At 60.8% G+C, this 115,343-nt stretch carries 95 protein-coding genes and 2 riboswitches (2 of these 97 cut by a window edge); of the genes, 27 read left to right on the top strand and 68 right to left on the bottom strand.

What is annotated here, in order from left to right; all coding sequences use genetic code 11:
• Positions 1–1,663, bottom strand: the 5' portion of a protein-coding gene (locus tag J8I82_RS14975) for a TonB-dependent receptor (protein WP_209758706.1). The gene continues 623 nt to the left of window position 1, outside the view; the window shows 1,663 of its 2,286 coding nt (coding positions 1–1,663); its start codon is at positions 1,661–1,663; its stop codon lies off the left edge, out of view.
• Between the two features lie 248 nt (positions 1,664–1,911).
• Positions 1,912–2,013, top strand: a riboswitch (glycine riboswitch).
• A riboswitch (glycine riboswitch) is annotated at positions 2,014–2,135 on the top strand.
• Between the two features lie 53 nt (positions 2,136–2,188).
• On the opposite strand from J8I82_RS14975, the gene J8I82_RS14970 reads away from it, so the two are divergent.
• The gene (locus J8I82_RS14970; protein WP_209758704.1) at positions 2,189–3,454 is read left to right on the top strand and encodes a D-amino acid dehydrogenase; all 1,266 of its coding nucleotides are present in this window, start codon (positions 2,189–2,191) and stop codon (positions 3,452–3,454) included.
• Between the two features lie 236 nt (positions 3,455–3,690).
• On the opposite strand, the gene J8I82_RS14965 is transcribed toward J8I82_RS14970, so the two are convergent.
• The 3 genes from J8I82_RS14965 to J8I82_RS14955 are packed head-to-tail and all read right to left on the bottom strand — an operon-like array spanning position 3,691 to position 5,777.
• Entirely contained in the window at positions 3,691–4,089 is a 399-nt protein-coding gene (locus tag J8I82_RS14965; protein WP_209758702.1) for a Zn-ribbon domain-containing OB-fold protein, read from the bottom strand.
• A gap of 24 nt (positions 4,090–4,113) precedes the next feature.
• Positions 4,114–5,280: a thiolase family protein gene (locus tag J8I82_RS14960; RefSeq protein ID WP_209758700.1), complete on the bottom strand. Its 1,167-nt coding sequence runs from the start codon at positions 5,278–5,280 to the stop codon at positions 4,114–4,116.
• A 38-nt stretch (positions 5,281–5,318) separates the two neighbouring features.
• The gene (locus J8I82_RS14955; protein ID WP_209758698.1) at positions 5,319–5,777 is read right to left on the bottom strand and encodes a MaoC family dehydratase; all 459 of its coding nucleotides are present in this window, start codon (positions 5,775–5,777) and stop codon (positions 5,319–5,321) included.
• A 277-nt stretch (positions 5,778–6,054) separates the two neighbouring features.
• Here J8I82_RS14955 and J8I82_RS14950 point away from each other — a divergent pair, with 277 nt between their 5' ends.
• The gene (locus J8I82_RS14950) at positions 6,055–6,978 is read left to right on the top strand and encodes a LysR family transcriptional regulator (protein WP_209758695.1); all 924 of its coding nucleotides are present in this window, start codon (positions 6,055–6,057) and stop codon (positions 6,976–6,978) included.
• Positions 6,979–6,989: 11 nt separating this feature from the next.
• On the opposite strand, the gene J8I82_RS14945 is transcribed toward J8I82_RS14950, so the two are convergent.
• Entirely contained in the window at positions 6,990–7,508 is a 519-nt protein-coding gene (locus J8I82_RS14945) for an Lrp/AsnC family transcriptional regulator (protein ID WP_029047034.1), read from the bottom strand.
• A 172-nt stretch (positions 7,509–7,680) separates the two neighbouring features.
• Between J8I82_RS14945 and mdeB the strand changes: the two genes are divergently transcribed.
• A complete protein-coding gene (gene mdeB, locus J8I82_RS14940) occupies positions 7,681–10,383 on the top strand; it encodes an alpha-ketoglutarate dehydrogenase (protein WP_209758693.1) in 2,703 nt (900 codons plus the stop codon).
• Positions 10,384–10,427: 44 nt separating this feature from the next.
• Here mdeB and J8I82_RS14935 read toward each other — a convergent pair whose 3' ends face one another.
• A complete protein-coding gene (locus J8I82_RS14935; protein ID WP_209758691.1) occupies positions 10,428–10,865 on the bottom strand; it encodes a MerR family transcriptional regulator in 438 nt (145 codons plus the stop codon).
• Positions 10,866–10,991: 126 nt separating this feature from the next.
• Here J8I82_RS14935 and J8I82_RS14930 point away from each other — a divergent pair, with 126 nt between their 5' ends.
• Positions 10,992–11,210, top strand: a complete 219-nt coding sequence (locus J8I82_RS14930) for a DUF2188 domain-containing protein (RefSeq protein ID WP_209758689.1) — start codon at positions 10,992–10,994, stop codon at positions 11,208–11,210.
• A gap of 84 nt (positions 11,211–11,294) precedes the next feature.
• On the opposite strand, the gene J8I82_RS14925 is transcribed toward J8I82_RS14930, so the two are convergent.
• Positions 11,295–12,551 carry an oligosaccharide flippase family protein gene (locus J8I82_RS14925; RefSeq protein WP_209758687.1) on the bottom strand — a complete coding sequence of 419 codons (1,257 nt, stop codon included), beginning with the start codon at positions 12,549–12,551 and terminating at the stop codon, positions 11,295–11,297.
• 239 nt (positions 12,552–12,790) lie between these two features.
• Positions 12,791–13,144, bottom strand: coding sequence for a hypothetical protein (locus J8I82_RS14920; protein WP_209758685.1), 354 nt, complete (start codon positions 13,142–13,144; stop codon positions 12,791–12,793).
• Between the two features lie 414 nt (positions 13,145–13,558).
• Here J8I82_RS14920 and J8I82_RS14915 point away from each other — a divergent pair, with 414 nt between their 5' ends.
• Complete coding sequence (locus J8I82_RS14915; RefSeq protein WP_209758684.1) at positions 13,559–14,134, top strand: BON domain-containing protein; 576 nt, start codon at positions 13,559–13,561, stop codon at positions 14,132–14,134.
• Positions 14,135–14,215: 81 nt separating this feature from the next.
• Here the strand turns inward: J8I82_RS14915 and J8I82_RS14910 are convergent, their stop codons facing one another.
• From J8I82_RS14910 to J8I82_RS14840, 15 genes are all read right to left on the bottom strand, one after another.
• Positions 14,216–14,872, bottom strand: coding sequence for a DUF799 domain-containing protein (locus J8I82_RS14910; RefSeq protein WP_209758682.1), 657 nt, complete (start codon positions 14,870–14,872; stop codon positions 14,216–14,218).
• Positions 14,869–15,285 (bottom strand): DUF4810 domain-containing protein, encoded by a 417-nt coding sequence (locus J8I82_RS14905; protein WP_245179785.1) that lies wholly within the window; start codon positions 15,283–15,285, stop codon positions 14,869–14,871. Before J8I82_RS14905 ends, J8I82_RS14910 begins: the two co-directional genes overlap by 4 nt.
• A 32-nt stretch (positions 15,286–15,317) precedes the next feature.
• Positions 15,318–15,995, bottom strand: a complete 678-nt coding sequence (locus tag J8I82_RS14900) for a CsgG/HfaB family protein (RefSeq protein WP_209758680.1) — start codon at positions 15,993–15,995, stop codon at positions 15,318–15,320.
• A gap of 743 nt (positions 15,996–16,738) precedes the next feature.
• On the bottom strand, positions 16,739–17,629 hold the full coding sequence (locus J8I82_RS14895) for an HpcH/HpaI aldolase/citrate lyase family protein (protein ID WP_209758679.1): 891 nt from the start codon (positions 17,627–17,629) through the stop codon (positions 16,739–16,741).
• Positions 17,630–18,870: 1,241 nt separating this feature from the next.
• Complete coding sequence (locus tag J8I82_RS38350) at positions 18,871–19,935, bottom strand: H-NS family nucleoid-associated regulatory protein (RefSeq protein ID WP_245179765.1); 1,065 nt, start codon at positions 19,933–19,935, stop codon at positions 18,871–18,873.
• Positions 19,936–19,955: 20 nt separating this feature from the next.
• Positions 19,956–23,291, bottom strand: coding sequence for a hypothetical protein (locus J8I82_RS14885; protein WP_209758677.1), 3,336 nt, complete (start codon positions 23,289–23,291; stop codon positions 19,956–19,958).
• Between the two features lie 550 nt (positions 23,292–23,841).
• Positions 23,842–26,142, bottom strand: coding sequence for a TnsB C-terminal domain-containing protein (locus tag J8I82_RS14880; protein ID WP_209758675.1), 2,301 nt, complete (start codon positions 26,140–26,142; stop codon positions 23,842–23,844).
• Positions 26,143–26,203: 61 nt separating this feature from the next.
• Positions 26,204–27,025 (bottom strand): hypothetical protein, encoded by an 822-nt coding sequence (locus tag J8I82_RS14875; protein WP_209758673.1) that lies wholly within the window; start codon positions 27,023–27,025, stop codon positions 26,204–26,206.
• Positions 27,012–28,565 (bottom strand): hypothetical protein, encoded by a 1,554-nt coding sequence (locus J8I82_RS14870; RefSeq protein ID WP_209758671.1) that lies wholly within the window; start codon positions 28,563–28,565, stop codon positions 27,012–27,014. The genes J8I82_RS14875 and J8I82_RS14870 overlap by 14 nt, the downstream gene beginning before the upstream one ends.
• Positions 28,562–30,121 carry a TnsD family Tn7-like transposition protein gene (locus J8I82_RS14865; RefSeq protein ID WP_209758669.1) on the bottom strand — a complete coding sequence of 520 codons (1,560 nt, stop codon included), beginning with the start codon at positions 30,119–30,121 and terminating at the stop codon, positions 28,562–28,564. Before J8I82_RS14865 ends, J8I82_RS14870 begins: the two co-directional genes overlap by 4 nt.
• A complete protein-coding gene (locus J8I82_RS14860; protein WP_209758667.1) occupies positions 30,118–31,431 on the bottom strand; it encodes a hypothetical protein in 1,314 nt (437 codons plus the stop codon). Before J8I82_RS14860 ends, J8I82_RS14865 begins: the two co-directional genes overlap by 4 nt.
• Positions 31,432–32,222: 791 nt before the next feature.
• Entirely contained in the window at positions 32,223–33,902 is a 1,680-nt protein-coding gene (locus tag J8I82_RS14855) for a site-specific integrase (RefSeq protein ID WP_209758665.1), read from the bottom strand.
• Positions 33,899–34,189 carry a hypothetical protein gene (locus J8I82_RS14850; protein ID WP_209758663.1) on the bottom strand — a complete coding sequence of 97 codons (291 nt, stop codon included), beginning with the start codon at positions 34,187–34,189 and terminating at the stop codon, positions 33,899–33,901. The genes J8I82_RS14855 and J8I82_RS14850 overlap by 4 nt, the downstream gene beginning before the upstream one ends.
• 195 nt (positions 34,190–34,384) lie before the next feature.
• Complete coding sequence (locus J8I82_RS14845; protein ID WP_209758661.1) at positions 34,385–34,753, bottom strand: hypothetical protein; 369 nt, start codon at positions 34,751–34,753, stop codon at positions 34,385–34,387.
• A gap of 745 nt (positions 34,754–35,498) precedes the next feature.
• Entirely contained in the window at positions 35,499–37,049 is a 1,551-nt protein-coding gene (locus J8I82_RS14840) for a methyl-accepting chemotaxis protein (protein ID WP_209758659.1), read from the bottom strand.
• Positions 37,050–37,796: 747 nt separating this feature from the next.
• Between J8I82_RS14840 and J8I82_RS14835 the strand changes: the two genes are divergently transcribed.
• Together J8I82_RS14835 and J8I82_RS14830 are read left to right on the top strand one after the other, a co-directional pair.
• Positions 37,797–39,323: a hypothetical protein gene (locus J8I82_RS14835; RefSeq protein ID WP_209758657.1), complete on the top strand. Its 1,527-nt coding sequence runs from the start codon at positions 37,797–37,799 to the stop codon at positions 39,321–39,323.
• Positions 39,324–39,392: 69 nt separating this feature from the next.
• Positions 39,393–40,061: a hypothetical protein gene (locus J8I82_RS14830; RefSeq protein WP_209758655.1), complete on the top strand. Its 669-nt coding sequence runs from the start codon at positions 39,393–39,395 to the stop codon at positions 40,059–40,061.
• A gap of 175 nt (positions 40,062–40,236) precedes the next feature.
• On the opposite strand, the gene J8I82_RS14825 is transcribed toward J8I82_RS14830, so the two are convergent.
• The 5 genes from J8I82_RS14825 to J8I82_RS14805 form a co-directional block, all read right to left on the bottom strand.
• A complete protein-coding gene (locus J8I82_RS14825) occupies positions 40,237–40,671 on the bottom strand; it encodes an HU family DNA-binding protein (RefSeq protein WP_209758653.1) in 435 nt (144 codons plus the stop codon).
• Positions 40,672–42,014: 1,343 nt separating this feature from the next.
• Entirely contained in the window at positions 42,015–43,727 is a 1,713-nt protein-coding gene (locus tag J8I82_RS14820) for a TRAP transporter large permease (protein ID WP_209758651.1), read from the bottom strand.
• Positions 43,724–44,266: a TRAP transporter small permease subunit gene (locus J8I82_RS14815; RefSeq protein WP_209758649.1), complete on the bottom strand. Its 543-nt coding sequence runs from the start codon at positions 44,264–44,266 to the stop codon at positions 43,724–43,726. Before J8I82_RS14815 ends, J8I82_RS14820 begins: the two co-directional genes overlap by 4 nt.
• 623 nt (positions 44,267–44,889) lie before the next feature.
• Positions 44,890–45,513, bottom strand: a complete 624-nt coding sequence (locus J8I82_RS14810; RefSeq protein ID WP_209758647.1) for a TetR/AcrR family transcriptional regulator — start codon at positions 45,511–45,513, stop codon at positions 44,890–44,892.
• 296 nt (positions 45,514–45,809) lie between these two features.
• Positions 45,810–47,513: an AMP-binding protein gene (locus tag J8I82_RS14805; RefSeq protein WP_431831552.1), complete on the bottom strand. Its 1,704-nt coding sequence runs from the start codon at positions 47,511–47,513 to the stop codon at positions 45,810–45,812.
• Between the two features lie 221 nt (positions 47,514–47,734).
• Between J8I82_RS14805 and J8I82_RS14800 the strand changes: the two genes are divergently transcribed.
• Complete coding sequence (locus tag J8I82_RS14800; RefSeq protein WP_209758645.1) at positions 47,735–51,169, top strand: adenylate/guanylate cyclase domain-containing protein; 3,435 nt, start codon at positions 47,735–47,737, stop codon at positions 51,167–51,169.
• Positions 51,170–51,210: 41 nt separating this feature from the next.
• Here the strand turns inward: J8I82_RS14800 and J8I82_RS14795 are convergent, their stop codons facing one another.
• The 9 genes from J8I82_RS14795 to J8I82_RS39085 form a co-directional block, all read right to left on the bottom strand.
• The gene (locus J8I82_RS14795) at positions 51,211–54,720 is read right to left on the bottom strand and encodes a pyruvate carboxylase (RefSeq protein ID WP_209758643.1); all 3,510 of its coding nucleotides are present in this window, start codon (positions 54,718–54,720) and stop codon (positions 51,211–51,213) included.
• A 158-nt stretch (positions 54,721–54,878) separates the two neighbouring features.
• Positions 54,879–56,270: a branched-chain amino acid transporter BcaP gene (gene bcaP, locus J8I82_RS14790; RefSeq protein WP_284183075.1), complete on the bottom strand. Its 1,392-nt coding sequence runs from the start codon at positions 56,268–56,270 to the stop codon at positions 54,879–54,881.
• Between the two features lie 593 nt (positions 56,271–56,863).
• Complete coding sequence (gene gloB, locus J8I82_RS14785; protein ID WP_209758641.1) at positions 56,864–57,634, bottom strand: hydroxyacylglutathione hydrolase; 771 nt, start codon at positions 57,632–57,634, stop codon at positions 56,864–56,866.
• A gap of 14 nt (positions 57,635–57,648) precedes the next feature.
• Positions 57,649–58,932 carry a glutamate--cysteine ligase gene (gene gshA, locus J8I82_RS14780; protein WP_209758639.1) on the bottom strand — a complete coding sequence of 428 codons (1,284 nt, stop codon included), beginning with the start codon at positions 58,930–58,932 and terminating at the stop codon, positions 57,649–57,651.
• A gap of 104 nt (positions 58,933–59,036) precedes the next feature.
• The gene (locus tag J8I82_RS14775) at positions 59,037–59,432 is read right to left on the bottom strand and encodes a VOC family protein (RefSeq protein ID WP_209758637.1); all 396 of its coding nucleotides are present in this window, start codon (positions 59,430–59,432) and stop codon (positions 59,037–59,039) included.
• A gap of 16 nt (positions 59,433–59,448) precedes the next feature.
• Positions 59,449–59,781, bottom strand: coding sequence for a ribbon-helix-helix domain-containing protein (locus J8I82_RS14770; RefSeq protein ID WP_245179763.1), 333 nt, complete (start codon positions 59,779–59,781; stop codon positions 59,449–59,451).
• A 48-nt stretch (positions 59,782–59,829) separates the two neighbouring features.
• Positions 59,830–61,398, bottom strand: a complete 1,569-nt coding sequence (locus J8I82_RS14765) for a GMC family oxidoreductase (protein ID WP_209758635.1) — start codon at positions 61,396–61,398, stop codon at positions 59,830–59,832.
• A gap of 104 nt (positions 61,399–61,502) precedes the next feature.
• On the bottom strand, positions 61,503–62,108 hold the full coding sequence (locus J8I82_RS14760; RefSeq protein ID WP_209758633.1) for a twin-arginine translocation signal domain-containing protein: 606 nt from the start codon (positions 62,106–62,108) through the stop codon (positions 61,503–61,505).
• An 81-nt stretch (positions 62,109–62,189) separates the two neighbouring features.
• A complete protein-coding gene (locus J8I82_RS39085; RefSeq protein ID WP_280907040.1) occupies positions 62,190–62,504 on the bottom strand; it encodes a c-type cytochrome in 315 nt (104 codons plus the stop codon).
• Positions 62,505–63,061: 557 nt separating this feature from the next.
• Between J8I82_RS39085 and J8I82_RS14750 the strand changes: the two genes are divergently transcribed.
• The 3 genes from J8I82_RS14750 to panB all read left to right on the top strand — a co-directional run bounded on the left by J8I82_RS14750 (position 63,062) and on the right by panB (position 65,711).
• Entirely contained in the window at positions 63,062–64,246 is a 1,185-nt protein-coding gene (locus J8I82_RS14750) for a pyridoxal phosphate-dependent aminotransferase (protein ID WP_209758629.1), read from the top strand.
• Between the two features lie 61 nt (positions 64,247–64,307).
• The gene (locus J8I82_RS14745) at positions 64,308–64,736 is read left to right on the top strand and encodes a PaaI family thioesterase (protein ID WP_209758627.1); all 429 of its coding nucleotides are present in this window, start codon (positions 64,308–64,310) and stop codon (positions 64,734–64,736) included.
• Between the two features lie 84 nt (positions 64,737–64,820).
• Positions 64,821–65,711: a 3-methyl-2-oxobutanoate hydroxymethyltransferase gene (gene panB, locus J8I82_RS14740; protein WP_209758625.1), complete on the top strand. Its 891-nt coding sequence runs from the start codon at positions 64,821–64,823 to the stop codon at positions 65,709–65,711.
• A gap of 84 nt (positions 65,712–65,795) precedes the next feature.
• On the opposite strand, the gene J8I82_RS14735 is transcribed toward panB, so the two are convergent.
• Positions 65,796–66,746, bottom strand: coding sequence for a LysR family transcriptional regulator (locus J8I82_RS14735; RefSeq protein WP_209758623.1), 951 nt, complete (start codon positions 66,744–66,746; stop codon positions 65,796–65,798).
• An 89-nt stretch (positions 66,747–66,835) separates the two neighbouring features.
• On the opposite strand from J8I82_RS14735, the gene J8I82_RS14730 reads away from it, so the two are divergent.
• Entirely contained in the window at positions 66,836–67,792 is a 957-nt protein-coding gene (locus J8I82_RS14730) for a DMT family transporter (protein WP_209758622.1), read from the top strand.
• A 66-nt stretch (positions 67,793–67,858) separates the two neighbouring features.
• Here J8I82_RS14730 and J8I82_RS14725 read toward each other — a convergent pair whose 3' ends face one another.
• The 7 genes from J8I82_RS14725 to J8I82_RS14695 all read right to left on the bottom strand — a co-directional run bounded on the left by J8I82_RS14725 (position 67,859) and on the right by J8I82_RS14695 (position 75,274).
• Positions 67,859–68,320, bottom strand: a complete 462-nt coding sequence (locus J8I82_RS14725; RefSeq protein WP_209758620.1) for an Lrp/AsnC family transcriptional regulator — start codon at positions 68,318–68,320, stop codon at positions 67,859–67,861.
• A gap of 389 nt (positions 68,321–68,709) precedes the next feature.
• The gene (locus J8I82_RS14720; RefSeq protein ID WP_209758618.1) at positions 68,710–69,534 is read right to left on the bottom strand and encodes an HpcH/HpaI aldolase/citrate lyase family protein; all 825 of its coding nucleotides are present in this window, start codon (positions 69,532–69,534) and stop codon (positions 68,710–68,712) included.
• Positions 69,524–70,390: an HTD2 family dehydratase gene (locus J8I82_RS14715; RefSeq protein WP_245179762.1), complete on the bottom strand. Its 867-nt coding sequence runs from the start codon at positions 70,388–70,390 to the stop codon at positions 69,524–69,526. The genes J8I82_RS14720 and J8I82_RS14715 overlap by 11 nt, the downstream gene beginning before the upstream one ends.
• Before the next feature lie 30 nt (positions 70,391–70,420).
• Positions 70,421–72,001 (bottom strand): MFS transporter, encoded by a 1,581-nt coding sequence (locus J8I82_RS14710; protein WP_431831550.1) that lies wholly within the window; start codon positions 71,999–72,001, stop codon positions 70,421–70,423.
• Between the two features lie 125 nt (positions 72,002–72,126).
• Complete coding sequence (locus J8I82_RS14705) at positions 72,127–72,903, bottom strand: SDR family NAD(P)-dependent oxidoreductase (protein WP_245179761.1); 777 nt, start codon at positions 72,901–72,903, stop codon at positions 72,127–72,129.
• A 20-nt stretch (positions 72,904–72,923) separates the two neighbouring features.
• On the bottom strand, positions 72,924–73,748 hold the full coding sequence (locus J8I82_RS14700) for an enoyl-CoA hydratase/isomerase family protein (RefSeq protein ID WP_209758614.1): 825 nt from the start codon (positions 73,746–73,748) through the stop codon (positions 72,924–72,926).
• Positions 73,749–73,783: 35 nt separating this feature from the next.
• A complete protein-coding gene (locus J8I82_RS14695; RefSeq protein WP_209758612.1) occupies positions 73,784–75,274 on the bottom strand; it encodes an aldehyde dehydrogenase in 1,491 nt (496 codons plus the stop codon).
• A 388-nt stretch (positions 75,275–75,662) separates the two neighbouring features.
• On the opposite strand from J8I82_RS14695, the gene J8I82_RS14690 reads away from it, so the two are divergent.
• From J8I82_RS14690 to J8I82_RS14650, 9 genes are all read left to right on the top strand, one after another.
• On the top strand, positions 75,663–76,757 hold the full coding sequence (locus J8I82_RS14690) for a branched-chain amino acid aminotransferase (protein WP_209758610.1): 1,095 nt from the start codon (positions 75,663–75,665) through the stop codon (positions 76,755–76,757).
• Between the two features lie 92 nt (positions 76,758–76,849).
• Positions 76,850–77,701 carry an acetoacetate decarboxylase family protein gene (locus tag J8I82_RS14685; RefSeq protein ID WP_209758609.1) on the top strand — a complete coding sequence of 284 codons (852 nt, stop codon included), beginning with the start codon at positions 76,850–76,852 and terminating at the stop codon, positions 77,699–77,701.
• A gap of 3 nt (positions 77,702–77,704) precedes the next feature.
• Positions 77,705–78,412 (top strand): RraA family protein, encoded by a 708-nt coding sequence (locus tag J8I82_RS14680; RefSeq protein ID WP_209758606.1) that lies wholly within the window; start codon positions 77,705–77,707, stop codon positions 78,410–78,412.
• Between the two features lie 307 nt (positions 78,413–78,719).
• The gene (locus J8I82_RS14675) at positions 78,720–79,343 is read left to right on the top strand and encodes a 2-hydroxychromene-2-carboxylate isomerase (protein WP_209758605.1); all 624 of its coding nucleotides are present in this window, start codon (positions 78,720–78,722) and stop codon (positions 79,341–79,343) included.
• A 128-nt stretch (positions 79,344–79,471) separates the two neighbouring features.
• Positions 79,472–80,245 (top strand): enoyl-CoA hydratase/isomerase family protein, encoded by a 774-nt coding sequence (locus tag J8I82_RS14670; protein ID WP_209758603.1) that lies wholly within the window; start codon positions 79,472–79,474, stop codon positions 80,243–80,245.
• 8 nt (positions 80,246–80,253) lie between these two features.
• A complete protein-coding gene (locus tag J8I82_RS14665) occupies positions 80,254–80,940 on the top strand; it encodes a glutathione S-transferase N-terminal domain-containing protein (protein WP_209758601.1) in 687 nt (228 codons plus the stop codon).
• Between the two features lie 108 nt (positions 80,941–81,048).
• Positions 81,049–81,780, top strand: a complete 732-nt coding sequence (locus J8I82_RS14660; protein WP_209758599.1) for an SDR family NAD(P)-dependent oxidoreductase — start codon at positions 81,049–81,051, stop codon at positions 81,778–81,780.
• 138 nt (positions 81,781–81,918) lie between these two features.
• The gene (locus J8I82_RS14655) at positions 81,919–83,991 is read left to right on the top strand and encodes a carbon starvation CstA family protein (RefSeq protein ID WP_209758597.1); all 2,073 of its coding nucleotides are present in this window, start codon (positions 81,919–81,921) and stop codon (positions 83,989–83,991) included.
• A gap of 23 nt (positions 83,992–84,014) precedes the next feature.
• Positions 84,015–84,212 (top strand): YbdD/YjiX family protein, encoded by a 198-nt coding sequence (locus J8I82_RS14650; RefSeq protein ID WP_209758594.1) that lies wholly within the window; start codon positions 84,015–84,017, stop codon positions 84,210–84,212.
• Positions 84,213–84,583: 371 nt separating this feature from the next.
• On the opposite strand, the gene J8I82_RS14645 is transcribed toward J8I82_RS14650, so the two are convergent.
• The 6 genes from J8I82_RS14645 to J8I82_RS14620 form a co-directional block, all read right to left on the bottom strand.
• Positions 84,584–85,312, bottom strand: a complete 729-nt coding sequence (locus J8I82_RS14645) for a Crp/Fnr family transcriptional regulator (RefSeq protein ID WP_209758592.1) — start codon at positions 85,310–85,312, stop codon at positions 84,584–84,586.
• Between the two features lie 109 nt (positions 85,313–85,421).
• Entirely contained in the window at positions 85,422–86,258 is an 837-nt protein-coding gene (locus tag J8I82_RS14640) for an amidohydrolase family protein (RefSeq protein WP_209758590.1), read from the bottom strand.
• A gap of 169 nt (positions 86,259–86,427) precedes the next feature.
• On the bottom strand, positions 86,428–87,612 hold the full coding sequence (locus J8I82_RS14635; RefSeq protein WP_209758589.1) for an acetyl-CoA C-acyltransferase family protein: 1,185 nt from the start codon (positions 87,610–87,612) through the stop codon (positions 86,428–86,430).
• 130 nt (positions 87,613–87,742) lie between these two features.
• Complete coding sequence (locus tag J8I82_RS14630; protein WP_209758587.1) at positions 87,743–91,297, bottom strand: indolepyruvate ferredoxin oxidoreductase family protein; 3,555 nt, start codon at positions 91,295–91,297, stop codon at positions 87,743–87,745.
• A 77-nt stretch (positions 91,298–91,374) separates the two neighbouring features.
• The gene (locus tag J8I82_RS14625) at positions 91,375–92,085 is read right to left on the bottom strand and encodes an NAD(P)H-dependent oxidoreductase (RefSeq protein WP_209758585.1); all 711 of its coding nucleotides are present in this window, start codon (positions 92,083–92,085) and stop codon (positions 91,375–91,377) included.
• Between the two features lie 501 nt (positions 92,086–92,586).
• Positions 92,587–93,384, bottom strand: coding sequence for an enoyl-CoA hydratase/isomerase family protein (locus tag J8I82_RS14620; RefSeq protein WP_209758583.1), 798 nt, complete (start codon positions 93,382–93,384; stop codon positions 92,587–92,589).
• A 158-nt stretch (positions 93,385–93,542) separates the two neighbouring features.
• Here J8I82_RS14620 and J8I82_RS14615 point away from each other — a divergent pair, with 158 nt between their 5' ends.
• Positions 93,543–94,538 carry a GlxA family transcriptional regulator gene (locus J8I82_RS14615; RefSeq protein ID WP_209758581.1) on the top strand — a complete coding sequence of 332 codons (996 nt, stop codon included), beginning with the start codon at positions 93,543–93,545 and terminating at the stop codon, positions 94,536–94,538.
• Positions 94,539–94,583: 45 nt separating this feature from the next.
• Here the strand turns inward: J8I82_RS14615 and J8I82_RS14610 are convergent, their stop codons facing one another.
• The 6 genes from J8I82_RS14610 to J8I82_RS14585 all read right to left on the bottom strand — a co-directional run bounded on the left by J8I82_RS14610 (position 94,584) and on the right by J8I82_RS14585 (position 98,524).
• Complete coding sequence (locus tag J8I82_RS14610) at positions 94,584–94,898, bottom strand: H-NS histone family protein (RefSeq protein ID WP_209758579.1); 315 nt, start codon at positions 94,896–94,898, stop codon at positions 94,584–94,586.
• A 623-nt stretch (positions 94,899–95,521) separates the two neighbouring features.
• Complete coding sequence (locus J8I82_RS14605) at positions 95,522–96,061, bottom strand: 3'-5' exonuclease family protein (protein ID WP_245179760.1); 540 nt, start codon at positions 96,059–96,061, stop codon at positions 95,522–95,524.
• Between the two features lie 55 nt (positions 96,062–96,116).
• Complete coding sequence (locus J8I82_RS14600; protein ID WP_209758577.1) at positions 96,117–96,620, bottom strand: 3'-5' exoribonuclease; 504 nt, start codon at positions 96,618–96,620, stop codon at positions 96,117–96,119.
• Positions 96,621–96,672: 52 nt separating this feature from the next.
• A complete protein-coding gene (locus J8I82_RS14595; RefSeq protein WP_209758575.1) occupies positions 96,673–97,404 on the bottom strand; it encodes a hypothetical protein in 732 nt (243 codons plus the stop codon).
• Between the two features lie 234 nt (positions 97,405–97,638).
• Positions 97,639–97,902 (bottom strand): hypothetical protein, encoded by a 264-nt coding sequence (locus J8I82_RS14590; protein ID WP_209758573.1) that lies wholly within the window; start codon positions 97,900–97,902, stop codon positions 97,639–97,641.
• A gap of 88 nt (positions 97,903–97,990) precedes the next feature.
• Positions 97,991–98,524: an HAD domain-containing protein gene (locus J8I82_RS14585; RefSeq protein ID WP_245179759.1), complete on the bottom strand. Its 534-nt coding sequence runs from the start codon at positions 98,522–98,524 to the stop codon at positions 97,991–97,993.
• A 141-nt stretch (positions 98,525–98,665) separates the two neighbouring features.
• Between J8I82_RS14585 and J8I82_RS14580 the strand changes: the two genes are divergently transcribed.
• From J8I82_RS14580 to J8I82_RS14565, 4 genes are all read left to right on the top strand, one after another.
• Positions 98,666–98,905 carry a helix-turn-helix domain-containing protein gene (locus J8I82_RS14580; RefSeq protein WP_209758571.1) on the top strand — a complete coding sequence of 80 codons (240 nt, stop codon included), beginning with the start codon at positions 98,666–98,668 and terminating at the stop codon, positions 98,903–98,905.
• Positions 98,906–99,440: 535 nt separating this feature from the next.
• Positions 99,441–99,875: a nucleoside triphosphate pyrophosphohydrolase family protein gene (locus J8I82_RS14575; RefSeq protein ID WP_209758569.1), complete on the top strand. Its 435-nt coding sequence runs from the start codon at positions 99,441–99,443 to the stop codon at positions 99,873–99,875.
• A 31-nt stretch (positions 99,876–99,906) separates the two neighbouring features.
• Positions 99,907–101,049 carry a hypothetical protein gene (locus J8I82_RS14570; protein ID WP_209758567.1) on the top strand — a complete coding sequence of 381 codons (1,143 nt, stop codon included), beginning with the start codon at positions 99,907–99,909 and terminating at the stop codon, positions 101,047–101,049.
• Positions 101,046–103,265 carry a hypothetical protein gene (locus tag J8I82_RS14565; RefSeq protein ID WP_209758566.1) on the top strand — a complete coding sequence of 740 codons (2,220 nt, stop codon included), beginning with the start codon at positions 101,046–101,048 and terminating at the stop codon, positions 103,263–103,265. The genes J8I82_RS14570 and J8I82_RS14565 overlap by 4 nt, the downstream gene beginning before the upstream one ends.
• Before the next feature lie 684 nt (positions 103,266–103,949).
• Here the strand turns inward: J8I82_RS14565 and flgL are convergent.
• The 11 genes from flgL to flgB all read right to left on the bottom strand — a co-directional run bounded on the left by flgL (position 103,950) and on the right by flgB (position 114,989).
• Positions 103,950–105,173, bottom strand: coding sequence for a flagellar hook-associated protein FlgL (flgL, locus tag J8I82_RS14560; RefSeq protein ID WP_209758564.1), 1,224 nt, complete (start codon positions 105,171–105,173; stop codon positions 103,950–103,952).
• Positions 105,174–105,214: 41 nt separating this feature from the next.
• Entirely contained in the window at positions 105,215–107,137 is a 1,923-nt protein-coding gene (flgK, locus tag J8I82_RS14555; protein WP_209758562.1) for a flagellar hook-associated protein FlgK, read from the bottom strand.
• 350 nt (positions 107,138–107,487) lie between these two features.
• Positions 107,488–108,525 carry a flagellar assembly peptidoglycan hydrolase FlgJ gene (gene flgJ / locus J8I82_RS14550; RefSeq protein WP_209758560.1) on the bottom strand — a complete coding sequence of 346 codons (1,038 nt, stop codon included), beginning with the start codon at positions 108,523–108,525 and terminating at the stop codon, positions 107,488–107,490.
• Position 108,526: 1 nt separating this feature from the next.
• Positions 108,527–109,696, bottom strand: coding sequence for a flagellar basal body P-ring protein FlgI (locus J8I82_RS14545; RefSeq protein ID WP_245179757.1), 1,170 nt, complete (start codon positions 109,694–109,696; stop codon positions 108,527–108,529).
• Entirely contained in the window at positions 109,680–110,378 is a 699-nt protein-coding gene (flgH, locus tag J8I82_RS14540; protein ID WP_209758558.1) for a flagellar basal body L-ring protein FlgH, read from the bottom strand. Before flgH ends, J8I82_RS14545 begins: the two co-directional genes overlap by 17 nt.
• A gap of 11 nt (positions 110,379–110,389) precedes the next feature.
• Positions 110,390–111,175 carry a flagellar basal-body rod protein FlgG gene (gene flgG / locus J8I82_RS14535; protein WP_209758555.1) on the bottom strand — a complete coding sequence of 262 codons (786 nt, stop codon included), beginning with the start codon at positions 111,173–111,175 and terminating at the stop codon, positions 110,390–110,392.
• Between the two features lie 93 nt (positions 111,176–111,268).
• Positions 111,269–112,012, bottom strand: a complete 744-nt coding sequence (flgF, locus tag J8I82_RS14530; RefSeq protein WP_209758554.1) for a flagellar basal-body rod protein FlgF — start codon at positions 112,010–112,012, stop codon at positions 111,269–111,271.
• 45 nt (positions 112,013–112,057) lie between these two features.
• Entirely contained in the window at positions 112,058–113,338 is a 1,281-nt protein-coding gene (gene flgE, locus J8I82_RS14525; protein ID WP_209758552.1) for a flagellar hook protein FlgE, read from the bottom strand.
• 63 nt (positions 113,339–113,401) lie between these two features.
• Positions 113,402–114,073: a flagellar hook assembly protein FlgD gene (locus J8I82_RS14520; protein ID WP_209758550.1), complete on the bottom strand. Its 672-nt coding sequence runs from the start codon at positions 114,071–114,073 to the stop codon at positions 113,402–113,404.
• Positions 114,074–114,139: 66 nt separating this feature from the next.
• Positions 114,140–114,547 (bottom strand): flagellar basal body rod protein FlgC, encoded by a 408-nt coding sequence (gene flgC, locus J8I82_RS14515; RefSeq protein ID WP_029048751.1) that lies wholly within the window; start codon positions 114,545–114,547, stop codon positions 114,140–114,142.
• A 34-nt stretch (positions 114,548–114,581) separates the two neighbouring features.
• Positions 114,582–114,989 (bottom strand): flagellar basal body rod protein FlgB, encoded by a 408-nt coding sequence (gene flgB / locus J8I82_RS14510; RefSeq protein WP_209758548.1) that lies wholly within the window; start codon positions 114,987–114,989, stop codon positions 114,582–114,584.
• A gap of 290 nt (positions 114,990–115,279) precedes the next feature.
• Here flgB and flgA point away from each other — a divergent pair, with 290 nt between their 5' ends.
• A protein-coding gene (gene flgA / locus J8I82_RS14505; protein ID WP_209758546.1) for a flagellar basal body P-ring formation chaperone FlgA crosses the window boundary here: on the top strand, positions 115,280–115,343 show its 5' end (the start). It continues 713 nt past the right edge of the window; 64 of the gene's 777 nt are visible here — the first part of the coding sequence; the start codon lies at positions 115,280–115,282; the stop codon falls past the right edge of the window.

The raw sequence follows: 115,343 nt of genomic DNA, 5'->3' as shown, positions 1-115,343 counted from the left end.
TGATCAGCGAGGTGCCGGTGATGCGGCCCTGGAACAGCTCGGCGACGGTCGGATAGCGATAGGCCTGGCCGAGCGACAGCCGGCCCAGCCAGTCCTGCCCGATGGCCTTTTCCAGCGCCAGCTTGGGAGACCAGTTGGACTCGCTGCGCACCGGGTAGGCGATGTCAACGCCCGGCTGGCTGCGGCTGCCGTCATAGGCGCGCCAGTGCTCCCAGCGCACGCCCGGAATCAGCTTCCAGTCGTCGGCGAAATACCACGCGTCCTGCGCGTACAGCGCCTGTGTCTCGGTCTTGCCGGCAAAGGCGTTGTTGAACGCGGAGATGGTAGCGGCCTGCCAGTCCGAGGTGTTGTAGGTGGTGTTGCTGAGCCGGTAGTTGTCGTAGTGGTAGCCGAAGGTGACCCAGTGGCCGCCCTTGAGCAGCTGCGGGCGGTAATCGGCTTTCAGGTCGAGCGTGCGCCAGCCGGTGCCGTCGCCATAGGTCACCGTGCCCGGGCCATTGCCCGCGGTGCTGGCGGTGCGGCTGATGTCCTTGCTGACATCGAACAGCGATGCCACGCCGGAGAAGTTCCACCCCGTCTCGTTGCGCGTGCGCAGCGACAGGCCGTAGAGCCAGCGCGCGTCTTCGCCGTTGCTCGGCGCGAACGCGTTGGCGGGGATCACGTAGCGGAAGCCGCCGATATTGACCGGTCCACTCGACACCACATTGACGTCGGCATCGCGCAGGTAACTGCCGGTGGCGCTGGAGCGGTCCTGCTGCCAGTAGGCGGCGGTGAACTGCGCCTGCAGCGTATTGGTGATGTCGTAGCCGAGCTTGAGCTTGAGCTGGTCCTGCACGGTGTGCGTGACGCCCTCGCTGTTGACGCCCATCACGGTGCGGTCGGCGCCGGTCTGATCCTGGTCGAAGTAGGCGCCGGTCACGGGCTTGTCGGCCGAGGTCGCCCGCACGCTGGAGCGCGCCGCGGTGTAGAAGCTCAGCGGCTGGCTTTTGCTGTCCTGCCGGTCGACGCTGACCAGCCAAGAGAACGGCCCGACGCGGTCGCCCACGTAGGCGTTGGCGTGCACGCCGTTGAAATTGTCGTGCGTGCCGTACAGGTTGAAGCGCTGCGTGAACAGTTGCACGCTGGCATCGCCCTCGAACTTCTCCGGCGTGCGCGTGCTGATCAGCACGGTCGCCCCCAGCGAATTGCCGGGATACAGCGCCGAATACGGGCCATACAGCACGTCGACACGCTCGATCTCGGCGGCGTTGACCAGCGACCAGCGCGGCGGGAAGGTGAAATCGGAGCCCAGCAGGTTGGACAGCAGCAGGCCGTCGGCATAGACCAGCCCGCGCGCCGACTGGCGCGAGCTGGTGCTGCGCACCGAGATGATCGAGTTCATATCGCCGATGAAGCGCTTGCGCACGGCGAGGTTGGGCGCGTACTTGAGCGCGTCCTCGGTGTTGACCACGTTGAAATCCGCCATGCGCGCGGCGCTGATGCCGTAGGCGGGCGATGGCGTATTGGGCGGCATGGCGGGCGTTTCGCCGCGCTCAGTCTTGGCAGAGACCACGACTTCCTGCAGGGGTTGCGGCGCGCTGACGGGCTCGTCCGCCTGCGCGCCGGCGATGCCGGGGCCTATCAGCGCGGCCGAAGCGGCCAGCGCGATCCGATTTCTTCTCACTGGGAAATACCTTTTCTGTTCTTCTGGCTCGCCCGACCGGTGCGCCGTATCCGGCACGGCGCACTTCCTCCGCGTAGCGAGTGCTGACATTCTAGGTGGCGGGGCGGTTTGACGCAGTGCGACATAGCGCCGCGTGCCGGCGCGGAAGCAACGCAGCTCCATGCGAGTGCCTCAAGCTCCATCCACGTTTACCCGCATATCCACATGCGGGCTTTCTCTCTAGATTTCCCCGGATTGGCTTACACGCCAACGTGATGCTGGGAGAGACTGATCCGGCGGCAGCCGCCGCGGACAGCGCCGAAGGAGCAACCGCCCCGGAAACTCTCAGGCAAAAGGACCGGCATCACGCGTCACAGCACTCTGAAGAATGCCGCCATCGTCAGCCGGCATACCGAAGGAGCAAGCGGCCCTCGCCACCCGTACCACGAGGCGACTGTCGTGAATCTCTCAGGTCAGGAACAGAGGGGGCGTCCGCCACGCATGTCGCGTGCGGGCTCCCACCCGACGTTTCTGGACTGCCAGATCATGAAGACAATCGCCGTCATCGGCGGTGGCATCACCGGTGTCACCACGGCCTACGCGCTCGCCCGGCGCGGATTCTCCGTCACCCTGTTCGAGCGTCACCGCTACGCCGCGATGGAAACCTCGTTCGCCAATGGCGGGCAGCTTTCCGCCTCGAACGCCGAGGTCTGGACGCACTGGTCCACCATCCTCAAGGGCCTGAAGTGGATGCTGCGCAGCGATGCGCCGCTGCTGCTCAACCCGCGCCCGAGCTGGCACAAGCTGAGCTGGTTCGCCGAATTCATCGCCTCGATCCCGCACTACCGCCGCAACACCATCGAGACCGCGCGCCTGGCCATCGCGGCGCGCGAGCACCTGTTCGCGTGGGCCGCGCAGGAAGGCATCGACTTCGACCACAAGCGCGAAGGCATCCTGCACATCTACCGCGACAAGGCGTGCTTCGAGCATGCGGGCCGGGTCTCGGCGCTGCTGGCGCAGGGCGGGCTGGAGCGCCGCGCGGTAACGCCGGCGGAAATGCGCGCGATCGAGCCGACGCTGGCCGGTACGTACTACGGCGGCTATTTCACCGAAAGCGATTCGACCGGCGACATCCACAAGTTCACCAGCGGCCTGGCTGCCGCCATCGAGCGCATGGGCGTGCGCTGCCGCTACGGCGAAGACGTGCGCAACGTCACCACCGACGGCCGCAGCGCCAGCGTCACGGTGCAGGAAGGCGCGCAACGCACCACCTCGACCTTCGACGGCGCGGTGATCTGCGCCGGCACCGCCAGCCGCGCGCTGGCCGCCGGGCTGGGCGACCGTGTCAACATCTATCCGGTCAAGGGCTATTCCATCACCGTCAACCTGAACGACGCCGCCAGCCGCGCCGCGGCGCCGATCGTCAGCCTGCTCGACGACGAAACCAAGCTGGTCACCAGCCGCCTCGGCGACGACCGTTTCCGCGTTGCCGGCACCGCGGAGTTCAACGGCTTCAACCGCGACATCCGCGCCGACCGCATCCGGCCGCTGGTGGAATGGGTGCAGCAGTGCTTTCCGGGCGTGAGCACGCGCAGCGTGGTGCCGTGGGCGGGGCTGCGGCCGATGCTGCCCGACATGCTGCCGCGCGTTGGCCGCGGGCGGGCGCGCTGCATCTTCTACAACACCGGGCATGGACACCTGGGATGGACGCTGTCGGCGGTGACGGCGGATATGGTGGCCGGGGTGGTGGAACAGGCGCTGGAAGCGCAGAAGTTGGTGGTGCCAGGTGGGATGGTGCTAGGGAAGGCCTGAGCGGCTGGCTGCGAATGCAGGGAGACGACAGCGGGATTTCAAACCAGAACTACCGCCCATTGTGAACGCACCCCTCTCCCGCGAAGTGGGAGAGGGGTGGGGGTGAGGGCCGGAGCATCAACGAAGTGAAGGGCGTCGCCATGCCAGCGCCTGCCCTCACCCCCGGCCCTTCTCCCGCACGCGGGAGAGGGGAGCAAACCAGCGGCGCACGTTGCATGCGTCGTCTGGCATCACCTTCAAGCCGGCGCAAACACCGGCACCGGCGCCCCGTCCACGCTGGGCGCGAACTTGACCTTCACCTTCTGCCCGATGCGCACCTCATCGAGATCGCAATCGACGATATGGGTCATCATGGTCACGCCCTCGTCCAGCTTCACATAGGCAATGCAGAACGGCTGCGGGCCAGCCTTGCGCGTGACGCTGTACGAGTAGATGGTGCCGCGGCCGCTGGCGGTCTTCCAGACCGTATCGCCCATGCAAAACGGGCACAGCGTGCGCGGATACCAGTGCGTCTTGCCGCATGACTGGCAGTGCTTGACCAGCAGCCGGCCTTCGCGCGCGGCCTGCCAGAATTCGATATTGTCGGGCTGTTCGTCCGGGGCCTTGTAGGCCATGGAAGTGTGTGGGGTCGTCATGTCAGTTGCTCCGGCGATCGTTCATTATTCGCGCTCGAGGATCACGGTGGCGCTGCCGTGGCGCGAGCCCAGGTAGCCGCCGGTGCCTTGCGCCAGCGCCAGGTCGCAGTTCTTCACCTGCACCGCCGGATGCGCCTCGCCGCGCAGCTGGCGCACGGCCTCGATCACCTTGGTGATGCCGCCGCGGTTGGCCGGGTGGTTGTTGCACAGGCCGCCGCCATCGGTATTGAACGGCAGCTTGCCGACGCCGGAGATCAGGTTGCCGTCGGCCACGAACTTGCCGCCTTCGCCCTTCTTGCAGAAGCCCAGGTCTTCCAGCTGCATCAGCACGGTGATGGTGAAGCTGTCGTAGATCGAGGCGTACTTGATGTCGGCCGGGGTCACGCCCGCTTCCGCGAACGCGGCTGCGCCGGAGAACTTCGCGCCCGACCAGCTCAGGTCGACTTCGCCGCCCAGCTGGCCCTTGACGTACTCGCCGGCACCCACGATCTTCACCTTCGGACGCTTGAGCGTGGCCGCGATCTCGGGCCGCGCCACGATCAGCGCGCCGCCGCCGTCGGACACCACGCAGCAGTCGAGCTTGTGCAGCGGGTCGGCGATCAACGGCGAGTTCAGCACCTCTTCCACCGTGACCACGTTGCGCAGCATCGCATGCGGGTTGTGCTGCGCGTGGTGCGACGCGGCCACCTTGACCCATGCCAGCTGCTCGGGCGTGGTGCCGTACTCGTACATATGGCGCATCGCCACCATCGCGTACAGGTTGACGGTGACGGGATTGAACGGCGCCTCGAACGGGGCGTCCGGCAAGTTGGCGCCCCAGTTGCGTGCCTGCGTGCCGGTCGAGCCTTCCGAGCGCGGCCGGCCCGCCAGCGTGATCAGCGCCACGTTGCACTTGCCGGCGGCAATGGCCTGCGCGGCGTGCGAGACATGCACCAGGTAGGCGGAGCCGCCGGTATCGGTGGAGTCCACATGGCGCACCTTCAGGCCCAGGTAGTCGATCATGTTGTTGGCGCCCAGCCCCGGCGCATCGCCGGCGCAGAAATAGCCATCCACGTCCGACAGCGACAGTCCGGCATCGGCCAGCGCGCCGCGCGCGGATTCCGCGTGCAGCTGCGCTACCGACTTGTCCGGCGCCTTGCGGGTCGGGTGCTCGTAGGCCCCGACGATATATGCCTTGCCTTTGATGCTCATGGGAGTCTCGTCTTGCTTGGGATTGATATTGGGTAAGTTCAGAAGCGCATCTGCACCAGCCAGATCGCCACCATCGCCGGCCGCTCGCTGCCTTCGACCTGCATTTCCACCTTCCAGTGGCAGCGCACTTCGCCGGGGCGGACATCGTCGAGCTGCTGCAGCGTGAACGCGCCGCGCACGCGCGCGCCGGCCGGCACCGGGCCGGTGAAGCGCAGCCGGTCGAAGCCATAGTTCAGCGCCAGCTTGCGGCCCGGGAAGGTAAAGCACTGCGCGAACGCCGCCGACACCATCGACAGGATCAGGAAGGCGTGTGCGACCGTGCAGCCGTACGGCGAATCGGCGGCGGCGCGCTCGGGCTCCACGTAGATCCACTGCCGGTCATGCGTCAGCTCGGCAAAGGTATCGATGGCGTCCTGCCCGATGGGGAAATACTCGCTCACGGCGGCGGGCGCGGCGCAAAGCGCGCGCAGGTCGTCGAGCGATGCAATGCTGTGCATGAAGCTCCTGTGGATACAGGCCTCGCCGGGCACGACCGGTCCGGACGGGCGGCTGTCTCCGTATCGTTCCTGATGCTGAATCCTGGTGCCGGAAATGGGCGCAAATCCTGGGCAACCAGCCCGGCTTTCGGTCGAGTGTAGCGACGCCACCGAAGCAGCGTCCAATATCGTTTCCCGCGCGATTGATAAGCAGCGTTTATCGACCCACCCGGTGTGCGAGGTTGCCCGGGGGACGCGCCGCGCACTAAGATGTGGCTCCCGCATCCCCGCTGACCCCATGGAACTGCGCCGCATCCGGCACTTCGTCGTGCTGGCCGAGACCCTCAATTTCCGCCGCGCGGCAGAACGCCTGCATATCGCCCAGCCCGCGCTGACGGTCTCGATCCAGAAGCTCGAGTCTGAGCTGGACGCCACGCTGTTCGTGCGCGAGCCGCGCGGCGTCACGCTGACCGAGACCGGCCGCGCCGCGCTGGCCGAGGCCCGGCGCATCCTGTTCCATGCCGGCCAGTTCAGCGAGCTGGTGCAATCGGCCAGCAGCGGCATGGCCGGCACCTTGCGGGTGGGTTTTGTCGGCACCACGACCTCGCACCTGCTGCCACGGCTGGTGACGCGCTTCCGCAATGAATACCCCGGAGTCGAACTGGTGCTGCGCGAAGCGACCTCGAGCCGCATCATGCAATGGCTGGAAGACGAGGCGCTGGACGTGGGCCTGGTGCGCACGCCGCTGCTGACGCCGGGCAATACCGCGCTGGCGCTGCTGGAGCGCGACCGCTTTGTCGCCGCCCTGCCGCGCAGCCATCCGCTGGCGGGCAAGCCGTCGCTGACGCTTGCCGACCTAGCGCAGGAGCGCTTTGTCATGTACGAGCAGAGCGAAGCCTCTGGCCTGCGCAGCGCCGCGCTGTCGGCCTGCCAGATGGCCGGCTTCCAGCCGCGCGTCACGCAAGAGGCCACCCAGGTGCAGACCGTGCTGGCGCTGGTGGAGAGCGGGCTGGGCGTGGCGCTGGTGCCGTCGATCATGCAGCGCTTCGCCAACGACCGCATGGTGATCCGCGACCTGGCGGGCTATCCGGACAGTGCCGGCATCGGCCTGGCGCTCACCTGGCTGCCTGCGCACGACAGCCCGGTGGTGCGGCATTTCCGCGAAGTGGCGTTGTCGGAATTCGCGGTGGATGGCGGCAACGAGGAGCGTGGCGCGCCCTAGCCTGCGGAAGGCTATTCGCCCTCTTCTTCCGCCACGCTCAGGGTCAGGCCTGCCGCGGGCAGCGGCAGCGCCGTGCGGTATCGCACCTGCTTCAGCGCGAAGCTCGACCGGATATTGGACACCCCCGGGATCTTGGTCAGCTGCTCCAGGATAAAGCGCTCCAGGCTCTGCATGCTGGGCACGACCACGCGCAGCAGGTAGTCCGCATCGCCGGTCATCAGGTAGCACTCCATCACTTCCGGACGCTTGTCGATCGCCGCCTCGAAGCGGCGCAGCGCGTCTTCCACCTGCTTTTCCAGGCTGACCTGGATAAACACATTGATGCGCAGCCCCAGCGCCTCGGCATTGAGCAATGTGACCTGCTGCTTGATCAGTCCCATTTTCTCCAGCGCCTTGACGCGGTTGAAGCAAGGCGTCGGCGACAGGTTCACGGCGCGCGCCAGCTCGGCATTGGTGATGCGGGCATTCTGCTGCAGCTGGTTGAGGATGGCGATATCGATGCGATCGAGCCTGAGCGACGTTTCGTTCATGATGTAACAATTCCGGATTCTGGCAGTTCTGCAGAATTTTTATACCGTGACACCCCATTCAGGCAAGGCAATTCAGACACATTCTCTGCCGTTCCAGGCGTAACCTTGTTGGCATCGGCGGCCATACCCCGGCCAGCCACGACAGACAAGCAACACAGACAGGAGCGGTGCCATGACTGACCTGGCAAACGGTGCGCAATCGATGCTGGCCCTGCCCTCGGCCAACGAGGACAGCGATCCCCAGGAAACGCGCGAATGGCTGGATGCGCTCGAAGGCGTGCTGGCGCATGCCGGCGGCACTCGCGCCAGCTTCCTGCTGCAGCGCCTGGCCGCGCACGCCGCGGCGCAGGGCTTGCCGCCGCCCGCCGCCGGCCCGAGCGCCTATGTGAATACGATCCCGGTGCAGGCGCAACCGCCCTACCCCGGCGACCTGGAGATCGAAGCCCGGCTGGGCGCGGCGCTGCGCTGGAACGCGCTGGCCATGGTGGTGCGCGCCAACCGCGCCTATGGCGAACTGGGCGGACATATCGCCAGCTATGCCTCGGCGGCCGACCTGTTCGAAGTCGGTTTCAACCATTTCTTCCGCGCCGACGGCGACGCGCAAGGTGGCGATCTGGTCTATTTCCAGCCGCACTCGGCGCCCGGCGTGTATGCCCGCGCCTACCTCGAAGGCTTCCTCGACGAAACGCACCTGCAGCACTACCGGCGCGAGATCGACGGCCCTGGCCTGTGCTCCTACCCGCATCCCTGGCTGATGCCTGATTTCTGGCAGTTCCCCACCGGCTCGATGGGCATCGGCCCGATCAATTCGATCTACCAGGCGCGCTTCATGCGCTACCTGCAAAACCGCGGCCTGCGGCCGGTGTCTTCGCGCAAGGTCTGGGGCTTCTTCGGCGATGGCGAGATGGACGAGCCCGAGTCGATCGGTGCCCTGTCGCTGGCCGCGCGCGAGCAGCTCGACAACCTGGTGTTCGTCATCAACTGCAACCTGCAGCGGCTCGACGGCCCGGTGCGCGGCAACGGCCGCATCGTCGATGAACTCGAAGCGCTGTTCGCCGGCGCCGGTTGGAACGTGATCAAGGTGCTGTGGGGCTCGGACTGGGACGAACTGTTCGCGCGCGACCGCTCCGGGGCGCTGGTGCGTGCCTTCGCGCAGACCGTCGACGGCCAGTTCCAGACCTTCTCCGCCAACGACGGCGCCTATAACCGCGAGCACTTCTTCCAGCAGAACCCCGAGCTCGCCGCGCTCGCCGCGCACCTGAGCAATGACGACATCGACCGCCTGCGCCGCGGCGGCCACGACCTGCGCAAGCTGCACGCCGCCTACGCGCGCGCCATGGATCACCGCGGCCAGCCGACCGTGATCCTGGCCAAGACCATGAAGGGCTTCGGCATGGGCACGGTGGGCCAGGGCCGCATGACCACGCACCAGCAGAAGAAGCTGGAACTGGAAGACCTGAAGGCGTTCCGCGACCGCTTCCAGCTGCCGCTGTCGGACGACGACGTCGCCAACCTGCGCTTCTACAAACCCGCCGACGACAGCCCGGAGATGCGCTACCTGCACGCACGCCGGGCCGCGCTCGGCGGCTACCTGCCGCGGCGCCGGCAGGCCGCGACCACCGCGCTGGCAGTGCCGCCGTCCGGCCAGTGGGCCAGCTTCGCGCTGGCCGCGGACGGCAGGGAGATGTCGACCACCATGGCCGTGGTGCGCATGCTCGGCAGCCTGCTCAAGGATGCCGCGCTGGGGCCGCGCATCGTGCCGGTGGTCGCCGACGAGGCGCGCACCTTCGGCATGGCCAGCCTGTTCCGGCAGGTCGGCATCTATTCGCCGCTGGGCCAGCGCTACGAGCCGGAAGACCTGGGTTCGATGCTGTACTACCGCGAATCCACCGGCGGGCAGATCCTGGAAGAAGGCATCTCGGAAGCCGGCGCAATCTCGTCATGGATCGCCGCGGCCACCGCCTACAGCGTGCACGACCTGCCGATGCTGCCGTTCTACATCTACTACTCGATGTTCGGCTTCCAGCGCATCGGCGACCTGATCTGGGCCGCGGCCGACCAGCGCGCCCGCGGCTTCCTGATCGGCGCCACCTCGGGCAAGACCACGCTCGGCGGCGAGGGGCTGCAGCACCAGGACGGCACCAGCCACCTGGCCGCGTCGACCATCCCCAACTGCCGCGCGTGGGATCCCGCCTTTGCCTACGAGGTGGCCGTGATCGTGGAGCACGGCATGCGCGAGATGGGCGAACAGCAGCGCGATGTCTTCTACTACGTCACCGTTGGCAACGAGAACTATGCGCAGCCGTCGATGCCGCAGCCAGCCGACGCGGTGCGCGACGGCATCCTGAAGGGCATGTATTCGCTCATGCCGGACCGGCGCGATGCCAGCCAGGTCAACCTGCTCGGCGCGGGCGCCATCCTGCCCGAGGTGATCGCCGCGGCGCGCCTGCTCGAAGACGACTGGGGCGTGGTGGCGCAGGCGTGGAGCGTGACCAGCTTTACCGAGCTGCAGCGCGACGCGATTGCCGTGGAACGCAGCAACCGGCTGAATGACCAGCATGTCATGTCGTATGTCGAGACAGCGTTGGCCGGGTCGAACGGACCGGTGATCGCCGCCACCGATTATGTGCGCGCGGTGCCGGAGCTGATCCGCGCGTGCGTGCCGGGGCGCTATGTCACGCTGGGCACCGATGGCTTCGGGCGCAGCGATACGCGGCAGGCGTTGCGCGCATTCTTCGAGGTGGACCGCTATTCCGTCGTGGTTGCGGCGCTGCGGGCGCTGGCCGATGACGGCAAGCTGCCTTCCGAGGTCGTGCGCGCAGCCCGGGAGCGCTATGGCAAGTCGGCGGACAAGGCCGCGGCGTGGCAGACCTGACGCGCCGCATGCCCGCTAGGGCCGTCCCGGGCAGCTGACTTCCGTCACCGCCCCCGCAATGCCCCGGCGCGTCCGTTATCTGGCTTGCCGTGCGCAGACAACGTGTCCATCAAGGGGCAACCATCCCCGGTGCCATGGGCGTGGCATTGTCCGATCAGGTTCTTCAGTTCCGCGCGCATTCCCCGCAAGTCCCTCAGCCTTTCCTCGACCAGGCTGAGCTTGCGCTCGGCCAGTGCGCGGGCCGTGCTGCACTGGCCATGGTTCTGCTGCAGCAGTACGCGGATTTCATCCAGCGTGAAGCCAAGCGACTGCGCCTGGCGGATGAAATGCATCCGCTGCAGGCTCTGCTGCGAATACTGGCGAATGGCGCCATGGGCGCGCTCCGGCACCGGCAGCAGCCCGCAGCGGTGGTAATAGCGAACCGTCTCCACGCCAACGCCAGCCGCCTTGGCCAGCTTCCCGATCGTCAGGATTTGCTCCATCGCTTGACTCCGTACCTTGGTACGGACCTAGCCTATGCCAAAGCCGCCCTTAAGTGAAGGGGATTGCATTTCGACTGCAGAATGACGGCGGCCGCCATACGTAGCGGTATCTCAAGAAAGGTCATCATGCAATCGCGCATCATTCGTGTTCTGCCCGCGGAACATGGCTGGACATTGGAGTTCAGCGGCCTTGATATCCGGCCCCAGAGGTTCCTGACCATGGAAGCGGCAATCGCTGCCGGCTGGGACGTAGCCAGGCGGCATAAGGCCGAATTGCACATCCATCGTCATGACGGCGATGTGCATCTGCGCAGCGCGTTCGGCGACAAGCAACAGGAGCCGTAGCGGCGGCCTTTCAGAGGGTGCAACGGGGAGAACCGCTGCGCGACTGCAAGTTCCGGGAACGCTGGCTTGAGGTTGCGCCGGTTGTCACGCAGCCTGCTGCGCCGCCACCATCGGCTCTCGCGATCGGATCAGAAAGCCGAGGCCCGCCAGCACCGCCACCGCGTTGCCCGCGACATAGCCATAAACGGCGCCACGTGTCCCGAGCATCGGGATCGCGATCAGGTCGACCACGATCATGGTGGACAGCACCAGGAACCATTTCTCCACCAGCCAGCGTGGCTTGCGCAGATAGACCACCAGCAGCGTCAGCGCGGCATCCAGGAACACCAGCCCGGATGCCATCGCCGACAGCCTTAGCAGGTCGGCGGCGCCTTCATAGTGGTCACCGTAGATCAGCGCAATGATCCAGGGTGCGCAGAATGCAAGCACCGCACCCCCGACGATACCAGTCGCCAGCATGCCGGCGGCGACATACAGCACGTTACGGCGTACCCGCGCGAAGGTCGGCTGGGCATAGATCATCATCGGCGCAACGGAGCTTGCCACGATCGAGCCGAGCAGCATGAAATTGTCCAGCACCTGCATGGAGGCGGCATAACCGCCCAGCTCGAACAGGCTGATGTGCGGCTTGAGCAGCAGTTGATCGATACGCTTCGCCAGCAGCATCAGCATCAGGCTGACCCAGAACACCGCCCCGTCGCGCAGCAGCCGCCTCGCCAGACTGACATCGATGCTCACCGCCACGCGAGGGCTGCGCTTGCGGTAGTAGCGGGCAAGCAGCGAGGCGCAGATCAGCGCCTCGCCGGCGAACACCCACGCGAAAGCCGGCGCCGCGCGGGATCCCGCCAGGTAGAGCGCCCCGATTGCCGTCACCCGGAAGGCCAGGCCGATCATGCCGAACACCACAGCGGGCCGGCTGTCGGTGCGCGCCTGCAGCCACGCCCGGACGGTCCCGAAGGGCTCGTAGAGCAGGATGGGTATGCCAATGATGATGGCGGTCAGGACGATGACCTCGTCCTCTTCTGTCAGCGCCACGGCCGCCATCACGATCAGGTAGCCAGCGATGGCCGCCGCTTCGCGCAGGGCAAACACATGGAAAAGCAGCCTGTGCTGGGCGGCGGGAGCCCCGTCGGCAACCAGTCGCGGGACCACCACCTCGGCCCCGCAGATCAGCGCAACCGATGACGCAATCAGCACCAGCGACTGTGCGTATTGGAACTCGGCAAAGCCTTCCGGCCCGATGGCACGCGCAATCATGCCGATACTGGCAATTCCGAACAGTACCTGCAGGCCGCGCTCCAGCACCAGCCAGAGGACGTTCCGTGCGATCTGCATACGCATTGCAAAGTTCTCCCGGAGAACATCCACAACAATTGGGTGGCCGGCGCGACCGCGCGCACGATGCATGGCCATATCACCAGTCCGCGCCGGAAAGCGAGCTTTTCGCACGGGTCTTGCGAGGAAAGGCAGATCAGCAGTATCGCGCATGGCGACGCATAGCGGGATTGCGGCGGGATCACGGCGGGATCGCGGCGTTAGTTGCGCGGTCCCCGCAGCGCCACCGGATGCCGTCCCGACTGTCACCGGACCGGGCGCGGCGGCGGATGAAGGAGGTGGAGGCAGGGATCGGGAAGCGCGGAAGCGAGGAAAAATGGCTCTGGCTGGCCATGCTTGGAAGCAGCCGGCTCCAGTACATCCGGCAGCGCCGCGCCCACGCTTGTTCCGTGGTCGAAATCCAGTTGATGCGCAACCGATTCGCCACCGCCATTCTTGTGGATGGTGCCGTCTTCGTCATGGTGATGCGGGACATGCCGTGCATGCTCCACCATGTGCTCGAGCATCCGGTCCGGAGCGTGCGTGAGATGCCGCCACGTTGCAGAAAGCACCTGCAAGGGCAAGATCAGCGCGAGGAGAAAGACCACAGTGCGGGGCATGGAGAGGATTCTAAGCGGGCGCCGGCGTGCGCTTCGGGGCTTTTTGAGCGGAAGCCCACCAACATGCGGAGGCCAGCCGCATCTGTCCGTTTCCGGCATCCTGCGTATTCCTGCCAATACAAAGGCTTCGCCCGGTAGCACGCACCATCACCTTTTGAAAAAAATCGCCACATTGGACTGCAGCCACATCGGCGGCGCCGTCCCGGCTGGCGAGTGGACCACAGTTGGCTTCAACGACCACACCGCTGCGCCTGCATTGATTTCGCGGATTCCGGTCCATGCCTTACCAGGGCGCACGGACAGGCCTTCACCGCCCGGGTACAGAATTTGCGGCAGCCCGCGCAAGTCCGTGTCGCCCTCCGCTGCATCTTCAGGAGGGCACACATCTCGTCCGTCCACGATTTGGAGAAAGACATGAACCAGGGCATGAACCGACGCAACGAGCCAGACTACCGGGGCGGCTTCTCCGACGAAGAGGTCTATGCCGGCGGCTTCGGCGAAAGCAACTTCGGCGTCTATGACGCCGACCGCCGCGGCGGCGGTACCTCCGGCGGCAAGCGCGCCGGGCCGAAGGGCTATCAGCGCTCCGACGAGCGCGTGCGCGAAGATGTCTGCGAGCGCCTGATCGAATGCCGCTACCCCGTACATGACGTGGAAGTCAACGTGGTTGCCGGCGTCGTGACCCTGACAGGTTCGGTGCGCGACCGCGGGCTGAAATACCGCATCGAGGAAATCGTCGACGACACCTTCGGCGTGAAGGAAGTCGACAACCGCCTGCGCATCGGCGCGGATGCGGGCGCGACGCCGTCGCAGGGCGCCGCAAGGCCAGGCAGCACGGGAGGCGGGGGTATCAGCGGGCTAAGCACCTCGAGCGCGACCACGGAAGGCTCCTCCAGGGGCAGCGGCGCGGTGTCACCAGACAAGGCTGGCACGCTGGCGAGCGGGACCGATACGGTGGGCGCAACGAAAGCAGGCTCGGCCACCGTCTGACCACAACCCGCGGGGGCGTGCAGCAGGCCCCTGCCCCCGTGGCCGGACCGGCACATGGCACCGGTCCGATTTCACCTGTTGTCAGTCAGACTGGTACTTGGGCGAGCGCGGCCCGTAGAGAATGCCGGCAGGCTGGCCGGCCGACAGCAGCCGGTAGCTGGCGGTGCCCGCCACGCTGTAGCTCGCATCGAAGGTGTGGTTCATGACCTGCGTCACCGCCGCGTTGATCAGCATGCCGATCAGCCCCCCGCCACTGCTGGAACTGTCGGTCGCTGACACGGCCGTTCCGCTCCACAGGACGTCGCCCGTCTTGAGATCGACCAGCTTGGCATTGGCGGCCACACGGGTCACGCTGCTGATGACCTGGTATTTCGAACCATACTCGGTGACGGTCACGTACAGCGCGGAATCGGCCCCAAAGATTTCGCGCAGCTTGCCCACCGGCACTGCATGGATGTCGCCCGGCACGGTCAGGCCATTTTGCCGGAACGTCTCTTCAACCAGTGCGACCGGCAACACGTAGTAGCCCGATTCCGCCAGCGGGACCGTTGCCTGCGACAGCATGGCATAGGTGGCCTTGACGTCCGGCGACTCGTTCAGCGGCGGCAGCACCACGATCGAACGGGGACGGCTGGCCTTGAACGCGGAGTAGTCCACCTGCTTGTTCTGCACCGCGCAACCGGCGAACAGCAGCACAACCCCCAGGCTGGCGATATAGGTCAGAAGGCGGCGCATCATTTGCTGCTCCCTGCCGCGCGCGCGGCCTTGCTGGCGTCCGCCTTGATTTCAGTGCGGCTGTCGCTCTTGACGTTACGCAGCAGGAAATCCATGTACGGCGTGGCTTCGGGGAAGAGGGTCTTCTCGGTCTGGAATTGGCTGACCATCTGATCCGGCTTGCCAAGGTTGAGGTACAGCATGCCAAGCTGGGCATGGTAGCCCGGCGGCACGGCGCCGCCCTTGGCCTGGATCTTCTGCAACCCCGCTTCCAGCGCCGCGACCTGCGCCTCCCGGGACTCGCCCTTGAAGTATTCGTAGACCTGGGCCTGATACCCCTCCCACTGATACATGGGCTGTGGGGCCGCGCAGCCGGCAAGCAGGATACTGCCGGTGGCCGACAATAACGCTGCCCTGCGCAGCGTGACCGTTTGCATCTTCATTGTTTTCATTTTGGAGAAGGAATGGGTTATTTCTGACGCGGGTTCCACGCCCCGTTCTCGATGGCGGCCACGAGGTTGTTGATGGCCTCGCGCATGGCCAGGTCCATGACCTTGCCGTTCAGCGTGGAGTCATAGCTGGCGGTGCCGCCGAAGCCGATCACTTCGCGGTTCGACAGCGTGTACTCACCCGCGCCCTGGGTCGAGTAAACCACTTCCGAGGTAGAGATGTTGACGATATTCAGGTTGACCTTGGCATAGGCCACCTGCGACTTGCCCCGGCCAAGAATGCCGAAGAGCTGCACGTCGCCGACTTCCTTGCGGCCAAATTCGGTAATGTCGCCGGTGACGACAAAGTCCGCCCCCTTCAGGCGCTGGGCCTGGTTCTTGATCGCCGCCTCGCGCCTGATCTCGTCCAGGTTTTCACGCTCCAGCACATTGAAGCGGTTGGTCTGCTGCAGGTGGGTGACGAGGCTGGTCTTGGCCTGGCCGCTCAGCCGATCGATGCCGTCCGAAAAAACGCCGCGCATGTAGTTCGAGCGGTTGTCGAACTTGCCTACCGCAATGGGCGTGCGCACGCCGTTGTACGGGCGGCTGGCACTTTCCACCTTCTGGACCGGCAGCGCGGTCGAGGATTCGGTTGCGCAACCGGCCAGGCCAAGCGCGGCAACGATGCCGAGCAGGCAGATTGTCTTGGTTTGCTTCACTGATTTCTCCTGGTTTGCAGTGGGGACGCGCGGCTATTATGGCGCGGCGGCGCCCTGGCGGCGACTGGCATCGCGGCCGGAGGTGTCATTTGGCGGGAAGGGGAAAATAAGGTGGTCGCCGACTGGCGACAGCGGTGGAACTGAAGAATGGGAAGCCCTTGTCATTGACGACTTCCGGGACGGCTAGCGCTTCCCAGTCTTCAGGATGCGAGTTTCTCGGGATTTGATTGGCTCGCGGCTTTATTGTTTCAGGAGCAACTGTCAGGAAGGAACAATGAGTCAACTGTCGTACCGGAAGAAAGTTCTGCAAGGCTTGCGAAACTGTTGGCCTTTCAACCGGAAACGTAGAGCCCGGAGCGCCTTTCCGAGGAGGTGGTCTTGTCCGAACCACGCCAAGGATCACGATCCTGATGCAGAAATTCTGCTCCAGATGCAAAACTCTCGCCGACGGAATAGAGTTCTGCAAACCAGTCTCGAAGGCATACCTAACTCTGTAAAAGGATGTACGTCCTTTGTCCCCGCTGACGAGTCGAACCGACAATGCATCTGCCAAGCGGTCGACTCTTGTCTGCCAGCTACGGCCGATGGCCTACTGGCCCATTCCGACACCCATACGTCGCTTCGAACCTGCACAACGGACGTTTGGCCTCGAGGGCACTTGCAAATTCATCGGCCACCTGGCTCGCGATCAGATAAACCGCACTCAGCGTGAGAAATCTGTCATCTCCATTGCGGCACCGCAGTCAATCTTCGTCGAGGTGGCACAGGATCCGGTGTGCCAGGCGCAGGTGGGGCCGGTCAATCATCGCATTTCCGAGTCTGGCCACGCCGGTCGCGCCGACCCGCGAGAAGGCATCGACCACCTCCCGGGCCCAGCGGATTTCTTCTTCCTGCGGCATGAACGCTTCGTTGATGGCGTCGATATGCGAGGGATGCGCAGCCGCCTTGGCCACAAAGCCGTCCCGCTTTGCTTGCGCGGCCTCCTCCTGGATCCGCGCCGGATCTGTAAGGCTTGTACTGACCGCATCGATCGCGTCAATTCCGGCTTGGGCCGCGGCCATCAGGCACATGGTCCGCGCCACGGAAAACGGCGCGGTGAGATCTTTGCCGATATGCGACGAGAAAGCGCCAAGGTCGGCCGCGAGATCGTCCACGCCCCACATCAGCGCGCGCAGCCGCATCGGCGCGTTCCGGTAGGACGATAGTCCGAACACGCCTTCCGAGGACTCCGTCGCCATGGCGATGATCGACACCTCCCAGCTATCGTCCAGTAGCGCGCACTCAAACGCCGCCAGAAAATCGCACAGACGATGGACATCGTCAACGTTGCGGCACTTGGGCAGCACGATCGCGTTGGGCCGGTGCGGGATCACAGCGGCTAGGTCGCGCAAGATGTGGCCGGATGCCAGCCCGTTGACACGCACCAGCACGGCCGACTCCATTTCGGTGCGGTTCCGCTCGAGGAAGCCAGCGAGTTTTGCCCGCGCGTCGTCCTTGCCCTGTTCGGGCACGGCGTCCTCAAGGTCGAACACCAGCCCGTCCGCGGCGGACTTCAGCGAGGCCGCAAGCTTGCGGTCACTATCAGCGGGAACAAAGAGAAGGGAACGCAAACGCTGGGGCAAGTTGTTATGCATGGTCGCAAATTCCGAAATGTTCAGACGTCAGGTGTATGGCCGAGCCGCACCGCACAATGTTAGTAACAATGCCAGCGAACATATAGCCTGGCAACCCGCGTTTTCCGAAACCACTTTTCGTCGGCGGCGAATGGCATTGCACCGCCCCTCCGGCTTCTTCTCCGACGCGGAAGGGCTAGATGGCCCGTGGACAAGGGCAAGGCCGCATTTGCATACTCCCGCTCTATTCCCGACGTTCAGCCACGTCAGGCCGCTCGCCGGCGAACGCGACGAGCCTCGGCCGCAGAGGCATTGTTCCGTTGTAATCGTGCCACTCGCAGCCTACCGGCAAGTTCGCCGATCGCTCGCCAGCCAAGCCAGTGCTCGCACATGGGCTTGAAGAGTGGCGACTGCGCTACAAGTCCGGCCGTGGCGAAGGATGGTGGCAGGGGAAACCTTCAGGATGGTGGCGAGGTCGTGGGCGTCGAGGTATTCGGCTGTAGGCAGGTCCATGCCCTGTATAGCGAACCACTCTGCAATTGCTGCCAAATTGAAACCGCCTGCCGCTACGCCATCCTGCCGCGCACTTGGAGCAGCACCGACAGTTTAAAACCAACTCTCTTTACAGTTCAGCTACGGTTAAATTCTGGGCTGAAACCAAGAGGACAAGTTAGCCTCCACTGACCATTTTATTTGAGGCCGGGACACCCTATGCGGGGCATCAGGTGCGACGAGACTGGTGACAAAAATATAGCTGCAAGCCTTGCTGGACAAGGGTTGCAGCCAAATTTCGATGCGCAAAGCAGCTATTTATTTGTGCGTTCTGGTGCTAAGTGTTTTTCGTTGCCAACACTGCGCCCGTGCAACATAGTGAGTCGCGGATTGAGTGTCAAATCCGCCTTTCCCGCTGCTGTGGGTACTTGAGGGACGGTTCAAATGCTGCATTTACCCTCCATGGGCATACGATGACCGGCCTAGATGGTTAGTTACGACCTTTTCTCATCGTTGACATTGAAGTGTGTCAAACGCCCGTCGTTATGGTCTGAGTAGGTAAGAGCAATCGGTGCTCAAATCTGTTTGGGATAGCGCTGACAGTGTCGGCTCTCGATTGGCCGACGTTGGAAAAATGGCGCTGCTGAGCGGCACTTCAGTCCAGCCCGGCTACTTTCCAACGACCTAGCCGGGTTGGACCAAATGCTTTCGACTCTTGAATCCTCACGCAAGCGGAACAAGGTCTACCGTGCACAGATTGCCGAATCGATTCAAGCTGTAGGCAGGCCAATCTCAAAGTCGGCGAGTGTCTTCCCCGTAGCGAGGGCATCTGTCAGCCACTTCGGTCGACGACCTTTTCCAGACCAGGTTTTGCCATGTTCGTTTGCATATTTTGCTGGCCCATTGATGGCGGCTTTCGTTGCTGCCACCGACTCTCGGAAATCGGCCTGAGGTGCGGCGTCGATACCTACGACACGCAAGTAAAGCGCTGGGTCTGCGACTTGCAGCTTCAAGGCCTCCGCTTCGAGGAGGCTAATCAGTCCTGCAAAGTCGACTTCCCCTCCCGCAGGGTTGTCCCACTTCCGATGACGCTGCAGCACAACAACGAAGAAGCCAATCTTCGAACCCGAGGCTTGCATGTACTGTCCCTTCAGCTGCGCCGCCAAGGACACGAGGTAGTCGGCCACCGTCCAACGCTCTGACATCTTGAGTTCAACTGTCGCTCGCATCTGACCGACCTGACACAGTACATCGCGCCGGGTTGCCTCCGGCAGGATTGGCTCGAGCGTCACTCCATAGCGGCCGCCGCTGGCATGGTTCAGCTCGCTCCCGAGTAGCGCCTGGAAGTCTTCCTCGAGAGCCAAGCCTTCGGTATCGGTCTTAATGTGCGCCATGACCACCCGACTGAAGAATCGCCGAAGGCTGAACTCGCCATGCTCAATGTCGCGCTTCACAGCAAGCAAGTCGTTGTGCACGGCTTGAGCGAACTCCGTGAAGCCTGTCACCGGCGGCGCGAAGTCACGCTCGAACTTGGGGTAGTTATGCTGTGCTACCGGAGCGACATATGCTTCCTCCTCGCGCATCTGAAATTGCAGGTGGCGGATGTACTTTGCTGGCGCGCCCGTAGACTTTCTTCGAAGCGCATCCAGCACCTCGTAGGCTGCTTGGGACTTGGCACTCGAAATCGCTGGCAGCAACGAATCGCGGAGACGCTGAGCGTTATCGCGAGCGCCAACCTCATACGCCTGCCCATCTTCGTGAACAGTGTCCTCGGATTCGCGGACGACAGTCACGACCCACTCATAGAGCGCTGAGAGTGCTTTCAGACCGTCCATGCCTCGCTCCGCTGCCGCTCTCAAACGGCCAGGTCGAACATGAACTCCTCTGCGGCGCGCTGTTCGGATGTACGCCAGCGTTCCCACTGCGAGCCGAAGGCTGACGGGTAGTACAACAGCCAGAACAGGCCCCATACGACTGCGTTTGACCTTAGGCGCGTCATCTCGTGAATGCGGGCCTCAAACTCACTACGCGTCCTCTGCTCCTCGACAATCTCCGGCGAGGCGACGGCACCCATGGTGGGCAGTGAATCCCGGAAAGCTCCGGACATGCGCGACCAAGCCTCTCCTTCGAAAGCGCCTTGGTCGGCGCTTCCCCCACCCGCCATTGCGCAGGTCAGAGCAGCTTCCAGGGCATAGGAGTCGACGCTAGCCGTGCCTGTCGCGAACGTCCATGCCGCGCCGGCCAGGCCGCGCTGAACGAAGCGAGGCGAGTCAGGAAGGTGTCGAATGAGTGTGTCGGCCTTGTCGGCCGACACCGGGCCAGCACCTGCTGCAGCCAGGATATTGCGGAATTCCTCGAGGGCTACCGCCTCATGCGCGTGCACGACCGACCAGAACCACTTCGGGTAGCCGTTGATTTCAAATCGACCGTAGGAGAGAGCTTGCTTAACCTCTGCGTCGGACAGTGCCGGGAGCTTGGTTCCGTCCCCAAGATCAAGATGAAGGCCTTGGAGGCCTGCGACTGTCGCGTAGTACGTGGTGTTGCGCTCGGCCTCAACAAACTCGGGGGCGCGCTTGCGCCAGATGGCGCTAAGGCCGGCGCGGGCAGCGCTCGCAAGCGCAGGGCCCGCCGCCTTCTCGAAGGCCGAGAAGTCGCACTCGCCGTAGCGTGAGTTGTGAGTCGTTCGGCTCAGCCAACTGGCAATCCAGGCAAGCGCATTCGTGTTCGATCCATCTTGCACACTATCAACTTCAGTCAACAGCGTGTCCTTGGAAGCCTCGTCCAACTCTAGCCTGTCTCGCTTCGCTTTTGGGGGGTGAACAGCCGGCTGCTGCGCGGCAGCGTGGTTCCGGTGCGTGGTCACGAGTTCGGTAAAACCAGACTCGGCAAGCGCCTCCTCGTCACCATCTTGCCAGGGCCAGTACATCCCATAGGAAACAAATGTCTTCCAGATCCCGTCAGACGTCCGGTCACTTTGAGCGATGACCGCGCGAAGTAGGCTCTGCCGAACGGCGTCGGACCGCTTCAGCGCTGTGCGGAGTTCAACTTGGTTGGCGCTTCCAAAATGAAACTTGCCGCACGCCTTGTAGTACGTCAGGCAAAGTTGGGTGGCGCGCTCAACAGGGACGCTCTCGGTTCGAACCACGAGCGCAACCAACTCTTCGACAGCCTCTGCGAAATTATCGTACCGCTCACTTTGCTCGTGACGCTTCGCCTCAAAGTGCTTCACCATGTGGGCCAACAACCCCTCGGTCAGCGCCACGAGTTGCTCAGGGCTTGCCGAGTCCGCCACGTCGTGCGTCAGAGCCCAGCTGAGGTTGAAGCCACCGCCCTTGCGCATGTACTGCTTGCTTGCCAGTTCTGCTATCGTCGTGGCATCTAAGGTCTTCCACGCGAGTTCGCCAAGTAGAAGCCGAAGCGTCCGTTCTTCAAGGCGCGGGCTCGCCTTCGCAGCATCGGCCAGTGCTTGAGCATCGTCATCTCGCTCGAGAGACATCAGATACACGAGTTCAGCTGAATTTCCGAGCAGCTTCGTGTAATCATTGCCATGCTCGGACAGAACCTTGTTGCGGAAGACGTCGAGGCGAGCGTAGGTAGCGATTTCGAGAAGCGCAAGGCGCGCGTGCCAGTTGGGGCCGACGCTGTCGTAGGCTTCTAGAAGCGTCGGTTCAATTCCAGGCTTCGCGGCTTGCCAGTAGTTCTCCGCCGTCAGGATGAACTGGTTTCTTCCGAGCGTGTCACCGCAAGTTTCGAGCCTCTCCAAGCTACGCTTCAACGCTACACTCGCGTCGGCCAACCGAACCTGTGCACTTCGCAGGTCACCGAAGAATGCAACGGCCTGCGGCTCAACCTCCAGCAACTCCAACCTACAGTGAACGTTGAATGTCGCCAGCCAGCCGGCGACAGTTAGATAAGCCCGATGTACGCCACACTCACCGGTTGCCGCCCGCCACGATAGCGCGGCAACGAGCCTGCGCGCGTCTTCGGGAGACTGAACTAGGGACGAGAGGCGCTTTGCTGCGAGGTAAGGGAGCAGTTGCTCGGGATAAAGCTTGACCTGATGCTGCCCCGAATCGATGAACAGTCTCGAGCCAAGCAGATACGTCAATGAACTTTCAGAGAGCAAGGATCCCACGAGTGGCCGGCACGACAGCACCCCATCCCGAGCCTTGAGAGCATCGGCGGCCAACTCCATGTTTGCCAACTGACAAACCGCCGAGGCTGCCGCGAGCTTCGCCACGGCCTCATCCAAGCTCTCCGGGGAGGGGCGCCCCACCAGTGATTCGCGGCGGTCCAAGCGCTGCTGCGCCTGGACGCCTGTAACCATCCGCTCAAAGACAGAGGTTAGATCGCTAGGCGGATTGGTCACTGGGTCGACGTAAGCCAGTACGTCGAGACTTCCCGGGCCATCCGCAAGGTCATTTAAGCCGAAATGCCGCGCAGCGTCCAGCAACACCTTACCGTCAGCGATACCATGCCGATTCTCGAGGTACAGCCTGGCCGCTCTTCCTGACAGAGGAAGCAATCGGAAGACCTTCAGATGCTCTTTCGGAACGGACTTTGCCTTGACCGTGCTGCCCGCGTCAAACGCGGAGAGTCCCGCGCTCGGAGCAATTGTGGGTTCCACTTCTTCTGAAGTTTCCTCGGGCGACTCTTCATTCGCGTCGCCCACATAGAGCGTTGCACCAAGCTCTGCTTGAACAACGTCAAGGACAGACGGCGTGAGCGTGGCGGGGCGCGACGAGAGAATCCAACTGACATCTGCGCCCGGACGCCCAACTGCCTTAGACACCCTACGAAGGGCAGACTGGAGCCCCAATTCCCGACCCAGCACCGTCTCATCCAGCGAATCAACGAATAGGTGCAATCGCTTGGTGGGCGCAGCCTCCCATGCTCCGAACGCGTTGGCCTCGATCGCTTCAAGAGCGATATGAAAGTCGGGCTCTTCAAGAAGCCGGTGAAGGGCAACAAATACAGCATGCCCTCCTTCATCACGGAGGCGCTGCGCGCAGGTTCGCAGTTCGATTGTTTTGCCGAAATTCGCACGACCGGTGATGAGCGAGAAGCGTCCAGCGAGAAGCTGCTTCCAGTCTAGGCCCTTGCGGCTCCTGGTGTCCAAGGACAGAAGTTCATTGACCGAGTACTTGGTCAAAAGTCCAAAACGTCGTTCCAGATCAAGGTATTCAGTCATCGTGGGGCGGTTCAGTGGAACTCTTCTTCGTTTTCGTCGGTCTGGGATCTGGGGACGGCCCCGACCAGCCCCTCGGAAGCGTAGGGGAACTCTGCCAGAGAGAGTTTTCTTAGAACCTCATGATAAACCTGTGCATGTTATCCGGCGAACGTCTGCTTTCGGTCAGTTGCCTCAGGGTACGGGCAGCTCCGTGTCGACAGCAACGCTCGCGGACCCAATACAAGGTCGCCGTCGTCGTTGCCCACCAAGAACTGGCTGCTCTCACCACACTTCGAGGAACGCATCGGCGCGCAAACTTCGTAGCCGAAGATGCGCCACCTCTCAACGGATAATCACTCAAGCATCCGTTGGAATTCGGTTCAGGAAAAGGATAATTGACCGACCACAATTGAATCACTGCAGGTAGACGATCTACTTATCGGAATGCGAACGCCCGCTGAAACCTTCACGCCGCCTGCCTTCCTATCTGGGCTGTCCGTCGTCCGCTCGGAGCCGGGCGGGCTGTACATGACTCCGCGCCCTGTAGAACCCGTATTCCGGCAGAAGAACGCTATTTATTCGATGCCTGGCGCTTTGCTGCCCGTAAGGCCTCCAGATCCACTACTGTACCCACACCACCAAACAGACCATGCTGAGGTCGAAAGCCCGCTGGAAGCGATGATTTGGGAGGCGCTGTTTGTGGCTCAACACCGGCCGCCTTCGCGTCCACCAAAGCTTCACGCGACTTCTGCGCGGCAATGGCCTGGCGTCGCGCGCCGGCATCTTGGCGTGAGCGACTCGCAATAAGGCCAGCGCTCTTCTGGATTTTGGCAATCTCCTTAGCGGCATCGTGCCCTTGAGCACCGGTCGGCTTTCGCTTGTGCTTCGCATCCTTGACGTTATTCTTATGTGCACGATCCAGCCACTCAAGTCGTTGCTGTTCGATCTCGACAAGGTCGGTGTCCTTGCCACAACGATGGATCGACTCCGAAGTCGGGGGAATTCTCAGCCATCGACCATCGTCAGGATGGCGCCATAAGGCCGCGTTGCCCCAACAGTCGGCACAGACTTCCACATACACAGGTTGGCCCATTCCTCCCATCCTGCACTCATAGTCGTGCAGCGCTCGTAAAGGTGGCGTAAGGACCGGATCGTGAGGGTCGACGCCGTACTCCATTTGGCGCGCCAGGCAGAATCGACCGCCACGCAACCGCTTACTTTTTAGCCTCCGCTTAAAAATCGCGTCGCGAATCTCATCTTCGGTATGCGCATAGTTCTGATCGCCCCGTCGGCGCTCCTGCTGGTCGCAAAATGCCTCATAGCGTGACGGCAGCTCTCCTGCCACAAAGCGATCGAGCGTCTCGGCTCGCGGAGCCGTTCGTTTGGCGCCAGCCAAGTCGTTCAGCACTTCGACCACGAGCCGTTCAAAATCTCGCAATTCCATGTAGATCACTGCCTTGGCCGGACGGCCCCTGCCTCTCCGCTTCACGTTGGAATACTTCGGACCGGCCGCCGCCCGTCGCTCTATTACCGGCTTCACACACCTCTCGAGTTCTTTGGTCAGTGCCAGCTTGCCAATGAAGCCATCCTTCACCCGCGCATTCGCGCCCTCGACACCGCCCTTGCCCGGCGCGTAGTAGGCCGGCGTCTTGGTTAGGTTCACATGCAGGGATTCCAGTGTCCAGACTTGCTGCTCCTTCGCCGCTCCCGGTCCCCAGTCCACCACTGCGCGGTCGACGTTGCCACTCCTGAGCCATTGCGGAGCAGTCGTGAACCCAAGTTGCGCGAATCGTTGCGACTTGTCACAGAACATGCAAACCAGACAATAGGTGTAGGCCATGCGATTCTCGGGGCCGATCGCTACATACCAGCCAAGTGGATAGTCACTGCCTCTGACAATAGCGAGGATGAGTCGGGGCGAGCCGATGGAGAAGAATGCGGTGCGATTCGAGTTCGGCACCACAATTTCGACGTACGGGAACAAGGTCCCATCGAGGTCCGCTATGACTTCGAGCGGATGCCCGATGTCGGTGGCGCGTCCCGTGGGCGGGGGACGCCACTCAGGCAGCAAGCCTCCCAGCTCCGGCCACAGCTCGGTGAGAATGGCCCGCATGTGGCGGGCTATCGTGTGCGGCTCCGGGATACGCCGTGCCCCGATTTGAGCGCGGGTCACTTCTCGCATGCTACCGGGCACCGCAACATAGTCGGCGTTGAATTCGCGGACCAGTTCTCGCAAGATCGAGAACCGTGCCCGCGCGGACTCCGGCGACCGAGCAGCGATCGAAACGATCAGCGCAACAATGCGCCCCCGCCAGAATGCAGTCATCCGATTTTCGGGGCGGTAATGATCGGGATCAAGAAAGTACCCTGCGGCCTTTCTTCCCGGTTTTTCCGCATGTTGTAGCAGCGACTTCGGCTTTCCCTTTGCGCCGCACTCATGGTAGCTGGGCGTCATGGCGCGACGATCACCGCCATGGCGCACGCACCGCCAGAACAGTCGGTACAGCTGCCCCGTCTCCACATCCAACCGTCTCGCTTCCTCTTGAACGCGGCGCTTGAACCAAGCTCGATCAAAAAAAATATCTTCGTGAGCGTGACCATCAGGCAACTCCACCGCTGAATCCCGTTCACCCACCTGACCAAACAGGCGTTGAACCATTGCCCAATGCGTATCGCGCAGCGCGGCGTATTTCGCGAGAAGCGAAGCCTCCGGGGGGAATTTCGTCCGCACGGGGTCGTGCACGAGATATTTGACTGAGTCACTTGAAATCAGAGCACAGGCCGGCACTGCCTGCAGCTTCTGACGTCTCGCGCGACGATTCTGACTCATGTCGTAGAGCGCATAGCGGTCGGTCCGCTCTTGGTAGGCCACGACGCGATACGTTGTAACGCAACCGGCTCGCCGCACCTCTACGCATTGGAACAACGACAATTCAGCGATCCTCACGCCGCCCCCTTAGTCTCACACGCAGCGGTTGACTCACCTCCAGCGCGTAGCCGTCGTCCAGTTCCAAGTATCCCAGTACCAGTGCGGCGCCGAGTCTCGTGTAGGCAGCGTCGCGGGCTTCCCAATCTGTCGTACCGAGCCGCAATCGCCGCCCGAGTCGCAGCATCAAGCCATCCAGATCGCACGGCTTATAGCGCCGAGCGCAGCGCGCGCTTGGCCGTACTCGACGCCGACTTTCACTTTCCAGAAGCATCCCGGCAAACTGCCACGCTTCGTTTCTCAGGGCACGGATGTCGTGGCGTTGGACAAGGCCGTTGCAAAAGTAGGCGTTTTGAATCTGCACCGCCGTGAAGGCAAACCTATCGAACAACTCGGACGTCACGTGAAGGGCCGCGAGCATCGGTCGGGCTTTTCGATGGCGTTCGGCATCCATGAACAAGGCGTGCAAATGCGGTACGCCACGCCGCTCTAGAAGCTCTACGACGACCATGCGATCGATGATCTGCGGTGCGCTCTTGGTCGCCACACAAACAGGATAGTGACAGCGAATATCGATCACGTAAGGCGACGCACAGAGCAACGCATCGGCGATACGCTCACTCTGCGACTGTTCTAAGAGAGGCCGTCCGCCCCGCACGTTTGCGGTGACGGAGGATAATGAGTAAGGCTTGCGTTTGGCGAAGAGTTGGTTGTCGTGCCGCCGTCCCGTCAACACGTGCAAACGATCCCGCTCGGACAAGATCAATCGAGAGTCGGCCACGCAATGTCGCCCGAAGGTGCAGAGCCTGATGGCGTCATGTGCGATCATATTTTTCTCCGACTAGTCGCTCCACTCGCTGCACCAGGCGCCTGTAGTACTTGCCTATCGTCGATATAGAGAAGTCCTGCGCACGGGCGAGTACCGTCGCCATATGTGGGTCCACACATTGTGGAAACTCCCTTGCTAACAGACGCCATCGACGTAGGTCGCATTCCCCCTCCACCTCCCGATAACGATCGACGACTGTGCGACAAGCAGGGTAATCGTTGATGGAAGATACATTTAAGATACCTTTTATCAGCAACTTTATCGTGATGCGAGGTGCATGAGCATTTTGCTGGTAAGCGATCGCACGCGCCTCGATGCGTCGAGCCAAATCGGCATCCGTCCGCCGTTGACGAAGCGCCTTCCTACTGGCGTGGTGCTGCATCGCCAGCGCGTTGACCCATTCCGCGTCCATGGAGATGATTCCCGTAATCGGGGCAATGGCATTCTCATACAGAAATCGGCGCGGCAGGTCCGGATGTGCGACCACCGTTTCGGCAATCAACAGTCTTGCAGCGGAACGTTGTCCTTCGGAATATTCGGTGGCAAAACCCGGCATCGGGCTCTTGGCCACATTGGCGATGGCACGCTTGACCAGGATGGTCGAGAGCAGAGTGTCAATCGAACCATACAATAAGCGACTTGCGATGAGATTGACCACGGGGAGCCCGCTAAAGCGGTTCCCGATCATGACAAGCTTGAGTTTCTCGTACCGATGCACGACACGATAGTTTTGTTCAAAGAACTCGCGCGCACCGTTTTCCTCCAACAGTTCGACAGTTCGTTCATCAGGACTGCCGGAAAACACGCGGAGCCGCTCACCGCCTTCTCTCATGACAGCACGAACCTCCTCCCCGTAGATTCCGTCCAGTTTGCCAGCCAGCACTTGCTCGATGTCGTACGCGATACCCTGAGCAAAGTCACAGGGCCGCGATGGCGGCCGCCGACCCATGAACTTTCCGCACTTGCAGCGCAGAGCCGGCGTCCAGCCGAAGTCAAGATAGTTGTAGGCTAAACCACACGCCCCGCATTGGTGGACGACTACTGCTGCATGTCGAGCACACCAGTTGTAGCCTCTAACGCTAGGCGGCGTATCCCACGTGGCGAAGCCGCGTGTCGCCTCTTGCTCCCGGATGCATTCCGGACAAGCGCCCAGTGCAGCGTTACGGCTCGCCCGATAGCTTTGGAATTTCCGGGGCTCACCGATCGTCGAAATCAGTCCAGTGATCGCATTTTCGGTGAGTAACTTCGCCTCCCCAATGCCAAGGAACGGCGTAAGGAGTCGCAGATGGGTATGCCCTAAACTTACCGAGACTGGATCGGGGCACAACTCGCCAAACGCCGGCAAAATGCGTCCTAAGCCCGCGACCATTCCAACCGAAGCATTCACAACCGATTTACGTATATCGGTGATCGCTTTGTTCGAAGTGACAGTGGCACCGCGATAGATTCGCTCGACAAAGGCAGAGATCAGTTCGTTGGGCTGCAATGCGATCGCATTGCCAATCACGATCGGTGCGCCCATCATAGATTTTATTTTCATGCCTGGGTCCTCCTGGCGGTGGCGTTCCTGCAAGTGCGCGTCGGCATGGCATCCTTGACCGGTCCGATGCGCAAGTACTGATCAACTGCTTGTTGCACGCGCGCGGCGTTGGATGCCTTGCGCAGTGCATACTCTGACATGCCAAGCTGGCGCCGCAGCGCGGCGAGCGAGGGTCGCCGTTGGGGGTACTCTTGCGTGAGCCAGGCTGCTGCCCGTCGGATCTTTGCCGCAAGCGACGCATCTTGACCACTGACGCCATGGGCGTCGCGTCGTGCCAGCGATGTCGGGCCTATCACCTGTGGCCAATGGTCATGCAGCCACACAGCATCGTGGCGGCTCAGCCAACGGAATAGCCGCGGCTCTCGGCTGGCGATCCGGTTGGCCGAGGCCTGCGGTGCGGCCCGCATTCTTGCCAGCCATCGTTGGCGAGCTTCCAAGCGGATTCGCTCCCGCTGCGACGTCGTGAGCGCGGGGCGCAGGCCCCGCTGCCGGATCACGCGATAGACGGTGTCCAGCGACAATCGGCACAGGCGAGCGATCTGAGGCGGGGTGCACTGCCGCGCAATCAGGTCAGGCAGATCTTGGCGTGAGTATCGACGACGGCCGTCAACTGGCAGCGGACGTATCCGGCCAGCACGCCATGCCCGCTGTGGTAAAGCCCTCGGCTTTTGGGTCGGGCGCGGCACCGCGGCAGGCTTCACTGGTCGAGCTTTCCCGATTCCGCCATCCTCGAGAAACATCCACAGCAACGCGAGATAGATCGGATGCAGCGTCGCGCGACCCGCCACCCAAGCCAGCAACTTTGCGCCACGCCCTGGCAACGCTGCGAGCTTGCGCAGTGATGGCGCGACGTCCAAGTCGCCACAAAAGTGGTCGAACGCCTCCGAAAACGCACGCGTGCGCGCACGGCCTGTCCCGGAGCAGAAGCCCGCTGTCGCCAGTCCTTCTGCGAAATGGCTAGCCACCACATGTCGATCGCCCAGACCAGCGATCGCCAGGATGGCCTGGCTATAGGCAATGAGGTCGGCCGTCGCGGGAAGCGCTGGGGCGCGCTTGACGTCGGGGGTCGGATACGGACAACGCTCGACTAACGTGCAGCCGTGCCAGGGACATGCTTGCACGAACGGAACAAGATGTGGCCAAAAGAACGCACTGACGCCGAATCGCTCCCACGCGCTGGCTTCGCATTCGGGACACACGCGGATGCCGCCCACTCGCATGCCAGCCCATACCCGCAGGGTGGGTTGTACCGAGCGGCCGCTGCCATGCAACAGGCGCTGCCCCAGCGTGGTCGCCATCTCTGGCAGCAGGCCAAGCGCCAGCAACGGATATGCCGAATGCTCCTTCAACAACCGCTCGGCATCGCCGTACAGCCCACTGGTGAGGAACGCTAACTGGGTCAGGGGCATGCGGGGCACGGTGCCAAATGCACGACCGGGGGTAAAGCGATCTCTCGCCGCAAGGATGGTGTCGCAATCCATGAACAGTCCGCGGGCGATGCTGCTCGCGGCTTCCCTCGGCGGTCGGGGCAACAGAACCGGTACACGCGGCATCATGGCGATTTCCCCCCTGCTTGCGCGGACGATGAGGCGTCATCGTCGACATCCGTCTCCCAAGGCAAATAGTCCTGGTACTTGGCATAGTCACTTTTGGAGATGGGCTCGGCGCCCAACACTCGCCCATACAGGTCCCGCGCAATGGCGAGACGCCCAATACAGGCCTTGTCCACCAAGCCCTCCGCGGCGGCCGACGGGTCCATGCCGTGTTGATTCACGAGGCGGTTGTATAGCACCCAGGAGCTGACCACTAGGTCTCGCAATCCATGGGTTTCCGGCAGGATCTGCGACAGGGCCGCAGGCATGGGCCCTCGCCGTGCGAAGAGTTCCCACATGGCCTGCGTAATCCCCGCGTAGTTGCCGGGGTCGTACGCCAGAATCTCTTGAGCCGGTGGAAACAGCGCCCGAAAGGTTGGATGCGGCAAGGCCTCGCGCACGGCAGCGGTCGCGCATAGGACGACAATGAAGCCCTCCCGCGCGATGCGAGACAGCAACCGCCAAAAAGACGCTAGCTCGGGCACAAGGTGCTGGGAAGTGAAGCCGGTAAAGACCAGCGCACCCACATTGGCGGCGTGCATCCGCCCCAATAAGTAAGTTTCGATCCCGACGAATTTTGCGCGAATCAACTCGCCGCCAAGGTCTTGGCTCTCCAGCGCCTGCAACAGCGCCATCAGCAGTTCCCTTGCCCAGTGGCTGTCGGACATCGGTGCGATCAAGAGCGGCACATGATCGATGCGACACCCATCGCTACCGACCAGCCTTCCCTTCTCGTCGAATATTTGCATGTGGGTGTGCGGCGGCCTCACGCCGATCAGGTCACGTAACGCATAGAACGTTCGCTCCACTGCCATGCTTGTGGGTGCACTGACGAGGTGCGTACGGACGACCCCGCCCCCCCAGTGCTGGACAAGCGGCCTGGACTCGTCCGGCTCGACTGCGGCAGGCTTCGGCATGCTGGTAGGAGGCCTTCGGAGAAGATGCATCGCACGGGCATAGGCTGCGCCCCAAGCGGCGCCAGAGCTACCGCGCTCGGCCGCTCGCTGCCGGATATCCGAGAGCACGTGCAAGGCAATCATGGCTTCGGCTTCCGTGCAGAGGCACATCGACTGCAGCCTCGACTCCAGCGATTCCCATGGTCGCAAACGCTGGCGTTGCGGGGTGTCGCGGGCACTGCAGGCATAGAGTTGCTCGGCCATGGCCAAAGCCGTCTCCGGGAGGGCCGGCAAGTCATCCAATAAAAAGGACCTGGCACCGGCAGGCGTGACGTTTCTTGGCGGTCCGTCTGAAACGACCGCAGTTCGCATCGACATTGCGCACCTCCGTATTCGCGTGCGGCATCTCGCATGACGGTGCACGCGAGGCTGGTTTGTCGCAACCAAGAAAGCAGTCCCGTCGTCTCCGGAGGAGCACGGACTGCAGGATGGACACGGCCAAGCCGCTACGAGGCAGGCGGGTGGAAGGATCGGGAGTCAGGAAGGCGACACTGCGGCGCGATGAGGGCGATACCCAGAACGGGTACGCGCAAGATGTAAGGTCTGGCATCGGTCACCACTGCCGTCAGACGGGAAAGGCAGCGCGAGAGATAGTCGCCCCCGCTTTTTGTGAGCGCGACGACGCGCCGGACGCTCATTCGTGAGGTATTCGTCATGGTGGTATGTCAATCATCAAGGTTTTCGGAAAATTCAGACGCGCAATGGCGTCCCTGCCTTGACGAGTCCCACGTCACCGCCGATACTGTCAGTGTCACCTAGCAGTCAGCGATGGCCTGGAAGCGCGTCGGCATGTTTAAGTAAACATGTGGAAGCTTTCAGGGGATGCGCCCTCCAAACGCATCCAAAAAATTGCCGGATACATCGATGTCCTGAGAAGAGGACTCATCGACTATATGGCACAAAAAGCCGCCTTTCTAGGCGGTTTTTTGCATTGGGTCTATATATCCACAATTCAAATTGTCAATCCATTCAATATAAAATTTCGTTATTTTTCAACAACATAGAAAATAAACATTGAATTTCCATCCGCTTACGCAGACACTCGATTTTCATTAGACAAAAGCACCGAAAATCCAATAAAAAACCGCCCATTTAGCGGTATGCACTGCTTATGTCGGATGGAGCCATAGCTTGCGCATGAGCACTTGACGACGGACTTGCTCGGTATGGACATAACGTGTAGTGGTATCGAGCGACACATGTCCGACATTCTGTTGTACGACCTCGATCGGAACCCCTGCCTCGAGCGCGTGGGAGATATGCGTGTGACGCAGCCAATGTGCACTGGCACGCCGCAGGTGCCGCGCTGCAGCCGGCTCAACCGCCTCCAACGCGGCCGCGCAATGGGCAAAAAAGCGCTTCAGTTGTCGATGGAATGCGCTGCCCGACACGCTTGCATCGCCTTCGCCTTCTGCGGCGCGCCACGACGTTGCCGCACCGAGCAGGGGCACAGCGCTCGGTTGCGGCAGCGTGCCGGCGTAGCCGCGCGCGACGAGATACGCCAACAGCGCAGCGACCCAGCTGTCGGGGACGGGGACTTCGCGCACCTTTGCGCGCTTGCCATGGACCGTGAGCCACCAACCCTCCACACGCGAAGCGCCAGGCGCCGCCCACGATTCCCAGTGCAAATCCTCGGTCGTCGCCCCGATTAGCTCGGATAGCCGCAATCCCGTGTCGTGCAGCAGCGGCAGCGCGATCTGCAGCCGGTGCGTCGCGAGCCCGGGCGGCTGGCGCACGAGCGCCTGCTCAATCAGCGCCCACTGACTGGTGGTGAAGCCACGCCCCACATCAGGACCCAACGCAGGACGACGCGGACGTGCCACGGCGCGCCAGGGGTTTCCCACCAGGTAGCCTTGGTCCACCAAAAACCCAAACAGATTGCCCAGCACGCCGACGGCGAAGCTGCAGGACCGCACGGACAGGGCGCCGACGAAGGGCCGCCAACGACTGGACCAACGCGGTGGCCCGTGCGGGCCGCACCATTCCAGCGCGGGGGCCAGCAGGAACTCGCGGTACGCGACACAGTCCTCCACGGTGAGCGATGACAGCGCCCGCCGGCGGACCAATACCGCCCACAGCAGCAGGCGTTCCGCTTCCTTCCGGTACGCCAGCTGGGTGGGGGTGCGAGATCCGCGCCGCCCGGCCTGCGGGCACGATTCATGGTCCGTCGCGGCGCTCGACGCCAAGCCGCTGCGTGCCGCCACCCAGGCGTCGATGGCGGCGCGATCGTCCGCCGCCGAGAGCAGGCAATGTTCGCGTGGGGCGCGAAACTGCCCCGCCGCACCGCTGAGCTCGCTCGACAACGCCAGACGCTCCACGGGCAGAAACGGACTCGTCGAGGGCTGCACCGCCGCGCGAGTTTCCGCCTGAACGATCGCTTCCGGCGTCGGCGTCGGGAACGCGCCCAAGGTCGCGGCGTGCGCGGCGACGAACCCCTCCAGCGCCTGCGCCTTGATCGCGCCAATGCCGCGCAGGTCACGCCACCAATCGGGACACGCAGCCATGCGCGTATGCAGCGCGCCCAACGAGGGGATCCCTGCAGCGCGCAGGCGCAGGGCCAGGGAATCGACCAACCAGGCTTCGACGCCGTCGGCGCGCTGTGGCAGTTGGACCATGCGCGCCTCGAGCGCATAAATGGCGTCCAATTGGCGATGCAGCAACGCGATGCGTCGGCGCTGCCGCGCCAGCGCGCTGCCGAAGGCGGCCTCATAGGCCGCGAGCTGCTCGGCTTCCGAGCATTCCGCCAGTCCCTGGCGATCGGCAAACGTCTCGAGCGAGGGCAGCGTCACTTGCCCAGACGGCGCGAGATCCAGCCGGTCAGCCGCGGCACGCCGCGCGTCGCGTCTGCTCCGCCCAGGATGCCGGGTGAGCACGATGCGGCGCGAGCGTCCTCCGCATCGCCCGGTAGATAACGTTCCCACACCGCGCGCGGTGCGAGGCCCTGCAGCACCGCGCGGAAGAACGCGAAGTGTCCGCGATCCAGGCGCGGGCGGGTGATGGCGCGGTGGAGTTCTGCCGCCTCTTCATTGGGACCAGATCCCGTTCCCGTGGATGGACGTAGCGAATGTGATGGCATGGGACCCTCCCAGCGGCGAACGATGGCACACGGCGGAGGGTTGGCAGCGGAGAGGGGCGAGAAGGCCACGACGATGCGGGCCCCGGAGCGGTCAGCCAACTGGCGTCGGCATTTTTAAAGATACCAAATAATACGGATTATCTTGCAGTGGGGGATGCGAAAAAGCACAACGGCAAGCGCATGCCTTGGAGGCCTCTAACGTAAAGCTGTCCGGTAACTCAACGTAAAGGTGTCGTGCAATGATTCTTCCCGCTCGGGAAGGATGAAGGCCGCGAGCGCGAGTCGGGTGAGCCCTTGACGTAAAAGCTGTGCGGAAAAGAAAAAAAGCGTCCCATCAGATTTAAATGAAAAAGTCTCGGTCAAGCGGGCCAAACTTCCCGCTCGGGAAGGAAACCTTGGCTTGGAGGCCTTGGACGGCTCAGCCTTGGCCATATCACTTTCGATGGCAACGCTCTGGCGACCGTGCTCAGTTCCCGCTGAGGTCACTTCGGCAAACATTCCGACTCGCCCACTGAAATCCGCTTTACCATCACGGATGGGAACGAAATGGGTTGTCTTGGCCATCTGCTATGTCACTGCAACAGAAAATGCGACTCTTGTCGGCCTGGCTGCCGGCCGGGCTTCCTCACTTCGAAGCTGAGGTCGGCACCTACCTACACCTCCAGGATGTCCCGTACGAGTTGGAGAACATCCTGGCTCGCTGGCTACAGACAGAGAGCTACCAACCTGCGTTCTGATCGAGGGTGGCAAGGGCTTAGCCATCAGCCAAGAAGGATGGGAAAACTTCGTCTGCTGGCTCGTGGAAACACTTCGAACCAAGCTTGACGAAATGGAGCAAGACCAGCCCACGCAATGAACCAACCAAGCATGGAATTGACCCATGCTGCGGATACGCATAGAACTGGTGCCGGATGGCGATGAGGAGGCGGTTAAGCTGCTTGCTGCCGTCGACATCAGCAATGACGGTAGCGGTAGACGCCGATGACGCCGCGACGGCCGTGTCCGCGGACGCAGACGCTCTCATCAATGGGAGTCTATTCCATCGTCAGGGAGGCTCTCGCCTTCGCAGAAAGTAACGCCCGCATCGACAGCTACCATTCGTACGGTCGGCTGGCTGATCTGTCACCACCTACAGAGCCCTAGTTGAAGCGTAGCTTGGAGAGGCTCGAAACTTGCGGTGACACGCTCGGAAGAAACCAGATGAGAATGTGTTGCCCTGAACAATATCTTTGTTTAGGGCAACTTACGTCTTCGAGCTCAGGCTCCTCCGGCCCGGGCACTTTGCATACTGTATGGCTCACCCGCTCCCTTACCCCAAATGAAACTGACCTACAGCTCGATGCAATGCATTGGCCTGGTCCTCCAATGACGCGGTGGCAGCCGCCGCTTCCTCGACCAATGCCGCGTTCTGCTGCGCCATTTGATCCATCTGGGATACCGCTTGGTTAACTTGTTCGATCCCGCCGGTTTGTTCCTCAGTGGCTGCCCGCATTTCTCCCATCAGATCGGTCACCCGTTTCACAGCTCCAACAATCTCTTCCATCGCTTTGCCAGCGCCTTCCACAAGCACAGACCCGTCTTCGACACGTTGTGCGGAGTTGTCGATCAGTGACTTAATCTCCTTCGCCGCGGTAGAGGAGCGCTGTGCGAGGCTGCGGACCTCACCGGCTACCACGGCGAATCCGCGGCCCTGTTCACCAGCTCGAGCGGCTTCCACTGCGGCATTCAGGGCCAGAATGTTGGTTTGAAAAGCGATTCCTTCGATCACTCCAATAATATCTACCACCTTTCCCGACGCAGCCTTGATTTCACTCATAGTGCGCACGACATTAACGACCAACTCACCTCCGCGCACCGCAATGTCCGACGCTCCTTCAGCAAGCTGCGCAGCCTGGCGAGCGTTTTCCGCACTCTGTCGCACCGTACTAGTCAGTTCCTCCATGCTGGCCGCAGTTTGTTCGAGCGATGCCGCCTGTTCTTCGCTTCGACGCGATAGGTCTGCATTGCCCGCCGATATTTGGTGGGCAGCGCCGGCGATTGAGTCGGCGGCGGTGCGGATCTGCCCTATAGCCCCTGTTAGCCGTGCCTGCATCTGCTGCATGTTATAGAGCACGCTCTCTTCATCCTCTGGTTTAATCTGCACTTGCGTGGCTAAATCCCCTTGGGCGATTCGCGCTGCGATTGCAGAAGTCAGCGATGGCTCGCCTCCCAATTGCTTCTGCAGACTCGTCGAGACTCGTACCATCACCACGCTCATCAACGCGCCTACGGCCATCAGCCAAGCGATTGCCTTCCAAAGGGCCGTTCGGAATTCGGCCTCGATATCGTCGAGGTACAGCCCTGCAATGAAATTCCAGTCCCACGCCTTAAAATTCAGCGTGTAGCTTAGTTTGGGCTGCGGTGCTTCGCTTCCTGGCTTCGGCCACACGTATTCGACGAAGCCTTTGCCGGTCGTCTTGCCGATGCGGACAATGTCACGGAAGAAATAGACGCCGTTGGCGTCCTGCATGTTCGACATGTCCTTACCATTTAGTTCCGGTTTGATGGCGTGCATCAGGACCACTGTGTCGGAGCGGGCGATGGTGAAATAACCATCGGCGCCAAACCGCATCGCACGCACACGGTCTAGAGCCTGCTTTTTAGCCTCTTCACCACTGAGCTTCCCCGCACGGGCCATCGCTTCATAATCGGCAACGACGGAGTTTGCCGTGTCGGTTACTTGCTCAAGGACGCGCATGCGATCTTGCAAGCGCTGCTCCCGCATTTGCCAAACATTCCACAAGGTGATTGCCAACAGACAAATCCAGCTCAGCACCAGCGGAAGCATGAGCTTCTTTTTGAGGCTCAGGTGTTGCAACATTTGGCTCCTCCATTTTCCTTTAGTTGATCGGTGGGCGCTTTGCGAAAGCGACCTTTACAACCGCCGGTAACGGACGCGAGAATGCCGATCTTGAGCTGCTGCCATCAATTTGGCATTGCATTCCAACAGCCCATGAATTTGGCTATCCAACTGCCAATTCCTAGCCCATTCCCCCAAGCAAACGCCATCGCGTAACAGGTGGATCCCGGTAAATTCCTCCGTGGGGAACGTGGGTGCCGCTCTTGGACGGACGAACACAAGAATCAGTGCTAGTTCACCGTCGAGGTGCTGTACTACGCCGGTGACCGTCTTACACTTGTTCCTGCACGGTTGGCGGACGAACGCTACTGCGTTTTATGACGAGACGCGGCGCGAAGCGCTTCGCGGGCTGTACGACGCGCGACGCGTTGTCGGGGTAATTGGGCGAACGCACATCGCCGTGCGGCTAGGATGCCGATCGGATCTGGGTTGTGCATGAACAGCTCAGGGACCGCCCGAACGCTGACGGCGAGGCGATGCGGATGAACTCGCAAGCTGCAAATGCAGTTTTCACGGGGTGCACTCTGTCCTTGTGCCGACCGACCCTGTATTCCTGATATAGTAGTGGCGAGCTGTCGTCGCCTGCCGCACGCGCCCTTCGGGGCATGACGAAGACGATGTGTCACCGCACCTACCCCATTCCACAATCCTTGTTTTCGATGGGCGGTCCGCAAAGCGTGCACCGGATTTGCCGCCCTGGAGAAAGCAATGGATACGCAGCAGTTGAAGCTGCTGGCCGGGCTCGTCCGCGGCCTTTTGCAGCCCACGCACCCCTCCTTTGGTTATGGCCAGGCGCTCGATCTGATCGCAGCGCTTCCCGGGCTTCGTAACTGGCCCGAGGTGATGGCGTTTCCCCAGCGCGTCGCCGCAGCCGAGCTGGACATCACCGCGACCGGCCGCCTGTCGTTCCGCCTGAAGAAGCGCTACTCGGTCTACATGTCGCCGCAGGAGTTGCTTGTCGCGCTCTCGCCGCCCGGGGCGGTCGTCGCACGCCGGACCCCGCAGATCTGGCCGTCGGGTCCCGTTCCCGGCGTCTACATCACGACCTCCCAAAAGGCGATCGACGCCCTGCTGGAAGTGTACGAGGACGCCACCGACGGTGCGCTGCTCTATGCGGAACGCGCTGGCAATGGTTGTGCCAGCGCCATCGACCTTGGCGAATACGGCCTCTGGTCGTCTGGCCTGGATCGCGTGCCCAGCGGCACGTTGCTGGTAGTCGGCCCGCTGGAACTCGACCAGCAATCTTGGGAAGGAACCGCGAGCCGTCTTGAAACGGCTTGCCGGTACGCGCTGGACTCTGGGCACCGTGTCGCGGTGCTCCTCGACACCCCGACGGCCGAGACGCTCCACGAGGACGTCCGACTCATGGTCACGTCCAGAGATGAGCACGCGGACGAAGAACCGGCGCTGATTGGGGTCGTCACCGAGAAGGGCGAGTTGCAAGCGCGTACGCCATTTTCGGTGGCGTGGCCGACGATTGAACCGGTCACCGTGACGGGAACCAGCGACGCTTTGCCGACGCCGCTTATGGGTCCTCTGCGTGATGTGCTAGCTGAACGTACCAACGGCTTGCTGCTGTTCGGGTCCGCCGTTATTGCCGAATATTCGGCGATCGACCTCGTTGCGGGCTCGTTGGTGCTGACTGAACGCGCTGGTCCTGCTGCCCGCATCATGGCGCGCCACCGCGCGACGCCTTCGAAGGACTGGGACGTGCCAGAAGCGATCCGGCAACTGCCCTTCTTGCCGTCGATCGAGAGTGCCTACGCCCAGGGCTATCGCCGCCTGATCTACCACCCGAGCTACACCGAGCCCGAACTGCTGTTGAAGTACAGCGAGGACGCGCTGCTGATTTGCGGCACTTATGGCGCCGACGTCATGACCGTGTTCATGAGTACGGTGCGCGCAGGTGGCGGGACGCACATGGAGGCGGCCTTGCTGGCCCGGATCGTGGCCATTGCGGCCACCGTGTCCGTCCCGTCCCGCGATGGGATCAAGCTGCTGGCCGACCTCTACGTGGCCACGGGCGCACCGATCGACAACGTGATGGCGTTCGAGGAGATTGAACAATTCCTGAGCGACAACCTCCTGGCACGTTGGAGGGATGGGCTGGCCCGTCTGCAGGACGCGGGCGTCGTCGTGCCCGCCGAGGTGAAAAAGGCTTTCCCCCGGAGCCAGGAGATCAAGGCCTTCGTTGACGAGTACCTTAAGCAAAAGAAGAATCGGGCGACCGCGTAAGCGCATGCGCCCGGTGCCGCGGATAGGTCCGGGCGCAACGTTTCGAGCACACCCAATCGGAGGACCGCCATGAACGTTGCCTGGTTTCTGAACCGCCGGCTGGACTTCATCCGGCAGCTTTACGCCGGCTCGTCGGCACCCTTCGTCGATCGCCGGATCAAAATCGAGAACGGCGTGGAGCCATTCGTGCCGCCGTACTCGGAGGACGGTGAGCCGCCTTTCCTGCTCGAATGGCAGGAGGCCTGCGATTCGATCGATGTCCTGGGCCACGCGTGCCTGTGCATGCTCTCGTCGGCATTGCAGGCGTATCTGCAGACCCGCGTCAGGCTCCGCTGTGAGGAACTGAGCGACGCGGACCGCAAACGCGTGTTCCGAAAAGGCTGGATCCGGGGCTACAACCGTATCTTCACCGACGCGTTCGGGATCCCCTTCACCGATGGCCCTGTGCCCATCGCTGTCCTTGAAGACATTGTGCTGACGCGCAACAGCATCCAGCACGACCTTGAGATCACGACCAATCGGCCCAAACACGCCGACCGGAAACTGGGCGCCGCGCGCTCGGTGTTTCTGGACGCCCGCGAGGTGGAGCTGCTCGATCGCATGAACCCAGACGCGCGGACCTGGTTGGCACCGCCCACCGTGCACGTGAACCAGGCCTCGCTCGAAGCTTCTATCGACACCGTTGCGCGCTTCGTCGAATGGCTCGACGGTGCCATCGAAGCGAAGCTGTACGGCTGACTCTGAGATCCGCCTGGAACTGAAAACTCGCCCCTCGGATGCCCTTGTCCCACCTTTTGCATTTGCTCATAGCGTGGCCAGCGTCCGGCCGTCGAACTATGGGCCTTCCCGGAAACCAGGCGATGAACCATTAAAAAGGGAAGCGCAGGGCTCCCCTTATTGCAGGATCGTTAGCTTACGCCGCAGCGTCCTTCAGCTTCTTCAGCGGACGGACCTTCACCTTCACTGAAGCCGGCTTGGCAGCGAACCATTGCTCCTGACCGGTGAACGGGTTCTTGCCGAAGCGCTTCTTGGTGGCCGGCACTTGAATGGCCTGCACCTTGAAGAGGCCAGGCAGGGTGAACTCGCCAGCGCCCTTCTTGTGGATCGCGCTGACGATGGTGTTCTCCAGGTGGGCGAGCACGGTCTGGACGGCCTTCTTTTCGAGCTGGGTTTGCTCGACCAGGTGGGCCAGCAGGCTTGACTTGTTGAAGGTGTCCTTCAGCGGTTTGGCCACCGGTGCCGCAGCAGCGGCCTTCGGTGCGGCCTTCGGCGCCGGTGCCTTCTTGGCCGGAGCCTTAGCGGCTGGCTTTGCAGCGGTCTTCACAGTCGTCTTGGCTTTTGTTGCCATCTCGGTTCCTTGTCTCAGTGGTTGATGTGTCGCAGGCAATCAATTGGCGGGAGCGCGACACTGAACGCGATATTGCCACGATGAGGCCTATTTTCAAGGGATTCCTGAGCTTTTCTGCGCTGCAGTCGGGTATGCTGAATCCAATTGCTACACTTAGTGAGCCAGATATACGGAGAATCCCTATGAACGCCAGTACTCAGACGAGCAGGACCCAGCAAACCACCCTCTTCGGCGCGACGTTCGCCGAATGGAAGAAGGATGCGGGCCGCACGTTTACATTAAAGGTCGAGAGCACCTGGAGAGGGAGTCAGCACCCCGCAGCCGCCTTACCAGCTCCAATGCACGCATCAGCTCTATAGCGGGCTTAACGGCGATTTTTGTTTGCCCGCAAGCCGACGCTGCCTTTTGGCGCTCTCGCATGAAAACTCTCATCGGAAAGTGCTCATGCCAGGTGCCGAAACGAATCCCTTGGGCCCCCTTCTCTGCTGGCAAGTATTTTTGGGTTGAGTCGGGTCGGGGCAGTTAGTTGCGAGTCTTTACGGCACAAGCCTAGTCTGACCACCTTTTTCCAGGTCGGCGCGGAATCTTCTCCGGCCGTCGACGATGAGGCCGATTGCCGCCGGTCGCCTTCCCGCTTGCTCAGTCGTCCCAGAAGTGCCGCATTTACTCGGGAAACCGCGAGATGTTTTTCCCGTAGCTCGGAAGCTTCAGCAGAGGCAATGTCCCCTCCCCGCCTTATCCCCAACGACCAAACACACGCCGCCTATTCACTTTGCAACTGGGCCCCTGTGCACCGGTTCTGTTGCAAAGGCGCCGACGGCATGGAAGTCCAATGTCCTGCAGGTTAATGGAATCGCATGCCAATATGGCGAAAAGCAATAGACAACTCGCAACCGAAATCTATCGAAGAAATTCTAAGATCGCAGTACCGGTATGCGGTGCGACACGTCGTGCACCCTAGCGCACCGGCGCGGGAAGCCCGGTTCGGGTCATGGCCAACGATTTGGAGTCAGCAACGTACTGCCGCCATCGCGGGGCTCGATGCTTGCGCCAAACTGGATCCACGAGATTCAAATACTACGTTGACCATGACCCGAACCGGACTTTAGGAGCTTCTGACCACCGCAACACCCCATTGATCTATAGAAGCGGATCAATGGTCGTACCTCATAGTGAAACCGACGATTCGGTACCGGCAGAGCCGCCCCATGACGCACGCCCTCAATTATGACAAGGCGATCGCTCGCGGCTAAGCGATGACCCTGCCCGAACAGCATGGTCCAACTTTGTCCGGGCCACCTCCGAATGCTGATGACCGGGACAAGAGGCGATTCGTCTAATCCTTACTTTTTCTCATACTCAAACTGCGGTGCCGCCGGCTCGGCCGGAGCCGCTGCGCCCGGCAACTCCAGTGTCCCTGGAGAAGACGCCGGCTTCTCAGGCTCACCGCCAAGCGGAATGGTCACCTCCGCCCCGGTGTTATGGTGCAGCGATCCCTTGTCGAGGAATGCCGTCACCATGCCCGGCCAGAACATCACGGCCAGCACCATCACCATCTGCAGGCCGACCCAGGGCAGGGCGCCCCAGTAGATGTCGGAGCTCTTCACTTCCTTCGGCGCGATGCCGCGCAGGTAGAACAGCGCGAAGCCGAACGGCGGGTGCATGAACGAGGTCTGCATGTTCACGCACAGCATCACGCCGAACCACACGAGCGCCGCGGTGGCCGCGGCTTCGGGGTTGCCGCCCATCGAATCGGCCACGACCGGAGCCAGCACCTTCACTGCCACCGGGGCCAGCATCGGCACCACGATGAACGCGATCTCGAAGAAGTCCAGGAAGAACGCCAGGAAGAAGATGAACAGGTTCACCACGATCAGGAAGCCGACCCAGCCGCCCGGCAGCGAGGTGAACAGGTGCTCGACCCATGCGCCGCCGTCCACGCCCTGGAACACCACCGAGAAGCAGGTGGAGCCGATCAGGATGAACACCACCATCGCCGTGATGCGCGCCGTCGATTGGTAGGCTTCGACGATCAGCAGACGCAGGTCAGTCATCTGGCCCGCGCGGATGACCAGCCACAGGATGACCAGGTACATCACCGCCAGCGGGATGCGGAACACATGCGAGCCAAAGGCAAACACGCCCACGGCCGCGGTGATCAGCGTCGCGGCAATGCCGATGCGGTAGATGATGCGATCGGTGCTGGTGAAGGCCTTGTCGCGGATCACCGCGAGCACCAGCGCGCCGACGGCACCCATGGCGCCCGATTCGGTCGGCGTGGCGATGCCCAGCATGATCGTGCCTAGCACCAGGAAGATCAGCACCGCGCACGGGATGATGCCGCGCAGGCACTTGGCCCACAGCGGCCAGCCGCGCAGCGTGCGCGCTTCGGGGGGGACTGGCGGCAGCCAGTCGGGCTTGAAGCGTGCCAGGAAGAACGTGTACAGCGCGAACAGCGCGATCTGCACGACTGACGGGCCCCAAGCGCCCAGGTACATGCTGCCCACGTCGGCGCTGCCGGCAGGCGTCTTGAGCTGGTCAGCCAGGACGACGAGCACCAGCGACGGCGGCACGAGCTGCGTGATGGTGCCCGATGCCGCGAGCACGCCGGTGGCGTACTTCATGTTGTAGCGGTAGCGCATCATCACCGGCAGCGAGATCATCGCCATGGCGATCACCTGCGCGGCCACGGTGCCCGTGATCGCGCCGAGGATGAAGCCGACGATGATCACCGAATAGCCAAGGCCGCCACGCACCGGGCCGAACAGCTGGCCCATGGAGTCGAGCATGTCCTCGGCCAGCCCGCATTTCTCCAGGATCGCGCCCATGAAGGTGAAGAACGGAATCGCCAGCAGCAACTCGTTGGCCAGCACGCTGCCGAACACGCGGCTCGGCACGGCCTGCAGGAAGCTCAGCGGGAAGTAGCCCCAGTGAATGGCCAGGAAGCCGAAGGCGAGGCCGACGGCGGACAGCGAAAATGCGACCGGGAACCCGATCAGCATGAACAGCACCAGGCCGCCGAACATCATCGGCGGCATATATTCCAATGGAATCATTGCACCGGCCTCTCGTATTTCGATTCGATACGCACCAGACCTTTGAGGGCGGCAAAGCGCTTGATCAGTTCAGACACCCCCTGCAGCGCGAGCAGGGCGAAGCCGACGGGCACCACCAGCTTGATCGGGTAGCGCGGCAGGCCGCCGGAATTGCCCGATTGCTCGAGGATGCGCCACGAGGGAAGAAATAGGGAATCCCAGGACAGCCACGTGAACAGCACGCACGACGGCAGCAGGAACACGACGATGCCGAAGATGTCGATCCAGTGCTGCGCGCGCTCCGAGACGTTGCCGTAGAACAGGTCGACGCGGACATGCTCATTGCGCTGGAAGGTGTACGAGGCGCCGAACATCACGGCGATCGCAAACATGTACCACTGCAGTTCGAGTGGCCAGTTGTCGCTCAAGTTGAAGCCATAGCGCAGGAGGGCGTTGCCGGCACTGATCAGGCACGACAGCAGGATCATGATGTTTGCAAGCCTGCCCGTGTGCTGATTCAACCTGTCGATCTGCCGCGACAGACCAAGCAAGTAGTTCATCGGTTGTTGTCTCCCCGTACCTTGTTACTCGTAGTCGCTAAAGCGACTCTAGTTATGGCAAATCCAACACGTTCTAACAGTGTCTCTTCACGCTGTTATTCTGAACATTGGCCAAACCGACGCAATCAGTGCCGTTTACGACAAACGTGGCGGTATGGACTGGTGTATCTCGCTAGCCCACCGAAGCGGGCAATGGAGTTCCACATTTCGTGGGGGTATTCTCGCCGACGGCAAGATTGCCATTGAGCGCTCCTGCACTGCGTGCGCGAGCGGTGTAGGCTGGAGGAATGATTCGACTTCGCGCTCTATCCCACGACTTCCCAGCGCGAAGGCTTCATCATCAACATCGCCAGGATGACAAGCGCCGCACCGCCGAATGGAGGGTCGCATAGAAGAAGGTTAGCTCGGGGACGGTAATCCGAGTTTGCTCGACAGGCAATGAGCCTTGCGACGTCCTCGCTATTCACACTGGTGAAAGATGGCCGCTGCCCGAACTACAATCGGGCAATCGCAAGGGTGTCTTGTCGACATGCTTGCACTGGGAGTTGGGAGTAGCAGTATTCTCATCGTCTTTGTGAATGCAACCCCAGGCGACGTCAAGCAATTCTCCCATGTATCCCGTGCTATTTCTTGCGATAGATCGCCTGGAAGCACTCCTCCAGGATATTTTCCACATTGACTGACAAGATCTTCAGTCGACCAGTCTTCAGCATCAGCAAAATGCCAAAAATCCATGACGCGCCGGCAACAGCCAGTTCGTGCTTCACCTCAGGCCCGGCGATGCCGTCTGCCTCCATAGCCTCTGCAACAGCAGCATAGACACGCTTCAGGCGTACGTTGAGTTCTCGGTTTAGCTCTTTGCCAACGCCAGCTGGCTGAGCGCCTCCATAGAGATAGAAACCGAGGTCAAACTCAGCGGGACGGTCCCGAAAATAGACATACCAGGCTCGCAGAGCTGCTTCGGCCTGTCTCCCGGGCGGCCCTGCTTTGGCGCCCCCTTCAACTGCCTCAGCCATATCGCTCAGCGACTCGCGCAGGATGTCGGCGTAGACCTCCTCCTTGTTCGTATACTGGGCGTAGATGGCACCTGTTGTGCAACCGGCAGCCTTTGCAATCTCGCGAACCGAAGCGCCCGGCAAGCCAACCTCAACGAACACTCGCTTCGCCGCATCACGGATCAGTTCACGCCGAAAGGCACTAAGGGCGGCCTTGCGGCGTACGACTTCCGTTTTCCCCTTCTCAGGCATCCTGCACTCGTCCACTGTTATTCTCCGCAACTATCCATCCGACTCACGGCGATAACCTGGACGACCGTCCGGCTTGCCGAAATGATACGGAATCGACACCCCTCATGAGGTGATGTGCGGCTGGAAGCCACTGAAGGTACTGTCTTGGTGGGTGGCCGTCAAGTCACCGCCCACCAATTGGATTTTCGACGCCTCCCAGCTGAGGTCACCACGTAGTCAAGGGAGCTTCGCTCACGCAATTCACCTGAGGACAGAAACCGGGGGACTCCCCAGTCCTGCCCCACCCTGCCTTACGCTCAGGCCGTCTTCTCCTCTCTAAGCCCCAGTTCGACACTCATGGCATCGCGCATCATGAACTTCTGGATCTTGCCGGTTATCGTTAGCGGAAAGTTGTCGACGAACCGTATGTAGCGCGGAATCTTGTAATGAGCAATTGCGCCGCGGCAGAAGGTCCTGAGGTCGTCCTCGTTGCACGTCTCCCCCTCCTTCAGTCGAATCCAGGCGCACAGCTCTTCGCCGAACTTGGGGTCAGGGACGCCAAACACATAAGCTTCGCTTACCTTCGGATGCCGATGGAGGAATTCCTCGATTTCGCGAGGATAGATGTTCTCGCCGCCTCGAATCACCATGTCTTTGATTCGGCCGGTAATATTGCAATACCCCTCAGCATCTATGGTCGCCAAATCGCCGGTGTGCATCCACCCGGCATCGTCGATTGCCTCGGCAGTTTTCTGGGGGTCGCCCCAGTAGCCGCGCATGACCGAATAGCCCCGCGTGCAGAGTTCCCCCTGCGTGCCACGCGGAACGATACGTCCGAGTTCGTCCACGATCTTCACCTCGACATGCGGATGGATACGGCCGACGGTGGATACGCGCCGCTCAAGAGGATCGTCTCGTGAAGTCTGAAGACTAATTGGACTGGTCTCCGTCATGCCGTAAGCAAACGTGATCTCCTGCATATGGAGGTCGTCGATGATTCTCCGCATGATTTCCACCGGACACGGCGCCCCAGCCATGATGCCGGTACGGAGGGAAGACAGATCGAATTTCGCGAACTCAGGATGCTCCAGTACAGCGATAAACATGGTTGGAACACCATGCAAAGCCGTGCACTTCTCAGCTTCGATTGTCTCGAGCACCGCGAGCGCGTTAAAGGCCTCGCCCGGGATGATCATCGCGGCTGCATGCGTGAGGCAGGCGAGGTTGGAAAGGACCAGACCGAAGCAGTGATAGAAGGGCACAGGGATGCACAACCGGTCTTCCGCACTAAAGCCCATAGCACGGCCACAGAAGTAGCCGTTATTGAGGATATTGTGATGCGTCAGGGTGGCGCCTTTAGGTGCCCCGGTTGTACCGCTCGTAAACTGAATGTTGATGGCATCGTCGATGCTGAGCTTCACATCAGGCGGCGGAATTTTCTCTCCTCGTTGGCACACCGCATCGAACGAAATCATGCCAGGCGAGGGTTGGTCGCAGATCTGGATGATCGTGCGAAGCTCGGGGAACTTTTGCAAGGTTAGTTGTCCCGGCGTACCCGTGGCAAGTTCTGGCGCTAGGTCATGCAACATGCCAACGTAGTAACTCGACTTGAATGACGTGGCCGTGATGAGCGCTGCGCAGCCAACCTTCTGCAGTGCATATTCGAGCTCTTGCGGGCGGTAGGCCGGGTTAATGCAGACGAGTATCAGACCAAGCTTTGCCGTCGCGAACTGGGTCACTACCCACTCTGCATTGTTTGGCGACCAGATCCCGATACGATCCCCTGCTACCAGTCCCAGTTGCGCCAATCCGCTTGCAAACCGATCCACAACATCGGCCAGTTCCCGGTACGTCCAACGAATGCCCTGAGACCTCGACACCAGCGCGAGCCTATCCGGATGCTCCCCTACCACCGTGTCGAAACACTCGCCAATCGTCATGCCAAGTAGTGGCGTAGCCGACACTCCGCTGACGTAACTTGGCGCCGCAGTCTCTTTTACGGGCTGAGCAATACTCATCATCTCCTCCATGGAACCCAAAACCATCACACGTTCTTTATATATAACAGTGTTACGTGTTTCTTTCAAGTGCACGGCCCGGGAGACAATCACCCTCTGGCAAGTTGGCGGAATGTTGTCCAGAGCTACGGGTGGATGGAGGTTGAAAAATGCCTTTTTCGCCACCATCACGCCAAAACGAATCGCCTAAAGTACTAGGCGGAGGTGCATGTTCGGAGGGTGTCATGCGCTGCATAAATTGCGGAACCGAGAATCCCGCCGCCGCCAGATTCTGCAGAAGCTGTGGCACCAAGCTAGCGACCCCCTTCCCGGCCTGCAGCCATTCCGAGGACAAGTTCTGTGGGGAATGCGGCGCACCTCTTTCAACCACTCATGAAGGACCGGCCGACGCGCATCAAGGGCCCCTCCTCTCCCCGATTCACTACACGCCAAGCCACCTGGTAGCGCGCATCCTGGCCGAGCAAGCGGCCATGGAAGGCAGTGGCAGCGACGCGGGGGAACGCAAGACCATCACCGCCTTGTTTGCAGACATGGCAGGATCCACGGCGCTGATCCACGATCTGGATCCCGAGGAAGCGCGCCGGCTGATTGATCCCGTAATTGCCCTGATGATGGAGGCCGTCCATCACTATGAAGGCTACGTGGCCAAATCCCTTGGCGACGGCATATTGGCCCTGTTTGGTGCGCCCATTGCCCACGAAGACCATGCCCATCGGGCCTTGTGTGCTGCGCTGAGGATGCAGGAAGCCATGCGCTGCCACAGCGACCGGATCCGCCTCGAGCAAGCCATACCGCTCCAGATTCGGGTCGGCATCCATACCGGGGAGGTGGTAGTACGCTCCATCCGTAAGGACGACTTGCGCGCGGACTACGATCCGGTCGGGCACACGATCCACATCGCTTCCCGGATGGAGAGTATCGCAACGCCCTCTTCCATTTTGGTGAGCGCACCGACATGCAGGCTGACAGAGGGCTATTTCGACTTCAAGGCTCTTGGGACCACGCAGGTGAAGGGGATCCCGGAACCGCTTGCCGTGTATGAGGTGCTGCGCCTCGGGACGCTACGCACACGGCTGCAAGTGGCGCAGCGCCGCGGACTGGCCCACTTTGTCGGACGACAAGCAGAATTGAAGCAATTGCACCGAGCACTGGAACTGACGATGGCCGGACGGGGCCAGATCGTCACCGTGGTCGGCGACGCCGGGATTGGCAAGTCGCGCCTGTTCCATGAGTTCAAGGTGGTCTCGCAGCAGAGCTGTATGACACTCGAGACGTTCTCGGTCTCGCATGGCAAGTCCTTCGCGTACCTGCCTCTCATCGAGCTGGTGAAGAACTATTTCCAGATCCAGGATCAAGATGAGGAACGGAAGCGCCGTGAAAAGGTAGCTGGCAGGATGCTGATGCTGGACCGCACGCTAGAAAACCTGCTGCCTTACCTGCTCTACCTGCTCGGGATCAACGACACAAGCTCGGCGTTGTCAAACATGGATCCGCTGATAAGGCGCCAGCGCATCTTTGAAGCAATCACGCAGCTGTTCTTGTGCGAAAGCGCCAACCAACCACTTGAACTTGTGTTTGAGGACCTGCAATGGCTCGACAGCGAAACTGAGGCGTTCCTTCAGATCCTTATCGAGAAACTGCCAGCCGCGAAGATTTTGCTGCTGCTGAACTACCGGCCGGAGTACCGGCACGAGTGGGGCCAGCTGGACGGCTACACCCAGATCCGACTCGATCCGCTTGGCCAGGCTGAGGCGGGGGAGCTGCTGACGGCCCTGCTGGGCGACCATCCCTCGCTTGAGGCCCTCAAGCCACTGATTCTGGAAAAGACTGAAGGTAACCCGTTCTTCATAGAGGAAGTGGTGCAGACACTATCCGAGGAAAAGGCACTCATAGGAGAGCCAGGCCACTACCGTATTGAGAGGACACCAATCGCCATCCATATTCCGACCACGGTGCAGGCAGTGCTGGCGGCGCGCATCGACCGTCTTCCGCGCGCCGAGAAGGACCTGCTGCAGAGTCTCGCGGTCGTCGGCAAGGAATTTTCCCTGAGCTTGATCGAGCGGGTCATTGGACAACCCGAGGACATCCTACGCCCGCTCCTGGCCCGCCTAGAGGCGAGCGAATTCATCTACGAGCAGCCAGCGTTCCCAGACATCGAATACACCTTCAAGCATGCGCTGACACAGGAAGTTGCCGGTAGCACTTTGCTCACGGACCACCGGAGTGCGCTGCACGAGCGCACGGGCCAGGCCATCGAAGCGCTCTTCCCTGATCGACTGATGGATTATTGCAGCGAGCTGGCACGGCACTATAGCCTTAGCGGCAACAACCCCAAAGCTGTCGAGTACCTGCATTGCGCGGGGCAGCAAGCCGTCCAGCGATCCGCCTACCGGGAGGCAATCCACCAGCTCAGCGCAGCCTTGGAATTGCTGAAGCGCCAGCGCGAAACCCCGGCCCGCGCTCGCCAGGAACTCTCCCTGCAGCTTGCTATCGGGCCCGCATTGATTGCGGCCAGAGGATTTGCCTCACCGGAAGTCGAGGCAACCTACAGCCGGGCTCTGGCGCTATGCGGCGAGCTTGGCGATACACCGCAGATTTTTCCGACTCAAGTGGGACTGCGTACATACTTCTCCCTTCGGGCCGAACACGCGAAGGCATACACCGTAGCCAAGAGCCTTGTCGGGGTAGCTAAGCGTGCGAGCAACCGGGAGTGGCTCGCCGATGCGCATGTCTCTATTGGCACCACCTTGTACTTCTCCGGGAGGTTCAGGACCGCAGACTTGCATTTGAAGCGAGCACTTGCCCTCTACCTCCCGGAGCCTCATCAGCATCACCCCAATTTCCACGGCGTGGATCCGGAAGTCCGCACCCTCTCCGTAGCGGCCCTAGTACTCTGGTTCCTAGGCTATCCGGATCAAGCGCGAATGCGGGGACAGCAGGCGATTATGCTTGCGCAGCAACTGTCCCATCCCTTCAGCCTTGCGCATGCGCTGTGCTTAGCGGCGGAACTCCACCAGTTTTGCCGGAATCCACGGCTCACGCACGATTACGCAGACGCCGCGGTTGTACTCTCGACCGAGCAAGGCTTTCCCGTCTGGGTCGGCTGGGCATCGGTGCTTCGAGGCTGGGCACAGGCCGCGGGGGGACAACCACAAGAAGGCATCGCCCAGATGGAAGCCGGGATTGCCTCGTTTCTCGCCACGGGCGCTAGGTTGGGACATTCCCACTTCCTAGCGCTATTGGCCGAGTCCTACGGACTTCTGGGGCACGTCGAAGCCGCGCAGCGCACCCTCTCAGATGCCAAGACAATGGCGCATACCAGCGGCGAGCGCTATTGCGAAGCGGAATTGCATCGGATTGAGGGGCAACTCGCATGCAATGCGCCCTCCGCTGGTTCCGAAGACACCGAGCGGCATGCCATAGCGCAAGCCTGTTTCGAGAAGGCAATCTCAATTGCCCGCCACCAGGGTGCAAAGTCCCTGGAGCTACGGGCATCCCTCAACATGGCGCACCTGCGGAAACGACAAGGAATGATCCACGCAGCCAAAGATGGACTGGCCGAAATCCTTGGTTCACTTACCGAAGGCGGGGACACGGCAGACTTGTCCGAAGCTACCCTTTTGCTCGATTCCCTTGGTCAGAGCGGGTCAGAGAAGTAAGCTGCACGCCGCCCGCTATGGCCTTTCAACGAGATCTTGCTTCATTGCGCAGGCTTCAATTCGATGAGCAGATCCTTCGCTGCTATCCGGTCACCCTGCTGCACATGCACAGCAGCAATCTCGCTGTCGCGCTCGGCAGCGATGTGGGTTTCCATCTTCATGGCTTCCAGCGCGATCAGCGTTGTCCCTGCCGCGACGCGTTGGCCCGGCTGGACTGCGACGGTCACGATCGAGCCCGGCATCGGCGCGGCGATATGCAGCGGATTTTCGGGATCGGCAACCGGACGGCTCTGGCGTGACGTGCCGGCCTGCACGGTGCTGCGCTGCTCGATCGCCGCCGTGCGCGACTGCCCGTTCAGTTCGAACTGAACCTTGATGTTGCCCTCTTCGGCGTCGGCATGCATGCCCTGCAGCGATACCAGCAGCGTCTTGCCCGGCTCGATGTCGATGCCCACTTCTTCCTGGGGCTGCAGCCCATACAGATAGGCAGGCGTCGGCACCACCGAGGTATCGCTGTAGGTGCGCACGTGCGCGTGATAAGCGATGGCCTGCTTGGGATACATCAGGTACGACGCCAGCTGGCGGTCGTCGACGGGCTGTTCGCAAGCCGCGCTGGCTTCGGCGCGCGCTGCGTCGAGGTCAACCGCCGGAATCTGGTCGCCCGGGCGGTAAGGCGCCGGCGGCTCGCCGCGCAGCACCTTGCGCGACAGGGCTTCCGGGAAGCCGTCTGGCGGGAAGCCCAGCTCGCCCTTGAACAGCGAGACCACCGATTCAGGAAACGCAATGTCCTTCGCCGGATCGCAGACGTCGGCCGCGCTCATATCGTTGGCCACCATCATCAGGGCGAGATCGCCGACCACCTTGGACGTCGGCGTCACCTTGACGATGTCACCGAACAACTGATTGACATCGGCGTACGCACGTGACACCTCGGTCCAGCGATGCTCGATGCCAAGCGAGCGCGCCTGCTCGCGCAGGTTGGTGTACTGGCCACCGGGCATTTCGTGGCGATAGACATCGGCCGTACCCGCGCGGATTTCCGATTCGAACGGCGCGTAGTAGCGGCGCACGCCTTCCCAGTACATCGACGCCTCGTGCAGCCGCTCCAGGCTCAGTCCGGGGTCGCGTTCGCTGCCGGCCAGCGCCGCCGCGATGCTCGACAGGTTCGGTTGCGAGGTGAGTCCGCTCATTGCATCCAGCGCACCATCCACCGCATCGCAGCCCGCCTCGATCGCAGCCAGCGCGGACGCGGCCGAGATGCCGCTGGTGTCGTGGGTATGGAAGTGCACGGGCAACCCGGTCTCTTCCTTGAGCGCCTTGACCAGCGCGGCCGCGGCCTGCGGACGGCAGATGCCCGCCATGTCCTTGATGCCCAGCACATGCACGCCGGCCTGCTTCAGCTCGCGCGCAATGCCGACGTAGTACTTCAGGTCGTACTTGGGACGGGAACCGTCGAAGATGTCGCCGGTATAGCAGATCGCGCCTTCGCACAGCGCGCCGCTTTCGCCCACGGCATCGATGGCCACGCGCATATTGCGCACCCAGTTCAGGGAATCGAACACGCGGAACACGTCCACGCCGGCGCTGGCGGCCTGGCGCACGAAGAACTTCACCACGTTGTCCGCGTAGTTGGTGTAGCCCACCGCGTTCGAGCCGCGCAACAGCATCTGGAACAGGATGTTCGGCACCCGCTCGCGCAGTTGCTCAAGACGCTGCCACGGGTCTTCCTTCAGGAAGCGCAGCGCCACATCGAACGTCGCGCCGCCCCAGCACTCCATCGAGAACAGCTGCGGCAGTTCGCGCGCGTAGAACGGTGCGATCGGCAGCATGTCGGCGGTGCGCATGCGCGTGGCGAACAGCGACTGGTGCGCGTCGCGCATGGTCGTGTCGGTCAGCAGCACCTGCTTCTGCTCGAGCATCCAGCGCGAGAATTTTTCCGCGCCGAGCTCGCGGAGCACGTCGCGCGTGCCGGTGGGCAGCGGCGCAGTTGCGTCCACCGCGGGGAGGACCGGCGCGGGCAGCGGCAACGACGGCAGCGAGCGGCCGGTCATTTCGGGATGGCCATTGACGCAGACATCGCCGAGATAGTGCAGCAGCTTGGTCGCGCGATCCTGTCGCTTGGTGAAGGCGAGCAGTTCGGGCGTCTTGTCGATAAAGCGCGTGGTGACGCCGCCGGCCTTGAACGACGGATGGTTGATGACGTTCTCGAGGAACTGCAGGTTGGAGGCAACGCCGCGGATGCGGAACTCGCGCAGCGCGCGGTCCATGCGCCGGATCGATTCAGGAGCAGTGGGCGCCCAAGTCGTGACTTTGACCAGCAAGGAGTCATAGTACGGCGTTATCACGGCGCCGCCGTAGGCCGTGCCGGCATCGAGGCGTACCCCAAAGCCCGCTGCACTGCGGTAGGCAGAGATCCTGCCGTAGTCCGGCAGGAAGCCGTTCTCCGGATCTTCGGTCGTAATTCGGCATTGCAGCGCATGGCCGTTCAGAGAGATCTCGGACTGGAACGGCACGCCCGCGGCACGCACGACGATATTGCCCTCCGCGTCACGCCTATTCTCGGTCATGCCGATATAGCCGCCTTCTGTGATGCGGATCTGCGCCTTGACGATATCGACGCCGGTGACCATCTCGGTGACCGTGTGCTCCACCTGGATGCGCGGGTTGACCTCGATGAAGTAGAACTGCCCGGAATCGGCATCCATCAGGAACTCGACCGTGCCGGCATGCGTGTAGCCGACCGCGCGCATCAGCCGCATCGCCGCGTCGCACAGGGCCGCGCGGCCGGCGTCGTCGAGGTAGGGGGCGGGGGCGCGCTCCACGACCTTCTGGTTGCGCCGCTGCACGGTACAGTCGCGTTCAAATAGGTGCACAAGGTTGCCGCGGGTGTCGCCGAGGGCCTGCACCTCGACATGGCGCGCGTTTCGCACCAACTTCTCGACATATACCTCATCGTTGCCAAACGCGGCCAGCGCCTCGCGCCTTGCGGCTGGCAGCAGCGTTTCGAGATCCTGTTCATTCTCCAGCATACGCATGCCGCGTCCGCCGCCGCCCCAGCTCGCCTTGAGCATCAGCGGATAGCCGATGCCGGCTGCCAGGCGCTTGCACTCGTCCTGGTCTTGCGGCAACGGGTCGGTGGCCGGCATCACCGGCACGCCCGCCTCGATCGCGGCGTTGCGCGCCGCGACCTTGTTGCCGAGCTTGCGCATGACGTCCGGTGACGGGCCGATCCACCGGATGCCGGCATCCATCACAGCCTGCGCGAAATCGGGGTTCTCCGAGAGAAAGCCGTAGCCCGGGTGGATGGCGTCAACCTTCGCCTGGCGCGCGATGCGCAGGATGTCTTCAATATCGAGGTAGGCTGCCAGCGGCTTCTTACCTTCCCCGACCAGATAGCTTTCGTCAGCCTTGAACCGATGGAGCGCCAGGCGGTCTTCCTTCGAATAGATCGCCACCGTCCGGATATTCATCTCGGACGCAGCGCGCATCACGCGAATCGCGATCTCGGATCGATTGGCAATCAGCAGGGATTTGATGGGAGCGTAGTCCATGGGGGCACAGAAAGAAGGAAGCTGGTCTTGCAAAATCAAAGCCGGGCGCATCTCGAAGACTGTTGGGCGGGTTGCTCAGAGCGCCGTTATCTTGGCGTCGTGGCATCATCCTGCCGTCGCCCAACATGATGGTCATCCAGCGCGACGCCGTTCTTGGCTTAGTCGTTAAGTTTGGAATTCAAACGTGCGTAAAGGAAATAAACCAGAATTCCGATCGACATCCAAATAGCGAACGCCACCCACGTATGCAGACTCAAATACGCCATCAAGGTGACGCAAGATGCTATTGCCATAGAAGGCACGTACGGCACGCCGGGGCAACGAAATGCCCGTGGTAGATCCGGCCGCTTACTTCGCAGCACGATGACGGAAATTGATACTAGGCAGAATGCGGCTAGCGTCCCGATATTCACCAACTCAGCAAGCACATGCAACGGAACAAACGCCGCGATGAGCCCAAAAATGACCCCAACAAGCCATGTCGTCAGGAACGGGGTTCCGTATTTCGGATGCACCTTTGATAGCGGAGCTGGCAAAAGGCCGTCTCGTGACATAGCGAACGTAATCCGCGTCTGCCCATACGACATTACGAGAATAACCGTCGTCATTCCAAGAATGGCGCCCAAATCTGTGAATCCTGCGACCCATGATTCACCGGCATACTTCAAGGCCAATGAGATTGGATGATCAACGCCCATGAACTTTTGATAGGGCACGATTCCGGTCATGATTGCGGACACAACCACGTACAACAGGGAGCAGACGGCCAACGATCCGACAATACCGATTGGCAAATCTCTTGCAGGGTTCTTTACTTCTTCTGCGGCCGATGTCACTGCGTCGAATCCGATGAACGCGAAGAAAACAAGAGCGGCCGCGCTGAGGACACCCGTCCCGCCGAATGGTGCAAAGGGTTGCCAGTTTGCGGGCTGGACATGGCGTGCTCCAACCGCGATGAACAGCAGCACCACTCCAATCTTGACGAAAACGAGGAAGTTGTTAAGTTTTGCCGACTCACGGATACCAAGCGCCAACATGAAAGTGACCACAAGCATGATGACTAAAGCTGGCAAATTGATCCAGGTAGTCACACCGGGTATCGCACCGGGAGCGGCAGTCAATGCAGTGGGGAGAGATACTCCAAATCCGGAGAGCAATGACTGGAAATAGCCCGACCATCCGACGCTCACGGTGGACGAGGCTAGCCCATACTCAAGCATCAGATCCCAGCCGATCAGCCACGCAATGACTTCGCCAAGCGTGGCATAGCTATACGTGTAGATCGAACCGGCAACCGGCACCGTCGAAGCAAACTCGGCATAGCAGAGTCCCGCGAAGCCACAAGCGATCGCTGCAATGACGAAAGACAACGTCAATGCCGGCCCAGCTGTCAGCGAACCGGTTCCAGTGAGCACGAATATGCCGGTTCCGACAATAGCACCCACCCCAAGCATGATGAGATCAAGCGGTCCAAGGACTTTCTTTAATCCGCTGTGGCTTTCGCCTGCCGAGATCATTTCGTCCAGGCTTTTTGTTCTAAAAATACTCACACTATCTCCTGTGTGGACTATCTGAATAAATTGGAGTAGCACGGCACATGTGTTGCAAACCTATCGCTCACACGATTGACTGCAATCGCCGGATGTCCTTATAGCGGGTAAGTTTATGACTCTTCCCGTAGAATTCGATTGTCTATAAGGCGATAGATCAAGGCGCAACAGCATTGCGTGCTACTCTTCTCCCAACTGAAAGAACTTCGTGCCACATCGAGGCTGCGCTGGCTAACCTCGCTCCACGCAACCTGACCAGGCTGATACCGCGTTTGCGAACAAGCTGCGCGACATTAGAAAGAGCCGTTTTATGCACAGTTCGCGCCACCATTGAGGCAAGATCACGCCCCTCCACATCTGGCTGGGCACATACAGCAATCAGCGATGGGGCCAAGTCTTCGCCCCCCCCCGTGGCAAAGCGCTTCATATCGCCTACTCGAGGGGACCTTCTATGTCAGCTGATTCATTCGGGGAACGGCAGCCTGGAAGGCTGCAGAAGCTCAGGCCGAACAGGTTAGACGCCGCCAGGCGGCCTAACAGGGAATATTTGTGGCAACCAGAGCCATCGCAAACGGTCGAATAGTGCCGCCACGTCAAAACTCGTCCTTCCACTTCCGTAGCGCAGCAAATATCCCGACGTCCCCATCGGTCCCGGGCGCACGATCGATAACCGCGGCTCGAACACTGTGCTGCCGCGTACGCAGAAATGGGTTCACGAGAAGTTCTGTTCCCAGCCGGGCGGGTAGTGTAGGTATGCCCTCGACACGTAGGCGCTCGCAATGCTCGGCGTAGCTGAGAATATCCTGATTGATTGGCTCTACTGCCAACGCAAAGCGAAGGTTGTTGAGCGTGTATTCATGCGCACAGCAAACTTGAGTATGCGGCGGCAGTCGCGCCAGCTTGTCCAGCGAAGCCAACATCTGCTCCGGCGTGCCTTCGAACAGCCGCCCACAACCTGCGGAGAACAGAGTGTCGCCACTGAATAACAATGGGTTGCGTGGGCATTCGCTGCTGAAGTACGCGATATGACCGGCAGTATGCCCCGGCACCTCAATGACTTCGAACTCCAGGCCAAGGACGCTGATTCGGTCACCCTCCTTGACACGGCGAACTGGCTCCGGGAGCGGTTCATGATACGGTCCGTAGACTTCGGCGCCGGTAGACGCTCGTAATGCATCCACTCCCCCCGTATGATCTCCGTGATGGTGGGTGAGCAGCACACCCTGCAGGCGCAGATTTGTCTGCTTTAGATAGCGCTGCACTTCAATGGCATCGCCAGGGTCCACCACCCAGGCATACTGCGCGTCATGCAGCAGCCAGATGTAGTTATCGTTGAAGGCCGGCAACGGCAATAGCGTCAGCATGCGAGGGCTTCCGGTTAGGCGACGTCGAGAATTGCTTGCGAATCGCGGTCGGTGTATTCGAGCTCGCTACTCGCCGCCAGTGCGGCAAGCCTGGCAATGACGCCATAGGCATAAAAGCGGCCGGTAGCGCCTCGCAGGGATTGGTGGCTCATCGCTTCGAACGCCACCGGCACGAAATTCGCGCCTGGCGCATTCAGATTCTCGTCTCTGCCTCGGCCGGCGTTGGCTCGGTAGAATCCGCCGACCACCTCGCTGCCGATCATGTAGGCAACAGGCTCGGCGGTAGCACCATGAATGCTCTCAAGCGTCGGCACGCCTTCCTGGACGAGTACGCTGGACACCCGCTGACCGTCCTTGACGACCGCCATCTTGTTCCGTGTCCGCCTGTTCAATTTCTCCAACTCCTTGGCGTCGCGCACCGTCATGATGCCCATACCATAGGTCCCGTTGTCAGCCTTGACCACCACAAACGGCGCATCGGTTACGCCGTGCTCCCTGTACTTACGGCGGATACTGGCCAGCAATTCCTCAACAACGACCTGCAAATGATCCGTCCCAGTGCCCTCGGCGAAATTCACCTCGCATTGCATGTAAAGCGGATTGAATAGCCACGGATCTAGGCCAAGGACCTTGCCGAATCGGCTGGCAACCTGCTCATAGGCACTGAAATGCCGACTCTTCCTCCGGCGATACCAGCCTGCGCTCAGTTGGGGCAGCAAGCATTGTCCGTGCAGGCCTTCAAGAATGGCCGGGACACCGCCACTTAGGTCGTTGTTAATCAACACGACGCACGGATCAAAGTTGGCAAGCCCCAATCGGCTCTGCGTTCGCACTACCGGCTCTAGCGTGACTCGTTGCCCCTCAGACACCTCCAACGAGGTAGGATGGGTGATCTCAGGGTTCACGGTACCGACGCGCACATCAAAGCCGGCCAGCGAGAGCACCTGCTGCAGTTGCGCTATGTTGCGCAGATAGAAGAGATTTCGGGTATGGTTTTCCGGCACCACCAACAATCTTCGGGCACTTGGGCATGCCTTGGTAAGGGTGGCCGCAGCGACGCGCGCCGCCAGCGACACCATTGGCGGCGTCAGATTGTTCCAGCCACCGGGGAACAGGTTGGTATCTACTGGCGAGAGCTTGAAACCGGCGTTGCGCAGGTCAACCGAACTGTAGATTGGTGGCGTATGTTCAATCCACTCCTGGCAGAACCAGCGTTCGATTTCGTGCTGGCTGGCCAGGATTTTCTTCTCGATGTCGGACAGCGGGCCCGAGGGGGTGATGCAAGGATGGGGGATCATGGGCAAACCGCGTGGCACAGCCGAAAGCGAGCAAAATGCTGCGCCGCTGCCAGACGCGATGACGTCATACAGCGGCCTTTATCACTACAGTTTCAAAAAGTAGTTCATTGGTAATGGCCGTGCCGCTCCAGCACCTCGATCTTGTAGCCGTCGGGGTCCTGGATGAAGAAGAAGCGTGCCAGCAATTTGTCATCGGCCTTGAACTCCTTCACGGCGAGTGGCTGATACCCTGCCTCTATCAGTTCGGCATGCCGGGCAGCAACGTCATCGACCACTACTGCCACATGGCCATAGCCATCGCCGTGGCTATAGGGCTCTTCTCGGCCTTTATTCCAGGTCAGTTCGATCTCGCCTTCGCCCTTGTCGTTGCGCAGGTAGACCAGTGAGAAGTCCGAAAAGTCCAGTCTGTGCGAAGGTGTCAGGTCCAAAACCTCGCGATAGAACTTGAGCGAAGCGTCGAGGTCATGGACGCGAATCATCGTATGGATAAGCTTTGCCATCGTTGTTCGATAGAGATTAGTGAGTAAGGTGCGAAGCCTCCGGCACCGGCAAGGCAGGTACCTCGGTTAGCCCGGCGGCGGCGCCATCGCACTTGCGCCGAAGGAAACGCAGGCAAGTCACCCTGAGGAAGGAGGTGAAGTTCTGGACGTCGCCGCGGTGCCTGAGAATCTCGTCATGAAACTGCACGATCAGTGCGTTGGTCGTCATCCCCTCGTCGGCTGCCAGGGACGAGAGCGTGTCCCAGACAAAATTCTCCAGTCGAATACTGGTGCGCACACCATGAATGCGCACTGAGCGCGTGCGCGATTCATAGAGAATCGGGTCAGCGGTGACAAAGAATTCACACATCGCGTGTCTCCAGGTTGTTGAGTACTGGCCTCTACAGCGCTTAGACGCTCAGATAGTGCGTCGCGTCATCTGCGATGCAATATAGTCCGCCTGGCGTATCGCTAGGGCGACGATGGTCAGTGTCGGATTCTCAGCGCCGCCCGTAGTGAACTGGCTGCCGTCGCTGATGAAGAGGTTCGGGATATCGTGAGTTTGGCCCCACTTATTGCATACGCCATCTTGCCGACGGGCGCTCATACGCGCCGTCCCCAGATTGTGCGTCGACGGGTACGGCGGTGTCCGGTTCGTCTTGACCGCGCCTACGGCGTTGTAGATTGCCTCCGCCTGGGTATAGGCATGGTTGCGCATGGCAATATCGTTCTCGTGGTCATCGAAATGCACGTTGGGTACGTAGTTGCCAAACTGGTCCTTCACGGCGGCGTTCAGGGTCACACGGTTGGTTTCGCGCGGCATATCTTCGCCAACGATCCACAAGCCCGCCAGATGGGTATATCGATCCATCCACCAAGTGAAGTCGGATCCCCAAGCGCCCGGATTAAGGAAGGCAGCCATAAATGGGATGCCTAGCGAAAGGGTCTCCATCTCGTAGCCACCTACGAAGCCGCGAGCTGAATCGTTGCGCGCCTCGTCGCGAACGACACCGGCCATGGTGGTGCCGCGGTACATATGTACCGGCTCATTGAAAGCAGCATAGACTGAGCCCGTGGTGTGACGCATGTAATTGCGCCCAACCTGACCAGACGAGTTGGCCAGACCATCCTTGAACATGTTCGACGCCGAGGCTAGCAGCAGGCGCGGGGTTTCGATGGCATTGCCCGCCACACATACAACGCGCGCCTGCTGCCGATGCTCCTTGCCGTCCTGATCAATGTAGACCACCGCGTTGGCACGGCCTTTGGCGTCATGCTCGATGCGGGTTACATGGGCCTGGGTACGCAACTCGAACTTCCCGGTCGCTTCAGCTTCCGGCAATTCCGTGTATAGGGTGGACCATTTGGCGCCACTCTTGCAGCCTTGGAAGCAGAACCCCAGTTGCATGCATCGGGCTCGCCCGTTGCGTGGCCGGCTGTTGATCGCCATGTTGCCCGTGTGCACTTCCTTGTAGCCGAGCTTGGTGGCGCCGCTGTACATCACCTTGAAGTTATTGTTGCCGGGCAGCCCAGGGATGCCGTGGGTGCGTGTGACACCCATCTTGTCCTCCGCCTTGTCGTAGTAGGGCTCCAGTTCCTTGAGTGTCAGTGGCCAGTCGAGGAGGTTTGCTCCGTTCACGCCACCGTAGACTGTGCGTGTGCGGAACTCGTGCTCCTGGAAGCGCAGCGAAGCGCCAGCCCAATGAGTACTGGTGCCTCCCACGGTCTTACAGATCCATGCAGGCAGGTTCGCGAAATCATTGGCGACGCGCCAGTTGCCCGAGGTCGTGCGCTTGTCCAACCAGGCCAGTTGGCTGAATGACTTCCATTCGTCATTGATGAAGCTGGCGTTGGACTGTTTGCCACCTGCTTCGAGGACCACCACCTTGATCCCCTTCTGGCATAACTCGTTGGCGAGCGTTCCCCCTCCCGCACCTGATCCAATAATGACCACGACGGAGCTGTCCTTGTAGTCAAACTTTGCCATGCATGTCTCCTTAGCAAACGCCAGCGCTCTGCTGCGTTTCTCTTCCATTCCAGGCGATGCCGCCATGGATCGATTGTTTTGGGATTGGGACGCTGCTATCTGCTTCAGCCTAGGTACGGTTGCGGGCTGGCGTCAGCTGGGGGATTTGGCAGCCACTGTAGATCTTGGAAGCCGCGCACGATATAGCCGCCCTTCTCCCACGCGGAGCCGGGATAGCCAAACGTGACGAAAGCCATCTCGTTGTCATAGAGCGAGGTCACACATTTGCCTCGGACGGTATTGAAGAAGGGGCTGCCCTCCAGTGACTTCACCGCCGCCAGCCGCTCGCCGCCTTTCGCCTGGAGGAAGCTTCCGCCAGCCGCACGGTTCAGCGAGGCAATGCCGTCGCGAAGTTGCGCGGCCAGCTTCGGATCGGCTGCTGCAGCGGCATCGAGGTCCTTAGCCAGTAGCGCATACGCGGCATCAGGCAACTTTTCGTGTGGGAACAGGGCCCGCCCCATCTGCAGCAGCGTATCTCCCTCGTCCTTGTTGAGCAGTTTGAGTTCAACCGCCCAAACATTGGACGGAGCCAGCAGCGCCAGTGGGCTGCCGATGGCGAGCGTTCCCATCAGAACGCCAGTGCCTTTGAGCAGGCTTCTACGCGTGAGTGCGATGGACTGCTTGGAAACGTTGGCGCTGTTGTCGGCTTGCGCAATCGGGATTGTTCGCATGAGGCTGTTCTCTGGGGAGGAAAAGTGGCTGTGGCAAATTGGGTTCGTCCTGGGATCATCAGGGCGAGTGGGGCACCTTTGCTATTTCTCCGACCCAGTAGAGAGTACCCACTCCGCGAGCACCTTAGCGTCTGCGTCCGATAGCTCTTTCTGCGGTGGCATTTCCAGCGAACCCCATTTGCCCTTACTGCCGGCCCGAATGCTCGTGGCCAGCTTGGTCGGGTCCATGCCTTTGTACTTTGCTGCCACTTCGTTGTATGAGGGGCCAACCAAGCGCGTAGTCATTGCGTGGCATCCCAGGCACGCGTTCTGCGAAGCGAGTGCCTGCGCACGAGCGACATCGACTGCAGCATGCGCGCCTCCTGTCGCCAAGATCACAGGCACGGCTGCAAGCATGGTGCGTTGGAACAAATTCGAAATCCGAAGCGTTACACGCCTCGCGGTCGTGGGGGAGAAGGTCATGGGGCGTCTCCATATGATGGTCGATACCCGTCCGATGCGGGTTCGCGCACACTATAGAGAGTTGTGACACCGAGCGGGTCACAGCCCGTTATTCACAGGGGAAACCCCACCTCGGCCCATAGTGGCCTCGGATAAGGTCCGGAACTCCGCATACCAATACCAAGAAGAAGGTACTGCTCGGGACTGTGAGGCTCCCAGGCGTTGACCGAACAAGCGCGGTGCCTCCCACCGCCGGCAATTGTCAGTGAGGCAGTGCCGCTATGGTTCGCCTTGAGGACAGTTCCCGAAGCCAAGATTGTTACGCAGCATGCAAAACATCTTTCTTTTAAGCGCTATTGCCTCCTCCGCATGCCGCCGTGACAATCCCCGGTCGACCAACGCGCGCGAGCGTCTGACGTTGCGGCATTCACGCTGCCTAGGTGAACTGAGGGCCCCCGTGGTATCCCAAGCAAGCCAGGTGAGGGCTGCGCATTTCCGGATGGAGATATTCGATGAAAATTTCGAGGCGTGCATCTCGTATCGAACCGTTCTACGTGATGGAGGTAGCCAAGGCGGCCACACAGCTGGCTAACGCCGAGGCCGCCAATGCCAGACCGATGATCCATTTGACCATCGGTGAGCCAGACTTCACAGCGCCGCCGTTGGTCCAGGAAGCGGCGGTACGGGCAGTGCGTGCCGGCGTCACGCAATATACGGCTGCCGTTGGCATGGAGGCCTTGCGAGAACGGATCAGCGACTGGTATACACAGCGCTTTGGCGTCAATGTCCCAGCGCGGCGAATTGTCATCACCGCGGGGGCCTCGGCGGCATTACAACTGGCGACCATGGCGCTGATTGAGGCCGGTGACGAAGTACTGATGCCGGATCCGTGCTACCCATGTAATCGCCATTTCGTCATCGCAGCCGAAGGGCATCCCGTACTCGTACCGACGACTGCCGCCGAGCGCTATCAACTGAGCGAGGCACAGGTTCGTGCGAACTGGGGAGAGAAAACTCGCGGCGTGTTGCTGGCCTCCCCGTCGAATCCAACGGGCACATCTATTCACCCGGAAGAACTCCAGCGCATCCATTCATTTGTTCAATCAAATGGGGGCATTACGTTACTGGACGAAATCTATCTCGGATTGAGCCACGACCGCGCCTTTGGGCAAACCGGCCTGGTGCTCGACGATAGCGTCATCAGCATCAACAGCTTCTCGAAGTACTTCTGCATGACGGGTTGGCGATTGGGCTGGATCGTTGCACCAGAGCCTTTGGTGCCGGTACTTGAACGATTGGCACAGAATTTCTTTCTCTGCCCGAGCGCTGTCGCGCAGCACGCGGCACTGGCCTGCTTTGAGCCAGAAAGTCTCGCGGAGTATGAGCGCCGTCGAGCAGAGTTCAAAGCTCGACGAGACTGGTTCATCCCTGCTCTGCAATCGATCGGCTTCAACATCCCGGTGGAACCGGATGGAGCGTTTTACGCGTGGGCCGATTGCTCAGCGTGGTTGGAGGCGTGGGGACTCCCCAGCAGTTGGGATTTCGTGTTTGAGGCGATGAGGCGCACCCATGTCGCAATCTCGCCGGGTCGTGATTTCGGCAACGCCGATGCCGCGCGGTCCGTGCGGTTCTCCACGGCAAATTCTATGGAAAACCTTCAGGAGGCAGTTGAGCGACTCAGCGCTTTCCGGCCCTGAAATCGTTAGCAATTTGACGGACCGCCTCCCGGTTGTCCGGGAGAGCGCCTCGGAGATACCAATGCACGACATCCAACAACGAGTTTCTGAGAGCTTTGATGCCCAAGGCCTAATGAAGACCCTTGGCGCTACGCTTGCGTTCGTTGGGGACGGCGAGGTACATATCGCCTTACCCAATGCTAAGCAGCTATCTCAGCAGCATGGCTATGTTCATGCGGGCGCAGTCGCCAGCATTGTTGACGCCGCATGTGGCTATGCCGCGTTGACAAGGGCGCCAGAAGGCTATGGCATCGTCACCGCCGAATACAAGGTCAATTTCCTACGTCCGGCGCTTGGCGATCACTTTCTGGCCGTTGGAAGAGTGCAAAGTTCGGGGAAATTGCTCACGGTCTGTACCGGAGAAGTCCGGCAGTTTTTCGATAACGGATCCTCCTACAAGGTAGTCGCTCTCATGCAAGCCACCACCGCCACTGTGAGCGACGTGCAGTAGCGGCAGGCTTTGGCAGGAGCCGTGGTCGGTTCGCCCTGACCCTCGTTCTCTCTTCCGTTGCTAGCTTTCAGATAGGTTTAATAAATGAACCCAAATCAACCCACACCCTCAAGCGACGCAGCTGCACCTTACGGCGCGAGTGGAAATCCGCTCAATCCCAAGCGCAAGAAGATCACCACTACGCGAATCTCTGAGATGCTTGGCTCTGGTGAGAAGATTGCGGTCCTCACGGCCTACGACGCGACGTTCGCAGCAGTTGCGGACGCCGCTGGCGTCGATTGCATCATGGTCGGTGATTCTTTGGGCATGGTGTGCCAAGGCAAGACAACCACAGTTGGTGTCTCGATGGAGGAGATGCGCTATCACACCCATTGTGTGTCCCAGGGCCTCGCTCGCTCAGAGGGCGGCGCGTTGATTATCGCGGACCTCCCTTTCGGCTCCTATCAACGATCCCGCGAGCAAGCAATCGCATCCGCGGTAGAACTGATGCAGGCTGGAGCCAACATGGTCAAACTCGAAGGAGGTGGTTGGACCGTCGAAATTGTTGACTTCCTTGTAGAGCGTGGGATTCCCGTCTGTGCGCACCTTGGCCTTACTCCCCAAACGGTATCTGCTCTTGGCGGCTATCGAGTCCAGGGCCGCCAAGAGGATTCCGCGGCCCAGATTCGAGGTGACGCAGCCGCGCTAGAGGCTGCCGGTGCATCGATGATGGTCTTGGAAATGGTTCCCGCCCAACTCGCCCAAAGCATTAGCAATGTGATGACATCTTGCGCCACTATCGGCATTGGCGCCGGCAGTGGGACTGCGGGACAGGTGCTTGTCATGCACGATATGCTCGGGCTGAATCTGGGACGCATGGCGAAGTTTGTACGGAACTTCATGCGAGACGCCGATGATGTGTATGGTGCGTTTTCCGCGTATGTGGCAGCCGTCAAGGAGGGCTCATTCCCAAACAACGACCAACACGCGTGGTAACGACCAGTTGAACGTGGCGGCCGGCGGCCAAGAAGCCGGCGCCTCCGCTGTCATATGCGTGCGTCCCGCCGGCCCGTCTTGAACTTAGTATCGCCTACTATCGATGAAGCGTACGTCGCGCTCGATTTCAGGTGCCATTCGTTCACCGACGAAGTCGAGCCAGGCTCGAGTCTTGGCTTCCATGTAGTGCCTGGAAGGCATCAGAGCAAATATCCCTATGTCTGGCGAGCGCCACGGCGCAAGTACGCGCTTCAGGTGACCAGATCGAATCGACTCAATTACGCTGAATAGCGGCAGCAATGCGATTCCCATGCCGGCTTCCGCGACGGCGCGCAGAACATCTGGGGTATCGGCGATGCACGGCCCTTTTGGAATCATTTCATAGACTTCGTTGCTTGGTCCGACAAGGTTCCATGTTGGACTCACCGAAGGATTGACCGCCTGCAGGCAAGGATGGTGCATGAGGTCAGTCGGCTTTTTGGGCGTCCCGTATTGCGACAAATAGGCGGGCGAAGCACAGAGCACCGAGAAGGTTGTTCCCAAGAGGCGCGATACGAGCCCAGAATCCGGCAACCTCTCTGCCACATACAGACTTACATCGGTACCCCGTGCCAGTAAGTTTGGAAGGTACTGGGACGTGCTGTACTCAACCTGAATGTCCGGGTAGCGGCGGATAAACTCAGGCAGCAGTGGCACGACGTAGTGCTGGCCGAAACTGAACATGCATTGCAACCGCAGAGTCCCACTCGGGGCAATCGCGGTGCCGGAAGCCTGTGCTTCCGCCTCGGCTACCAGTGCAAGGACCTCGCGGCAGCGCTCCAGGTAGTCGGCTCCGATGCCTGTCAGTGATCGCTGACGGGTCGTGCGATGGAGTAGCTTGGCGTTCAAGCGCTTCTCAAGTTCCCCAACCAAGCGTGAAACCTGAGAAGTGGTCAGCCCCAGCTGCTCAGCCGCCAAGGAAAAGCTACCGGCTTCAACGACACAGACGAAGGCACGCATGGCGTGGAAAACGCCGTTGTCGAGATTCTTACGCATGACGCAAAAACGATTGTCTCATTTCCGTATTGTTTCTCTCAGCCTGGACAAACACAATCCCCTTGTTTTCCCCCGTTAGAGCTCTATCCATGGCATCCGCCTCCACCTCAAAGTCCACGCCACTGTATGCGTGGTTTTCGCTGCTATTACCGCCCTTGCTGTGGGCCGGCAACTTCGTCGCCGGGCGAGCCGTACGCGACGACCTGACGCCGATGACGCTTTCCCTTGGGCGCTGGGTCATCGCCCTCCTCTTCTTGCTTCCTTTCGCCTTCAAGGCGATGCGTCGCGATTGGCGCCGCTACTGGGAGCATCGTTGGATGGTGCTTGGCACATCATCTATGGGTATCGCAGCATACAACTCGCTGCTGTATTGCAGCCTGCAGACCACTACTGCCAGCAATGCACTGCTGCTCAACTCCCTGGCGCCCCTTATGATCGTGCTGCTGGGTGCGGTGTTCTACCGCCAGCGCCTGAACTGGAACCAGGGCACAGCGTTGATCCTTTCATTTATCGGGGTCCTGATCCTGGTCTTCCAAGGGAACTGGTCACACTGGCAAAGCATCTCCCTGAACGCCGGAGATGTCATCGTCCTCGTAGCGGCGGCATGTTGGGCCGTATATACGCTTTGGCTGCGCCAACTCCCTGCTGACTTGGATCGGCTCGGCTTGATGGGTGCTCAAATCGCGCTGGCGCTCTTCATTCTGCTACCTTTGACGATACTCGAACACCGTACCGCCACAGTGCCGGAATTGGGTGTCAAGGCCTATGCGGCCTTGGTTTATGTGGGCGTCTTCGCATCGGCACTCGCCTACTTCCTCTATATGCGGGCCGTTCAACACTTCGGTCCTGCGAGGGCCGGCTTGTGTGTGCACCTGGCGCCAGTGTTTGGTGTTGCGCTGTCGGCAGTGTTCCTAGGGGAACAGCTCCACCTCTATCATGCTCTGGGTATTGGAACCATCGCTGTCGGACTGGTTTTCTCGGGGCGTGGCACTGGAGCACAACGGACTCCTAATACCGCGCCTCGTGCTTACAAACAGGCCATTTGAGCGCGCCTCGGCATGCTGCGAGTCTTGCCCGCGATGCCAGGCTCGCCACCATGCGCATCTCGGCACTTAGAGCGGCAGTTCAGATGTTAGCTTGATTCTCTGCATAGGAATTTCAGTCTTGACACTCTGCACGCCTTTGATGCGCACCAGATGCTCCGCCTGGAATTTTCGATATGCGTCGAGATCTTCAGCGACAACTCGCAGCAGAAAATCACAGTCTCCTGCCATCAAGTGACATTCAACGATCTGGGGAAAGCGTTGGACTTCCAGCGTAAAGTTCTCGATCGTCTCTGAATCTTGGCAGGTCAGCCAAATACGAACGAAGACCGTCATCCCAACACCGAGCTTTGCGGCATTGAGCAACGCGACATACCGCTCGATTATTCCGCTTTCCTCGAGCAATTTAACTCGGCGCAGGCAAGGGGACGGCGACAGTCCAACCTTTTCGGCAAGCTCTACGTTCTGAATTCGCCCGTCTTCCTGCAGCGCCCGAAGAATACGTCGATCAATTCTGTCCAGCATCTTCATGCTACCCCTTCTCCATGCGCGACTCGGCAAAGTGCGCCCTAATTGACCACTGGTTCAATATTGAGCGCCAAGTCGAGACGATACCAGTACCAACATGAAGAGCGTACCTGGATTTCCCAATCAGCCCCGCCGACCTCCTGGGGGCCCCTGAACTCAACTTGGGCGGGCACCCATGAGACGTCAGCAAGGAATGATTCAGCAGATCCTGGAAGAGGATGGCTCTGCCGTTCGGGAGCCGTTTAGTTGCATCCCTGCAAGCAACCTATCAGGTCGAAGCAGCAGCTAGTGCGACCGGACGCAAGCACCATTAGGAATGGCTTATCAGCATTCGCTGATAAAGACTGTTGCGCCGAGAAGTTCTGAAGTGCTTCTCGTACGCCAGATCATGATCAGCGTTGCCGCACCTCTGCAAGGATGCGCTGAGCGCGCTCCAGAACAGGGCGATCTACCATCTCGCCATCGACCAACAGAGCCCCCACCTGAGCTTCGTCGGCTCGTTCTGCAACACGCGTCGCCCATGCAATCTCGTCCTCAGTTGGCCGGAATGCGCGGTTCGCATGTTCAAGTTGCCGCGGGTGGATACACAGCTTGCCCCCGAAGCCCTGCAACTTAGCGTCCCGCGCGTCCTGTTCCATCACCTCGGCATCGAGGGAAACGGTCACGCCGTCGATCGGCGGCGGTAGGTTTGCGGCACGAGAGGCCAGAACCAGTTTCGACCGAGCGAGCCGCATCGTCGTCGAGTCCGATGCACAGCCAACGTCGACCCCAAAATCGACGCCGCCAAAAGCAAAGCAGTGAAGGACCGGATGAGTGGCAATACGGGGTAAATTGGCCAGGCCCTTGGCGGTTTCAATCAGGGCGACTACCGGTAACGGTGCGGGCATCAGAGCCAGCAGCGCATCAAAGTCTTCGGGCCGTTCGACCTTGGGCAGAACGATCCCGGATACCCGAGCCTGCACAGCTGCCGGCACGTCGAGCGCAAAGTCCTTCGTTCCAACCGCATTCACTCGAACGTACAAAGGACAGCCGACCGCCGGAAGCTGGGCAACCGCAAGGCGAGCTGGGGCTTTGTGCTCGGGCAGTACAGCATCTTCGAGGTCAACGATGATTGCATCTGTCCCGGCGCGCACTGCCTTTGCGAGCAGGTCTAGTCTGGTTCCCGGCACGAAGAGCCAGGAGCGGAGCAGTCTGCGTCCCGTTAGTTCATTCGACATGAGCGGTTGCCTCCATGACGGTCTGCCCGTGCTGGTCCTCGATCCACAGCAGCACCTCTCCACCTGGCTGGCGGGCGCCGCACAGCTCGAACGGAGCATCGTCGAACAGCGGTCGTCGCGAGGTAAATGCATACGACTTCACGGTGCGCGCAGGGAACTCCTGCGAGAACATGTCGAGCAACAGCATCGCCTGCAGAGGGCCATGAATTACAAGCCCCGGATAGCCCTCCTCTGCTTGCGCGTAGCCCCGGTCATAGTGGATACGATGCCCGTTGAACGTCAGCGCCGAAAAACGGAATAGGAGCACGCCGTCCGGTACCACACGGCGCCACCATTCCGCCGCCTTAGGCGAAGGCTTCGGCGCAGTCGAGGCCACGTTCGTGGCGGCGCCGCTCCGCTCGGCGCCACGATAGACGATGTCCTGGTCCTCCGTGACAACGGGACCATACCGGTCAGTCACGGTATGCCGCACTTTCACAAATACAAGGGGACCAGATCGGCCCTCCTTGCCCTGGACTTCCATGATTGTTGAAGTCCGCTCGATGTCCCGGCCGACACATATAGGCCGGTGGAACTCTATCCGGCTCCCGGCCCACATGCGGCGCGGCAACGATACGGGAGGGAGAAATCCTCCCCTTGCGGGATGCCCATCGGGCCCAATCTCGCACTGAGGTGCCGACGGCAGAAAGAACAACCAGTGCGACAACGGCGGGACTGCAGATCCTGCAGCAAGATTGCCTTCGTCGCGGTCCAAAACCGCCGCGAGTCGAGCGACCGGCCCCGCTGTAACGCTATCTGTGCTGGTCTCTTTGCGGCCAATCCAGCCCTTCCACGTTTCGATTTCAGTTTTCGTCATGATGTGCATCCCGCAGTCCGCGCTAGAAGCTCAGCGCGTAATATCGACAGCTTTGGTTTCTCTTACGAACAGCAGGCCTACGACAAACGTCAGTGCAGCCACGCCGATTGGGTAGTAGAGACCAGCGAAGACATTCCCCGTGGTTACCACCAACCACGACGAGACCAGGGGCAAGAACCCGCCGAAGCAGCCGTTTCCAACGTGGTAAGGGAGCGACAGCGACGTGTAGCGGATTCGCGCTGGGAACAACTCCACCAGGAATGCAGCCATTGGCCCGTACACCATCGCTACATATGTCATCAGCACAGTGAGTAGCAGGAGTACCATCGGCTTGTTGACCTGCGCCGGGTCTGCGGCTGCGGGGTAGCCGACATCTTTCACTGCCGCTGCAAGCGCCTTTGCATCCGGCTCTTTCAACAGCGTTGCCCCAATCGACACCACGAGATCACCACCCGCGGCGGCTACGGTCTCATAAGGAACACCCCGCGAAGCCAACTCACTGCGGATCGTCTCGCAGCGCTTATCGCAGTTTGCAGGGGCCTGTACGACCACCGGAGCCACTGCCATCGCTCGCTCCAAAGCGGGATTAGCGTAGTGAGTCAACCCCTTGTAAATTGGAAGGAACGTAAGGACGCCCAGCAAGCAACCCGCAAGCATGATGGGCTTCCGGCCGATGAGATCGGATAAGTACCCGAAGATGACGAAGAGCGGAGTGCCAATGACCAGCGCCACGGAAACGAGGAACGTGGCAGTCGCAAAATCGACCTTCAGAACACTTTGCAGGAAGAACAAGGCGTAGAATTGGCCGGTGTACCACACCACCGCCTGGCCAGCAATGGCGCCAAACAACGCAGTCAGGATGACTTTGACGTTGCGCTTGTCGGCAAAGCTTTCCTTGATCGGCGCTTTAGAGAGGCCTTGCTCTGCCTTCATACGCAGAAACACAGGCGACTCGCTCAGCTTAAGCCGAATGTAGACTGATACGGCTAGCAGAAGCAGGGAGACGAGGAACGGGATGCGCCAGCCCCACGAGCGGAACTCTTCTTCGCCAAGCGTGGTGCGGCAGGCCAGAATGACACCCAGCGACATCAGGAAGCCAATCGTACCGGTGGTCTGAATCCAGCTGGTGCGTGCACCGCGTCGATTCGACGGCGCATGCTCGGCCACGTAGATCGCGGCTCCGCCGTATTCACCCCCCATGGCGAGACCTTGAACGAGCCGCAACGCCACCAGAAGAATCGGGGCCAGCACGCCCACCTGCTCGTAGGTCGGCAGGACACCGACCAGAGCCGTAGAGGCACCCATCAACAGAATCGTAACCAGGAACGTCTGCTTGCGGCCCAGCAAATCTCCTAACCGGCCGAATACAAGTGCTCCCAGCGGCCGAACCGCGAAGCCTGCGCCAAATGTCGCAAGGCTTGCGAGCAGCGCTGCGGTGCTGTTACCCTTAGGAAAGAACAGGGTACCGAAGAAGACGGCAAGGCTGCCGTAAAGATAAAAGTCGTACCACTCGAATACCGTGCCTAGCGATGACCCGAGAATTACTCGCCGTTCATCACGCGCGCTGACCGTCGCCGAGTGCTTCTCGACTGTTCCGATTGCTGTTTCCACCGATGTCTCCCATATGAGCCGTCGACCTGCTGTCGCAGAGGCGGGTTACGCGACGACTCTGTGCGTGACCGCCCCTCGCGCCGGCGATGTTCTCGCCGGCGCGTTGCTGGTGTGCGCGCTGAAGATCAGAGCAGCGTCGTTCCGCCGTCCACCATCAGCGTCTGACCCGTCACGAAACGGCTATCCTCACCGGCGAGGAACAGAACGGCACCGACGACGTCTTGCGGTGTCAGGTTGCCCTTCAAGCTCTGACCGGCCTTGATTGCGTCAGTGGCCTTGTCCAGTTTGTCGTCGAAGAACTGGCTAGTGGCCTCCGTCAGAACAAGGCTCGGCGCGACACTGTTCACGCGGATCCAGTGACGCCCAACTTCCCGCGCCAGGCCGCGAGTGATGCCGATTACCGCCGCTTTCGAGGCGGTGTAGTGCAGCGCATAGGGCATACCGTAAGTTGCTGCCAGCGAAGCAATGTTGATGATGCTGCCGCCGCCCGCCTCGCGCATGGCTGCGAAAACCGCCTTACTGCAGTTCCACACGCCCTTCACGTTCACAGCCATGCAGCGGTCCCAGAGCCCGGGATCGATGTCAGTGAACGGCGTGTTCTTCAGGTCTGCCCACAGTGCGGCATTGTTGACAAGCACGTCGATGCGGCCAAAGCGTTCGACTGCTGCGGCCGCCATGGCCTTGGTGCTGTTCTCGTCAGCAACGTCAACCTTGACGGACATGCACGCGATCCCCTCTGCGGTCAGCAGAGCTTCCGATTCGGCGCAGTCGTTCAGATCGGCAAGCACCACGGATGCACCCCGGCGGCCAAGTTGAAGCGCGTACTCGCGGCCCAGACCACGTGCGGCGCCGGTGATGATTACGGTCTTGCCGGTCATCGGCGTGTAGGTTTGATCGGTCATTTGTCAGTCCTCCATTGCTCTCAATTTGCCCGCCGCGAGGCGAAGCGTTCAATACCCTGCTCCAGGTCTTCTGAATGCACGGTCGTGTTCCAAAGGGTGTTTTCCATCCAGAGTCCATCGGACAAGCTGCGGCCGAGACCGCGAAGCACCGACTCCTTGTCCGCTCGGATAGACGTCTGAGGCAACGCGGCGATGCCGCGCGCATACTCCATGGCCGCAGACACGACGCTTTCGCGCGGCACCACGCGGTTCAGGAATCCGATACGGTGCGCTTCTTCCGCGTCAAACTTTCGCCCGCTGATGATGAGATCGAGCGCATTGCCCAACCCAACGATGTGGGGAAGCCGCTGGGTCAGCCCGGATTCGCAACCGATGTCCCACCGCCGGTTCAGCACGCCAAATTCAGCTTCAGCAGCACCGATACGGATATCGCAAGCCATTGCGATTTCCATGCCGCCAGCCAGGCAATAGCCGTTGATCGCTGCGACAATTGGCTTGAAAACGTCAATGCCGCGGGTGAGACCACCGAGGCCAGGCCCGAAGGATGCGCGGTTTCGCAGCGCCTCCAGCTTTTGCCCCTTGGTCTGTTTGGCGTAACCCTTGATGTCCCACCCAGCGCAGAAGGACTTCTCCCCTGCTCCAGTCAGAACGGCGACATTCAGTTCCGGATCAGCGCGGAAAGCTAGCCATGCGCGACAAAGGTCTTCATGCACCCGCTCATCGATGCAGTTCTCGCTGCGCGAGTTGTCAATCGTGATCAGGACGATGCCGCCTTCATGCTTTTCGTAGCGGATTGCCTGGAACTCACCGGACATGGCGTCCTCCTTGTTTCGCACATCGTTCATGCTGTTGCTTCATTTCCCTTCCCTTTCCTTTACCCTTATCGCAGGCGCAGCCACGTCGTTTTCAGGTCAGTGAACTTCTCAAGACCCTGCAGGCCTTTATCCCGCCCGAAGCCGGATTGCTTGAAGCCACCGAACGGCACACCGAGGTCGATCTCGTCGTAGGTGTTCACCCACACGGTGCCGGCCCGCAATCCACGTGCAAACCTATGCGCCTTGCTGACATCACGAGTCCAGACCGACGCCGCCAGCCCATAGGTCGAGTCATTGGCCATTGCGAGTGCATCCGCTTCGTCGTCGAAGGGGATGACCGTCAGCACCGGGCCAAAGATTTCTTCCCGAGCAATGGTCATGCTTGCGGCTGCATCGTCAAAGAGAGTCGGGCTCATAAAGTAGCCACCGGTCTCTTCCAGGAGGCGTTTGCCGCCGAGTCGCAGTTGAGCCCCCTCTCGTTGGCCAGACTCGACGTAGCCAAGGATTCGATCCAACTGCACGTTGTTGACGATTGCGCCCAGACGCGTCTGCGGATCCAGCGGATCTCCTGGCGTCAGCTTTTGCGCGGTCCGTATCACGCGTTCCAGAAGCTCGTCCTTGATCTTGCGGTCCACAATGAGCCGGGAACCGGCATAGCAGACCTGGCCCTGGTTGCTGTAGATGCCAAACGTGACAGCCTTGGCGACGGCATCGAGATCATCGAAGTCGGAGAGGACCACTTGCGGGCTCTTGCCGCCACACTCCAGACTCAGTCGCTTCATGTTGGATTGGCCTGCGTACTGCAGGAACAACTTGCCCACAGCGGCAGATCCCGTGAAGGAAATGAAGTCCACGTCTGGGTGCAGGCCGAGCGCGCGCCCGGCTTCCGGACCCGTTCCGGGTACGACGTTGAATACGCCCTCGGGGATGCCGGCTTCTCGCGCAAGTTCCGCCAGGCGCATTGCAGTGAAAGGCGCTTCTTCAGCCGGCTTCAGAACGACCGAGTTGCCCGTGGCTAGCGCGGGCGCAATGCGCCACGTCGCAAGCAGCAAAGGGTAGTTCCATGGCGTCACGATACCGATGACGCCGAGTGGTTCACGCGTGATCGTGGCCACGACGTCCGGACCTGTCGGCGCAACCTGGTCATAGATCTTGTCGACCGCCTCGGCATTCCAGGCAAAGCAAGCCGCCGATGCCGGAACATCGATGGCGGTGGTATCCCGAATTGGCTTGCCAACGCTGAGGGACTCCAGCAGCGCCAGCTCATCTGCGTGTGCACGCATAAGGTCGGCGAGTGCGAGCAGACGGCGCTTGCGCTGAGCAGGCGCCATGCGTCGCCACGGACCCGTATCGAATGCCTTTCGCGCAGCCTTCACCGCAGCATCCACCTCAGCTTCACCGCAAGCGGACACCTGAGCGAGTTCCTTGCCCGTAGCCGGGTTAATACAAGCGAATGTCTGCTCGGCAGCAACGTTGCCAGCTCCGATCACCGCTTCCGTGGGCAGACGCAGCGACTTTGCGCGTTCCTGCCAATCAATAACCGCACCCTTCTCCATCGCACCCTCCATCAGACTGTCTACGATGAGAAAAGAATAACAACGTTATTTTTGAATAGCAAGTGTCATTTCGATGGACTAGAATGGTCTTAGGGAATGCACGGAGACGACGATCAGTGTGTATCTGCGCCATCACTTGGCGCGCCGTTGATGAAGTCTTCGCGCCGACACCACGAAGTGCGAGGCGATGGCGTCATACGGGAGACACGGATGAGACACGCGGCCATGGACTGCCACGAGATGTGGCGCTCCTGGCAGCGACTGCCAAGTTCTGCGATCCAACGGGCTCAAACGCAAGCGCGTGCCACACCGTTACCGCTAAATTCTCTTCACCAGTTTCCAGAGCGGGCCGCTGCTCCGGCGCCGCGCCACCAGTGAGAGGACAAGCATGAGTACCAGCAAGGGGACCTTCCGATTCGAACCCAACCCTTCCCCATGTGATCCATCAGAGCGATACACGTTGCTCGAGAACCCGGGCTTCGGCAGGGTTTTCACAGACCACATGGCGACGATCCGCTATTCGGAGGCTCTCGGATGGAATGACGCCAAGATCGGCGCACGCGAAGCGTTTCGTCTCGAACCCTCCACCCTGGTCTTCCACTACGCGCAAGAGATTTTTGAAGGCATGAAGGCCTACCGCCTGCCGGACGGGAGTGCCGCTCTGTTCCGTCCCGACGCCAATGCGCGGCGGTTCCAGCATTCCGCCGCCCGGCTCGCCATGCCGCTGCTGCCCGAAGAGCTCTTTATCGAGGCCGTTCGCCAGCTAGTCCAAATCGAATCTGCCTGGATTCCGTCGACCGAGGGATCGGCGCTCTATCTGCGCCCCTTCATGATCGCCACCGAGGCTGTTCTGGGTGTCAAGCCGTCCAGCGACTATCTGTTCTGTGTGGTTGCAACCCCTGTGGGCGCCTACTTCAAAGGCGGCTCTGCCGCGGTAAAGCTGTGGACCTCCGAAAGGTACTCGCGAGCCGCTCCTGGTGGCACCGGGGACGCAAAGTGTGGCGGCAACTACGCCGCCAGCCTCGCCGCACAGGCAGAAGCAATCAGGCATGGCTGCGACCAAGTGGTGTTTCTCGACGCTGTTGAACGTCGTTGGGTTGAGGAGTTGGGGGGCATGAACGTCTTTTTCGTCTTTGAGGACGGTTCCTTGCAGACGCCGCCGTTGACCGGAACGATCCTCGCTGGCATCACCCGCGCATCCTTAATCACTCTGGCTCGTGACATGGGAATGACGGTGCGGGAAGAGCCGTACGCAATCGACCAATGGGAGGCCGACGCCAGGAGCGGCCGATTGGTCGAGGCGTTTGCGTGCGGTACCGCAGCAGTAGTGAGTGCCATCGGCCATGTAAAGAATTCGGAGTCCGCTTTCACCGTCGGCGACGGCAATGTCGGTCCTGTCACGGCCCGGCTGAAAGCGGCATTACTTGGCATCCAGACAGGCCGCGCTTCGGATGCCCATGGCTGGGTTCACCGGCTTCCGTAATACGACGGCTGGCTATTGTCGGCAGCCGCGCGCTCAAGGCGGCCGGCCCTTAAGTTGACTGAACGAGCGCCAACATCTTCTAGGACAATCACATGACGCGATTTGCCGCAGCACAGGGCTTCATGGGCCCATTCTCGTACGACGGCGGAGCAAGCATTGCCCCCTATCCGCCGTGGCACTATGCAGCCGATTTCACAACGATTGAATGCTGGGTCGATCCGGCAAGCATCGAGGCCCTCCTTCCGCCAGAACTGAGCCTCCACCCTGAAGAGCGAGGGTTGGTCACGGTTTCCTTTGTTGACTGGCAAGCCTGCACCGATACCGGCGGTGAACTGCTTGACCCGATACGCTCTCAGTATCGCGAATGCATCGTGCTTGCCAGCGTGCAGTATGAGGGCAAGCTGATGCAATACTGCCCCTACATCGTGGTCGATCAAGACACTTCACTGGCACGAGGCTGGGCCTTGGGTTACCCGAAGAAGATTGGCTCCGTATGGGTGACCCGCACAATGGGCGTAACGTCGGTCGCTTCGCCGGCTGTCGTTCATGGCTCGACCTTCGCTGGAACCGTAGCGGTGAAAGATCGTCGCATCGCGGAAGGCCACGTAAAGCTCGATGGACGAGCCGATGGCTCGGCGGTGACTTTCGGCAGTAGGCCCATCGTCGCACTTCGGCACTTCCCTTCAATGTTTGAAGGTGAGCATGACCGTCCCGCTGTATTCGAACTCGTGCGCCTGCAGGCGGAGAACGTACAGGCTGGGCCGGTGTGGGAAGGTGCAGCTGACCTCACTCTTTATGACTCGCCCACCGAGATCCTGAGCACGCTGCGCCCGACGCGAATCGGAAGGGGCTGGCGCTATTCGCTGGCTATGACAAACCGGAACAACCACTTGCTGCGCGACCTCCGCGGTACCGCCGAGCAAGTCCAATCCAAGGAGAACTGAGCGATGGAACCCGTACAACTCCAACGGACGTACTTCGACCTGACCACGCCCCACGTCGCTGATGCGTGCATGCGCCTCGGCATTCCCGTCCGCTGCGCGCCGGCAGGAACGACCCCGCTATGGGCCGGTACGCATATGGTTGGCCGCGTGCGCCCAGCGCGGCACTATGGCAGCGTCGATGTCTTCCTTGAAGCTATCGACGGTGCCACACCCGGAGACGTCATGGTGGTCGACAATGGCGGACGCCTCGATGAAGCTTGCGTCGGCGACCTCGTGACCCTCGAAGCCGCCCGTGCAGGCCTGTCCGGTATCGTCATCTGGGGCCTGCACCGCGACACTACCGAACTGCGTGCCATCCGGCTGCCGGTGTTCAGCATCGGTTCTTTGGCGGCAGGTCCGCAACGCCTTGACGAGCAGGAACCTCAGGCCCTCACCGTCGCAAAATGCGGCCAGCACGAAGTCACGGCTGAGGACTTCGTTCTGGGCGATAACGATGGCGTCGTCTTTGTCCCGCTCGACCGCGCCGCTGAAGTCGCCGAACTGGCGACCACCATTCGCGACACGGAACGCCGCCAAGCCGCGAAGATGCAACTCGGTACGAGCTTCAGGACCCAGGCGCGCTTTGACGAATTTCTAGCGGCAAAGCGCTCTGGCGCAGCAATTACGTTCCGCCAGTATCTCCGCTCGATCGGCGGCGCAATCGAGGAGTGACAACGGCGGCGCTTCATACACGGCGACTGCCAAACTAGAGGGGGTCGAGTCATCGCGATGACAACGCCCTCAAGCTAGGCTTGGTAACGTACCAGTGATGATTCAGGCGTTGAGCAAAGCAACTGGGACAGCACTAGGTCCCGGTTGAGCTTGCTGGATTAAATGCTGAGGTATCGCATAGCGGGCGCTACCGTCGTACAACTTGCAACGAGAAGAATGAAGCGCCTGCCCTCGCAGGCGAACCAGCTTGAAGGTCTGCTGCGGCGCTGCAACTGCGCCGCTATGTACAAGCACAAGGAGCAGAGCCATGGAGAAGGCTGACTGGTTCTTCGACGTCATCTCGCCGTTCGGATATCTGCACTTCCACTCGCTGGCGGCACTCGATGGCCGTGTCGACGTTCAAACAATACCCGTGCTATTGGCCGGATTGTTGAAGCACTGGGATACCAAGGGCCCCGCCGAGATACCACCGAAGCGGCTACACACGTACCAGTATTGTGTTTGGAAGGCCGGAGAGCTCAACCTACCGTTCCGGATGCCGCCGCGACACCCATTCAACTCCCTCAACGCACAGAGGCTGCTGGTTGCCGCACAAGCAGACAGAGAGGTAGTGAGTCGAGCTTTCGACTTCGTGTATGGAGAAGGTCGCGATCCAGAACTCGAATTCGACGCCTTCGCCGAGCATCTAGGACTTAACAATGCGCGTGAAATAGTGGGCGCGACCGCGGTCAAGCAACAGTTGCTAGCCAACACTGAGCGCGCCATTTCTCTTGGCGCATTTGGCGTTCCAACCCTAATGGTACGAGGTCGCCTGTTTTGGGGCAGCGATACGGTCGAATGGACACGGGCTTTCCTTGACGACCCAAAGCTGTTCGAACGACCGACGTATGAGGACGCTGCACGCTCCGAGTTTGGTGTCGCACGCCGCTAGAGCAGCATCTTCGAACACCAGCAGATCCCGTTAGGCAACGCGACTTGTCATCAGAACGACAGCATCCTGTTGCATGACTTGCTAAGTTAGCGCGCATCCGGTCCCACAGAAGATTTAAGGAGACATCCATGGCATGGACAATCGAAGAGTTGCAAGGCTGCGCACTCGTGCGCATGAACACCAACAAGGTCAATGTGCAGAACGATCAGTTCTTCACCGACCTCCACGAAGCGTTTGACCGGCTCGAACGTGACTTTGGCGAACTTCCTGTGATCCTGACGGGCCAAGGTGATGCTTTCTCTGCGGGTATTGACTTCCAGTACAGCTTCGACATTTTTGGCAGCGGCGACCTGGACAGGATTCGACAATGGTACCGCGCATATCGCGAGACGAACCTGCGCATCTTCCAGTATCCAAGGCCTACCGTCGCCGCGGTGAACGGCCACGCCATTGCAGGCGGTCTAATCACCGCGCTTGACTGCGACTTCCGGGTTGCGGCGCGCAAGACCGCGAAGTTCGGCCTGAACGAGGTGCCCATCGGCATCCCGATGCCGGCGGCCTATGTCGAGATTATCAAGTACGCCCTTGGCGACCAAGTCGGAGCACTGGCAACGCTACGCGGACAGCTCTATGGCCTTGAGGAGGCTGAGCGCCTAGGCTTCTTCCACGAGGTAGTCGAGCCCAACCAGTTGCTCGCCGCGGCAGTCAGTTATGCCCGATGTATCACTCCGGATTGTAATAAGGCTTACGCCATGTCCAAGAAGGCGCTGCAAGACAGCGTCATGCGACAAATTGACGAGCGTACGGTCGCACTGGATGACCTCCTGCCGGCTGGCATGAGCGACGAAGGCAATCGGCGTGCCCAAGATCGGCGCAGGCTGGAAATCATCCGCAAGCGATAAACAAGGCCATGATTGACCTCTACAGCTGGCCAGCCCCGAATGGGCACAAGATCCATATATTGCTCGAAGAACTGGAAGTTCCCTTTCGGATCATCCCGATAAATATTACCGCTGGCGACCAGCACCAGCGAAGCTATCGCACCATCAATCCGAACGGGAAGATTCCAGCCATCGTGGATCATGCGCCGTTGGATGGCGGCGCCCCTCACACGGTGTTTGAGACCGGCGCGATCCTCCAATACCTTGCGGAGAAGGAGGAGCGTTTCCTTCCCACGGATCCTCGGCAACGCAGTGAGGTCCTTCAATGGCTGTTCTGGCAGGTGGGTGGTCTAGGGCCGATGATGGGGCAAGCGCAACACTTCTTCCGTTATGCGTCGACACCAGTTCCCTATGCCATCGAGCGGTACCAGATAGAGACTCGGCGGTTGCTGAGAATTCTGAATGACCGTCTGAAGGAGAGGGACTACGTTTGCGACGCATATTCCATCGTCGATATGGCGTGCTTCCCCTGGATCCGCATCCACAAGATGACAGGTATCTCACTGGACGAGTTTCCAGCAGTGCGAGCTTGGTATGGTCGAATGCGCGCAAGGCCAGCCGTAGGGCGGGCGCTGGAGCTTCTCAGAGACCGCTGGGTCGACGTCACTACGTCAGCCGAGGCTAAGCACAATCTCTTTCAAAAGACATCATATTGAGCCCGCACGGTACTTGGCCGTTCGTATTGTGCACCGGCCAAAGCCAGGCATCCCAGCACTCTAGGCAATGAGGATTGCCGAGGCAGAGAAGTTAGCAAGGGGTTGTTCATGAAGTTGCCAGCGGCAGTCGTCGTCGGGGTAGGTACGCAAGAGGGCTTGGGGGCCGCTCTTTGCCGCAAATTTGCTGACGAAAAGCGCCACGTCTTCGTGGCAGGGCGCACACAGGAAAAGCTAAATCAGGTAGTCGCAGGCATCAGGGCAATCGGGGGATCTGCAGAGTCCCTGCAGATGGATGCCACCCGTGAGGAGGACGTGGTCTATTTGCTGAGTAAGGCCTTCGGCCCCTCTGATGACTATGTGGCGCCCGACCTCGTAGTCTTCAACGCAGGCAACAGTCAACGAATCGATTTTCGGGAGCTGACCGCGGAGCAGTTTGAGGACTTCTGGCGAGTCGGTTGCTTTGCCGGCTTCCTGGTCGGCCGGGAAACCGCGCGGCTCATGGCGCCGCTCGGAAGAGGAACCCTCATATTCACTGGGGCGTCTGCCAGTCTGCGCGGTCGACCGGGATATGCCCATTTCTCCGCGGCCAAAGCCGGACTTCGAATGCTCAGTCAATCCATGGCGCGAGAGTTTGGCCCGCATGGTCTTCACGTCGCCCACGTAACTATTGACGGACGTATTGATAGCGAAGGTCGACCCGCCCCGGCCCTGGCCTCAACTGATACCGATGCACTGCTCAGTACCGATGCAATCGCACATGCTTACTGGCAGCTCCATGAGCAGCATAAGTCGGCTTGGACTCAGGAGTTGGATCTGCGGCCGTTCAGAGATGCTTTCTGAACACGCATCGTAACAACGATAGGCAACCATTCAAACGTTTCACCCTTTCCGCCGACCACCCAGCGGCCGTCCAGCGCTAACCCACTCAAAAACTTCTGCTGGTCTGACTAGCCAGCATTCCTAACTGGAGACTTGTATATGAATCGCATCGGGGAACACCTGGTGTGGCTGGCCGTCGCCGTGCTCGGCGCCTTTGCCTTTGCCACCGTCGCGCTTGCGCGCGGAGAGACCGTCAGCGCGCTATGGATCGTGGTTGCTGCGACCTGTATCTATCTAATCGCGTACCGCTACTACAGCAAGTTTATCGCCGACAAGGTGATGCAGCTTGATGCCTCGCGGATGACGCCGGCGTGGCGCCATAACGACGGTCTGGACTACGTGCCCACCAATAAAGCCGTTCTTTTCGGTCACCACTTCGCCGCCATTGCCGGAGCGGGCCCGTTGGTCGGCCCCGTGCTGGCCGCGCAGATGGGCTACATGCCGGGCATGCTGTGGCTGCTGGCTGGCGTGGTTTTCGCTGGCGCTGTGCAAGACTTCTTGGTGCTGTTCATCTCCACGCGTCGCGACGGCCGCTCACTGGGCGACCTGGTCAAATCCGAGATGGGCACGGTGCCGGGCATGATCGCGCTGTTCGGCTGCTTCATGATTATGGTTATTCTGCTGGCGGTGCTAGCACTGATTGTGGTGAAGGCGCTAGCAGACTCGCCCTGGGGCACCTTCACCGTCGCAGCGACCATCCCAATCGCCTTCTTTATGGGCCTTTACACGCGCTACATCCGCCCAGGCCGCATCGGGGAGGTATCGGTAATTGGCTTCGTGCTGTTGATGCTGACCATCATCGGCGGTCAGTACGTGCATGAAAGTGCGATTCTGGCGCCACTGTTCACCTACGACGGCAAGGCGCTGACCTGGATGCTGATTGTCTACGGTTTCGTTGCTGCTGTGCTGCCGGTGTGGCTGCTGCTGGCCCCTCGCGACTACCTGTCGACCTTCCTAAAGATCGGCACCATCATCGCATTAGCCATTGGCATCCTGATCGTCGCGCCGGAACTGAAGATGCCGGCCTTCACTCAGTTCGCCAAAGGCGGCGGGCCGGTGTGGTCGGGCAGCCTGTTCCCCTTCCTCTTCATCACCATCGCCTGCGGCGCGGTGTCGGGCTTCCACGCGCTGATCGCCTCGGGCACCACGCCCAAGCTACTGGAGAATGAAACGCACGCACGCTTTATCGGCTACGGCGCGATGCTGGCAGAATCCTTCGTCGCCATCATGGCGCTGGTCGCCGCCTCGGTAATTGATCCTGGTGTGTACTTCGCCATGAACAGTCCGGCGGCCGTCATCGGCACCACGCCAGACGCGGTTGCCCAGGCAGTTTCGACTTGGGGCTTCGTCATCACACCCGACCTGCTAATCCAGACCGCCAAGGACGTCGGCGAGAACACCATTCTCTCGCGCGCCGGAGGAGCACCCACACTAGCCGTTGGCATAGCCCACATCCTGCACCAGGTGGTAGGCGGCCAGGCAATGATGGCATTCTGGTACCACTTCGCCATTTTGTTCGAGGCACTCTTTATCCTGACTACAGTTGACGCGGGTACGCGCGTCGGCCGCTTCATGCTGCAGGACCTGCTTGGCAGCTTCATCCCTTCGATGCGCAAGACCGAGTCGATCCCGGCCAACCTCGTTGCCACCGCGCTCTGCGTGTCTGCCTGGGGTTACTTTCTGTACCAAGGTGTGGTTGACCCGCTCGGTGGCATCAACACGCTGTGGCCGTTGTTTGGCATATCCAATCAATTGCTGGCCGCTATTGCACTCGTGCTGACCACCTGCGTGCTGGTAAAGATGAAGCGCGGCCGTTACGCCTGGGTCACGCTGCTGCCGACCGTCTGGCTGCTGGTGTGCACGCTGACCGCCGGTTGGCAAAAGCTGTTCCACGCCGACCCGAAGGTCAGCTTCCTGGCGCACGCATCGAAGTTCAGCGAGGCCATCGCGACCGGCAAGGTTTTGGCTCCTGCTAAGTCGATGGAGCAAATGCACCGCATCGTCTTTAACGACTACCTGGATGCCGGCCTGTGTGCCCTGTTTATGGCGGTGGTGCTGTCGATCGTGTTCTATGGGTTCAAGACCGTGCTACAGGCGCGCAGTATTGACCGCCGCACTGACACGGAAACCCCGTTCGAGCCGCTGCCGGCCGGCACTTCGGCAGCCGGTTAATTGTCCACGCCAGGAGGAATGCATTGATCGAGCAACTGGAAACCGTCGGCCGCTACCTGGGCCAGTCGCTGCGCCTAATGGTAGGGTTGCCGGACTACCAAACCTACCTGGCGCACATGCAAAACACCCATCCTGACCGCCAGCCGATGAGCTACGAAGAGTTCTTCCGCGAACGACAGCAGGCCCGCTACGGCGGCGGACAGGGAGGGAGGTGCTGCTGACGCACTGAATCTCCCTAGTGCGCTGACGCTGCTGGCCAGTCTCGGCGCCGTTGATGCATGACTTCCGCTCTTGGAGCCGGGAAACCTACTATGGCGCGTGCGATTGTGGGTTTCCCGGGATTTCTTTGAACCTGTCACCGCGGCATGGCAGGAGTCTCATTGGGGAAGCTGACGGTCATACAGACCCGCAACTGCTACGTGCGCCCCCGGTTGGGCGTGCAGCATGGATTAGCCTTGCGCATGGATAGTAGCGCCAAACTCGCTACGCGGACCTGGTTCAAACGAAGCCATGCAGACTACGTCGCAGCAGACGGCCAAGCGCAATAGCCGCAGTTTGTGGGCAGCAGTGCCGGGGCAACCGCCGCGACCCATCAGAGCCCGCGCATGTCTGGGGCTGCCTCAGCAACGTGATTTCCCAATGCGGCGACGTGGACAAGCAGAAAGTTCTTGCACGGCTCGCTTTCCACAAGTCCACGCTGTTTGAGCTCACTGATTGCGATGTTCACTCGCTGCCGGGACAACCCGCATATCAGTGCGAGTTCGTGTTGTGAAATGTACAGCTCCTGCCCGTCTCCCCCAGCGTTGTCCGCTAGCATCAGCAACGCCCTTGCTACCCGCATCTCCGGACCGAGCAAGCGAGATGCAACGAGCATGCCGACAAAAACTCCCGTCCGCTCATTCATGTTATCGCAGAGGAAGTGATTGAACTCGATGGATGACTGCCGTAGGGCCTCAAAGGTCGATGCAGGTAACAAGCAGATGTGAGAGGGAGTTAGCGAGCGGAGATCATATCGCCGCATTTCCTTCTTGAGCAGCGATCCCTCACCGCCCCACTCCCCTTCCCGCTGGCAATACAACGTGGTCTCGCTACCGTCTGCACCGACGACGTACATCTGCAGGAAGCCGCGAATAAGCCCGTACCAGTACGTACTAGGCTCACCGGCCCTCGCGATGTACTCGCCCGGGCCAGCCGTCCGCTCTTCGATGGTATCCAACACCAGAGAGCGAAGCTCAGCGGACAGCTTAAGATACCACTGCTGCCGCAATAGGAATTCAAGCACACCGGCGGATATCCCCAGCCTTTTGGTCCAGTTATCCATGGAACACCATCTTTGATTCAACTTCAGTCAGAGCATGGACGCGCCGGAACGTCGGCGCAGGCTGCAGGCATTGGGCGGTTCCATTCCTCGTCGGGGTGGTCTGCTCACTTCAGGCCACTTCGAGCTTGAATGCGCGTCGAGCGTTGTCCGCCAAGAACAACTGTTTCACCTCGTCTCCCAGATCCAGTGCATCGATATCTGCGAGACATTCGGCAGGTGTCAGCATGGGATAGTTCGTGCCGTACAGTACCTTCTTCTTGCCCGGTCCGCGCATATATGAGATCAGCTCCTGCGGAAAGCGCGAAGCCTTGTACGCTGAGGTGTCAACATATACGTTCGGATGTTTCATCATGAGCGAAATCATCTCAGCCACCCATGGGAAGCCGATGTGCCCACCGACGATGCGCAATTCCGGGAATTCGTGCGCGACGTTGTCCAGGTATGGGATTGGACGCCCCGGTTCCGACGGGCACATCGGTCCTGCATGGCCTACTTGCAAGCAGAACGTAATGTCGAGTTCGATGCATTCGGCATAGAGCGGATAGTACCGGCGATCATCGGGCGGCAATCCCCACAACCAGGGCAACACCCGCAGGCCCTTGAAGCCGAATTCCTTGACGCAACGGCGCAGTTCCCTTACAGCATCCATCGCCCGACTTATGTCGACCGATGCCACGCCGACAAGCTGGCCAGGATGTGCGCGAACAGCTGCCGCAACTTCATCATTTGTAATCATCGGTCCGGCAGGCCCCCACCACGCGCTTGCGATCGCTCGCGTGACCCCTTGTGAGCGAAACAGATCCATCACCTCCTCATGCTTGATGCTGGGATTATCGAGCGCAAGAGAGCTCCAGTTCGTCGGCCACCGTCGCAGTGAGTCGAACATCGGGTTCAGCAAATACTCCTTGTTTGGCAGCTGCATCCAGGCATCAATGATTTCAGTCATCCTGCCTCTCCTTCGTTCTCATGGACCAGCCTGACCCTAGGCGTGCTCCGCGCGAGCCTCGTTGGCTGTCTTCTGCTCTTCTCGCCTGAAATGGCCGAGCCCACCTGCTGGCGTCTTGTTGTTTATCCGGACACGGATAGCCCCGCCGGTTTAGCCTTCATCAACATTCTCAGAGGCGTTCGTAGATCGCGGCAATGCCTTGGCCACCGCCGATGCACATCGTCACCAACGCATAGCGGCCGCCGGTCCGATGCAGCTCATAAATTGCCTTGACCGAGATGATTGCACCTGTTGCACCTACGGGATGCCCCAGCGAAATGCCCGACCCATTGGGATTGAGCTTGCCTGGGTCGAATCCAAGCTCCTTCGCCACTGCACACGCCTGTGCCGCAAAGGCTTCATTTGCCTCGATGACGTCCATCTCGGAGATAGTAAGGCCCGTTCGCTGCATGACGAGCCGTGTTGCAGGAACCGGCCCTATTCCCATGTACTCCGGTTCGACGCCGGCGTGCGCATATCCAACCAGCCGCGCCAACGGCTTCAGCCCCATCGCAGCTGCCTTGCCAGCTTCCGCGAGCACAAGTGCAGCAGCGCCATCATTAATGCCAGATGAATTGCCGGCGGTGACTGACCCTCCTTCCTGGAACACCGGCTTCATTGTTGATAACGCGCCTGCGGTCACGTCCCTACGGACATGTTCGTCGGTATCGAAGTAAGCCACGCCCTTTCGGCTCTTAACCTCGACAGGAACAATCTGATCCTTGAACCGGCCCTCATCGATTGCAGTGGCTGCGCGACGCTGGCTCTCCATCGACAACTCGTCTTGGGCTGTGCGGGACACTCCGTAGCGCTCGGCGACATTCTCAGCCGTCACTCCCATGTGAATCCTTTTCCATGGGTCGTGGAGAATGCCATTCATGTAGTCGACCATCTGACCGTCTCCCATACGCATACCCCATCGCGCAGCCTGCGCGATGTACGGACCGCGGCTCATAGACTCCGCACCGCCGCCCACCGCCAAGTCGGCATCTCCCAGCATGATGGACTGGGCCGCACAGATGATCGCCTGAAGACCGGAGCCGCAAAGGCGGTTGACGTTGAAAGCGGGAGTTTCCTTTGGAATACCTGCGTCCATCGCCGATACCCGGCTCAGGTAGGCGTCCTTAGGCTCCGTGGGAATGACATTACCCATCACGACCTGCCCGATGTCTCCCGCCTCCGCACCAGACCTCTGCAGTGCTGCACGAACTACCGTCGTGCCCAACACGGTCATCGGAACATCCTTCAATGAACCACCGAAGGTACCGATTGCCGTCCGAGCGGCGCCGACCACAACTACGTCACGATTGCTCATTCCTGCATTCTCCTCAACCAGGCGTTTTGCCTGTCGGAATGTGGCATCGCAAGCACGACGCCACCATGCCTTGACTAATCACCAGCTCAATGCGCCTCTGCGCTCATGACGCTTCAAGGGGTGTTCTCACTCACGAAGTCGCCTTCGACGAGAGGGGACTGGCGGCCACGGACTCCAACCTGTCGCCTGGAAGCCCGTCCTCGCCCGTAATTTCTCGAAGCAGAGCCCGTTGGCGCTTGCGGGCTTCTTCAATGGCCGCGGCCTTCACATGCCCAAAACCGCGAATCTGCTCCGGAATGCGCGCAAGCTCCAGGCACTTCTTAGGGTGGACCGGCACGAAGGGCAGCGTTGCACGGATGCTCAGTTTGTACTCATCTATCAAGGCGCGCTCCGCCCTGCGCTCTTGTGTGTACCCGAACGGATCGAGTCGAGTGCCTCGCAGCACCTTGAGCTTGGAGAGAACTCCGAAGGCTTGGATCACCCAACTGCCATACAATTTTTTTCGAGGAAGGCCATCGGAGCCGCGGCGGGCGAACAATGGTGGGGCCAGCGAAAATCGAACCCTGAAATCGCCTTCGAACTGGCTTTCAACCAGTTTGCTCAGATCCGAGGATGCGTGGAGCCGTGCGACCTCGTATTCGTCCTTATATGCCATCAGCTTGTAGAGGCTCTTTGCAACAGCCTGCTCATAGCCGTCCGGCTTTTTTCCTTCGAACGACTGGATCATCTGCAGAAACGCCTCGTACCCATTGGCATAGCTCGCACTCTGGTAGCCCACCAGTCGATTGCGACGGTCCTCGAGTAACTGCTGAAGGCTCTCCCCGCCCCCCCGCGGCACCCATCGCACCACTGAAGCCGTTCCTTTGGCAAACCGGTCTGGAGATGCCACATACTGCCGTCCGAGCTTGAAAGCTCGTGAGTTTGCATCGACGGACTGGCCGTTTAGCTCAATAGCCCGGCTCAATGCGTCGAGCGACAGCGGCACATGTCCGGCCTGCCATGCGGCCCCGAGCATAACCATGTTTGCATAGACGCTATCCCCGCAGAATTGCACCGCAAGATCCTGCGCGGGCACCTTCGCAAGACTCTTTTCCGCGCATGAGTGCTCGATTGCATCCCAAAGCGCGCTTTCCGGCATGACAAAGTCGCGATCTTGCTGAAAATCCGCTGTGGGAGAGACGTTCGCGTTCACGACGGCACGGCATTGCGCACTGAGCCTGCTGAGCGAGTCAGAATGCGCGCTTACGACTAGGTCACCGCCTATCATGGCATCGGCCGCGCAATCGGGAATGCGCGGGGAATGAATGTCCTCCCCCGATTTCGCGATCCTAACGTGACTCCATACTGCACCGCCTTTCTGTGCCAGCCCCGCCATGTCCATGACTGAGCAGTGCACGCCTTGCAGGTGAGCAGCCATCCCCAGGATATTGCCGATCGTCAGTACCCCAGTGCCGCCCACACCGTTCACGAGTACGGCATAGGGGCGCTGCAACTCAGGCAATTGAGGATGCGGCGGCTCTGGCCAGGTCAACGGATCGTTCTCCGGACTCGATCCACGCGGCTTCTTCCTGAGCGCTCCGCCCTCCACTGCCACAAAGCTTGGGCAGAAGCCGTCGGCACAAGAGAAGTCCTTGTTGCACGAAGACTGGTTGATTTGGCGCTTCCGACCCAAGGGTGTGTCGATGGGTTCAATCGAGACACAGTTGCTCTTCACCGTGCAATCGCCACATCCCTCGCATACCTCTGGATTGATTACATAGCGCACAGCGGGGTCCGGGTACTTGTTGCGCTTCCGTCTGCGGCGCTTCTCGGCTGCGCAAGTCTGGTCATAGACCAACGCAGTCACGCCAGGCACCTCTCGCAATTGCCGCTGAATGGCGTCCAGATCGCGTCGATGGTGGAAGGTTGTCCCAGGCGCGAACGCCGATTGATGCCCTTCGTACTTGGCTACATCGTCACTGACGACCACGACGCGCTCGACTCCTTCCGCGTGAAGGAGATTGGTCAGCATCGGGGCTGTTAGGGGACCATCATGCGACTGCCCTCCGGTAAGCGCGACTGCGTCGTTGAAGAGAATCTTGAACGTCATTGGCGTCTTGGCCGCCACAGCTTGACGGATCGCAAGCGAGCCCGAATGGAAGAACGTACCGTCGCCCATGTTCGCGAAAATGTGTGACCGCTTCGAGAATCGGCTTTGCCCCACCCAAGGAACGCCTTCGCCCCCCATGTGTGTATAGCTCCCCGTGCGCCGATTCATCCAGTTGGCCATATAGTGACAGCCGATGCCGGCCGTCGCTCTTGAGCCCTCAGGCACCTTCGTGGAACTATTGTGCGGACAGCCCGAGCAAAAGTATGGCTTGCGCGCAACAGGGGGAACGATATTGCTGGCATCGCCCTTCGCCAGGAGCGTCTGGCACGCTTCGACTCCGTACACGCGCAGTCGCGCTAGGATCGCGTCGGCAATATCGGCCGGACCCAGTTCCGCGTCACCTCGCAAGAGGCGTTGGTCATCAGGGATCTCGAACTCCGAGCATCGGAAATCACTACCGGACTTTCCGACCACCCGCGGAGCTTTGTCTCCGCCCACTGCAATCGGATAAAGAATGTCCTTCACTTGCTGCTCAATGAGTGCCCTCTTCTCTTCGACCACGAAGATCTCATCGAGGCCCTGGGCAAACTCCCGGACGATACTAGGCTCCAGAGGCCAGACCATCCCGAGTTTCAGCAAGGCAATTCCCTTCGTCGCGAGCCCATTTTCGTCAATGCCAAGCAACGCGAGTGCTTCACGCACGTCGTTGTAGGGCTTACCCGCAGCAATGATGCCGACCCGAGAGCCGGCATCTTTGAACACGATACGGTTCAGACCATTTGCACGACAGTAGGACAGTGCCAGCGGCAACTTGGAGCGGACGATTCGCGGTTCCTGTGTCGCCCAGACATCGGGCCAGCGGATGTGGACGTCTTCCGAGGCCTTGAAGTCTTCCGGAGGGCGGCATTCGACACGGAATGGGTCGATGTCCGCGATGGAAGTTGTCTCTACGATATCGCCCACGCACTTCAGCCCCACCCACAGGCCCGAGGCGCGACTCATGGCCCATCCGTGGATCCCGTAATCAAGGTACTCCTGCACATTGCTCGGATACAGGATGGGGATGAAAGAAGCGACCAACAACTGTTCGCTTTGGTGGGCAAAGGAGGACGACTTGGCCGTGTGGTCGTCGGCAGCCAGAACCAGAGCTCCACCGTGAGACGAGGTACCTGCGGCATTAGCGTGCTTCAGTGCATCTGCACTCCTGTCGACACCAGGCCCCTTGCCGTACCACATAGCGAAGACGCCGTCGACCGTCGCTTCGTCCGGGTTCTGCATCAACTGCTGCGTCCCCCAACACGCTGTGGCGGCCAAGTCTTCGTTCACCCCTGGGATGAACTCGATATGCTTCTCTTTCAGAAGTTTCTGGACACCCCAGAGCGCCTGGTCAAGGCCTGCCAACGGCGAGCCCCGGTAGCCGCTAACGAACCCTGCCGTGTTTAGCCCGGCCGCGCGGTCACGCGCGATCTGGTTGAACAGAAGCCGAACCAAGGCTTGGGTTCCACTGATGTAAGCTGGGCCGCGATCCAGTTGGTAGCGATCCTCTAGCCGGGCCGGACGCAGTAGCGCGCCCTGCGGCGGCGTGACTTCAGACATGTTGTCCCCTTTTGGAAGGTGCTTTCGCGAACTCGGTCGTACGCAACGCTAGTTACATCGCGCAACGCCGCAGCGCGTTATGTCCCGCTTTTTAGCGGGTACAGTTGCTGATCAAAGTCGTTGAGGCTCGGAAACGAGAGAGGAGCATCGTCCTCAAGCGAAGCGATCCGTTGACGCCACGCCTTCAGCATGGCAACTCGGTCGTCGTGCTTGACGTATGGCACGTGCCAGGCGACGAAGGGCGACAGTACATCGAGCCCGGTGTATGCCAGCGTTCCTTGCAAAAGGTGTTTCAACATCGATTCCAGCGGCCCGTGTATGCCATCGCTACCGAACATGTGCTTCTGCCCGCCCAGCGTAACGCTCACCAGTGCACGCTTTCCGCGAAGACCTCCGCGGTCGTAGAAGCGAGTCCCGCCGTAGGCCGTTCCAGACACCAGTACGCGGTCGATCCAGCCCTTGAGAATCGCAGGTGTCGAGAACCAGAACAGCGGAAAATTCAGCACGAGCAAATCGCATTGCATGAGCTTCCCAAGCTCCTGCTGTATGTCTGCACTAATTGTTCCCGTGGCTACGCCGTTGCGTTGCTCGAGTGCATAGACACAGTAGTCGGGATTTGCCCGCCGGCTGAAATCGGCTGTGGATGCGACTGGATTGAAGCCCATCGCATAGAGGTCCGAGACTTCGACTTCATGCCCAACTTCGTGGAAGGCATCCACTGCGACATTCTTCAAAGCTGAGCTGAAAGACTGAGGCTCAGGATGAGCATGGACGACTAGAACTTTCATTACGAAGGGACTCCAATCACGACAAGCACAATACCGACCACAACAGCTAACGCTGCGACAAATTTGGCCACCAAAGCGTAGCCACGATAAAAGTCCCTCACCTCATCTTCGCTCACGCTGGCGAATGGAAAACAGCCACCGGCGATCATGTGAGCGGTGTGCCGATCCTCTGCATATCGGACCTCATACCCAGCCGGCTCGGGGACCAGATTGGCGGCGCGACGCCGGAAGGTTCTTGTGTCCCTGGCTGGGACCGCGCTCGTTTCAGAGTTGGATTTCATGCAACACCTTTTGGCATTTCTTGGCAGACCACAGCCCCATATCCGCCGGCACTGGTATAGCGCTGGCCGGCACAGTTTCAGCACCTGATGATTCGTTGACCATTGCCTAAACAGACATATGCTGTGCGATTTTCGCCACGCCTCCGAAGCCCCTACTACCGGGTCGATTACGACACTCTTTCGCCGCTTCCCTGCTTCGATGGGATTTGAGGTTGGCGCCCTATGTGCCCGAAAAGCGCGCAGAACTGCGCTTCTCAATGAAAGCCGTTACCCCTGCGATGAAATCGTCGGTGCTGGCGCAAGCTCGAAACGCCGAGAGCTCCTCAGTTAGCTGGGACTCGAACTGACGATTGAACGCCGCGCCCATTAGCAGCTTCGTCTTTCCATAGGCGATAGTCGGCCCGCTTGCGAGACGTGCCAATATTGCGTCTGTCGCTTGAGCCAGGTCTTCCTTCGGCACAACCCAGTTAACGAGGCCGAGCTCCATGGCCTGGTCGGCGCTGATGCGGTCTTCCAGCAACGCAATGTTCATCGCTCGGCGGAGCCCGACGATACGAGGCAGCATCATCGAAATGCCCAGGTCCGGGCTTGTACCAACCTGGGTATATCCGAAGGAGAACTGCACGTCGTGCGCCGCGACGGCGAGGTCGCACGCCAGCGCGATGCTCATGCCGGCCCCGGCGACCGGACCGTGCAAACTGGCTAGCACCGGCATGGGAAGCGAAGCCAGGATAGACAGCGCTTCGTTCATTGGCGCTATCATCGCCTCCGCTGTATCCGCCGCCCGCTCGAAATCTTGATAGAACCGGCTCAGGTCGCCGCCAGCCATGAAGGCGCGACCTTCACCGCTGATCACAACAGCACGGCATCGGCTGTCCTGGTGAATCTGGCGGCATCCTTGAAGGAATGACTCCGCCAGCTCGGGAGAGATTGCATTGAGATTCCGAGGCCTGTTGAACCGGATGCTGGCAATCCCATGCTGTATGTCCAACAATACCGCGTCTTCAGTGCTCGTCATGGCTTCGTCCCCTTCTGGCGTTCGTGTCGACGTACAGGAAGCGGCGCCATCCGAGTTCGAGCCGGTGCAACGCCTTTTGTTGGCACACAGTTTCGCGCCGGGCCGAACTGCTGTACATTGGCCAAACTGCCACATGTTGTGCCATTTCAGACACGCCTATGTACCGCGCCGCTGTCCTTGCTTATGACGATTGCTACGCTTCCAGTTTGGGGGGATTCGCGGACGTTCTGCAGATTGCAAACGCCCATCTGCGGCAGCAGCTAGGTGCACGGAGCTCGCAATTCGAGTGGCAGTTTGTCTCTCCTGCTGGCGGCCCAATCACGACCAGCAACGGGCTCCAGGTGAGCACTCAGCCCATTCGCGCCAGCGAGAAGTTCAGCCTTGTCTTTGTCCCGAGTGCGCACTATGCCGGCAGCAAAGCATTCGACCGACTACTGGCTCGACAATCGACAGCTTGCGAGTGGCTGAAAGCCCAGTGGGCAGAGGGCGCCTACCTGGCAGCGAACTGTACGGGTACCTTTGTCCTCGCCACGACCGGCCTTCTGGATGGACGGCCTGCGACGACAACGTGGTGGCTTGCGGACCAATTCCGTCGAAAGTTTCCTCGCGTCGATCTGCAGCTCGATCCTGTTATTACCGAGGCCGACCGCCTGGTCTGCGCCGGAGCCTCTGCGTCCTATCTATTGCAGACGATTCACATCATTGAGCGCTTCTGCGGACCGGTTATCGCGTCGCAATGTGCCAAGACGATGCTGATTGACGTCAGTCAGACAAAGCAAACACCGTATCTTCCGCTACTCACAGACAAGGCCCACGCTGACTCGCTGGTGCACCGTGCACAGCACTGGCTACAGAAGAATATGGCCAAGGACGTCAGGATGTCGGAAATGGCTAGCGATCTAGGCGTAAGCGAGCGGACCATCATCCGTCGTTTTCAGGCGGCTTTGGATCAGTCGCCTCTCCGTTACTTGCAAAGCCTGCGAATCGAGGCAGCGAGGACTTTGCTGGGAGAAGGAGACCTAAATGTCGAACAGGTGGCGATGCAGGTCGGTTACAACGACACGAGTTCGTTTTGCCGACTGTTCAGGGAAAAGGTGGGCCTAAGCCCGGGGGCTTATCGAGGTCGTTTTCGTGGCCCCTCTGGATCAAACTGAAGAGTCAGCAAGCTAAGACGGCTCTCCGTTGGAGAGCTACAATGCTCACTCTTCTTTGATCAAGAACCGATTCGGATTCTTCCCCAACCAAGCCGGCGCCCTACCTCTTCCCGACCAGGTCTTGCCCGTCTTGGGGTCGAGATACTTCGGCGGCAGCGGCTCTTTCTCTGCCTTTGCAGCGCCACTACCAGCGGGTCGACCCCGGCGGCGCTTGCCCTGGATGTCTTCCACTGACAGGCCGAACTCCGCCATCAGCGACCGGATTTGTTCGATGACGCCGGCTACTTCAGTTGAACGAACCTCTTCGAGCTGTGCCTCCAGAGCTTCTTTTTGAGCCAGCAGTTGTTTGTAGGTGGCCATGTAATAATCCTCCTTTAGGCGGTTGTGGAAGGCTTGAATTTAACTCAATTTGGATCCAGTGTAGACATTCGCTCAATATTTTTCGATTAGTCCGCGTACTCCGCGGCGAGCAGTTGGCCTCATTGAACTGATCAGCATGGTCCGTGACACTTCCCAATGTTTCCACGCTTTCTGAATCCGGCCTGACCCGCTTCGGCATTGGGCCTTGCCTCGGGCTCATGGTACCGACGGGCACGTCGAAGGAAATCCTCTCGGATTGTTTGGATCCTCCAGTGCGACAAAAGGCTGAAAATAATGAATCGAGACGAATTGGCGCAGGTAGTGCCGGCCCACGACTACAAAGGACGTCGCTTCTTTGTGCGTTTGGCTGAAATCCCCGAGCCGTGGCGTAGCCAATTTTGGTACGACATTCGAGGCTCGGCTGTGCCCTCATTTCCTGGTGAGGGGGATCTAGCCTATGCATGGGACTGGGACGTATGGGTAGCTGGAACCTGGTACGGCAGCAGAGGTCCGATCGGCCTTGACGCTATGAGCGATTGAGAATATCCCTCGATCCCGAATGCTTCGGCGCTAGTTCCCTCCTCACTTTGGAGACTGCCCACTGAAACATGGGTAGGCGCTGATCAGAAGTTGAAGCGTGAGGGCTTCACGCCGGCTACCGAAACAACATTGCTTGTCTCTCCTACAAGCGAGGCTCGCAGCGCCCGGGCGTCATGGAGGGCATGATGCCTTCCCCCGTGCAGGGAAAAGTAAGCCTCCCTGCGGCCCGGATCGGCCAAGTGCCCGACAAGGACCCCTCGCCACCCACTAGGGACCTCTCCGAGCAAATCGATGAGCAGGTCCCAGTCAATAGCGTTGTCGACGCAAATTAGACATTCAGACACTGCTGCGGAAAGGCCCCGCCACCAGCTAAGCAATGCATCACGTAGATCAGAGGTTGTGTAGGCCTGGGCGGTCGGCTGCCCCAGTTGTGGCAGCACTGCCTCGCGAACAAACGGGCTACATACCGATAGATCGAAATCGGAGCATTCGCCGTAGAACTCCTGACCGGTCTCGCTGACAAGCGCGATGCTGATCAACTCGCAGCAAATGAAGTCTGTGAATTCGCAGTCGACATAGAGCTTCACGCTCGCTTCCGACAAGTCAGCCAAATCCCCCAGCATCTCTGGCCCTCCTCTGTTAACGACGACCACACACAGGAATATGACCACTTACGTGTCAAATCCCCCTTCCACAAGATTTCCGGGCATCCATGTAAGCCAACCATCCCGCCCTAAGAGCGCGAGCGTCATGAAGAGCATGATGCTCGTGGCGCCCGGGTCCGAAGTAGCGCTGGACAGCGCGGTGAAAAGCGCCGGTGTCGATCATAGCCCTAAGGTCATAGCGATCAATCACAAGATTTCCTGGCCATTCGCCAGTCAGTAAATTGGTCAGAATCTGAAAATCGATAACAGAGTCGGTGGCAACCCGAATGCTCCTTGGCCCCGCACAGAACCATTGATGCAGATCGGCTTTGAGCTGCGTACTAGAGAGCACGTTGGCAGCATCAAGAAGAGGCAGGACCTCGCGCCGAACGAAAGCACTACAGTCCTCCTCTCGCCAGCCATCCGACAACTCAGCGTAGAACTCCCGATGTCCATCCTCGGCGACAAGCGCAATGCTGATGAGCTTCACGTCCGACCTGTCGTAGCCGGTGTATTCTGTATCGAGGAAGACGAGCATTTCTTTCCTTCTGGCGGACGACATATCCCAGAAAGACGCGTCATGTGTGAAGCTAGTGCCTCACATCCGCGCGAACCAGTTGCCATGTGCCGACTTGATGTTGGAGCATCGATCCGTCGGGGGACGCCACCGTTTGCACATCGCAAAAGCGATACCTGTTTGACTTCTCACCGATTGATATGGTCTGGCCGCCAACGATGCATGCACCTTTTACGAGCAAATGCCGGGTTAGTATTCCGACAACGCGGGTACGGTTAGGGGCACCGGCAGGGACACTGACTTCCTTCAATCCAAAATTGTGCATACCGAAACTGTAGGCACCGGTAACTGGCCCATCAAGGGTGATGACAAACGCGCGGTGAATTCCTTCGAGGCCATCATTACTCAGGTCGATCCATGCCTGAGGAGCATGAGCGATGCCAACGTGCTCCACATGCACGCCAAGCGCCCCAGATCGTACTACGGCGCTCGCTACAGTCATTACATGCGTCATCCGCTCCACGCTGCCACCGACGCCCTTCAAGACGACGTGTGAGGTATGCCGCTCGACGGCACGCATTTCGTTAGTGTCCTGCCAATGCAGACCCGACCATCTGAAGTCATTCACGATTTTCTTGCTGCACCCTTTCCGGAATGCGATGTGGACGATCTCTTGCGTCCGCTGATCGATGAGCATGTTCTTAGCGAGGCAAAGATCCGGCGCATGTTCATTGAGGGCGGCTATGAATTCGGCGCGGCAGGACCACGCGCCCGGCAAGGTGAGGACAACAAGGCTGTTTTGCATAAGAGTACTTTAGAACTGCTTTTTGAATACGTAGACGTTGCCGAGCGAGGGCCCTTTCGGGCTCGAGGAGCAACGGCTTTTCCACGTTTTCGTCATAAAATTGGCATTGGCAAGAGCACCAAGGCCCCTGCATTCCGATGTCCATTTGAATCAATCGCTGAAGCAAAGCACCGGTCAGCCAATTTGGAAACGCGCGCCACTCGGTATGTATTGATCCAGATCCGCGGCAAAGACTTAGACTTCTTCTTGCGTGAGCACAATACCCATTGGGCCGTCATTCGAACTATGCATTGTCCGTTTGAACGGCGCGACGACGCTCAACGCAATGCTGGCCAATTGCATAGGGCGAACAAGATCTCGTTCGACATTGTCTAGCGTTGCGAAGGTCCGGAACGTTGCGAGTTGACCAGGGACCCGAGCATCGACATCGAACTCATCCATGACAATGCGGTAAGTGCCGGTGAACATCGATTCACCGGCAACGTTCTCGATTTCCATCCGTCCAAGTGTTCTGCTGCATTCTTCCCTGCCGTCGGGAATAAGGTCCACAGTCACACGTAGCATCGAACTAACTCTCAAAAAAGGTTTAAGCGGTCATGCTGTGTAGCCGCTGGGTGAGCACAGATAGCGCCAACTCGCTAGCGAGCCCGCGTGTGCCCTCCGTCTCGACCAGATGATCACGTAGTTCCACCGGCCAATCTTCTGTGTCGTCATCGATTGCAAGCCAGTGCTCAGACCGAAGTCCTGCTCGCGAGAGGTAGCGCGCAATTTGCTCGTATCGTGAAAGCTCACTGAACCAACTCGAGTCCATACGGTGAGCCCCTTCATGGTGTCGCGCCATTGCAGAATGCCACGTGGCACCAATGACGCGCGATTGCAATCCAAGAGGCAAAAATCCTCGAGCACGCGTGAAACTCTTGAGGACTCGCACCCAGGACGTGGAAAGGACAATCCTGACCTGCGGATAGGGGGAGAGCGCATGCTCGAGGATCGGTGCCCACATAAACAGCGCGCCGTCTGCACGCAACTCGGGACGGCCATTGACCAGGAAGGCGGCATCCGGATGCAGGACGCCGTCGTAGTCCAGAAACAAAGTTATCGCCGTCACGGCTTTTTCCATTTCGAAGCGAGAAGTTCGCGACCCAGCGGGAGCCCGGCGGCACTTCCAAAGCACAATTATATAATTATATACAGTAGATGTATATCCAGTAGAGTTGAGCGTGTGTAGATTTTTGGCCGTGATTTGCGCACTCTGCGCCCCATGTCAAAGAGTGCAGAAAAGACCTACGCACGGCTTAGGGTCGCCTCCAACTTACGGAAGGCGAGGGAGGCTGCCGGCCTTTCTCAAGAAGACCTAGCCGTCAAAGCAGGATTCCATCGGACCTATGTCAGTCAGATCGAGCGTGCGGTGAACAACGCAACGATTGACAATATCTGCAGGCTTGCAGAATTTCTCGGGATCGATGTTCACGAATTGTTCATCGCCCCCCAACAGCGGTAGCCTTCCATTCGATGTGACTACTGGATCGCACCGGGCTTTGCTTAGAAGCAGTCACGGCTGCGGAAGAAAATTCGTCCTTTGCCGGTGGGCGTTTGCCGGCCAGAAGCGTGTAGTCGTTGGCCGCAGGCTTTGCGCTGTAAATCCGTCGCCGCCAGGCCGGCGCAAAATTCGCGCGTCGATGCACGCCGCCAAGCCGGGCCCAACAAGCAACAGCTCTTGATATACAAGGCCATGACATTAGCGCTAGACGATCGCGTAGTCAGTCGGCTTGAGCACTGGGACACCAGTACTTAGGAGCGTTGGTGTAGTTCCCACGAGTACCTAGCTGCGCTGCGCGAGGCACGTCAGAACGCACCCATCGTCATTTTCGGCACGCATTGAAGACCCAAGCCGCAACTGGGCCACACTTCGCCCGCGCTCAGTATAATTTGCACAGTATTGACGATGACTGCTCCCCATCGGTACCGGAGCGCTTGCCCGTGTGGCATTTGCAAATGACACCGTATTGGACAACTTCTAGCAGGATCTGATTGACATGAACCAAAGTTTTCGCGACCGCATCGCCGGCATGAACGCAATGTATCGGCTGCCTGCCCATGAAACTCCGACGGTCCCGGATGACGCGGGAGACCGGCTTGCAAAGTTCAAGGCTACGTTGCTCGATGAAGTGAATGAGATCGACGATATTCGCACCTTGGCAACTTCCGGCGCGTCAAAGCTGGATATTGCCGTCGCAATAGCAGACTTGCTCGGTGACGTAATCGTCTATTGCCGCTCTGAAGCGTTGAAGTACGGCCTACCGCTTGAGGAAGTCCTTGACGTGATCATGGACAGCAATGAGAGCAAGCTTGGTAGTGACGGCAATCCAATCTACGATGCCAACGGAAAGTTTCTGAAAGGCCCCAATTACTGGAAGCCGGAACCGCGCATTCGTGAGCTGCTCGCATCTCGTACAGTCATTCGTGACTGACCATAACAATGGCCGCTAGGATGCGAATCTTATGGACGGACTAGTTCTTCCAGATATTTGGACCATCGAGGACCTAGAGCAATCACTACATCGGATTACTAATAGCTCAGGCGGTTCTCTACAGCTTGGCAAGGAGTTTGTCAGCCGACGCAAAGGCGCAATGCATGATGCCGCTCGGCTGCAGCTTCTTGCTACTTGGGCTCGCTCCGCTCAGAAGAAGCACCTCAAGTATCACAACGCAAATCACATGTCGTCGGTTCTTGATGAACTTTGCGACTATGCACCGGGGATCGTTGCGCTCCGGCTCAGCGACGGCGTGTCTATCGCCGACCAGTTTATCGCTCGGCGCGACGCACTGAGACCGGCCGCCAAGAGGATGAATGCCACCGATCAACTCGAATGGCAAAATGTCATCAAGGGGCGGACTATCGATTTCACTTGCGTCGGCGGCTCCAAGATTCAGTATCTCAGACCCTTGTTTTTTGCGCGCAATGCGAAGTCGGTAAAGAACAAGGAGGGAATGCTTCAAACGCTAACTGGACTTAGCGACTATGTGGCAAAGTACGATGCCGAACGCATCCCACCGGATTTCGTGCGGGCGTGCGCCACGTTTGCGAGCGAGCTGATTAAGAACACTCAGCAGCACGCCACTACGGATCGGCACAATCGACCCTACGTTGAGCATGCCGAAGGATTGATTCTGAGCTGGCAGCAAATGGCCGAAGACGCCTACAGATCAGATTTCTCGGGACATGGACGCCTTGAGGAGTTTTGGGATAGAGAGCGAGTGTCCGTTCGGGAGGGGGCTGAGAAGGCGCTGCGTTGCTTACAACTGAGCTTCTTTGACACTGGGCCAGGTTTTGCTGGCCGGGCTACTGGCCAGTCGACTGACGAGCTTTCCGTACAGGAAGAGCGCCACGCCTTACTCGCCTGCCTAAAGAAGAACATCACGTCAAAGAGCGAAGCCGGGGCGGGGAATGGTCTTCCAGATGTGCTCAATGCCCTTCGCAACGTAGGCGGCTTGATATCAATTCGTTCCGGCAGGTTGCACATCTTTAACTCGTTCGCACCGAATGAGGCCAGAGATCTCTTCGCGTTCGAAAATTGGTCCGCCAAAGACCTTGCCCCTGCAACCGGGGCCGTCATTTCATTGCTCATTCCCATTAGAAGATGATCCGCAAAGCGTATTCCTTCCTTGCACGGTGTACGTGCTCGTCGTCTGGATACGAGGTAGATGCGCTGAGCGTCTTCTTTGATTCGAAGCGGCCGGCCACGGAATTTGATTTCTTCGACGAACTCGAACGATCTCTCCGCGAGAATGAGACGTTGCCCGATTGCATCGTCGTTATCTCGGACACAAATCACACTGAGTCGCTCGTCGAGCACTGGACGTCCTCTACCCAAAACCGCCAGACGTTTTTGGACAGGGGCTTGAACAAGGGTGTCCCGTTCGTCAAGGACGTGATATTTGTTGCGTGGAGCCCGACTGATGGGTTGTCACAGCGAGCACATGATGCGGACGGACATACTTCCACCATTCAACTTCCGCTTGAGGACCTAGTTGGCAAGGGACTTGCAGCACTTGTCCGGTCCAATCCCGTCGTACAAGTCGCACCAGCTGGGCATGTCTTTAAGCATCCTTCTAGGACGGTCAACAAGCTCTTCATCCAAGCCCGCGAGCTTGCTACGAGCGAGGCTGAATTGGCTTTCCTCGGTCGATGCTTGACGCTCACCTCTCCCGAACTGGCGGCATCGTCACTCGCACGCGTATTCATTGATACGATGGGAGTCTATTCCATCGTCAGGGAGGCTCTCGCCTTCGCAGAAAGTAACGCCCGCATCGACAGCTACCATTCGTACGGTCGGCTGGCTGATCTGTCACCACCTACAGAGCCCTATGTGGTTGTGATATCCGCGTCTACGAGCGGTGGAATGGCGAAGACGCTGTGCGATGAACAGGGATTCGAAGCTGAACGCCTTGTTACCCTCATCGATTCCAGCCGTGAAAATCGAAGCGGGAAAGTTCTGGTGGCACTCGACAAGGTCGACCCTTCCTACGGCAAACACCTCACGGACGGATCGGAGACACAGATCGAGCTTTTTGGTGAGCACTTCACATCCAAAGCGAAGCCGCCAAGAGCGGTAACGCTCGGGGTACCCCATACCCCCAGGGCCCTCGGAGTATTCCTAAAGCACTTTGGCATAGGCGGTCTCCGGGAACTGAATGCTCACTGCACCACGAGACGCGTCACACGACTGATGATCCTGGACGGCTCGGCAGTTGGCAGAAACGACCAATTGCTGAAATGGCTGGATGCCGAAATCGATTGGTCCGTTGGATCTGCAGTGGATCATATAATTAGTGCGAATGACGCTGGATCGCGAGCCCTCGCAGACCATGCCGCTAACCGTTTGCACAACACGAAGGATTGCAAGCAACGACCCAGTGTCACCTGCTACGACGATCTTGGCCCGACGACTTTGGAGAGCGCACGTGGCGTGCTGGTAGTGCAAGCTGTCGCCGGCGATGGTGGTCTATTACGAGAGATCAGCCGAGATCTTCGGGAGTTCTTAAAGCCCAGCGTTCCTCGTCATTTCTTGATTGGTGTTGGGATGCCCCAGACCGCGGAGACCTGGTTGCGGCTTCGGCAATTTCTTATCAAGAATGCAAGCAACAGAGAGTATGGGTTCTCGTGCTGGTTGGAATTGCCAGTCGGTGCAGACGGAACTGCCAATGCCTGGCATACCTTCAACAACCTGGCTACAAACGCGCAAGTCGAATCGCCCACTATCGACGGCGTAGCTTCTGACGTCGCTAACGCGTCGGTCGATCTCGCCGCCGACCTAGTGAAGAACGCCTTCAATGGCTTCTTGCCGACAAGCTCTGGCGCTCCATTGAGTCTGTCGGATGGCTTCGTATTCTTCGGAAAGTCGTTTGATGACCGACGTCTCGACGAAATCACCACGAGCACGACGTTCGCAACCGTAGCCAGCGTTCTTCAAGCCGCTCGCGACCTCTCGAATCCAGCGAACCAGTTGCGGTCAAGTGGATACGAGTCTGTGGTCCTGTCGCCAGAGAACTTCCTTCGATACAACGACAACCTCCTACAAGCTTGCATTTTGCGGGCCGCTCATCCGTCAGAATTGGACTACTCGTCGAGTCCAGATTTAAGCCGCTTGATGAAGGAGTTTCTCCTGAAAGTCTTCGAGCGCCATGCGCATCCCTACGGTGCGGCATCCCTGGAATTTGCGGCGGCTTTGGCAACAGGTCGACTTCGTCTTTCCACAGACGACTCTCGCGAGCTCCAAGCTCGCAGCCTTCAAAACCTCGCAGCGGCACCAAGCGCCTTGGTAGGGCTCCTGTGCCTTATGGGTAGCCTGGGCCGATGAGAATGTGTTGCCCTGAACAATATCTTTGTTTAGGGCAACTTACTTCTTCGAGCTCAGGCTCCTCGAGATTCAAAAAGCAGATGCTCGGGGCGTATCGTCTGCTGAGTCGCCAGGCATCTCGTCGCATTCGGCAAGCCGCACTTTCTCCAACTTTGGCAGTTAGAGTGAGTGGCGCTTGATCTATGCTATAGGCATCGGTGCGCTACGAGGGGGTACCATGGCCAAGCAAGTATTTAGCCGTGTGCAGTATCTGCAAATACTCAATGAGGCGCTACGGCATCATCCGCAGTGGCAACCGGAAATGGAGTTTGTGTTCTTCCCTATCGGCTCAAGAGCTCGGGATGCGAAGCTAATCACATGTACGGGACCAACGAGTTGCTATGCGATTTACGCTCAGATCGCACACGTGGCGTCGCATTTGTGTGAGGTAGCCGAGTGAGACGCGTTTGACAGTTAGAACGGCCAGAGGAATCTTTGAACGCCAACTGACAGTTTCTGATGCAGGCAGCGTTGCGTGGGGAGGAAATGTTGGAAACATTGGCTACGACAACAAACTGGGGCAAATCCTCGCTAGGCAAGGACTTGCCATCCATTCACTATCGAGCCTGCCTCGCTTTGTTGTGGGATATTGACCCGCTTAATTGCTAAGCGGCAAACACTTGCCCGGCTGACACCGGCCTACGCTCACAAATACTTGAATAAATTCAGCCCCTGAATCTGCATGAACGATTGCTGCGCACCCTGCAGCGCCGTCTGCCGCTGGTAATACTCGGTAATCGCCGCCGCATAATCCAGGTCCTGCAGCCCCGACAGCGTCTGCGCATACGTCAGGTCGCGATTGGTGCCGACATCGTCCAGCGCATCCAGTTCCTGCATCCGCGAACCCACCGAGGCGCGCACCGTCAGCACGTTGTCCAGCGAATTGGAAAACTGGCGCGTCGCCGTGGACAGCACATTGCTCAGCTTGGCCTGGTCGCTGGGCGTGGTGGTCGGATTGCGCAGCGTGTCGATGACGTTCTGCAGGTTCGCGAACATGTCGGTGCCGGCTTCCCTGGCGGGTTGCATGGTCAGGGTATCGCCGTCCTTCGGCTCGCCGCTGACATTGAAGGTGACGCCGCCGATCTCGATGCGCGCCGGTGCGTTGTAGGCAGTGGGGCCGGCCAGAGCGGGTGCAGTGGGATCGGCCATGTCGGTGATGGTGTATTCCATCTGGCCGCTGGCATTGGCCTGGAAGTTGACTTGCAGCGCCTTGCCATACAGCGGGTCGCTGGGGTCGGTGATCGAGACCGTGCCGAAGGTGGCGGTGCCGGTATTGGCACTGTTGCCCGTGACGACATAGCCGGCGCCGCCGGTGACGCTCAGGAACACGTCGCGGCCGTTGTCGCCGGCGGACATCTGGCGCGCGACGTCGACCTGCATCAGCTGCGCGCCGGTATCGCCGATGTAGCTGCCGGCGCCGGCGCTTTGCGTGAACGGCGCAGTGCCGGAGCGGGTGCCGCCGAACAGGTACTGGCCGTTGCCGTCATCGGAGTTGGCCAGGCCGAGCAGCTGGTGGTAGAGCCCTTCCAGCGCGGTGGCGAGCGAGCCGCGGTCGGCGTCGCTCATGGTGCCATTGCCGGACTGCACCAGCAGCGTCTGGATGTTCTGCGTGACGGTGGTCACCGAGTTCAGCGCGTTTTCTTCCGCGGCCAGCGCGATATTGGTCTGGCTGCGCGACGTGGCGTACTGACCGTTGACCGCTTGCGCCTGGCTGACGCCGAGGGCGCGCGTGGCGGCGACGGGGTCGTCGGACGGCGTAAGGACGCGGCGGCCGGTGCCGAGCTGTTGCTGGATGTGCAGCAGCGAGCCCTGTTGCAGGTTCATTGACGCCAGGCCTTGCTGGTAGAGGGTGGAGCTTGCAACGCGCATGATGGATTGCCTATTCGAATACGTTGGCTTGCTGGCAGGCCTTACCGGATGCCGATGAGGGTGTCGAACAGCGAACCGGCCGTCTGGATCACGCGGGCGTTGGCCTGGTACAGCTGCTGGAAGCGCAGCATCGACACGGTCTCCTCGTCCATGTTGACGCCGGACACCGACTGCTGCGCAGCCTTGATCTGCGTCGTGACGCTGTCCTGCGACGTCGACGCGATCTTGATCGACTTGGCGCGCGTGCCGACGTCGTTGACCAGCTGTGCATAGGCATCGCTGAAGCTGGACACGCCGCCGATGGTCTTTGCGCTCTGCAGCTTGGCCAGGTTCAGCATGTTGCCGTTGTCCTTGACGCCGCCGGCGTTGCCGCCGAGCGTAAAGGAATCGCCTACCGTGGGCGTGCCGCCGAAAGTGAAGGTCAGGCCGCCGATGTCGTAGTCGGTGTTGCTGCCATTGGGCACGCCGGTGGGCTGCGGCGCCAGGTCCGTACCCGTTGCATCCTTGAACCGGTAGCCGGTCGCGGTATAGACGGCGGTTATCTTGCCGGCCATCGGCGTGAAGCCCGGCGCAACGTTGCTCAGGCCGGCGGTCGCGCTGCCCTTGTTGCCGGCCGCGGCATCGGCGCGCGCCGGCGAGGCCGCGGCGATCCTGCCGGGATCGCTGATCGCCATGTCGAAGCCGGCCGCGGCATTGCGCGTCGGCTGGATCACGAACGAATCCTGGGTGTCCATTGCCGCGTTGATCGTGACGCTGAAACCGTCGGCACTGAAAGTCAGTGGGTAGGTGGGCGCGGGCGTGCCTGGCACGGGCGTGGCCACCTGCGCGTTGTCGGACAGGCGCGTCAGCGTGTAGTTGGTGCCGTCGAACTGCAGCTTGTAGTCGCTGGTAGTCAGTGCCGAGGCGTCGTCGATGGTGGCAGAGGCTACGGTGCCGACGGCAGTGTTCCTGTCGTTGGGCAGCACCGTGGCATTGCCCAGCTTGAACATGTCGGTGCCGATCGCGCCAGTCAGGTCCATGCCCAGCTTGTGCTGCGCATTGAAGCTCTGGCCGATCGCCAGCGACAGCCGGCCGATCGCGCTTTGCGCCGAATCGAGCGTTTCGGAGCGGAATTGCAGCAGGCCGCCCAGCGAGCCGCCGGTAATCGCGCCGGGCTGGCTTTCATATACGCTGCCGTTCGGCAGCGAGTAGGCGACCACGGTACGGTCGGGGTCGGCAGCGGAGGTCACGGCCTTCAGGTCGTACGATTCATTGCCCATCACCAGCGGCTGGCCGTTGCCCACGAAGACGTTGTAGGTGCCGCCGTCCTGCACCACCACCTTGGCGCCGACCAGCTTGTTCAACTCGGCCACCGCCTGGTCGCGCTGGTCGAGCAGGTCGTTGGGCGGCTGGCCGCCCGAGGCGGCCTTCATGCGCGAAATTTCCTTGTTGAGATTGGCGATCTGCGTGGTGTAGGCATTGACCTGCGACACCGCGGTGCCGACCTGCTCGTTGACGCCGGACTGCAACTGCTTGAAGTAGTTGCTGGCGGAGCGGACCTGGCCGACCAGGGCCTGGCCGGCGGACAGCATGCCCTGGCGCGCGGCGGGGTCGGCCGGTGTGTCGGCCACTGCCTGCACAGCGGCGAAGAACTTCTGCATCAGCGGCGCCAGGCCGCCCTTCTGGTCGGCGAGCAGGTTGTCAATCTGGGCAATCTGGTCGGAGTAAGCCGCCAGCGAAGCGCTGGCCGAAGTCGCGCCGCGCAGCTGGCCGGTCAGGAACTCGTCATAGACCCGGATCACCGTGGTGGTAGTGGAGCCATAGCCGTAAAAGCCCTGGCTGGTGTACTGGCCGCCGGCCGATGCCACGATGGTGTTCTGGCGCGAATAGCCTTCGGTCGCCGAGTTGGCGAAGTTGTGGCCAGTCGTCGTCAGCGCGTTCTGCGCGGTGTTCAGGCCGGAAAGACCAATACTGAAGAGAGACATTGTGCTCTGATCCCGGATTCGTTGGACTGCCGCGGCTTGGAGCGGCGGTGGTGGATGTGGGAGTTATCGGTTGGTTGGGGCCGGGACTTTAGGTTGAGGTGCGGTCGATTGCGCACGGTGCGCGATAGCCGATTGCCAATCGCCAATAGGCCACTTGCAGTTCCACTTGCGGCGGTTTGCTCCCCTCTCCCGCTTGCGGGAGAGGGGCCAGGGGTGAGGGCAGACGCTGGCAGTACTGAAGCGCTACTTCGTGGGTGCTCCGGCCCTCACCCCCACCCCTCTCCCACTTCGCGGGAGAGGGGAGCCTGGTTTTGGCGGTGCCAGCTATGGCGGATGCCGCGCCGTCCGCCTTAAACCGCCACCTTCTTCATGATCTTCACCAGCTTGTGCCCGTACGACGGATCCGTCGCATACCCCGCCCGCTGCAGCCCATGCGCCGCCTCCTCTGCCGACCCCGCGCTCACCACGCCCGCGTAGCGCGGATTGCTGGCCAGCAGCCGCGCGTAGTCCGCGCAGGCTTCGTCATACGATCCATACGCGCGGAACCTGGCTTTCACCTTTTGCGGCTGGCCGTCGACATACTCGGTCGTGGTGATCTCGGCCACACGGCCCTTCCAGCCCGATCCGGCCTTGATGCCGAACACGTTGTACGTGGTCGAGCCATCGGCATGCAGGATCTCGCGCTGGCCCCAGCCCGACTCGAGCGCCGCCTGGCCGACGATCAGCCGTGCCGGCACGCCCGAGGCGCGCGAAGCGGCCTCGGCCGGCGCCGCCATGCGCGCGACGAAGGCACTGACGTGGGCGGGCGCATCGGCAGGCAAGGGGCCGAGCGCCTCGCCGCCCTGGTCACGGTCGCCGTAGAATTGCGACTGGTACTGGCGCAGGCCCGCGGTGGGGTTCCAGCTCTGCCCCGGCACCACCGTGCCGACAGCAGGCAGGTCCGCGTATTCATTGCCGTCGGCAGACGCGGCGCCGCGGCTGTCGAGCAACCGCGCCATCTGGGCGTCGGCGGCACTGCCGGACTCGGCCGGCGTCATCGCATTCATGCCCGCGGGCATCGGCGCGCCCGCGGCACGCGCCAGCTGGCGCACCATCACTTCGGCCAGCCCGATGCCGCGCGACGACATCTGCTGCGCAAGCTGCTGGTCCATCATCGACATGTAGAGCTTGCTCTGCTCGTTGTCGAAAAGGCCGTCCTGCGGCGTGGCATTGCGCATGCTCTTGAGCACCATCTGCGTGAACACCGCCTCGAACTGCCTGGCGGCCGACTGCAAGGTCGCCGCGTCGGCACCGTTGCGCGCGCTGTGCTTGAGCGCCTCGAAACCCTGCGTGTCGAGCGCGAAGCGTTGCGTCAGGTCCGCCGCCTGCGGGGGCATGGACGCGCTCATGTCAGATCACTTCCAGTTCCGCACGCAGCGCACCGGCGGCGCGCATGGCTTCCAGGATGGTCTGCAGGTCGGCCGGAGTCGCGCCCAGCGCATTCAGGCCCTTGACCACGGCGGCCAGCGAGGCGCCGGCCTTGACCACCTGCAGCGAGCCGCCCTGCTGCTTCATGTCGATCTGCGACACCGGCGCCACCACGGTCCGGCCCTCGCTGAAGGGCGCGGGCTGGCTGATCACCGGCTGCGTATTGATCACCACCGACAGGTTGCCGTGCGCCACCGCGCAGTCTTCCACCGTCACCGCCTGGTTCATCACGATCGAACCGGTGCGGGCGTTCAGGATGACCTTGGCCGCGGCCCTGGCCGGGGTCACGTCGATATTCTCGATGCGGGCCAGGAAAGCCACGCGCGCGCTCGAAGCGGCAGGGGCGCGCACCTGCACCGTGCGGCCGTCCAGCGCCGCGGCGACACCGCCGCCCATGGAACGGTTGATGGCCTCGACCACCCGCTCGGCGGTGCCGAAATCGGTTTCCTTCAGCTCCAGGTTGAGCACGCCGCCGTCCGGCTGGAACGGCGCGACCGCGCGCTCGACGATGGCGCCGTTGGCGATGCGGCCTACCGCGAGCTGGTTGATCTGCACCTTGCTGCCGTTGGCCGACGCACCCGCGCCGCCCACCAGCATATTGCCCTGCGCGATCGCGTAGACCTGCCCGTCGGCGCCCTTGAGCGGCGTCATCAGCAGCGTGCCGCCGCGCAGGCTCTTGGCATTGCCCATCGACGACACCACCACGTCAAGCTGGCTGCCGGGCTGCGCAAACGCGGGCAGCGTGGCGGTGACCATCACCGCGGCCACGTTCTTGAGCTGCATGTTCTTGCCGGCCGGCAGCGTGATCCCCAGCTGCGAGAGCATGTTGGTCAGGCTCTGCGTGGTGAACGGCGTCTGCATGGTCTGGTCGCCGGTGTTGTCCAGGCCGACCACCAGGCCGTAGCCCAACAGCGGGTTGTCGCGCACGCCCTGGAAAGTGGCGAGGTTCTTCAGGCGCTCGGCCTTGGCGACGGTGGCGAAGGCGCCGAAGGCCACGCCCAGCGCCAGGCTGATCACGCTCACGCGCAGCAGGCGTGACAGGAAACAGGCAAGCATGGAAGCGGACATGGCGCGGTCAGAATGGTAAGACATTGAGGAAAAAGCGCTGCAGCCAGCCCATGTTCTGCGCTTCGTCGATCACGCCCTTGGCGGTGTATTCGATGCGCGCGTCGGCCACCTGCGTGGACAGCACGGCGTTGTCGCCGGTGACGGTGCGCGGATTGACCACACCCGAGAAGCGGATGAACTCGGCGCCCTGGTTGATGGCCATCTGCTTTTCGCCGGAGACCACCAGGTTGCCGTTCTGCAGCACCTCCAGCACGGTGACGGTGATGGTGCCGTTGAAGGTGTTGGCCGCGCTGGCGCCGCCGCTGGCCTTCATGCTGTTGGCGCCGTTGATGTCGGCGTTCTGGCTGGCGCCGAACAGCCCGCCCAGCGCGCGCGGCACGGCATCGAAGGTCAGCATGGTGCTGCCGGTACGGCTGGTATTGGTGCCGGAGTTCTTGCTGGCGTTGACGTTTTCGGTGATGACGATGGTCAGGATATCGCCCACGTTGCGCGGGCGGCGGTCCTCGAACAGCGGGTTGCCGGCATACGACGACTGGTAGATCGATCCGGAGGCCGGCCCGACCGGGCGCGGCTCGGCGCGCGCGGTGGTGGGCAGTTGCACCAGCGGCTCGCGCGGCACCAGTGCGCAGCCGCTCGCGGCCAGCATTGCCACGCCGGCCAGGCAGTACAGCGCACGCGCGCCCAGGCGGGAAAGCAAGGTGGCCATGTCCACAACCCTCAACCCATCTGCGCCAGGCGCTGCAGCATCTGGTCGGACGTCTGCACTGCCTTGCTGTTGATCTCGTACGCGCGCTGGGTCTGGATCATGCTGACCAGTTCCTCCACCACGTTGACGTTGGACGCTTCCACGTAGTTCTGCTGCAGCACGCCGGCGCCGTTCAGGCCCGGCACGGTGGTATTGGGCGCGCCCGACGCATCGGTCTGCACGTACAGGTTCTCGCCCATGCTTTCCAGGCCGGCCGGGTTCATGAAGGTGGCGAGCTGGAGCTGGCCGACCTGCACGTTGGCGCTCGAGCCCGGCTGCGTCACCGACACGGTGCCGTCGCGCGCGACCGTCAGCGACAGCGTGTTGGCCGGGATGGTGACGGCGGGCTGGATCACGAAGCCGCTGGAAGTCACCAGCTGGCCGTTCTGGTCCACCTGGAACGAACCGTCGCGGGTATAGGCGGTGGTGCCGTCTGGCAGCGCCACCTGGAAGAAGCCCTGGCCGATGATGGCCACGTCCTTGTTGTTGCCGGTCTGCTGCGGATTGCCCTGGGTGTGGATGCGCTCGGTCGCGACCGGGCGCACGCCGGTGCCCAGCTGCATGCCCGAGGGCAGCGTGGTCTGGTCCGACGACAGCGCGCCGGGCTGGCGGATGGTCTGGTACATCAGTTCCTCGAACACCGCGCGGCCGCGCTTGAAGCCGTTGGTCGACACGTTGGCCAGGTTGTTCGAGACCACGTCCATCTGCGTTTGCTGCGCATCGAGGCCGGTCTTGGCAATCCAGAGAGAGCGGATCATGGTGGTCCTTGCTTGGAATCTTGTCGCTGGTAGCTGGAGCGGGAGGCGTGCCCGCATTCGGCGCGCCGCGCTCCGGTTCAGTGTTGCGCCGCGTCAGTTGGTCGACAGCAGCTGGTTGGCGCGCTGCTCGTTGCCGTCGGCGCCCTGGATCATCTTCATCTGCATCTCGAAGCGGCGCGCATTGGCGATCATCTCGACCATGGCTTCAGTCGGATTGACGTTGCTGCCTTCGAGCGCGCCCGAGATGACGCGCAAGGTGGGGTCGGCTTCCAGCGGCTGCGCGCCGGGGCGCAGGCGGAACAGGCCGTCGTCGCCACGCGCGATGGCGTCGTTGGGCGGGTTGACCACGCGCAGCCGGCCCACCTGGGCCAGGCCCGCGGAGGCCTCGCCCGGGCCGCGCGCGGTGATGGTGCCGTCCGTGCCGATGGTGACCTGCGAGCCCGGCGGCACCGCCAGCGGGCCGCCATCGCCCATCACCGGCAGGCCGGACAGGGTCTGCACCTGGCCGTCCTGCGCCACCTGCAGCGCGCCGGCACGGGTATAGGCCTCGGTGCCGTCAGGCGCCTGCACCACCAGCCAGCCGTTGCCCTGCAGCGCCACGTCGAGCGCGCGGCCGGTGTAGGTGAGCGGACCGGCGCGCATGTCGGCGCCAGGCGTGGACGCCAGCGTGAAGGCACGCGTGCCGGCCTCGGCGCCGACCACCGGCACCGCTCGATACAGGTTGACCTGCGCGCGGAAGCCCGGCGTCGAGACGTTGGCCAGGTTGTTCGATACCGCCGCCTGCTGGTCGAGTATCTGCTTGGCGCCCGACAGGGCGGTATAGATCATGCGGTCCATCGACTTGCCTCAGCTGGTTTTGCTTGGGATGCGGCGCGCCACGGCTTACATGTTCACCAGCGACTGCATGACCTGGTTCTGGGTCTCGATGGTCTTGGCGTTGGCCTGGTAGTTGCGCTGCGCGATGATCAGGTTCACCAGTTCGGCCGACAGGTCGACGTTGGAGGCTTCCACCGCGTTCGACATCAGCTGGCCGCGCGAGCCGCCGGGGATACCGATGACCGGCTGCCCGGAAGAGCCCGTTGCGGCCCAGGTATTGCCGCCTTCGGCACGCAGGCCTTCGACATTGCCGAAGCTCGCCAGCACCACGGTGCCCAGCTCCTGCGTCTGCTCGTTCGAATAGCTGCCGCGAATGGTGCCGTCGGCTTCGATCGAGAAACCCAGCAGGCTGCCCGAAGCGTAGCCGTTCTGCGTGGGCGGCGCGGCGTCGTTGTCGGACCCGAACTGCGTGGTGCCGGCCAGGTTGACGTTCATCGACATCGCGGCGGCGCCGCCGGCTGCCGGCGAAGTCAGCGCGAAGGAGGCGGGACTGGTAGACACCAGCTTGCCGGCGCTGTCGAAGGACAGCGTGACCGTATTGCCCGCTGCCGTGGGCGGCGTGGCGGTGGTGTTGTCGATGCCGAGCCGGTTGCCGACATCGTCGGTCACGTTCAGGACCCAGTCAGTGCCGCCGGCGACGGCCGGCCGCGGCGGCGTCGCCGTCGCGTCGTTACTGGTCTTGCTGAAATACGCCACCACTTGCCGCGCATTGCCCAGCGAGTCATACACCGTCATGCTGGTGCTGTAGTTGTACATCGACGTGGTCGGCAGGCTGCCCGGCGCGCTGGCGAACGCGTCGGCAGGCACGGTGCTGCGCGAATCCAGGTTGTACTGCGCGGTGATGTCGGTGGTGACCTTGGGCGGCATCGTCGTGGAAGACACCACCAGCGGCTGCGGCGTGGCGCCGCCGCCGGCCGCAGCCGACGGATAGCCGGTCAGCTGCAGGCCCTGCGCGTTGACGATGCGGCCGTCATCGGTGCGCAGGAACTGGCCGTTGCGCGAAAAATGCACCGAGCCATCGGTGCCGACCAGGCGGAAGAAGCCGCTGCCATTGGTGATGGCCACATCGAGCGATCTGCCGCTGGCTTCGATATTGCCCTGCTTGAACGACTGCACCACCGCATTGACCGTGGTACCCAGGCCGATCTTGCTGCCGGCGTACACGTCGGCGAATTGCGTGGTCGATTGCTTGTAGCCGACCGTGTTGGCATTGGCGATGTTGTTGCCGATCACATCCAGATTGGCTGCCGCGGCGTTGATGCCGCTTACCCCTTGACCGAAACCCATGGCTATCTTCCTTTGAATGAGCTGTCATCGATGCCGGCCGCTGCGCGCGGACGGCGCATGCAGTTAGAGAATGCGGCGGACGTCGTCCACGTTTGACGTTTGTCCGTTGCCCAGGTCGACCAGTACGCCGGAGGCGTCGCCGCTGATGCTCTGCACCTTGCCGTAGACCAGCGCAATCGGTTCCACCGAGGTGCCGTTCGCCGTGGCGTTGACACGGAAGCTGTATTCGCCGTCGGCAACCGGCACGCCGGCATCGTTCTTGCCATCCCATGCTACGTCGTGCACGCCGCTGGTCTGGCCCTTCATGTCGATGGTGCGCACCACATTGCCCTTGCTGTCGAGCACGTCGACGGTGACCGCATCCGCCGTGGACGGCAGGTCGATGCCGATCTTGCCCGGCACGCCGCCTTCCACCGTCACCAGCTTGCCCGGCACCATCACCGTGCGGCCGATCAGCGCGGCGGAATCCATCGCGCGGCTGGCGCTGACCTGGTTCAGCAACTGCGACAGCGTCGCGTTCATGGTCTGCATGCCGCTGACCGTGGAGATCTGCGCCAGCTGCGAGGTCAGTTGCGAGTTGTCCAGCGGCTTGAGCGGATCCTGGTTGTTGAGCTGGGTCACCAGCATCTTCAGGAAGTTGTTCTGCAGGTCGGCGGCGCTGGCGCTGCTGCTCTTCAGGGCGTCGTTGATGTTGGTGGTACTGCTGTTGTTGTTGACCGAAGACGTGGTGGTCATGTCGCGCGGTTCCTTTTCGTTAGATCGTCGAGGGCCGTTACTGGCGCTGCTGGCCGTTACTGGCCGTTACTGGCCGATCGTCAGCGTCTTGAGCATCATGTTCTTGGCGGAGTTGAGCACCTCGACATTGGCCTGGTACGAGCGCGAGGCCGAGATCATGTTGACCATCTCTTCCACCGGGTTGACGTTGGGCATGACCACGTAGCCTTGCGCGTTCGCCATCGGATGCGTGGGGTTGTGGACCATGCGCGGCGGCGACGGGTCTTCGCTGATACCGGCCACCTGCACGCCGCCGACGTCACTCTGGCCGGGCGTGGGAGCCATGCCGAACACGACTTGCTTGGCACGGTAGGCCTGCCCGTCGGGGCTGACCACGCTGTCGGCGTTGGCGAGGTTGGACGCGGTCACGTTCATGCGCTGCGACTGCGCCGCCATGGCCGAGCCCGCGACGTCGAAGATATTCATTGCCGGCATGCGCTCTCTCCTGGCTGCTGGATCTGTTGCTCGCTTACTGCTGGATCGCCGCCAGCATGGTCTTGATCTTCGAGTTCATCACCGTCAGGCCCGACTCGAAATGCACCGCGTTGTCGGCGAAGGCCACGCGCTCGGCATCCATTTCAACGGTGTTGCCGTCGACGCTGGACTGCAGCGGGGTGCGGTAGGCCAGGTCGAACGCCTCGCGGGTCGGCGCCTGCGCGGGCAGGTGGCGCACCTGGGTGGTCGACAGCGACATGCCTTCGTTGCGGCGGCCGCGTTCCACGGACTGCGCCAGCGTGCTGGCGAAATCGAAGTCGCGAGACTTGTAGCCCGGGGTATCGGCGTGCGCGATGTTGGAGGCAATCACCGATTGCCGCTGGTTGCGCAAGCTCAGCGCTTCCTGCTGGAAGCGTAGCGACGCGTCGAGTCTGTCGATCATGCTGGCATCTCCCTGTCCCACTGCGTGGCCGAGCCACCGGACAACGAATTCAATGAATGCAACGAATAGCGAAGGGTCGACCTTCTTCAGGGTTGCCATCTTAGGCGGGGGCCTGTCACGCCAATCGGATGAATAAGGACGGGAAATCCTTGCATTTCGGCACGCCCTCGCGCGAGGCGCTGCCTACAATCGGAACCCGATGACTGATGTAGACGGGGCGCGCCGCCGGTCACGGGGCAGCGCGCCAGGCATGCCAGCGCAGGCCCCGCCGTCCTTGCCGGGAAGACCAGATGAACCCAAATCGCCGCACCCTCCGCCGCCATTCCCGCCGCAACGGCCCGCGCAAGGCGCAGG

The sequence above is a fragment of the Cupriavidus consociatus genome, assembly GCF_017814975.1.
GTDB lineage: Bacteria > Pseudomonadota > Gammaproteobacteria > Burkholderiales > Burkholderiaceae > Cupriavidus > Cupriavidus consociatus.
This window is presented reverse-complemented; position numbering and strand designations above follow the sequence as displayed.

Bases quoted from the DNA above. Each gene is read 5' to 3' on its own strand.
- J8I82_RS14845 (WP_209758661.1), bottom strand. From the start codon at position 34,753: ATGGCCAAGACAACCCATTTCGTTCCCATCCGTGATGGTAAAGCGGAT.
- flgG (WP_209758555.1), bottom strand. From the start codon at position 111,175: ATGATCCGCTCTCTCTGGATTGCCAAGACCGGCCTCGATGCGCAGCAA.
- J8I82_RS14945 (WP_029047034.1), bottom strand. From the start codon at position 7,508: ATGAACGAAACGTCGCTCAGGCTCGATCGCATCGATATCGCCATCCTC.
- flgC (WP_029048751.1), bottom strand. From the start codon at position 114,547: ATGCCGGCAATGAATATCTTCGACGTCGCGGGCTCGGCCATGGCGGCG.
- J8I82_RS14625 (WP_209758585.1), bottom strand. From the start codon at position 92,085: ATGAAAGTTCTAGTCGTCCATGCTCATCCTGAGCCTCAGTCTTTCAGC.
- panB (WP_209758625.1), top strand. From the start codon at position 64,821: ATGAACCCAAATCAACCCACACCCTCAAGCGACGCAGCTGCACCTTAC.
- J8I82_RS14610 (WP_209758579.1), bottom strand. From the start codon at position 94,898: ATGGCCACCTACAAACAACTGCTGGCTCAAAAAGAAGCTCTGGAGGCA.
- J8I82_RS14750 (WP_209758629.1), top strand. From the start codon at position 63,062: ATGAAAATTTCGAGGCGTGCATCTCGTATCGAACCGTTCTACGTGATG.
- J8I82_RS14580 (WP_209758571.1), top strand. From the start codon at position 98,666: ATGTCAAAGAGTGCAGAAAAGACCTACGCACGGCTTAGGGTCGCCTCC.
- flgK (WP_209758562.1), bottom strand. From the start codon at position 107,137: ATGTCTCTCTTCAGTATTGGTCTTTCCGGCCTGAACACCGCGCAGAAC.
- J8I82_RS14965 (WP_209758702.1), bottom strand. From the start codon at position 4,089: ATGACGACCCCACACACTTCCATGGCCTACAAGGCCCCGGACGAACAG.
- flgJ (WP_209758560.1), bottom strand. From the start codon at position 108,525: ATGAGCGCGTCCATGCCCCCGCAGGCGGCGGACCTGACGCAACGCTTC.
- J8I82_RS14865 (WP_209758669.1), bottom strand. From the start codon at position 30,121: ATGATGCCGCGTGTACCGGTTCTGTTGCCCCGACCGCCGAGGGAAGCC.
- mdeB (WP_209758693.1), top strand. From the start codon at position 7,681: ATGACTGACCTGGCAAACGGTGCGCAATCGATGCTGGCCCTGCCCTCG.
- J8I82_RS14630 (WP_209758587.1), bottom strand. From the start codon at position 91,297: ATGTCTGAAGTCACGCCGCCGCAGGGCGCGCTACTGCGTCCGGCCCGG.
- J8I82_RS14910 (WP_209758682.1), bottom strand. From the start codon at position 14,872: ATGATGCGCCGCCTTCTGACCTATATCGCCAGCCTGGGGGTTGTGCTG.
- J8I82_RS14860 (WP_209758667.1), bottom strand. From the start codon at position 31,431: ATGTCGATGCGAACTGCGGTCGTTTCAGACGGACCGCCAAGAAACGTC.
- J8I82_RS14725 (WP_209758620.1), bottom strand. From the start codon at position 68,320: ATGAAGATGCTGGACAGAATTGATCGACGTATTCTTCGGGCGCTGCAG.
- J8I82_RS38350 (WP_245179765.1), bottom strand. From the start codon at position 19,935: ATGGACGGTCTGAAAGCACTCTCAGCGCTCTATGAGTGGGTCGTGACT.
- J8I82_RS14905 (WP_245179785.1), bottom strand. From the start codon at position 15,285: ATGCAAACGGTCACGCTGCGCAGGGCAGCGTTATTGTCGGCCACCGGC.
- J8I82_RS14915 (WP_209758684.1), top strand. From the start codon at position 13,559: ATGAACCAGGGCATGAACCGACGCAACGAGCCAGACTACCGGGGCGGC.
- flgH (WP_209758558.1), bottom strand. From the start codon at position 110,378: ATGGCCACCTTGCTTTCCCGCCTGGGCGCGCGTGCGCTGTACTGCCTG.
- J8I82_RS14655 (WP_209758597.1), top strand. From the start codon at position 81,919: ATGAATCGCATCGGGGAACACCTGGTGTGGCTGGCCGTCGCCGTGCTC.
- J8I82_RS14835 (WP_209758657.1), top strand. From the start codon at position 37,797: ATGGATACGCAGCAGTTGAAGCTGCTGGCCGGGCTCGTCCGCGGCCTT.
- J8I82_RS14870 (WP_209758671.1), bottom strand. From the start codon at position 28,565: ATGAAAATAAAATCTATGATGGGCGCACCGATCGTGATTGGCAATGCG.
- J8I82_RS14700 (WP_209758614.1), bottom strand. From the start codon at position 73,748: ATGAACGATGTGCGAAACAAGGAGGACGCCATGTCCGGTGAGTTCCAG.
- J8I82_RS14645 (WP_209758592.1), bottom strand. From the start codon at position 85,312: ATGGATAACTGGACCAAAAGGCTGGGGATATCCGCCGGTGTGCTTGAA.
- J8I82_RS14545 (WP_245179757.1), bottom strand. From the start codon at position 109,696: ATGTCTTACCATTCTGACCGCGCCATGTCCGCTTCCATGCTTGCCTGT.
- flgE (WP_209758552.1), bottom strand. From the start codon at position 113,338: ATGGGTTTCGGTCAAGGGGTAAGCGGCATCAACGCCGCGGCAGCCAAT.
- J8I82_RS14920 (WP_209758685.1), bottom strand. From the start codon at position 13,144: ATGCCCCGCACTGTGGTCTTTCTCCTCGCGCTGATCTTGCCCTTGCAG.
- J8I82_RS14840 (WP_209758659.1), bottom strand. From the start codon at position 37,049: ATGTTGCAACACCTGAGCCTCAAAAAGAAGCTCATGCTTCCGCTGGTG.
- J8I82_RS14830 (WP_209758655.1), top strand. From the start codon at position 39,393: ATGAACGTTGCCTGGTTTCTGAACCGCCGGCTGGACTTCATCCGGCAG.
- J8I82_RS14770 (WP_245179763.1), bottom strand. From the start codon at position 59,781: ATGTGTGAATTCTTTGTCACCGCTGACCCGATTCTCTATGAATCGCGC.
- J8I82_RS14715 (WP_245179762.1), bottom strand. From the start codon at position 70,390: ATGACGAAAACTGAAATCGAAACGTGGAAGGGCTGGATTGGCCGCAAA.
- J8I82_RS14800 (WP_209758645.1), top strand. From the start codon at position 47,735: ATGCGCTGCATAAATTGCGGAACCGAGAATCCCGCCGCCGCCAGATTC.
- J8I82_RS14565 (WP_209758566.1), top strand. From the start codon at position 101,046: ATGATCCGCAAAGCGTATTCCTTCCTTGCACGGTGTACGTGCTCGTCG.
- J8I82_RS14615 (WP_209758581.1), top strand. From the start codon at position 93,543: ATGTACCGCGCCGCTGTCCTTGCTTATGACGATTGCTACGCTTCCAGT.
- J8I82_RS14690 (WP_209758610.1), top strand. From the start codon at position 75,663: ATGAGTACCAGCAAGGGGACCTTCCGATTCGAACCCAACCCTTCCCCA.
- J8I82_RS14575 (WP_209758569.1), top strand. From the start codon at position 99,441: ATGAACCAAAGTTTTCGCGACCGCATCGCCGGCATGAACGCAATGTAT.
- J8I82_RS14935 (WP_209758691.1), bottom strand. From the start codon at position 10,865: ATGGAGCAAATCCTGACGATCGGGAAGCTGGCCAAGGCGGCTGGCGTT.
- J8I82_RS39085 (WP_280907040.1), bottom strand. From the start codon at position 62,504: ATGCTTGCAGCCGTGCCTGTGATCTTGGCGACAGGAGGCGCGCATGCT.
- J8I82_RS14675 (WP_209758605.1), top strand. From the start codon at position 78,720: ATGGAGAAGGCTGACTGGTTCTTCGACGTCATCTCGCCGTTCGGATAT.
- J8I82_RS14795 (WP_209758643.1), bottom strand. From the start codon at position 54,720: ATGGACTACGCTCCCATCAAATCCCTGCTGATTGCCAATCGATCCGAG.
- flgB (WP_209758548.1), bottom strand. From the start codon at position 114,989: ATGATCGACAGACTCGACGCGTCGCTACGCTTCCAGCAGGAAGCGCTG.
- J8I82_RS14950 (WP_209758695.1), top strand. From the start codon at position 6,055: ATGGAACTGCGCCGCATCCGGCACTTCGTCGTGCTGGCCGAGACCCTC.
- J8I82_RS14885 (WP_209758677.1), bottom strand. From the start codon at position 23,291: ATGACTGAATACCTTGATCTGGAACGACGTTTTGGACTTTTGACCAAG.
- J8I82_RS14695 (WP_209758612.1), bottom strand. From the start codon at position 75,274: ATGGAGAAGGGTGCGGTTATTGATTGGCAGGAACGCGCAAAGTCGCTG.
- J8I82_RS14585 (WP_245179759.1), bottom strand. From the start codon at position 98,524: ATGGAAAAAGCCGTGACGGCGATAACTTTGTTTCTGGACTACGACGGC.
- J8I82_RS14820 (WP_209758651.1), bottom strand. From the start codon at position 43,727: ATGATTCCATTGGAATATATGCCGCCGATGATGTTCGGCGGCCTGGTG.
- gloB (WP_209758641.1), bottom strand. From the start codon at position 57,634: ATGCTGACGCTATTGCCGTTGCCGGCCTTCAACGATAACTACATCTGG.
- flgL (WP_209758564.1), bottom strand. From the start codon at position 105,173: ATGCGCGTTGCAAGCTCCACCCTCTACCAGCAAGGCCTGGCGTCAATG.
- J8I82_RS14930 (WP_209758689.1), top strand. From the start codon at position 10,992: ATGCAATCGCGCATCATTCGTGTTCTGCCCGCGGAACATGGCTGGACA.
- J8I82_RS14670 (WP_209758603.1), top strand. From the start codon at position 79,472: ATGGCATGGACAATCGAAGAGTTGCAAGGCTGCGCACTCGTGCGCATG.
- J8I82_RS14520 (WP_209758550.1), bottom strand. From the start codon at position 114,073: ATGACCACCACGTCTTCGGTCAACAACAACAGCAGTACCACCAACATC.
- J8I82_RS14570 (WP_209758567.1), top strand. From the start codon at position 99,907: ATGGACGGACTAGTTCTTCCAGATATTTGGACCATCGAGGACCTAGAG.
- J8I82_RS14960 (WP_209758700.1), bottom strand. From the start codon at position 5,280: ATGAGCATCAAAGGCAAGGCATATATCGTCGGGGCCTACGAGCACCCG.
- J8I82_RS14685 (WP_209758609.1), top strand. From the start codon at position 76,850: ATGACGCGATTTGCCGCAGCACAGGGCTTCATGGGCCCATTCTCGTAC.
- J8I82_RS14640 (WP_209758590.1), bottom strand. From the start codon at position 86,258: ATGACTGAAATCATTGATGCCTGGATGCAGCTGCCAAACAAGGAGTAT.
- J8I82_RS14810 (WP_209758647.1), bottom strand. From the start codon at position 45,513: ATGCCTGAGAAGGGGAAAACGGAAGTCGTACGCCGCAAGGCCGCCCTT.
- J8I82_RS14730 (WP_209758622.1), top strand. From the start codon at position 66,836: ATGGCATCCGCCTCCACCTCAAAGTCCACGCCACTGTATGCGTGGTTT.
- J8I82_RS14605 (WP_245179760.1), bottom strand. From the start codon at position 96,061: ATGCTGGGGGATTTGGCTGACTTGTCGGAAGCGAGCGTGAAGCTCTAT.
- J8I82_RS14765 (WP_209758635.1), bottom strand. From the start codon at position 61,398: ATGGCAAAGTTTGACTACAAGGACAGCTCCGTCGTGGTCATTATTGGA.
- gshA (WP_209758639.1), bottom strand. From the start codon at position 58,932: ATGATCCCCCATCCTTGCATCACCCCCTCGGGCCCGCTGTCCGACATC.
- J8I82_RS14775 (WP_209758637.1), bottom strand. From the start codon at position 59,432: ATGGCAAAGCTTATCCATACGATGATTCGCGTCCATGACCTCGACGCT.
- J8I82_RS14760 (WP_209758633.1), bottom strand. From the start codon at position 62,108: ATGCGAACAATCCCGATTGCGCAAGCCGACAACAGCGCCAACGTTTCC.
- J8I82_RS14635 (WP_209758589.1), bottom strand. From the start codon at position 87,612: ATGAGCAATCGTGACGTAGTTGTGGTCGGCGCCGCTCGGACGGCAATC.
- flgF (WP_209758554.1), bottom strand. From the start codon at position 112,012: ATGGACCGCATGATCTATACCGCCCTGTCGGGCGCCAAGCAGATACTC.
- J8I82_RS14620 (WP_209758583.1), bottom strand. From the start codon at position 93,384: ATGACGAGCACTGAAGACGCGGTATTGTTGGACATACAGCATGGGATT.
- J8I82_RS14720 (WP_209758618.1), bottom strand. From the start codon at position 69,534: ATGTCGAATGAACTAACGGGACGCAGACTGCTCCGCTCCTGGCTCTTC.
- J8I82_RS14745 (WP_209758627.1), top strand. From the start codon at position 64,308: ATGCACGACATCCAACAACGAGTTTCTGAGAGCTTTGATGCCCAAGGC.
- J8I82_RS14805 (WP_431831552.1), bottom strand. From the start codon at position 47,513: ATGATGAGTATTGCTCAGCCCGTAAAAGAGACTGCGGCGCCAAGTTAC.
- J8I82_RS14735 (WP_209758623.1), bottom strand. From the start codon at position 66,746: ATGCGTAAGAATCTCGACAACGGCGTTTTCCACGCCATGCGTGCCTTC.
- J8I82_RS14970 (WP_209758704.1), top strand. From the start codon at position 2,189: ATGAAGACAATCGCCGTCATCGGCGGTGGCATCACCGGTGTCACCACG.
- J8I82_RS14925 (WP_209758687.1), bottom strand. From the start codon at position 12,551: ATGCGTATGCAGATCGCACGGAACGTCCTCTGGCTGGTGCTGGAGCGC.
- J8I82_RS14600 (WP_209758577.1), bottom strand. From the start codon at position 96,620: ATGCTCGTCTTCCTCGATACAGAATACACCGGCTACGACAGGTCGGAC.
- J8I82_RS14850 (WP_209758663.1), bottom strand. From the start codon at position 34,189: ATGCCATCACATTCGCTACGTCCATCCACGGGAACGGGATCTGGTCCC.
- J8I82_RS14595 (WP_209758575.1), bottom strand. From the start codon at position 97,404: ATGCAAAACAGCCTTGTTGTCCTCACCTTGCCGGGCGCGTGGTCCTGC.
- J8I82_RS14815 (WP_209758649.1), bottom strand. From the start codon at position 44,266: ATGAACTACTTGCTTGGTCTGTCGCGGCAGATCGACAGGTTGAATCAG.
- J8I82_RS14955 (WP_209758698.1), bottom strand. From the start codon at position 5,777: ATGCACAGCATTGCATCGCTCGACGACCTGCGCGCGCTTTGCGCCGCG.
- J8I82_RS14875 (WP_209758673.1), bottom strand. From the start codon at position 27,025: ATGATCGCACATGACGCCATCAGGCTCTGCACCTTCGGGCGACATTGC.
- J8I82_RS14680 (WP_209758606.1), top strand. From the start codon at position 77,705: ATGGAACCCGTACAACTCCAACGGACGTACTTCGACCTGACCACGCCC.
- J8I82_RS14590 (WP_209758573.1), bottom strand. From the start codon at position 97,902: ATGGAAATCGAGAACGTTGCCGGTGAATCGATGTTCACCGGCACTTAC.
- J8I82_RS14705 (WP_245179761.1), bottom strand. From the start codon at position 72,903: ATGACCGATCAAACCTACACGCCGATGACCGGCAAGACCGTAATCATC.
- J8I82_RS14825 (WP_209758653.1), bottom strand. From the start codon at position 40,671: ATGGCAACAAAAGCCAAGACGACTGTGAAGACCGCTGCAAAGCCAGCC.
- J8I82_RS14895 (WP_209758679.1), bottom strand. From the start codon at position 17,629: ATGCATAACAACTTGCCCCAGCGTTTGCGTTCCCTTCTCTTTGTTCCC.
- J8I82_RS14665 (WP_209758601.1), top strand. From the start codon at position 80,254: ATGATTGACCTCTACAGCTGGCCAGCCCCGAATGGGCACAAGATCCAT.
- J8I82_RS14660 (WP_209758599.1), top strand. From the start codon at position 81,049: ATGAAGTTGCCAGCGGCAGTCGTCGTCGGGGTAGGTACGCAAGAGGGC.